Here is a 115343-nt window from a genome sequence, read left to right as displayed (position 1 = left end):
TGCTATCTGCAGAATTGGCGACAGCTTCTCGAGCAGTGGACGGCCATGGCGGCCGGGTCACCATTCCTGACCGGGCCGCCGGTGCTGCCCACCGCCCCGGCGGGAGGACAGTTCATTCCGCCCATGGGGCCGTTCATGCAGTTCCTGCCGCCAATGCCGTTCATGCCACCAATTCCGTCCACGCCGATGGGGCCGCCCACGCCTACGGTGTCACCGGCGCCGGGTGACTACGCCCAGCAGCTGTTCAGTCATCTTCAGGCGTGGCGGCAGTACCTCGAGCAGGCGACGGGAGCGCAGCCGGCACCGATGCAGGCGACCACGGCACCCGCCGGCGACGGCGGCAAAACCGGTGCCCAGCCCTGGCCCGATGTTCCGATTCCGCCCGACGATGAATACGCGAGCAAGGGCATCCCAAAAAGCGCCGACGGTACCGGCTCGAACTCAACATGGCCGCCGAAGTTGGTGTCCCGAGCGCCCAGCAAGTACCACCAGAGCCAACTCACTGCCGTCGGCTCCGAACCAGCTGCGACCCCATTTGACGGCCCAAACGTTGACATCCTGCGCGAGCCATTCCAAATGGCGGACCCGACCACGCTCGCGGCTCGTCCCGACGCCTCGCGACCCATCTCGGAAGCAATCGCTCGCCCTGAAGTGGGTTCGGCCTTTGTCCGCACAATGAATAGTGTCGACCACACCACGTTGCCGCAGGCCACCCCGAGATCGCTGTTCTCCACGCCCGGCGCGTCAGAAAGCTTCAGAGAAGTTGGTGAAATACGTTCTCCCTAAGCAGTTTTCATTCCATCAGCTGAGCTGCGATTGTCGCACCGAGGTTCCAGCACGCCTCGACGTCAGCCTTGCTTGGTTTTCCTGAAACCGAAACGGTATCAGCGGATTTCACCCACCCCAAACCGTTTGCGATGCCGGCGACCGCCCGCTCTGCACCCTCGGTGCCCTCGTTTCCATGCAGGTACAAACCGAACGGGCGCCCCTGAGTCGAATCGAGCAATTGGTAGTAGGCGCAATCGAATGCGTGCTTCAGCGCGCCCGAAATGTAGCCGAGATTCGCCGGCGTGCCGAGCAGATAACCGTCGGCCTCCAGCATCTCGACGGGCGACACGGTCAGCGCCGGCCGACGCAAGACTTCCACACCCTCGATCTCGGGGGCGGTGGCCCCGGCCACCACCGCCTCGAACAGCTCCTGGCAGTGCGGTGAGGGCGTGTGATGGACGATCAACAGCATCTTGCTCACGGGCGTGCCTCCAACTCGACCGCCGTCTTCATGGCTTCCCGGGCGCGACGGCGATCCCCCGCATAGTCGTAGGCCCGGGCCAGCCGATACCAATGCCGCCAGTCGTCGGGGTCGGCTTGCACTTCGGTGCGCACCGTGGCGAACAACTCGTCGGCCGCGTCACGCTGGATGCGACCCGACGGCCGACGCGGCAGCGTGCTGGTGTCGAGTTCCATTCCCTGCTCGGCGATCAGGCGTGCCAGCTTCTGGTGCGCAAATCCGGCCCGCAGCGTGGTGATCATCGCCCACAGCCCGATCACCGGCATGATCAACACCGCCAGCCCAAGACCGACGGCGGCGACGCGCCCCGACGCGATCATCACGACCGCCAACCGGCCCAGTAGCACGAAGTACAGCAACATCGCCGCGCACAGGAACGCGATCAGCAATTGCGTGCGCAGCGACCTGCTCATTGCAGGTTGAGCAGGGGCTCGAGCCCCACGGTCAGCCCGGGGTGGTCCCGAATGCGGCGCACCGCCAGCAGCACGCCCGGCACGAACGACGTACGGTCCAGGCTGTCGTGGCGGATGGTGAGTGTCTCCCCCTCGGTGCCGAACAGCACCTCCTGGTGGGCGACCAGCCCGGCCAACCGCACCGAGTGCACGGGTATCCCGTCGACGTCGGCGCCGCGCGCACCGGGCAGGCCGGTGCTGGTCGCGTCGGGATTGGGCGGCAAGCCTTTTCGGGATTCGGCGATCAGCTTGGCGGTGCGAGTTGCGGTGCCCGACGGTGCGTCGGCCTTGTGTGGATGATGCAGCTCGACTACCTCGGCGGAGTCGAAGAAGGGTGCCGCCTGCTTCGCGAAATGCATTGACAGCACCGCACCGATCGCGAAGTTCGGTGCGATGAGCACCGACGTGCCTGCGCTGTCGGCCAGCCATGCCTCGACCTGCTGCAGCCGCTTGGCGGTGAAGCCCGTCGTGCCCACCACGGCGTGAATTCCGTTGCCGATCAGGAACTCTAGGTTGCCCATCACCACATCTGGGTGAGTGAAGTCGATGACGACCTCGGTGTTGCCGGCGGTCAACAGGCCCATCGGGTCGCCGGCGTCCACTTCGGCCGACAAGGTCAGATCGTCGGCGGCCTGCACGCCCGCCACCATCGCCGTCCCGACCTTGCCCTTGGCTCCCAGCACTCCTACCCGCATGGCCTTCACCCTAGACGGGGCGGTCGAGCGGCTTTTGTCCACAGTTGGGCGTTCGTCCACAGCCAGCGCTTTTGCCGTGGCCGGGACTCATGATTCCCAATAAAATTCGAACATGCATTCGATCGAAGTGCCGGCCGAGGTGGACGCCGCCCTGGACATGCTGGACGCCGGCGACGCTGCGCTCGGCAACGTCAACTTCGATGCGTTGAGCCCCGCCGTCCGTCTGCACGTACTCGAACGGATGGAGACCTCGCGCAGACGTCAGATTGCGTTGAGCCACGACGTGATCGCGGCCCTGTCGCACGAGGAGCCCGCCGTGGTCGGCGGTCCGACCTACAAAGTGATTGCCGACCGCCTGCGGATCAGCTATGCCGAAGCCCGCCGACGGGTAAGGGATGCCGAGCAGCTCTCTGCCCGCCTGACTTTCACCGGTCAAGAGTTGCCGCCGGAGTTGCCGACCACCGCCCGGGCGTGGCGCGGCGGCGAGCTCGATGCGCAGCACCTGCGGGTAATTCAGGCCTTCTTCCACGACCTTCCGGACGCGACGCCCCGCCAGACCGTCGAAGACGCCGAGCGATTTCTTGCCCGGCAAGCCACAAAACTTCGCCCCGATCAATTGGAAAGGGCCGCGCACCGGATTGCGCTGCATATCAACCCCGACGGCAAGTTCTCCGACTCCGACCGCGCGCGTCAGCGCGGCTTCGTGTGGTGCGGTCAGCGTCGCGACGGGATGAGCATCGGAAAACTCGTCGCATCCCCGGAGTTGCGCGCCAATCTCGATGCCTGGCTCGCGCGATTCGCCGCGCCCGGCATGTGTAACCCAGACGATGAACACCCTCGCACCACTAGCGAGCCCGACGAGGAGGCCACCGGCCGAGATGCACGGACGCCAGGACAGCGTCAGCACGACGCACTCAATGCTTTGGTCCGCAGTCAGTTGGGGGACCCGAAGCTCGGCCAGCACAACGGATTGCCGGTCAGCGTCATCGTGTCGACCACCCTGCAGGAGTTGACGACCGGCACGGGTCGAGCGATGACGGCCGGCGGAACGCTGCTGCCGATGCGGGACCTGATCCGGATGGCCGGCCACGCCTACCACTATCTCGCCGTATTCGACGAGCATCAAAGTCGGCCACTGTATCTCGGACGATCCCGCCGGGTTGCCACACCGGATCAGCGTGTGGTGCTGTACGCCAAGGACCGCGGCTGTACCCACCCGGGCTGCGACGCGCCTGGCCATTGGTGCGAAGTCCATCACGTTGACGATTGGGCGGCAGGCGGCGTGACCGATGTCGACAACCTCACGTTGGCCTGCAAACCCCACCACAAGCTCGTCGGAATGGGTTGGCGGACCAGGAAATTAGCGAACGGCCGCACCGAGTGGATACCGCCTCCGCAGCTCGACATCGGCGCCCGCACCAACGACTACCATCACCCCGAACGGCTCCTGGGTGATGACGAGGCGTGCTGACGCTACTTCTTGAATCGCCCGGCGAACCCGCGCAGCGCAACGTCGGCACTGGTGATCAACCCCGGCCGCGCCGCCACCACCGACCTGATCGAGGCCAGCGCAGGCATCCCGGTCACGGTCATGCCGATCGACGCGAAGTTGTCCGGATTGGACAGGTCAACGCCGGGCTTGGGGAAAATCATGTGCTTGTTGTAGACGCACGGGTCGCCCTTGATCTGGGTGATGTAGCAGCCCTTGATATCCCAGTGCGGATCGGTATGCGGGGTCATCTGCCATTCTAGGTGCGTCTCGACCAGGGGTACCCCGTCCACCATGCCCTGGTACTTGATGTAGTTGCCACCCAGTGAACCCTTGGGCAGGGTGTACCAGCCCAGGTCGACGTCTTTTGTGCAGGCACCCAATTCGTAGCTGAACTTGACCTCGTCGAGTTTCACGTCGAAGCAGTCGGCCATCATCAGCACGCTGTCGGCGAAAACGCGGGTGTACTTCTCCAGCTTGCCCGGAATCGACGGATCATCAACCGGCAGACCATAACCCACCTCGATCCAGGTGTCCTTGGAGTGGTGACACGATACATCCACGGACTCGATCGTGGTGACGTTTTCGATGTCGGCAACATCGGCCGAGCACACCACTCCGAGGATCTGATTCAGACCCGGGTTCATCCCGGTGCCGTAGAAGGTCGCACCGCCCTTCTCGGCGGCCTCGGCCAGCAGCTGGCTCACCAGCTTGCCGGATGGGTGCGGGTGGTTGGTGTCGCGGTGCCAGCCGGTGATCCAGTCGGCGGTGGTGACGATATCGATGCCCGCCTCAAGCACTTTGACGTAAAGGTCCTCGTCGGGGAACACACCATGGAACGTCAGCACGTCCGGTTTAGCGGCGATGATCTCATCGATGCTGCCGGTGAACTTCACTCCGTTGGATCCAAGGCCGGCGAACTCGCCGGTGTCCTTGCCGACCTTATCCGGCGAATAGCAGTGCACGCCAATGAGTTCAAGATCGGGCTGGGTGGCGATCCGCCCAATCATCTCCGAACCGACGTTTCCGCTTCCGACTTGGCAGATGCGAATCGGTCGCGCGGGTGCATTCATTCCATTCAGCCTTTCTGGGACGCTGCGTACACTTCGGCGGCACTGCCGCCGATACCGTCGGGATAGAATTGCTTGGCCCACTTGCGAATTGCCGTGAACCCTTCGTACTCGTCGGTGGCCAGCGCGGGCGGATCCGAATATCGCTGGTGCTGCCAGATTTCGATGTCCTGCTCGAACTGCCGGATGACTTCTCGCCCGAACTCCTGCGCCTTCACTCGCGCCTTTTCAAGGCCCGCTCCGGCTTCCTTGCCCGGCACCCGGCCGATGTACACCATGAATCGGACATCGGAGGTGCAGTCGTCGATTGGCGTGATCGCCGAGATGGTGCGGTTGTCGACCATGCCCCAGCTTTTGGTCACCGCGATGCCCAGTCCGCCGTTGATCGCCTCGACACCACTGTTGACGTCCTCGATCCGCTGCCCGTCATCGCCCTCGAAGGTGATGGTGAAGTCGACGAAGGACACCGGCTCGCCGAAGTCGTGGCGGGTGAAGACCGGCACGATCGGCGTGTTGTGCACGTACTTGAAGTGCGCGAAGTCCACCCCGTTTTCCAGCACGTACTGCGGATGCAGTTCCAGGCCGGCGCGGTACAACCGCTGCTGCGGGTAGTAGCCGTCCGCGCTGCTGCCATCACCGAACGCGGCGAACACATCCGGGGCGTCGAAGAAGGGCTCACGGCGCTCGACGTCGTGCCAGATGTAAACCGACGCGTTGCGCTCCACCACGGGATAGGTGCGCACCCGGCGACCGCGGTTGGGGCGGTCCTGATACGGGATGCACACGTTGCGGCCCTCACTGCTCCACTGCCAGCCGTGGAACGGGCACTGCAACACCTCGCCGAGCACCTTGCCGCCGTAGCCCAGGTGCGCACCGAGGTGCTCACAATAGGCGTTCATGACGGTGAGCTGGCCGGATTCGGCCCGCCAGGCGACCATCTCCTGGTCGAAGTACTTCATCTTGTGGACGTCCCCGACGCCGATCTCCTCGGACCAGGCGACCTGGAACCATCCGGTCGGTTTCATCGACAACGGCGGCTTTGCCATCTGAGCTGCCCTCCTCGCGTACGAATGATAGCGGCGCCGCGCACAAATCAGAGTACCCTCTATGAAAACGGTAGTGCGCTAGCCCGCCGTGTGCAAGCAATCGATTAGGATCGGCCGATGGCGCAGCGGACTACCCGGCATGTTGCACAGGCCGGCATCGTGGGCCGGCGTCCCAACCGGCGCGGCAGCGCGACTCGCGAGAACATGCTCGAGGCCGCGTTGCGGTCGCTGGCCTCCGGCGAGCCAGGTTCGGTGTCCGCCAATCGCATCGCCAAGGAGATCGGCGCCACCTGGGGCGCTGTGCAGTATCAGTTCGGCGATACCGACGGTTTCTGGGCGGCCGTGCTGCACCGCACCGCCGAGCGGCGCGAATCGACGTTCTCGACACTGTCGACACCGGTCTCACCGGACGCACCGCTGCGCGAGCGGGTCAGCATCATCATCGAAACCCTGTACCGCGGCCTGGCGTCCGCGGATTCACGCGCGATTGAAAATCTGCGCGCAGCCCTCCCCCGGAATCCCGACGAACTCGAACGCCTCTATCCGCTCACCGCGGCCGAGTTGTTCTCCTGGGGCAAGAGCTGGCTGGAAACCTGTCAAAACGCTTTTGCCGGCCTCGATGTCGACCCGAACCGGGTGCTCGAGGTAGCCGCACTCATCCCGGGCGCGATGCGCGGCCTGGTGTCGGAGCGCCAACTCGGTTCTTACGCAGACCTCGACATGGCACGGCGAGGTCTGACCAACGCTCTGGTCGCCTATCTCGAACAATCCCCGCCGGACTGACCTCAGGCGTCGATGACCAGTCGGTCAGCCTTGGCCCGCGACACACAGACCAACATCTCGCCGTCACCCACGGCCGTGCGCCCACGGTGATCGACTTGTCCGGCAAGCACTTTGACCTTGCACGTCCCACAAAACCCCTGCTGACAGGAGTATGGAGTTGTCGGCTCGAGGTCGCGCATCACGTCGAGCGCCGACCGATTCGCCGGAACACGCAGCAGTCGCTGCGACCGCGCGAGCTCGAGCTCGAAGGGGACTCCGTCGACGACCGGCGGCGGGTTGAATCGCTCGTAATGCAATGGCGCGTCGGCGTGTTCGTTACGCGCCAGACGCACCGCCTCGAGCATGGCACCCGGACCGCACACGTAGACCGCGGTCGTCGGCCCGGCGCCGGCCAATAAGTCATCGACGGCGGCGACCCGGCCGTGTTCGTCGTCGGCCCACACAGTCACCCGGTCCGGCGCCACCGACACGACTTCGTCCAGCAGCGGCATGTAGTCCCGACTGCGCCCGGCATAGATTGCGCGCCAATTGATTCCGCGCTGTGCGGCTACATGGAGCATCGGCAGAATCGGCGTCACACCGATGCCGCCGATCACGAACAACACGTCGCGTTCGGCCGTGCCGAGGTAGAAGGCATTTCGTGGGCCTTCGAACATCAGCGTGCTGCCTACGTCGAATGCGTCGTGCATTTCGATCGAACCGCCACCTCCGTCGGCTATCCGGCGGATGGCGATGCGGTAGTCCGTCCGTCGCCCGGGTGGCCCGCACAACGAGTACTGGCGTCGCCGGCCCGAGGGGAGCGAGACGTCGATGTGCCCGCCGGGGGTCCAAGACGGGAGCAAACCGCCTTGCGGGTCAGCCAATGTCAACGCGACCACGTCGGGCGCGACGAGTTCGCGTTTGGTGACGACGGCGGCCTGGGTGCGACGCACGGATTTGATCCGTGAGGGCTCCCATCGCGATAACGAGGCGAACCCGTCATACAGCACCCGGATGCCCCACAACAACGTGCCGAGGCGGTCGCGGTCGCGCCGACCGTAGAGGTCGGCCGGCCTACTGGTCCAAATGCTCTCCCGCACAGGCAAATCCCCCACAATACTCACGTCGGCCGAATGTCCAACCGCGCGAGCAGCCGAATCGCCGACGGGCTGATCCGGCGCATCGCGTAGCCGATCCTGGACTCCGCCGCGATCGGCAGCACCGCCGGACCGCTCTTGACGGCCTTGACGATCGCCTCGGCGGTGGCCTCCGGCGTGTAGTTGCGGCGCCGGTAGGCCACGTCGGCCTTGCCTCGGGCGCGCTCTTGTTCGTCGGCTGACATCCCGGCGTAGACGGTGCTTTTGGCGATATCGGTGTTGACGAACCCGGGGCACACGGCGGTGACGGCAATCCCCTCGTCAACGAAGTCGGCCCGCAACGATTCGCTGAATGCCAGCACCGCCGCCTTCGTGGTGCTGTAGGCGACCATGGATTTTGACGGCAGGTATGCCGACGCGGACGCCACATTGATGATCGTGCCGCCCTCGCCACGCTCAACCATCTGCGCGCCGAATGCCCTGCTGCCGGTGATCACGCCGCGGAGATTGACCCCGATGATGTCTTCCCAATTCTGCGGGCTGGTCTCCAGGAAGCGGCCCGCCATCCCGATGCCGGCGTTGTTGACCAGGATATCGACCACCCCGTGGTCGCTGAAGACCTGTGCCGCAAGGTCATTCATCGAATTCTCATCACTGACGTCTGCTTGGTACACCGCGGCCTGCGCACACGCCGCGCGCACGGCATCCGCGGTCTCATTGGCCGCGGCGAAGTCTCGGTCGACGATGACCACCTTGCGGGCACCGCGACGAGCCAGCTCCACCGCGGTGGCCCTGCCGATACCGGCACCCGCGCCGGTGACCAACGCGAGTTTCCCAGGTATCTCGTGCGGGCCGCCGACCACCGACGGCTCGGTTGCGGTGACCGTGCCGGCAGCGCTTCGCTCGATCCACTCGCTGGTCAATCGGGCCACGACATCGGGGCGCGATGTCACCACCCAATGGCCGCCTTCGATCGAAATCACCCTGCCGCCAGCGGGAATCGCTCCGGTGAACCGCTGCACAGCCGGAGTCACGAAGATGTCCTTGCGCGGCACCAATACCTGGACCGGGACAGTGGTTTTCGAAAGCTCGCGCCCAGGCAACAGCATCGGCCCCGGCATGTTCGCCCGATACAGGTTGAGCCCGTTGACGTAGTCGGTGATCGATCGAGGCGTCGCGCGGCGTTGGCTACGCGTGCTCGATCGGCCGATACGTTCAAAAGCCTCAACGACTTTCACTCCGACCCGGGAGCGGAACGCCAGCTCCGGCACACCTGGGCACAGGAAGAAGGGGATGTACGCCGAGCCCACCAACTGCCTGGCGACCTGCGCGAGTGTGCGGGGAGTGCGCGCCGATCGCATGAACGCACCGACGTACTGCAGGTGCGGGCCCGAGACCGACGTGAGCGAGGCGATCTTGCCCATCACCGATTCGTCGGTGACCGCCGCCCAGGCTTGAATCGAGCCCCAGTCGTGGGCCAGCAGGTGAACCTGATCGACACCCAGGCTGTCGATCACCGCACCGAGATCCGCCAGCAGATGCACGAAGGAATATCCGGATCTGTTTGCCGGACGCGATGATTCGCCGGCGCCGCGCACGTCGTAGGCGACGACGTTGTACTGGCCGGGGTAGCTGCGCGCGAACTCCTCGGCTACCGGATCCCATACGTGGTGGTTATCGGGCCAGCCATGAACGGCCAGGATGGTCGGGCGCGCCGCGTCGACTTCGGTGTAGCGATGGACGGCCAGAGCCACACCGTTGGATGATGTGAAACCGAAACTAATGGTCATGGGTCAGTGCGACGCCCGCGCCGCAGGTGATACGGCCAGGTAGTCGACGGCCAGTCCGAGCCCGCCCAATTGTGAGGGGTGAAAACCCGGCCGGTAGTAGTTGGCGACGCCACGCACGAATCGCCTCGGGCCGGGCAACAGACCCCGGCGTGCGGCCTTGAAGTAATCGCGCCAGCGTGGCTTGGCACCCGGGGGCAGCTGCGGGTCCACCGAATACAGGTAGCGCACGCCGCGAATCCACAGCAGCAACATCGCCGGCGAGACAATCAGCTGCGCACGTACCTGTCGCCAATAGCCGGCCCGCAGATGCTTCATCGTGTCGAAGGCCACCGACTTGTGCTCGACTTCTTCGGCGCCGTGCCACCGGAGCATGTCCAGCATCACGGGATCGGTGCCGATGGCGTCGTGAGCCGGGGTGTTCAGAATCCACTCACCCAAGATGGCGGTGTAGTGCTCGATCGCGGAGATGAACGACACCTGCTCCAGCAGCCAACCGTCCTGTCGCCGCTTGCTCCACCCGGGTCTATTTCCCAGCAGCTTCTCGAACATCCACCTGATCTGGCCGGTGTAGGGCGTCACGTCGATGCCCTGAGCGTCGAACCGGTCGAGCACTCCCGAGTGCGCCTGAGAATGCACCGCCTCCTGCCCGATGAATCCCTGCACATCCAGACGCAACTGGTCGTCCTTGATCAGCGGCAGCGCCCTCTTGAACACCTCGACGAAGAATTCTTCGCCAGCGGGCAGCAGCAGGTGCAGGACGTCGAGCATGTGAGTGGTGAATGGCTCGTTGGGCACATAGTGCACCGGCAGCTTTGCCCAGTCGAACGCGACATCACGCGCCTCGAGCACGAGCCGCTCGTGATCCAGCGATGCGTCGTGCGGTCCCGCAGCCTGGTCGTCGACAGTGAACATGTGGCCCCCTACCTGCGCGTTTACCGACCATCAAAGTCGTTTCGGTGAACATCGGGCATGGCAAGTATAGGTTCGGAACCCGGATATGCGAAACCGCCGGTACCGGGTTTTTCCCTTGCGGGCCTCAGCGGGCCGTGACGTCGCGGCGCAGGTCGTATTGGTCGGGGTCGGGATTGGCCAACATGGCACGGTGTTCGGCCGGTGTGAGAGGCCACACCTCGGGCACGCCGTCTTTGTTGAGGTACCAGCTGTTGCAGCCGGTGGTCCACACGGTGTCCGGCATGGCGGCACGCAGCTTCGCATTGAAACGCTCGGTCGCCGCGGCAGTCGGCTCGACGGTGTCGAATTCGCGACGGCGCCAGCGCTCGATCCAGCCCAGGATGTGGTCGGCCTGCGATTCCGCCACGGTCGTCAGCGCAAGATTTCCCACCGGGCTGTGCGGCCCCAGCATCATGAAGAAGTTGGGAAAGCCGGACAGCGCGACGGTTTGGTAGGCGCGCGGACCGTCGCGCCAGACTTCGTTGGCACAAGTCCCGCCCCGGCCAATCAGCTCCATCGGCCGGAAGAAGGCATGCGTGTCGAATCCCGTTGCCAGCACGATGATGTCGGTTTCGTGTAGCACGCCGTCGGCGGTGACGATGCCGCGCTGTTCCACATGATCGATAGCGGCGGTGACGAGTTCGACGTCGTCGCGCTGCAGTGCGCGGTAGAAGCCGTTCGACATCACCAGTCGCTTGCAGGCCGGCGTGTAGTCCGGCGTCAGCGCGCGACGCAACTGCGGATCACGCACTTCCCAGAGGCTGGCGCGGCACAGCGTCGCCATGATCTTTCGACGTACGCCCGGCTTGGTCAGTCCGACCGCGAAGAAGTCGTACCCAAGGCTGTAGATGCGGTACGCCAACCAATCGAGCCACGGCAACTTCCGTCGGGTAATCCCGGTGAACCTGCTGTAGTGGGGATTCGCCAGCCGCAGCACCCATTGCGCGGTGCGCTGGAACAGCATGACTTTGCCCGCCACACCAGCCAGGCCGCAGACGAGTTGGACACCGGTGGATCCGTTGCCGATCACCGCGATTCGGCGCCCCTGCACCGCAATACCGTGATCCCAGCGCGCCCAGTGAAAAACATGGCCGCCGAAGTCGTCCAAGCCCGCGATCGATGGCAACCGCGGATGATGCAGCACGCCGGTGGCCGAGATCAGGAAGTCGACTTCTGTCTTTTCGCCGGTATCCGTGCGCAGCACCCACCGACCGTCGTCGAAGCGCGCATGGGCAATTTCGGTGCCGAACCGGATCCGGTCTCGCAGCCCGTATTGGTCGGCAATGTCACGGAAGTAGGCCTGGATTTCCCCGCCGGGCGAGAACAAGTGCGACCAGTTCGGATTCCTGGCGAAGCTGTACTGGTAGATACGCGAGGGGATGTCGCAGACCAGCCCAGGATAGCTGTTCTCCCGCCAGGTGCCGCCGACCTCGTCGGCCTTTTCGTAGATGGTGACGTCAGTAATACCGCTGCGCAGCAAGGCAATTGCGATGCACAGGCCAGACATGCCTGCTCCGACGACGGCTACGGCGGGATCGCGTCTCGTCATCGGAGTACCGCCCTCTCTGACTACCCGGCCTCGGCGCGCTGCTTGAGGCGTTGCAGGGTCAGCTCGATGTTCTTGGTGTTGGCGGCCACCCGATCGGTGACGCCGGTGGCCTTACCGGAAAGTTTGCGGAACCAGCCGGGCCGACGGTCCCAGGTGCTTTCGGTGACCCGGCAACCGCCGTCGGACGCGACGATGTCGTATTGCCAGCGCGCGACGGGAAAGACCGTGTGTCGCACGTCGAACGCGAAGATGCGGCCGGGCTCGGCGTCGGTGACGGTGCATTTCGTGCTCCACCGCCTGCTGCCGTTTTCGTTATGCCCGGCGAACACCGCTCCCCGACATGCAGCATCGCCCTTGCACCACTCCATGGCGGTCGCCTCTTCGGCGAGTAACACCAATGTCGGCAGGTCGGTCAGGAGCGAATAGACCAGATCGGGGCGAGCGCCAATCGCGACGGAGGCCGAAACGCACGGGTCGATCATCGGTGGATCATAACCACAGCTAACTCGCGGTAGGCCTAGATCGGTGCGGCTCCGCGCAGATGCTCGAAGATCAACGAGGCCTGGGTGCCGGCGACGTCCGCGTCGGCATTGAGGTTCTCCACCACGAACGAACGCAGGTCCTCCGTGTCGCGGGCGGCGACGTGCAGGATGAAATCGTCTGCGCCGGCGAGGAAGTAGACGTCGATCACCTGTCGTTTGCCCCAGATCTGGTGGATGAAGCTGCGGATCTTGCCGCGCGCATTGGATTGCAGGGTGACCGAGATCATCGCCTGCAGCGGCATCCCCACCGTCGCCGGGTCGATATCGGTGTAGAAACCCCGGATGACGCCGAGGTCCACCAGCCGACGCACCCGGCCATGACACGTCGATGCGGCGATGCCGACCGCCTCGGCGAGCGCGTTGTTGGTGATGCGGGCGTCGGCGTGCAGCAGGCCCAGAATTCTTCGATCGACGTCGTCGAGGTCGGCAGGCCGAAGATCCTTCGGTGGGCCACCCAGTCCAACGACAACATCCGTTATCTTATCGACCATACGCCGATATTACAGAATTAACATCAGTTTATTTGCCCTATGATCGAACTTTCTTCACAATAGAAGGATGCGCGTCGGCATCCCCACCGAGACCAAAAACAACGAATTCAGGGGCGCTATCACCCCGGCAGGCGTCGCCGAACTGACGCATCGCGGCCACGAGGTGCTCGTCCAGGCCGGCGCTGGAGAAGGGTCGGCCATCACCGACATGAAGTTCAAGGCGGCGGGCGCCCAGTTGCTCAACTCCGCCGAGCAGGTATGGGCCGACGCCGATCTACTGCTCAAGGTCAAGGAACCGATGCCGGCCGAGTACGGCCTGATGCGCTCCGGGCAGGTTTTGTTCACCTATCTACATCTGGCCGCGTCACGTGCCTGTACCGGCGCGCTATTGACCTCCGGTACAACCGCGATCGCCTACGAGACCGTTCAGACCGCCGACGGTGCACTACCGCTGTTGGCCCCGATGAGCGAGGTCGCCGGCCGATTGTCCGCCCAGATCGGGGCGTACCACCTGATGCGCACGCAGGGCGGGCGCGGCGTGTTGACGGGTGGGGTGCCGGGCGTCGAGCCCGCCGACGTCGTGGTCCTCGGCGCCGGTACCGCCGGCTACAACGCGGCCCGGGTGGCCAGTGGCATGGGAGCCAGTGTGCGGGTGCTGGACCTCAACATCGACAAGCTTCGGCTACTCGACGCCGAGTTCACCGGCCGCATCCAGACCCGCCACTCGTCGGCCTACGAGATCGAAGGCGCCGTCAAACGCGCCGACCTGGTGATCGGGGCCGTCCTGGTGCCCGGCGCCAAGGCGCCTAAGTTGATCACAAATTCTCTTGTCGCACAGATGAAACCGGGCGCAGTGCTGGTGGACATCGCCATCGACCAGGGTGGTTGCTTCGAGGATTCGCGACCGACCACTCACGATGACCCGACGTTCGCCGTGCACGACGCGGTGTTCTACTGCGTCGCGAACATGCCCGGCGCGGTCCCGAACACCTCAACGTACGCGCTGACCAACGCGACCATGCCATACGTGCTGCGGCTCGCCGACCAGGGCTGGCAGGCGGCCTGCCGGTCGGATCCCGCTCTGGCAAAAGGTCTTTCGACCCACCAGGGTGCGCTGCTGTCCGAACGGGTGGCCGCCGACCTGGGCTTGCCGTTCAGCGAACCGGCCAGCGTCCTGGCCTGAAACTCAGCCCTGTCCGGTCAGCCACCCCAGCACCGATTTCGTCACCTCGGCGATCAGCGGCTGCAGCGCGTCGGCGTCGGGGTTCGGTGATTGCGAGCGGGTCATCAGCGACAGCAGCACCCGCTGCCCGGTTGGCCCATAGACCATGCCGATGTCGTTGGTGCTGCCGTAAGCCCCGGCGCCGGTCTTGTCGGCAGTGGTCCACCCCGGTGGCAGGCCCGCCCGCATGCTTGAGGTCATGTTGTCGCGCATCCATTGTTCCAACTGAGCACGCTGCGCCTCGCCGAGAACCGTTCCAGTGAGCAGCTTTTGGAATCCGGTGCCCAGGGCCCGCGGGGTGCTGGTGTCGCGCGGATCGCCGGGGATCGCGGTGTTCAATTCAATCTCCCAGCGGTCCAACCGCGTTCGCTCGTCGCCGATGGAGCGAGCGAAGTCGGTGATGGCCGGCGGTCCGCCGATTTCGGTCAACAGCAGATTGGCGGCGGCGTTGTCGCTGCGCTGCAACGCGGCTGCACACAATTGTGCGAGCGCCATGGTTTTTCCTGCCTGCGGCGCGGTCACCGGAGAGTTAGGCAACAGGGCGGCGGGGTCGATGAAAACCGGTCGCTGCAAATCTAATTCGCCGCGCTGGGCTTTCTGCAGCACCCGAGCCGCTGCATAGGCCTTGAACGTCGAGCACATGGCGAACGGCTCGTCCTCACGATGCGCCAAGGTGCGGCCCGATCCGACGTCCGTCGCGAAAAGACCGATGTAGGCACCGTATTGGCGCTCCAGCTCTGCCAGGCGGTCATCAACCTGAGCCGCATCGGGCGCGGCAAACGCACGTCCACAGGCACTCAGCACCGGCAACGTCATTGCGGCCAACAACATCCGCCGTCGTGTCAGTTCATCCACGGTGCGCTACTCGTTGGGTGTGAGGCTCGCGACGATATCGGCCACCGGTCCGGGCTGCGCTTTACGGAACGACGTTCCCGCCCAGAGGTTCATGCCGTTCGGGTCTTCCCGGTCGGCCGCGGCTTCCCGGATCGGCAGCGTCATCTGGTTGACCTCGGGATAGCCCAGCGGCGCGATGTTGTCGAAGAGGCGAATGAATTCGTTCTCCAGGCCACGCGCATAACGGCCCGAGAACGCGCGCGTGACGATGGTCTTGGCGAAGAGCTGATTCTTCATGGCGACTCGATGCCCGGGGCTGGTGCCGGCTTCGTCGCTGAGCAGCAGCGCGGTCCCGACCTGCGCGGCCACCGCCCCCCGGCGCAGCACGCTCGCCACATCCTCGGCGGTGCCCAGCCCACCCGCGGCAATGATCGGGACGTCGCGATGCGCCCGGTGGATGCGGTCGATCAGGTGATGCAGCGACTCACTGCCGGGGTCCATGTCGGGGGCGAAGGTGGCGCGGTTCCCGCCGGCATTGGGGCCCTGGATCACCAGGCTGTCCGCACCGGCGGCGACGGCCACCCCGGCCTCGTACACCGATGTCACCGTGACCATCACCAAAAGCCCGAGCGCGCCGAACCGCCGGATCACATCCGGCGACGGCACTCCATAGGTGAACGACACCAGCTCCGGGCGCAGGTCGGCCACCACCTCGAGCTTGCGCGTCCAGTCGTCATCGTGGCCGTATTCGGGCCGGCCGACGTGGACCTGGTAATGCTCGGCTACACCTTCGAGTTCATCCGCGTAGAAGTCCAGTGCCACCCAGTCGGCCACGCTGGGCTGGGGTACCAGCAGGTTCACGCCGAGCGGGCCGGTGGTGGCGGCGCGCGCCGCAGCGACGTCCTGCGCGAACTGGTCTGCGCTCAGGTACCCGGCGGGCACGAATCCGAGTCCGCCCGCGTTGGACACCGCCGCCGCCAATGCCGGGCTGCCGGGTCCGCCCGACATCGGTGCACCCACAATGGGCACCGCGATGTCCCAAAAACCCAGTACCATCCGGCTAATTTACCATTGCCCGAAGTTGTTGCGGCAGTGACCGTTTCGACGCATATGGCCCCAGAACGGCGGCGCCGAAGCGCTTGGTCAGCAGCTGGCCGGCCACCGCGTTGACCTCGTCGACGGTCACACCGTCGATCTGCCGCAGGGTGTGCTCGATGCTGCGGTGCTTGCCATAGTTCAATTCGCTACGACCGATGCGGCTCATACGAGAACTGGAGTCTTCCAGGCCGAGCACGATCCCGCCACGCATGGAGCCCTTGGCGATGCGGCATTCCGCCTCGGTGATGCCGTCGCGTGCCACCGATCCGAGCACCTCACTGGTCACCCGCATGACGTCCACGAACCGCTCGGGCAAGCACGCGGCATACACCGAGAGCGCACCGCTGTCGGAGAACACGTCGACCGAGGAGTAGACCGAGTAGGCCAACCCGCGCAGCTCGCGAACCTCTTGGAACAACCTTGAACTCAACCCGCCGCCCAGCGCGGTATTCAGCACCGCCAACGCCCAGCGATGTTCCCACGTGCGCCCCGGAGTACGTACGCCCACCAACACATGGGTCTGCTCGGCGTCCCTCTTCGCCGCCAACAATCCCGGCTGGCCGGCCACGCGTCCGGCGCCCTTGCGCGGCGAAATAGGCTGGCGCCCACGGACTAAACGCGACCCGAAGTGATCCCGCACCAATGCGACGACCTGGTCGTGGTCGACATTGCCGGCCACCGCGACGACCATCCGTTCCGGCGTGTAGCGCCGCATGTGGAATGAGTGCAGCTGAGCCCGCGTCATCGCCGACACGGATTGCGCCGTACCGATGACCGGGCGTCCCACCGGATGGTCACCGAAGAGCGCCGAAAGGAACATGTCCCCCAGCGCATCCTCTGGGTCATCGTCGCGCATCGCGATTTCCTCGAGAACGACATCGCGTTCGAGCTCGACATCCTCGACGGCGCAGCGGCCGTTGAGCACCACGTCGGCGACGAGGTCGATGGCTAGCTCGAGATCACTGTCGAGCACGTGCGCGTAGTAGCAGGTGTGCTCCTTGGCGGTGAACGCGTTCAGCTCACCTCCGACGGCGTCCATCGCCTGGGCGATGTCCACCGCCGTGCGGGTCGGCGTCGACTTGAACAGCAGATGCTCGAGGAAATGCGCGGCTCCGGCAACGGTCGCGCCTTCATCGCGCGATCCGACGCCGACCCACACCCCGACCGACGCGGAGCGCACCGCGGGCAGGTACTCGGTGACCACCCGCAGTCCGCCCGGCAACGTGGTGCGCCGCAGCGTGGCCTGCAACAGAGGTTGCGCCTCGACGGCTTGTTTGCCCTGCCGCAGGGCACTCACCCGACCGGGGCGCGCCCCGGGTAAGTCAGCTGCTGGCCGTCGCGGCATCGGCGGTGGGTGCGGTCTCCGGGGAATCCGCGGCGGCGGAGCTGTCTTCGTCAGCCACCAGGACCAGCGAGATCTTGCCCCGCTTGTCGATATCGGCGATCTCCACACGCAGCTTGTCGCCGACGTTCACCACGTCTTCGACCTTGGCGATGCGCTTGCCCTTACCGAGCTTGGAGATGTGCACCAGACCGTCGCGACCGGGCAGCAGCGACACGAACGCACCGAAATCCGTTGTCTTGACCACGGTTCCGAGGAATCGCTCGCCCACTGTCGGCAGCTGCGGGTTGGCGATGGCGTTGATGCGGTCGATCGCTGCCTGCGCCGAGGGCCCGTCGGTGGCGCCGACGAACACGGTGCCGTCGTCCTCGATGGAGATCTGAGCGCCGGTCTCCTCGGTGATCGAATTGATCATCTTGCCCTTGGGCCCGATAACCTCACCGATCTTGTCCACCGGCACCTTGATGGTGGTCACCCGCGGTGCATACGGGCTCATCTCGTCGGGTGCGTCGATGGCCTCAGCCATCACCTCGAGGATCGTCAGGCGCGCATCCTTTGCCTGCGCGAGCGCACCCGCGAGCACCTGCGACGGGATCCCGTCCAGCTTGGTGTCGAGCTGCAGCGCGGTGACGATGTCCTTGGTGCCGGCGCACTTGAAGTCCATGTCGCCGAACGCGTCCTCGGCACCCAGGATGTCGGTCAGCGTGACGAAGCGACGCTCCGTCTTGCCGTCCACCTCGACGTCGTCGGAGACCAGGCCCATCGCGATGCCGGCCACCGGCGCCTTGAGTGGCACGCCTGCGTTGAGCAGCGCCAGCGTGGATGCACACACCGATCCCATCGAGGTCGAGCCATTGGAGCTCAGGGCCTCGGACACCTGACGGATCGCATAGGGGAACTCTTCGACGCTGGGCAGCACCGGAATCAGAGCCCGCTCGGCGAGCGCGCCATGCCCGATCTCACGCCGCTTGGGCGAACCGACCCGGCCCGTCTCACCGGTGGAGAACGGCGGGAAGTTGTAGTGGTGCATGTACCGCTTGGAAGTTTCCGGCCCCAGCGAGTCGATCTGCTGGGCCATCTTGACCATGTCCAGCGTGGTGACACCCAGGATCTGGGTCTCGCCGCGCTCGAATAGCGCGCTGCCGTGCGCGCGCGGCACCAGGGCGACCTCCGCCGACAGCGCGCGGATGTCGGTGATGCCACGGCCGTCGATGCGGAAGTGATCGGTCAGGATGCGCTGGCGGACCAGCTTCTTGGTCAGCGAACGGAACGCGGCACTGACCTCTTTCTCCCGGCCCTCGTAGGTCTCGGCAAGCCGCTGCTGCACCTCGCCCTTGAGCTCGTCGGTGCGTGCGTCGCGCTCGGCCTTGCCGCCGATGGTCAGCGCCTTGGCCAGCTCGTCGGTGGCCACCGAGGCGACGGCGTAGTACACGTCTTCCTGGTAGTCGGGGAACGTCGGGAACTCACCGACCGGCTTGGCGGCCGCGTCGGCCAGCTCCTGCTGAGCGGTGCACAGCGCGTCGATGAACGGCTTGGCAGCCTCCAGGCCTTCGGCCACAACGGTTTCCGTCGGCGCCTGGGCGCCGCCCTCGACGAGTTCGATGACCTTGTCGGTGGCCTCGGCCTCAACCATCATGATGGCGACGTCGCCGTCTACTTTTCGGCCGGCCACGACCATGTCGAATACGGCCCGCTCGAGTTGCTCGACGGTCGGGAACGCGACCCAGGTGCCGTCGATCAGCGCCACCCGCACGCCCCCGATGGGACCGGAGAATGGCAGCCCGCTGATCTGGGTGGAGGCCGACGCGGCGTTGATCGCCAGCACGTCATACAGGTCGTTGGGGTCCAGGCTCAGGATCGTCACCACGACCTGGATTTCGTTACGCAGGCCGGAGACGAACGACGGCCGCAGCGGGCGGTCGATCAGCCGGCAGGTCAGGATCGCATCGGTGGAGGGCCGGCCCTCACGACGGAAGAACGAGCCGGGGATACGGCCCGCGGCGTACATCCGCTCCTCGACGTCGACCGTCAGCGGGAAGAAGTCGAAGTGTTCCTTCGGCGACTTGCTGGCGGTTGTCGCCGACAGCAGCATGTTCTCGTCGTCGAGGTAGGCGACGACGGCGCCGGCGGCCTGCTGGGCCAGCCGGCCGGTCTCGAAACGCACGGTCCGGGTCCCGAAGGTCCCGTTGTCGATTGTGGCGGTCGCCTCGAACACGCCTTCATCAATTTGAGCTACAGACATAGGTGTCCGTACAGCCTCTCTGGGTTATTCAGCTTTTTCGCGTCGTCACACGCGACCCGAAGAGGGCCCGGGCCAGCTCACCGGCCCGGACGGACCCGCGAGCCACCCCTGAGAGCTTCCCTGAGATACCTGGAGTCTGAATGCGGCTACGGCCATCGATCGAAGCGGCCGACCTGCTCCAGATCCGGAGAGCCCGGCTGCCACTACCGAAGACCGCCCGATACAGACTGGGCTGCTCCCGTCGTGACACGCTGGAACGGAACACGCGGATCTGCGCGGACCGCACCATTTGTTCGGGCCAGACAGGCCCCAGAACGCTCCCACTCTACATGGGCGAACACGGCCCACGAGAATAGCGTGGAATGGGTCAGCGTCAGCGACGCAGACCCAGCCGATCGATCAGCGAGCGGTAGCGCTCAACGTCGATCTGCGAGATGTATTTGATCAGCCGACGCCGGCGTCCCACCAGCAGCAGCAAGCCGCGGCGTGAGTGGTGGTCGTGCTTGTGCACCTTGAGGTGCTCGGTGAGGTCGGAGATCCGCTTGGTCAGCAGCGCGATCTGCGCCTCCGGCGATCCGGTGTCGGTGTCATGCAGGCCGTATTGGCCCAGAATTTCTTTTTTCTGCTCGGCAGTAAGCGCCACGAAATATCTCCATCACTGGGTCCGCGAAGGTTCTGTGTAAAGGCGCGGCCACCGCGAACCGCAGCACGCGCCGATGTCGTCCGGCAGTTTAGCAGCCAAGATCTGCCCGTCCCGAATCGTCAGGCGCGGTCAGTCGGAGAGCAGGGTGCGCGTTCGTTCGGTGTCGACGCCGATCTCGGCGACCAGTTCCTTGATCGAATCGAACCTGTGCTGGCCGCGGATGCGGGCGACGAAGTCCAGGGCAACATGCTGTCCGTACAGGTCAGCGGTGGTGTCGAGGACGAAAGCTTCGACGGTGCGGGTGCGTCCGGAAAAGGTCGGGTTGGTGCCGACGGAGACGGCGGCCTGGTAGCGCTCGCCCGGGACGACGGTGCCGGCCACCGGCCCGTGCCCGAGCACGGTGAACCAGGCGGCATACACGCCGTCGGCCGGGATGGCCGAGTACATCGGCGGTGCGACGTTCGCGGTGGGAAAGCCCAGCTCGGCGCCGCGCCCATGACCACGGACCACGACGCCTTCGACGCGGTGAGGACGGCCCAGCGCCTCCGTCGCCGCCGCCATGTCCCCGGCGTCCACGCAGGAGCGGATGTACGTGGACGAGAACGTCACGGTCTCGTTGCTGTGGTGCTCGGACAGCAGTGACATCGACTCGACCGCGAATCCGAACCGGTCACCGGCCTTGCGCAAGGTGTTGACGGTGCCGAGCGCCTTCTTGCCGAAAGTGAAGTTCTCCCCCACCACGACCTCGACGACGTGCAGGTTCTCCACCAGCAGCTCGTGCACGTAACGCTCCGGCGTGAGCTTCATGAAGTCCGTCGTGAACGGCATCACCAGGAAGACGTCGATACCCAGTTCTTCGACAAGCTCGGCGCGGCGGGTCAAGGTTGTCAGCTGCGCGGGGTGACTGCCCGGATAGACCACTTCCATCGGATGCGGATCGAAGGTCATCATCACGATCGGCACGTCGCGCGCCGAGCCGGCTTTCACCGCGTGCGCAATCAATTCGGCATGACCGCGGTGCACACCGTCGAACACCCCGATCGTGAGCACGCATCGGCCCCAGTCAGTGGGGATCTCGTCTTGGCCGCGCCACCGCTGCACGACCGCCAGCCTACGGTGCACAGTTGTCCGACGCGCCGAAGGATCCCAATTCCGTAGAACTGGCGTGGGCATTTCGGAACTGCGACGCCGAGTCGTGCCGGTCACCACGCCAGACCAGCCGTAGATTGCCTAAACTTTTCGTTTGTGAGGGCTGACGAAGAGGCTGGCGGTCTCACCGCGGTTGGCCAGGACTATCTCAAGGTCATCTGGAATGCCCAGGAGTGGTCGGTGGAAAGGGTCAGCACCAAGATGCTGGCCGACCGGATCGGGGTATCGGCCAGCACGGCCTCGGAGTCGATCCGCAAACTCGCCGAGCAGGGCCTCGTCGACCACGCGAAGTACGGAGCGGTAACGCTGACCGAAGCGGGTCGGCGCGCGGCACTCGAGGTGGTGCGCAGGCACCGGCTGCTGGAGACCTTCCTGGTCAACGAGCTCGGCTATGGCTGGGATGAGGTGCACGACGAGGCCGAAGTGCTCGAGCATGCGGTATCGGATCGGCTGGTGAATCGCATCGACGCCAAGCTGGGATTCCCGCAGCGCGACCCGCACGGCGACCCCATCCCCGCCTCCGACGGGCAAGTGCCCGCCCCGCCGGCCCGCCAGCTGTGGGCGTGCAACGAGGGCGAGACGGTCAAGGTCGCTCGCATCTCCGACAAGGATCCGGAGATGCTGCGATATTTCTCCAGCGTCGGAATCAGTCTCGACTCGCGGGTGCGTGTCGAGACCCGACGTGAATTCGCCGGCATGATCTCGATTGCGATCGAATCGGCTGACGGCGCCGAGACCATCGTCGATCTGGGCAGTCCGGCGGCCCGGGCCGTCTGGGTGGTGCCCTAGCGGCGATCGCAAGCGCGGCGCCGCCGGGCGCAGCGGGTCGCCGCCAGATGCCCTAGCCGGTCAGCAGTCCCTTGGCGATGTGGGTCACCTGGACCTCGTTGCTGCCCGCGTAGATCATCAGTGATTTCGCGTCCCGCGCCAGCTGCTCGACCCGGTATTCGGCCATGTAGCCGTTGCCGCCGAACAACTGCACGGCCTCCATCGCCACCTCGGTGGCCGTCTCCGAGGAGTACAGCTTGATGGCCGACGCCTCGGCCAGCGTCAGCGGTTTACCGGCCTGTTGGCGCTCGATGGTCATGAACACCATGTTCTGCACGTTCATCCGGGCGATCTCCATCTTCGCCAGCTTCAGCTGGATCAGCTGGAACTGCCCAATGTTCTTGCCCCACAACGTGCGAGTCTTCGCATAGTCCACACACAGCCGGTGGCATTCGTCGATGATGCCCAGCGCCATCATCGCGATCCCGATCCGCTCGGCGGCGAAATTGTCGCGGGCACTGTCGCGTCCGTCGCCGCTGGCGTGCTGCTCACTCTCGCCGAGCAGCCGGTCCGGGCCCAACCGCACGTTGTCGAAGAACAACTCACCGGTCGGCGAGGACATCATGCCCATCTTCTTGAAGGGCTTGCCCTGTGTGAGGCCCGGCATCCCCGCGTCGAGCACGAAAACCAGCACCGGCCGGTTCCGCTTGTCTTGTTTGTCCGGGGAAGCGTCGCCTTCGTCCAGTTTCGCGTACACGACCAGGACGTCGGCGTGAGGCCCGTTGGTGATGAATGTCTTCTGCCCGTTGAGGATGTAGTCCTCGCCGTCGCGTCTGACGTAGGTCTTCATGCCGCCGAACGCGTCCGACCCGGAGTCCGGCTCGGTAATCGCCCACGCCGCAATCTTTTCCAGCGTCATCAGCTCGGGCAGCCAGCGTTCTTTCTGGGCCAGCGTGCCGCGGCTCATGATGGTCGCCGCGCCGAGGCCGAGGCTGACCGATGCGGTACTCAGCAATCCGATGCTGACCCGGGCGATTTCGGAAACCAGTACCGCAACCATCGATTGCTGACCGCCGATACCGCCCGAATCTTCTGCGCCGTCTCGCTTTTCGCCCTTGGATTCACCGTTGCGCTTGGCACGCTCGCGGTCCAGCATCTTCTTGACCGACTCGGCGGCCATCGCGTCCAGGCCGAACTGACTGAAGAACTTACGGGCAATCGGATACGGCGACAGCGCACCGGTTTCCAATTCGTCCAGGTGCGGGCGGATCTCCTTGTCCACGAACTGACGAACGGCATCCCGCATCATCAGATCGGTGTCGGACCACTCGATCATCGTGTTCCCCCGGCCGCGTGCCGCTCAGCGCTGGGCCCGCTGGTATGCGGTGACGACGGCGGCGCCGCCCAGCCCGATGTTGTGTTGCAGTGCGGCGGTGACGTTGTCGACCTGCCGCTTGTCGGCCTGGCCCCGCAGCTGCCAGTTCAGTTCGGCGCACTGCGCCAGCCCGGTCGCGCCCAGCGGGTGACCCTTGGAGATCAGGCCGCCGGACGGGTTGACCACCCAGCGTCCGCCGTACGTGGTGTCGCCGTTGTCGATCAGCTTGGGCGCCTCGCCCGCAGCGCACAGGCCGAGGGCTTCATAGAGCAGCAGCTCGTTGGCCGAGAAGCAGTCGTGCAGCTCTATCACCTGGAAGTCCTCGGGCCCCAGACCGGACTGGTCGTAAACCCGTTGTGCTGCTTGCACATTCATGTCGTAGCCGATGAGCCCCTTGGCGCTGCCGTCGAAGGTGGACTTGAAGTCGGTCGTCATGGCCTGACCGACGATCTCGACCGCCTGACCGGCCAGCGAGTGGCGGTCGACGAAGCTTTCGGAGGCCAGGATCGCCGCGCCCGAACCATCCGACGTCGGCGAGCACTGCAACTTGGTCAGCGGGTCGTAGATCATCTTCGCGGCCAGGATGTCGTCGAGGGTGTACTCGTCCTGGAACTGCGCGAACGGGTTATTCACCGAATGCTTGTGGTTCTTGTAGCCGATCTTTGCGAAGTGCTCGGCGGTGCTGCCGTACTGCAACATGTGCTCGCGGCCCGCCGCGCCGAACATCCAAGGCGCCGCCGGGAAGGCGAACTCGCTGATCTCGGCCATCGCCTTGACGTGCTTGTCCATCGGGTTGGTGCGGTCTTCGTAGGTCGTCGCCAGCGATCCGGGCTTCATCTTCTCGAACCCCAGCGCGATCGTGCAGTCAGCCAACCCGCCGCGAATCGCCTGCGCGGCCATGAACAGCGCGGTGGAGCCGGTCGAACAGTTGTTGTTGACGTTGACGATCGGAATGCCGGACAAGCCCAATTCGTAGAGTGCTCGCTGCCCCGCGGTCGACTCTCCGTAGACATAGCCGACGTAGCCCTGCTCGATCACGCTGTAGTCGATGCCCGCGTCGGCCAGCGCGTTGGTTCCCGACTCGCGAGCCATGTCTGGGTAGTCCCAGCCCTCGCGGCGGCCCGGCTTCTCAAACTTCGTCATGCCGACGCCGATGACATAAACCTTGTTGGACATCGTTGTCCCCTTCCGAACGGTAGGCCGCCTAGTCATCCCAGTGTGCAACGCCGCCCAACCAACCGCTCGGCCGGGACCTGTTAGAGCGTCGCGGGGCGGATCACCACCACCGACTTGGTCCGCGAACCCTCGTCGCGCAACAGCGCGATCACCCGACCGTCGCTGTCGGCTCCGGCATAGACACCGTCGATACCCGCGGGCGACAAGGGCCGGCCGTTGCTGGTCGCGTCGACTTCCTCAGCGCTCAGGTCGCGGCGCGGGAACATCAGCAGGCACGCGTCGTCCAGCGTCCAACTCAGTCGCGGCTGTTCGGCGAGTTCGTCGAGCGAGCGCGCCGCATCGAGCTCGAAGCGGCCGACGCGGGTGCGCCGCAGCGAAGTCAGATGCCCGCCCACCCCGAGCGCGGACCCCAGGTCGCGGGCCAGCGCGCGAATGTAGGTTCCCGACGAGCAGTCGACGGCGACGTCGAGATCAATGAGGCCTTGCCCGCTGCCGGAACGCCGGGTCGCCGAGATCTCGAACCGATCGATGCGTACCGGGCGGGCCTTGAGCTCGACCGCCTCGCCCTCGCGGACCAACTGATAGGCGCGACGGCCACCGACCTTGATCGCGCTAACCGCCGACGGCACCTGTTTGATGTCGCCGCGCAGCCCGGCGATCGCCGCGGCGATCGCCTCGTCGGTGAGATGTTCAGCCGAGATGCTTTGCAACAGTTCACCTTCCGCGTCCTCGGTGGAGGTGACCTGACCCAAGCGGATCGTGGCGGCATACGACTTCTCCGATGCCGTCAACAGCCCGAGGATCTTGGTGGCGCGGTCGATCCCGACCACCAGAACCCCGGTGGCCATCGGGTCCAGGGTGCCCGCGTGGCCCACCCGTCGGGTGGAAAAGATTCGCCGGCAGCGCCCCACCACGTCGTGGCTGGTCATTCCGGCCGGCTTGTCGACGACGACTAGTCCTGGACCGGTGCAGCTTTCGGTCATAGCACGATCGCGGTCAGCACGAGTCCGCGGTCGACCGACCAGCGGCCCCGCAGCGCGGTCAGCGGCGGACCCGACAGCGCCTCCGGATCGATCAGAATCTGCGAGACGAACGTGCCGGTCGCCGGGCCGTCGGCCTCGAAGCTGATGTGGGCATCCTCGAAGCCCAGCCATCGCTTGGTCAACGGGAACCACGCCTTGTACGTTGCTTCCTTGGCGCAGAACAGGATTCGATCCCAATGCAGATCTCCCGGCATTACCTGCGCGATTTCGGTGCGCTCGGCCGGCAAGCTGATCGCATCCAGCACGCCGGTCGGCAACACGTCGTGCGGTTCGGCGTCGATCCCGACCGAGCGCACCGCGGCGCTGCGGCCCACCACCGCACCGCGATAGCCCGTGCAGTGCGTGAGGCTACCGACGACGCCGTCGGGCCAGCAGGGTTGCCCCTTGTCGCCCTTGAGAATCGGCACCGGCGGCAGGCCCAGTTCACCGAGTGCGATGCGGGCACAATGCCGGACGGTGATGAACTCGTTGCGCCGCTTGGCGACCGACTTGGCGATCAGTGCCTCTTCTTCGGGCAGCGGGGCCAGCCCGGGCGGGTCGGAGTACACCTCCGAATACGCCATATCGTCGGTCGCCGGCAACACCGACGACACGAGGGTGTCCGCGGTCATCGCGACTGCCGCTGCCGCAATCGTTCCCGGAACTGCGTGGCCTGCGCCTTCATCTCGGGAGTGATCTGGAAGTGGCCACCGAAGTCGTTGAGGTCGCCGGGCGCGTACTGCGGGTCGGGCAGAACCTGGCGCAGCCAGCTGGGCGGTTTGCGGCGCCGCCACTCTCGCGGATATCCCACCGAGACTTCCTCGAAGCGCACGTCGTCATACCAGGTGGTCCGCGGAATGTGTAAGTGGCCGTAAACCGAGCAGATGGCGTTGTAGCGAGTGTGCCAGTCGGCGGTCTTGGTGGTGCCGCACCATAGCGAGAACTCTGGGTAGAACAACGCGTCGCAAGGGTCGCGCACCAGCGGGAAGTGGTTGACCAGCACGGTAGGCGTCATCCAGTCGAGTTGTTCCAGGCGAGCGCGGGTGATGTCCACCCGCTCGCGACACCACGCGTCGCGGGTGGGGTACGGCTCCGATGAGAGCAGGAATTCGTCGGTCGCCACAATGTTGTTCGCTCGCGCGATTTCCAGGCCTTCGGCTTTGCTGCGCGCCCCCTCAGGCAAGAAGCTGTAATCGTAGAGCAGGAACATCGGCACGACTGTGGCCGGACCGCCGCGTTCGGTCCACACCGGGAACGGGTGTTCGGGCGTCACCACACCCATCTCGTCGCACATGTTGACCAGGTAGTCGTAGCGAGCTTTACCGAAGACCTGGTTGGGATCGCGGTTGGTGGTCCACAGTTCGTGGTTGCCCGGCACCCAGATCACCTTGGCGAATCGGCGTCGCAACAGGTCAAGGGCCCAACGGATCTCATCGGTGCGTTCGGCCACATCGCCGGCAACGATCAGCCAGTCATCCGGTGACGACGGATGCAGCGATTCGGTGACCGGCTTGTTGCCCATATGACCCGTGTGCAAATCGGAGACCGCCCACAGTGTCGGTTGGCCGGTCGCCTGTCCCCCGTTTGTCGAGTCCCGCGTCACCACGAGTAACCAGCCTAACGACCCGACGCGCCGACCCGGGTTCCGCTGGGAGTTTCGGCCGCTACCACCTCCCGGTTAGAACAAGTTCAGGTTTGGCTGTGACCTCGCGCACGTGACTTGTAAACTCCCCGCACAAGAGACGGCCGACGGTTTGGGGGGTGTCATGTTCACCAGGGTGCGCCTGCTCGGAGCGCTCGGTGCGGTGCTGACAGCGGTCATCGGAGGCACGGTGGGCTGGCAGAGCGGCCCGCCCGCCCGGACCGGAGGCGGCGAGACCGTCGATCTGCGCTCAACGGCGCGGCCACTGGAAACGACGATGAAGAGTCCCATCATCGCGACCACCGACCCGCGGCCCTTCGACGCATGCGAAGACATCCCGTTCGACACCCTGCAGCGGCTCGGTTTGGGGTTCACGCCGCCCGAGCATGAGGACGGTCTGCGCTGCAAACTCGACGCGGGCAACTATCAGGTGGCCGTCGAGCCGATCGTCTGGCGCACCTACGAGCAGTCCCTGCCTCCCGACGCCCTCGAGACCACGATCCAGGGCCACCGCGCGGCCACCTACTGGGTGCTGAAGCCGACCTACCACAACAGCTTCTGGTACTTCTCCTGCATGGTGGCGTTCAAGACCAGCTACGGCGTGCTGCAACAGGCGCTGTTCTACTCGACGGTCTACTCAAACCCCGAGGTCGACTGCCCGTCCACCAATCTGCAGCGGGCCAACGACCTCACCCCGTATTACAAGTTTTAGCCCGGCCACGGTGATCGGCGCCGGTGCGCACGATCTTTTGTGGCTGAGATGAATTCGCGCCGGCGCGAAGACCGTAGCCGGTCCGCCTTAACCTGGGGAACGTGAGCATGACGTCGACTAGACCTGTTCCACCCGCGCTGCGCACCCTGACCCAGACCGGTGGCAACGTCTTGGGCCGGCTGTTTGGTCTGCGGCCGGCCACCAGCGGCTACACCGTGAATCGCGTTGAGGTGCCGATGCGCGACGGGGTTGCGCTGGTTGCCGATCACTACGCACCGACTACCTCCAGCCCGGTCGGCACTGTGCTGGTGCGCGGGCCCTACGGGCGTGGATATCCGTTCTCGCTGGTATTCGCCTGGCCGTTTGCGACGCGGGGCTACCACGTCGTGCTGCAAAGCGTGCGCGGAACGTTCGGGTCTGGCGGTGTTTTCGAGCCGATGGCCAATGAAATCACCGACAGCGCCGACACCGCCGCATGGTTAGTCGAGCAGCCGTGGTTCACCGGCCGGTTTGCCACCATCGGCACGTCATATCAGGGTTTCACTCAATGGGCGTTGCTTCAGGACCCGCCGCCCGAACTGGCCGCCGCCGTTATCGCGGCGGGCCCACACGACTTCCACGCCGCACTCTGGGATACCGGCTCGTTCACGATCGACTTTCTCCTGTGGAGCGACATGGTGGCCCACCAGGAAGACCCGTCCCGGGTCCAAGCCGGAATCCGCCAGTTGCTGGCTCTTCGCAGGGTGGCCCGGGCGGCCGCCGGAGTGCCGTTCGGCGAATCGGCGCGCGCGCTGCTCGGCACCGGTGCGCCGTGGTTCGAATCCTGGGTAGAGCGCCCCGACCCGGATGACGCGTTCTGTAACCAATTGCGCTGCAGCACCGCGCTGGACCGGGTGCAGGTGCCGGTCTTGCTGATGAGTGGCTGGCAAGACGTCTTTCTGCGCCAGACGCTGCAGCAGTATGCGCACCTTCGCCGCCGCGGCGCGGACGTCGCGCTCACGGTCGGGCCCTGGACCCACACTCAGATGCTCGGCAAGGGACTGCCCACCAACGCGCGCGAGACCTTGGACTGGCTGGACACCCATCTGGCGGGCACCACGGAGCTGAGCCGCCCCAGCAGGGTTCGCGTCGGGGTCACCGGCCAGGGCTGGCGCGACCTACCCGATTGGCCACCCGTCACCTCGCAGCGCGCGTTGTACCTGAGGCCCGGCCGCTATCTGGACGAGGCGTCACCCAAGGACCTGAAAGGGCTGCCGCCGGCGACCTTCCACTACGACCCCGCCGACCCGACACCGACCGTCGGCGGTCCGTCGCTGTCCACACGTGGCGGCTACCGCGACGACAGCCGGCTGGCGCTGCGCGACGATGTGCTTACCTTCAACAGCGCGACCCTGCTGCACGATCTGTGCGTCTACGGGAATCCGATCGTCGAGCTGGCGCACAGCTCCAACAATCCGCACGTCGACCTGTTCGTCCGGGTCAGCGAACTCGACGCCAAGGGCCACTCGCGAAACGTCAGCGACGGCTACCGGCGGCTGGCTGCCCCGGCGAAGACCGTCAGCATCGAACTCGACGCGATCGCACACCGCTTTCGAGCCGGTTCGCGCATCCGCCTGTTCGTTACCGGCAGCTGGTTTCCGCGGTACGCGCGCAACCTTGGCACCGGCGAACCGATGTTGACGGCCCGCCAATCGAAGCCGGCCACTCACGCCATCGCCTACGGGAGCTCCCGGCTGCTGTTGCCGGTCGGCCCGCTCGACCTGTCAGCCCACGGCGTCGCGGACGCGGGTGGCAATCCCGGCTAGCACGGCGTCGTCGTGGATCGGCGTCCCGAATGCCGGGCTCGCCGGCAACGGCACCCAACTCTTACAACCCCGATATTCGGGGATCCGAGTCAGGTGTATCGGCTCGATCAGCGGGGTCACCGACACCACCAGCGCGGCGAGTTTGTGCTTGGGCCGAAAATCCAGCCGGTCGGCGCGCACCGACTCGGCGGTCCAGATGTGCAGGTCCTCGATTTCCCCGAGCCGCTCGGGCCGGTTAACCGCCAGTGCTGCAACCACTTTCGCCGCAGCCCTGATCACCAGCTGATCGTCGGTGCTGTCGGCCGCCGCAGCGGCCAGCAGGTCGTGATGCTCTGGCCGGACACGCTCCTGGTGGCTGTGTGCAACCGTCGGAAACAGCAGGAACTCCTGCGACGCCACTTCGAACCGCTTCTCCCCTATACCGCCCTTGCGCAACAACACGTACTGCCGACCGCGCATCAGTGCGTGGACGGCGGCGCTCCATTCTTTGAGCGCGGGCGTCGTTGCGGTGAGGGTCATTTCGTTGCGGAGAGACGCGCCACTACCTCGGGTCGGCGCAACAGCGGGACGGTCTTGGGTGGTTGCCGGCGCGGCGGCAAGGACTTCAGCAAGCGCGTCGTCGTCTGGGTGACCTCGGCGACCGCGGCTTCGAACGCGTCGACGTTCGCGGCCGACGGGTGGGTAATGCCGCTGACTTTTCGCACGTACTGGCGCGCGGCCGCGGCGACCTCCTCAGCCGTGGCCGCGGGCCGCAAACCGCGCAGTTCGGTGATGTTCCGGCACATCCCTCAACGATAGGCGGGATTTGCCGCTGCGGCCTCGTCGATACGGCCGCCCACACCTCAGCAATCGGTGTCATGTTCGCCCAGGGTTGCTGGCACGCCCGGTCCGCAACATATGAGTTTCATATGTGTCACCGCCGGGCCCGTCGAGCAGCAACTGGATACTGTATACAGTAGTCTTTCCGAACGCTTCGAGCACCGGCTGCCCCATCGGCGACGCACGGCACCGGACCACGGGCAAGACGAGGAAACCAATGGATTTTGGGGCGCTGCCACCCGAAGTGAACTCCGGCCGAATGTATTCAGGCCCCGGACCGGCAACCCTGCTGGCCGCCTCCGCGGAATGGGAGGAGTTGGCCGTGGAGATGCACCTCGCCGCCAGCAGATGCGAATCAGTCGTCGCCGAATTAATCGGTGGATCGTGGACGGGTTCATCGTCGATGGCCATGACAGCGGCGGTTATGCCATACGCCGGGTGGATCAGATCCACGGCCGCGCACTGCGAGGAGGTGGCCAGCAAGGCCACCGCCGCCGCGGCGGCCTACGAAACGGCGTACGCGATGACGGTGCCACCGCCGATGATCGTCGCCAACCGCATTCGGCTTGCGGCATTGATTGCCGGCAACCTTCTCGGACAGAACACCCCCGCCATCATGGTTGCGGAAGGCGAGTACAGCGAAATGTGGGCCAGGGACGCGGCGGCTATGTACGGCTATGCGGCGAATTCGGCTAGCGTATCCGGACTTTCAGCCTTTGCACCGCCACCACGCACGACCGATCCAGGCGCACCCGCGCCGGCGCCGGCTAAGTTGCTGAGTTCGGCCGAGACGACACTGCAAGGACTTGCGAGCCCCGGTGCCGGCACGTCGGCAGCGATGGGTGCTGGGACACCGCTCGCGGCGTCGGGAATTTCCTCCTCGGTGTCCATGCTGGCGCGGCTGGCCAAGACTTCTAAGAGCGCGACCACGAGCACAACTGCAGGGATGCGGGCCACCTCTATGTTGGCCAGCACGATGGCTAGCCTGGTTGACGTCGGTAGTAGCTCCGCACCCGAAATCGGCACCAGCGCATTGGGGTTCGGCTCAGATGGCTTCGGTCTGAGCACCGACATCAGCGGATTCGCCCTCGACCTGGCCGGCTCCGGCCTCGAACTAGTCGGTGGCGATTCGCTTTTGGGCGTCGAGGAGGCACTCCCCGGTGAGCTCGGCGAACTAGGGTCGCTGGACGGGTTGAACCCCCTCGCCGACCCCTGGTCGGCGGGATTCGGCGGCGAGCCCTCGGCTGGCCTCGGTCAAGCGTCCCAACTGGGAACCTTGTCGGTACCACCCGGTTGGGCCAATGCGCTTTCGGGGAACGCCGGCAACCCGCCCATGCACTCCGCTTCGCAGGCCGGTCACCATAACCACCACGGCGCGGCACATCGCCATGCCGCCAACACGCCGACGGGCGGCATGGTGGGCAGCGAGTCCGGCGGCGCGGCGCACCGAGTGGGGGTGCGCGCCTCGCTCATTCCGCGTTCACCGATCGGGGGCTGAGCGAGCGCCATGCGTCAAAATGATGGCCTGCTTCACTTTTCGTCATAGCGGGCAACGCCAAAGGTCTATCACAACAGGTACGTTGAGGATGCGTTAGGTGGCGGGAGGAGATCTGGTGATCCGACCATCATTTAGTGACGCGCTGCGCGAATTGCTGTTCTGCACGCACCGCAGCGTCGATGACGTGATGAACGCATTCTTCGACCAGGGCTACCAGCATCGCGACAATGGAAAGGCTTATACCCGAGACGAGTTCGCCCGTCTAGCCACGATCGCACGCTCAGAAATCGCCCACGGGAGCGTGTTTACGCTCGAAGAATTCCGCTTCTGGAATCGATACGCCGCACGATTTGTCCTCGAGGTCAGCAAAACCGACGGTTCGGCGGAGCATGTCGAGGTATACGTGATCGGTCAGTACTCGATCGACGGCCGATTCCTGCGGTTGAATCAAGCCCATGTCTCGGTGCCCAGCGTAGAACTCGTGGTCGGGGCCAAGCTCAGAGCGCAACCGGTTGCCTAACCCTTGATCAGCTCGCCGACGTGAGCCACGACCGAATCCGCCAGCCCCTGAAGGTCATAGCCTCCTTCCAGCACCGCCACCAGCCGACCGTCGCAAAGTTTTTCGGCTGAGTTCATCAACTCGCGGGTGACCCAGCCGAAGTCGTCAGCAGTCATCGTCAGCGAACCAAGCGGGTCACGTTCGTGTGCGTCGAATCCCGCGGACACGAGAATCAGCTCCGGGGAGAACCTGTCGAGCTCGGGCAGAATTCGTTGCTGAAATGCCCTGCGTAACTCGGGCCCACCGTCGCCCGGCTTCAGCGGTGAATTGAAGATGTTGCCGGCCCCGGTTTCATCTGCTGCACCCGTGCCGGGAAACAGTGGCATCTGATGAGTGGACGCATACAGCACGTCGGAATCGGAGTAGAAAATCTGCTGCGTGCCGTTGCCGTGGTGAACATCGAAATCGACGATCGCGACCCGCGTTACTCCGTACGTCTGCTGCGCATGCCGCGCTCCAATGCTGATGTTGTTGAACAAGCAAAAGCCCATTGCGCGCTCGGTCTCCGCGTGATGACCCGGCGGCCGGCAGGCCACGAAAGCATTCTGAACCTGCCCGGTCAGCACATTGTCGATCGCCTGTAGCGTCCCGCCCACCCCGCGCAAGACCACTTCCCACGTCGATGGCTCCATTACGGTGTCGCCACCGTCGAGGTACACATAACCTTGGGCGGGACGAGCGGCTTCGAGATCGTCGACGTAACGGTTCGAATGCACATAGCGGGTAGTCGCGAGGTCGGCTGGCTCGGCTTGCTCGCGCACCAGCGTGTCGAATTGTGGCTGGCTTAGCACCGCCTCCACCGCGCGATAGCGATCCGGCCGCTCCGGATGACCCCCACCGGTCCGGTGGTTAGCGAAACTCGGGTGGTGCAGCAGCAGGGTGGACATTGCGGCAGACCTCTTTTCAGGGTCGTGGACTACACATCCAAGAACAATCTCGTGTCTGAATACCGTATGCGGCTCGGGTCGAACCGCATCGCCAGTTGATCGAATTTCGGTATCAGCCCAACACGTCGGTGCTCTCGCGGATCAACCGTTCGGTGACCACAGCCAGCAGATTTGCGGCGTATTTGGTGCAGCGCGAAAGATCTGGCTCGAGCTCGTTGAGGGTGCGCACCGCGCCGAAGCCTGCCGTTCGGGCTTGGGCGCTCGTCAACGTCGATATCCCGGCGATGGCAAAGGTTGGTATGCCGTGGGAGTGGGCACATCGCGAAACGCCCACGGGCGCCTTACCTCGTAACGATTGGCCGTCGAGGGAGCCTTCACCGGTGATGACCATCGTGGCGCCCAACAGCTTTCGATCGAGTTCGACGAGGTCGAGGATCATTTCGATGCCGGGTCTCATCCGTGCGCGCAGCACGGCAAGCGCGGCGAATCCCACGCCTCCCGCGGCGCCCGCCCCTGGCGCATCTCGGCAATCCGCGCCGATGACCGTTTCAACCAGGTCCGCCCATTTCGACAGACCACCGTCCACTTCGGCCACGCGGTCGCCGAGGACTCCTTTTTGCGGTCCGTAGACAGCGGCCGCACCGAGTGGCCCACACAGCGGGCTGTCCACATCGGCCGCCAGCGTGACCGTCGCTGTGCGCAGGCCCGGGTGCAGCCGGCTGAGATCGAGGTGAGCAGCGTCGGCCAGACCTTGAGCACCGAGAGCAATGGGCTGACCGTGGCGATCGAGTATCTCGGCGCCCAGCGCCATCAACATCCCCGCGCCGCCGTCGGTGCTTGCACTTCCACCGACGGTGATGACAATGTCTCGGCAGCCGTCGTCCAGCGCGTGGGCGATCACGCTGCCCAGCCCGTAGCTCGTCGCCGTCACCGGCGCCGGCGTTGCAGCCGGAAGCCGCTGCAGCCCACAGATATCCGCCATCTCGATGACCGCGCGCCCGCCCTTGCGGGCATACCCGGAACGCACCGGTGCGCCGGTCGGCCCGCACGCCTGCACTTCGACTGGTTCAAATCCGGCCGCCAAGACGGCATGCAGGGTGCCCTCTCCCCCGTCTGCGACAGGGCAGGCGATTGGGTTCATCGTCGGATCTGCTCGGCACACCCCCTGCGCCATTGCCTGGGCAGCCTGCTCGGCGGTCAACGAGCCCTTGAACTTGTCCGGCGCCAGCACGATGTTGCGCCTCATCACCCAGGTCATCCCATCAAGGTCGAGCCGCACACACGTTTCAGAGGGCTTGCGGCGGATGGTGCAGGGCTTGCTCAACTAGCCGGCATTCCGAAATGCGGAATTCCACCTCCACCTCAATAACCTGACACGCGCAAGGCAAAGCTGTCAAAGGTGCGGCGCTTGACATCCGCCGTAGTCATCGAAATCGCTTATCAAATCTGACAATTCGGGTTGTACGAGTTTCGCCGATTCTTGACACAGACTGGAGTATCACCTTGACTTATTTCGTATTCCGATGCGGCAATTCCGCGATACGGAACCAGACCTGAGGCCACGTCGGATGGAGCGCGCCGAGCCGTCCGCGGTCTAGGCAATAGAAGGGACAGCGATGGCTGGTGCGACTTATACGGTGAACTGCTCGATCCTTTTCACCGATCTAGCGGTGCTGGACAGGCCGGCCGCAGCTCGGGCAGCGGGGTTTGAGGCGGTGGAGTTCTGGTGGCCGTTCATCGAGGCGACGCCCCCGGAGGCGGACGTCAGGGCATTCGTCCGCGCCATCGAGAAGGCGGGGGTGCAGTTGTCCGGACTGAACTTCTTCGCCGGCTACATGGCCGGTGGCGACCGGGGAGTTCTGTCGGATCCCGCGCTGACAACCGATTTTCGCGAAAATGTGCAAGTTGCCGTCGGTATCGCCGAAAGTTTAGGCACCCGGGCCTTTAACGCGCTGTACGGCAACCGCATCGAGGGTATAGCGCCGGCCGTGCAGGACGAGGTCGCGGCCAAGAATCTTGCCTACGCGGCTCAAGCCGCCCAGCGCATCGGCGCGACGGTGCTGATCGAGCCGGTCAGCGGCGCGCCCCGGTACCCGCTCGAAACCGCGGCCGACGCGGTGCGCATCATCGACCGCGTGCACGCTGAATCGGGTGCCACCAACTTGCGGCTGTTGGCGGATCTCTATCACCTCTATGTCAACAACGACGATGTGACCGCCGCCCTGCTGTCCAACTATGAGCGGATCGGGCACGTTCAGGTTGCCGACGCCCCGGACGCGGGGAGCCGGGAACCGGTGAAGTCCCGCTGGGCGACTATCTCGCCATATTGCTGGGACGTGACTACGACGGCTACATCGGCTTGGAATACAAGTCTTCTCGGCCCGACACGTTCGACTGGCTGCCGCCCGCCGAGCGAGGTCGCGGCGGTGTCAGCGTCGAGTCGCTGCGAACACTGACAGGAACGAGGAATCAATGACCACGATCGGCTTTATCGGGCTGGGCATCATGGGCAGCCCGATGGCCTGCCATCTCGCCCGGGCCGGCCACACCGTCATCGGTTACAACCGTTCGCCGGGCCGTGCCGCGGCGCTGATCGAGGCCGGTGGAGCGGAGGCTGATTCCATCGCGGAAGCCGTGAAAAAAGCCGACGTGGTGGCCGTCATGGTCCCCGACTCCCCCGACGTGCAAAATGTGTTGCTCTCGGAGGACGGTGTTTTCGCCCACGCGCAACCGTCGACGCTGGTGATCGACTTCTCCTCGATCCGCCCTGACGTCACCGCCGAGCTGGCCAAGCAAGCCAGCGAACGCGGGCTGCGTCTCATCGACGCCCCGGTATCCGGCGGAGAGCCCGGCGCCAAGAACGCAACGCTGTCGATCATGGTCGGGGCTGCCGATGACGATTTCGCTGCTGCCACACCGATTCTCGATATCGTCGGCAAGACAATCGTTCACGTCGGCCCCAGCGGGGCCGGACAGACCGTCAAGGCCGCCAATCAACTGATCGTCGCGGGCAATATCGAACTCCTCGCGGAAGCAATCACGTTTCTGCGTGCGTACGGCGTCGACCTGGACGCGGCGGTCAAAGTGCTCGGCGGCGGGCTGGCGGGCTCGGCAGTGCTCGAGCAAAAGGCGCCAAAGATGCTGGCAAGTAACTTCGATCCAGGCTTTCGGATCGAACTGCACAATAAAGACCTGGGCATCGTCACCAGCGCGGCACGCGAAGCCGGTGTGGTCATTCCGCTCGGTGCAGTTGTCGCACAGCTAATGGCCTCCGCCCTGGCCAACGGGGACGGCTCCCTCGACCACTCCGGCCTGCTGCGGGGTGTCGAACGCCTGTCCGGACATAAGGAAGGTGGGACCCAGTGACCCGGATGCGCACGGTCGATGCCGCCGTCAGAATCCTCGAAATCGAGGGCGCTACCCAAGCATTCGGATTACCCGGCGCAGCAATCAACCCGTTTTACTCGGCGATGCGGGCGCACGGCGGAATCCGGCACCTGCTGGCCCGCCATGTCGAAGGCGCCAGTCACATGGCCGAAGGCTATACCCGCGCGGCACCGGGCAACATCGGTGTGTGCATCGGCACCTCAGGACCAGCGGGCACCGACATGGTCACCGGATTGTATTCGGCCAGTGCCGATTCCATTCCCATCCTGGCGATCACGGGCCAGGCTCCGGTCAACAAGCTCCACAAAGAGGACTTTCAGGCAGTCGACATCGCGGCGATCGCGGCACCGGTGACGAAAATGGCTATGACGGTTCTCGAACCCGGGCAGGTTCCCGGCGCCTTCGCCCAGGCGTTTCACCTGATGCGTTCGGGCCGACCCGGCCCGGTCCTGATCGACCTGCCCATCGACGTGCAGCTGGCCGAAATCGATTTCGAACCCGCCGCTTACGCTCCCCTGCCGGTCTACAAGCCCGTGGCCACCCCAACACAAATAGCCAAAGCGCTTGACATGCTGGTCACCGCGGAACGCCCACTGATCATCGCCGGCGGGGGCATCATCAACGCCGACGCCGCCGAACTACTCGTCGAGCTCGCCGAGGTGCTCAACATCCCGGTAGTGCCCACGCTGATGGGCTGGGGCATCATTCCCGACGACCATCGGCTGGCCGCAGGCATGGTCGGGTTGCAGACCGCCCACCGCTACGGCAATGCCACCCTGCTCGAATCGGATTTCGTTCTGGGTATCGGCAATCGGTGGGCTAACCGCCACACCGGCGGACTCGACACCTACCGGCGAGGTCGTCGCTTTGTCCACATCGACGTCGAACCCACCCAGATCGGCCGGGTGTTCGCCCCAGACCTCGGTATTGCCTCGGACGCCAAGGCGGCACTCGAACAGCTTGTGGCCGGTGCCTTGCAACGGCGTTCGGCGGACAAGATCCCTGATTGGGCTGATTGGGTGCGCGACTGCCAAGACCGCAAACGGACGATGCACCGCAAGACCCACTTCGACGACATCCCCATCAAACCGCAACGCGTGTACGAGGAAATGAACCGGGTGTTCGGCCGTAATGCGCGGTACGTCACCGCGATTGGGCTCTCACAGATCGCCGGCGGCCAATTCCTGCAGGTCTTCAAACCGCGGCACTGGATCAACTGCGGCCAGGCCGGACCATTGGGATGGACGGTTCCCGCCGCGCTAGGTGTGGTCGCCGCAGACCCGACCGCCACGGTGGTCGGACTGTCGGGCGACTATGACTTCCAGTTCCTCATCGAGGAGCTCGCCGTCGGCGCGCAGTTCAACCTGCCTTACGTCCATGTCGTGGTCAACAACTCCTACCTCGGGCTGATCCGGCAAGCTCAGCTCAACTTCGACATGAACTATTTCGTTTCATTGGCCTTCGACAACATCAATGCCCAGGAATCCGGTGAGACCGATCTGCCCAAGGGCTACGGGGTCGACCATCGCCGGGTGGCCGAAGGGCTGGGCTGCAAGGCGATTCAAGTTACCGACCCCGCACTGATCGCGCCCGCACTCACCCGAGCCCAGCAGCTCGCGCGCGAACACAAGGTGCCCGTGGTAGTCGAGATATTCTTGGAACGGATCACGAATATCGCGATGGGCACCGAAATCGACAACATCACCGAACACAACGAGCTGGCAGCGACGATCGACGACTCACCCACCGCCGCATTGCTATTCGACTAGCTCACTACCGCTGCGCCGGACCCCGGCGAGCGATGTCTGGCCGGACGTCCTTGAACAACCGGAGCATGAGGCCGATGGTTACCGAGCATGACGACGCCGACCGCGCGGTCGGTGTTCAATCGGTGGAACGAGCATTCGGGGTACTCGAGATTTTAGCCGCCATGGGTGGCACGGGTGCGCTCGGCGAGCTCGCCGCTCGCGCAGATCTGCCACAGCCCACGATGCATCGACTGGTACGAACGTTGCTCAGCATGGGGTATCTGCGGCAGCTTCCGAACCGGCACTACTCGTTGGGGCCCAGGCTGATCCGCTTGGGCGAGAGCGCGGGTCAGCTCATTGGCATGTGGTCGCGTCCACATCTGAGCGAATTGGTAGACCGAACCGGCGAGACGGCGAACATGGCAGTCATGGACAACGACATGGCCGTCTACGTAGCTCAAGTTCCCTCACCGCATTCCATGCGCATGTTCACCGAGGTCGGCCGGCGGGTCTACCCGCATCGCACGGGAGTGGGCAAGGCGCTGCTGATGCAACTTACCAACGAGGCACTGCGTGCTCTGGTGGCGCGCACCGGGATGCCCGCATCGACCGAGAACTCGCATACGACGGTCGACGGCTTGCTGCAAGACATCACGTTGTGCCGTGTCCGTGGTTATGCGGTCGATGAAGGTGAGCAGGAAATCGGTGTGCGATGCTTTGCCGTACCGGTGCCCGACGCGCCGTCACTGACGGCCATTTCGATCTCTGGCCCTGCGGTGCGAGTCACGTTGAAGTCCGCGCCAACGGTTACCCCGCTGTTGAAGCGAATCGCGCGCAACATCGCATCCGACTTCGACAAAAGCACCGCCCCCTAAGCTATTCACCCGGCGGCTGCGGCGTTGGCCGCCTCAGCGACGGCATACGAATCCGCACTTGCCGCCATGGTTTTGAACAACGTCTCGTGGATCGCCGCGGCTTGGGCGCTGACCAACCGATACATCTGAGCCTGCATCGCGAATTGGGCTGCGATCAGTGCGGACACCTCGTCCGCCGCCGCGGGGACCACGGCGGCGGTGGGGCCCGCCGCCGCCGCATTCTGGGCACTCATCGAAGCACCGATGGCACCTAACTGCGAGGCAGCTCCCGCCAGCGCTTCGGGGTGCACGTTGACCAACGACATGCGCTGTTCTCCTTAACGCTTTGCAACAAAGAGGCCTAACGCCGCGGTGCCGCCCGCGATGGCGTAGCGACCCGCGACCGCTCGCAGTCGCCGCCGCACCAACCGGGCCGCCGCCACCACCACGTCACCCAGGAAGTCGCGATCGCCGTCCTGACGACCGGCCCAGTAAGGCGGTTCGCCGCGGTGGATCGCGCCCTCGGCCTCCTCAACGATGCGCGCCATCGTGGTCACGGTGTGAGCTGGATAGGCGCCGACGCTGGTTTCCGCGGACAGCATCACCGCGTCGGCCCCATCCAGCACCGCGTTGGCCACGTCGGAGACCTCGGCTCGGGTGGGACGCCGATCGGAGACCATCGAGTCGAGCATGTGAGTGGCAACGATGACCGGCTTTGCGGCATCGCGGCAGAGCCGGATGACTCGCTTTTGGACCAGCGGTATCTGCTCCAACGGCATCTCGACGCCGAGGTCACCACGGGCCACCATCAACCCGTCGAAAGCCTCGACGATCGCCGGTAAGCACGAGACCGCCTCCGGCTTTTCCAGTTTGGCGATCACGGGCACTCGTCTGCCGACCTCACCCATGATGGCGTGCGCCAGCTTCGCTTCCTCCGGCGCGCGCACGAACGACATGGCAATCATGTCCACGCCGAGGTCCAAGGCAAACTTCAGGTCGTCAATGTCTTTGTCGGACAACGTCGGGGCGCTGACAGCAACTCCCGGTAATGAGATGCCCTTGTTGTCGCTGACCGGTCCGCCGTGGATCACCTCACAGCCGATGTCTGCGCCGTTGATTTCCACCACCGCCAGGTCGATTCTGCCGTCATCGACGAGCAGCCGATCGCCGGTTTTCACATCCGAGGCTAGACCGCCGTAGGTAGTGGAGACTCGGTCGTGATCGCCCAGGCACGCGTCGGTGGTGATCGCGACTTTCTCGCCGACACTCCACACCACCGGCCCGTTGGCGAACCGGCCCAACCGAATCTTGGGCCCTTGCAAGTCGGCGAGCACTTGCACAGAGCGCCGGCGCCGGGCTGCGATCTGGCGCACCAGGTCGTAGAAGGCCAAATGTTCCGCATGCGTGCCGTGACTGAAATTGAGGCGCGCGACATCCATTCCGGCGTCGATGAGTTCAGTCAGGCGTGGAGCGGTGGCGGTTGCGGGTCCGAGCGTGCAGACGATCTTTGTTGTGCGCATCCCAGGTGTCCTTTCCCTTAGCGCAGGGCAGCTTGAGGTTGTTGTTGCGAATTCCCGCCACTGCGTGACGGCGCCACCCCACTGGCATGGGCGAGGAGGCCGGTGGCAGCGTGGACGGTGCGAAGGGTCGGAGCAGCCGCTCCGGTCAGGTCGGCGAGCTCTACCACCGCGGATACGATCGCATCGAGCTCCAGCTGCTTGCCCGCTTCGAGATCTTGGAGCATCGAGGTCTTGTGGTAACCCACATTTTCGGCGCCCCGCAGCCTCTTCTCGATCGAGATCTCCGGCGTACTACCCAATCTCGCGGCGACATCCAGGGTCTCCTCCATCAGCTGTATCACGACTTGCCGAGTGTTCGGGTCCTGGCACATCTGCACCATCGTCGATCTGGTCAGCGCGCTGAGTGGGTTGAACGCCACATTGCCCATCAGCTTGATCCAGATGTCGTTGCGCAGATCAGGCTCTACCGGGCATTTCAGCTCGCCGGCGATCATCGCGTCGCTCAGCAGCCGACAGCGCTCGGAGAGCTCTCCTGAGGGCTCCCCGATGGAAAAGCGAGTCCCCTCCAGATGGCGAACGACGCCGGGAGCCTCCAGAACTGTCGCGGGATACACCACGCAACCGATCGCTCGCTCCGGAGCCAGCACGGCGCTGGTGGCACCGCCGGGATCGACAGCCTCGATCCGGTGTCCTTGATACGGACCCGACAGCCCGTGAAAATACCACCAGGGAATACCGTTCTGTGCAGCCACAATTGCCGTGTCAGGACCCAGCAGGGGCTCAATCAGCGGACCGCACGTTGGATAGCTGTGCGCTTTGAGGCCCAAGAATATGTAGTCGACCGGCCCGATCTCGGCCGGTGAGTCCGTCGCATGCGGATGCGCGAGGAAGTCACCGCGCGGGCTCAGCACGCGGACACCATTCTCCCGGATTGCCCGTAGGTTGTCGTTGCGCGCGATCAGGTGAACATCGGCACCGCCGCGGTGCAACGCCGCACCCCAATAGGCACCAATAGCTCCGGCACCAACGACTGCAATCTTCATAGAGTCTCCTCTCGCATCCCCAATGCACACCGCCGCTTGGCGACTACGGTCAAGGCCTCACTCATCATTGCATACAGTATGCGATCCTTGTATGTTGAAAACATCGCGCTCTCGGCGGGACGTCGAGGACTGTCAGTAAATCCGGACCACGTTGAGCGTGACTTCCGGCCGAGCCAAGGAAGAGGAATATGTCTGCGATCGGAGTGCCTCGCGAAATCGCCGCTGGCGAAAGCCGAGTCGCCCTGGTACCCGGCGTCGTCGAACGCTTGCGTGCCGCCGGCCACCATCTCGTGGTTGAAACGGGTGCGGGCGAGGGCGCCTTGATCCGCGACGAGGACTATCTAAGAGCCGGGGCCGTGATCGGTGACCCCTGGTCGGCAGATGTCGTGGTCAAGGTGAACCCGCCGACCGAGATGGAGATCGGCCGGTTGAAGCAGGGAGCCCACTTGATCGGCTTCCTCGCACCGCGCACCCGGCCGGAGGTCAGTGACCAATTACGCCGAGCGGGTGTCACCGGCTTCGCGATGGAAGCAGTGCCCCGGATTTCGCGTGCCCAGACCATGGATGCGCTTTCTTCCCAGGCCAATGTCGCGGGATACAAAGCGGTGTTGTGTGCCGCGCAATGCTCGACCCGCTTCTTCCCGATGATGACCACGGCCGCTGGAACGGTAAAACCGGCAACGGTTTTGGTGCTCGGTGTCGGCGTCGCCGGACTTCAGGCGCTGGCCACGGCGAAACGGCTGGGCGCCCGCACCACCGGATTCGACGTTCGGCCCGAGGTCGCCGAGCAAGTCCGGTCCTTGGGCGCCAAATGGCTCGAACTCGGTGTTTCGGCGGCGGGCGAAGGCGGATACGCCCGAGCTTTGACGCCCGAAGAACAGATCGAGCAGCAACAACGCCTAACCGAAGCAATCCCGGGCTTCGACGCGGTTATCACCACCGCCCTCGTTCCCGGCCGCGCCGCACCCAAACTCGTCACCGCGCAGGCGGTGCGTCGGATGCGTAGCGGCAGCGTGGTCGTCGACCTCGCCGGCGAGGCCGGCGGCAACTGCGAACTCACCGTGCCGGGCGAGACGGTGCTGCGACACGACGTCACGATCGCTGCGCCGCTGAACCTTCCGGCCAGCATGCCCGAACACGCCAGCGAGCTCTACGCACGCAACATCGGCGCCCTGCTGGAACACATGCTCGACGGCACGGCAGTGCGTGATTTGTCTGACGAGATCCTCGATGCCTGCTGCGTCACCAAATCCGACAACGAGTTGACGGGGATCCGATGACACTAGTGGCCAACCTGGCGATCCTTACGCTGGCAGGATTTGTCGGCTTCGCGGTGATCTCGAAGGTCCCCAACACACTGCACACCCCTCTTATGTCCGGCACCAACGCAATTCACGGCATCGTTCTGCTCGCCGGCCTGGTTCTCGTGGGCCAGTCGACCACCGATGCATTCGACCGGCTGCTGCTGGTAGTCGCTATCGCCTTCGGCGCGATCAACGTCGTGGGCGGCTTCCTGGTGACCGACCGCATGCTCGGCATGTTCAAGAAGAAATCCAGTGGCCAGGCCGGAAAGGTTGCGTCGGCACGTGAATGAGCTCATCCCGGTTCTCTACATCGTCGCGTTCGCGCTATTCATCGTCGGCCTCTCGGGCCTGACCGGTCCCCGCACCGCCGCGCGCGGCAATCTGATTGCCGGTGTCGGCATGGCGATCGCGATCGTGGCCACCCTGCTGACTCCGGGCACAAGTAATTGGTTGTTGATCGCGCTCGGACTGCTGCTCGGGTCATTGATCGGGGTTCCGGCGGCGCAGCGGGTCAAGATGACCGCAATGCCTCAGATGGTGGCGCTGTTCAACGGCGTGGGCGGCGGTGCGGTCGCGCTGGTGTCGTGGGTCGAATTCCGCGACAGTCACGGCTACGCCTGGGCGCCGACCTACGTCACGATCGCGTCACTGTTCGCCGCTATCGTCGGGTCGCTGTCATTCTGGGGATCGCTGATCGCGTTCGGAAAGCTGCAAGAAGTGTTGCCGGGCAAGCCCATCGGACTGGGCCGAGCCCAGCAGCCAGTCAACCTGATACTGCTGCTCGCCGCCGTCGCCTGCGCCGGCGCCATCGGGGCCGGCCAGCGCGCGCCGCTGGTCTTCATCGGTGTGCTCGTCTTCTCGGCAGTGCTCGGTGTCATGGTGGTGCTGCCCATCGGAGGCGCCGACATGCCGGTGGTGATCTCGCTGCTCAACGCGCTCACCGGGCTTTCGGCGGCGGCGACCGGCCTGGGGCTGGACAACACGGCGATGATCGTGGCGGGAATGATCGTCGGAGCCTCGGGAACCATCCTGACCAACTTGATGGCAAAGGCGATGAACCGTTCGATCCCCGCCATCGTCGCCGGTGGATTCGGTGGCACCGGCACCAGCGCGGACGGCGGGGACCCAGGCGCCGACCAGACCGTGCGCCAGACCAGTGCGGCCGACGCGGCATTGCAGATGGGCTATGCCAGCCAGGTGATCATCGTGCCCGGGTACGGAATGGCCGTCGCGCAAGCCCAGCATGTGGTCCGCGAAATGGCCGGCCTGCTGGAGGGACGCGGCGTGGAGGTGCGTCATGCCATACATCCGGTGGCGGGTCGCATGCCCGGGCATATGAACGTCTTGCTCGCCGAGGCCGATGTGCCTTATGAGCATCTCAAAGAGATGGACGAGATCAACGGCGAGTTCAGCCGCACCGACGTGGCCCTGGTCATCGGCGCCAACGACGTGACAAACCCTGCGGCGCGGTCGAATCCAGCTTCGCCGATCTACGGCATGCCGATCCTGGACGTAGATCAAGCCAGGTCGGTCATCGTGCTCAAACGTTCGATGAACCCCGGATTCGCCGGCATCGAGAACGAGCTGTATTTCAACGAGAAGACCTCGATGCTATTCGGTGACGCGAAGGCATCCGTCGCCGAAATCACCCAGGAGCTAAAGGTTTTGTGAAAGCGCGCCGGGATTGCCGCGCAGCCAAACAAACTTGACCGCCACATCAGCGCGGCGGCAGGAAAAAGAGCCGAGGATCGGCGGTTAGAAAGGAATTGAGTTTCTATGTCAAAAGTGGTTTGCGTCCTTTACGACGACCCGGTAACCGGGCATCCCATCGAATTCCCGCGTGACGGGCTGCCGCACCTAGACGGCTACCCGGACGGGCAGACGCTGCCGACTCCGTCGGCCATCGACTTCGCCCCGGGTGCACTGCTGGGCAGCGTCTCCGGCGAACTGGGTCTACGTCCATACCTGGAGAGCCTCGGTCACGAGTTGGTCGTGATCTCGGACAAAGAAGGCATCAATTCGGAGTTTGACCGGCACCTCGCGGACGCGGAAGTGGTGATATCACAGCCGTTTTGGCCGGCCTACCTGACCGCCGAACGGATCGCGCGCGCCCCCAAACTCAAGTTGGCGGTCACCGCGGGCGTCGGCTCGGATCACTACGATCTGGATGCGGCGATCGATCACGGCATCACGGTCGCCGAGGTCACTTTCTGTAACAGCATCAGCGTCGCTGAGCACGTTGTCATGATGATTCTGTCGCAGGTTCGCAATTACCTGCCATCGCATCATTGGGTCATCGACGGAGGGTGGAACATCGCCGACTGTGTGCAACGTTCCTACGACCTGGAGGGAATGCAGGTCGGTACCGTCGCCGCCGGCCGAATCGGGCTCGCCGTACTTCGCCGTCTGGCGCCGTTCGACGTGCACCTTCACTACACCGACAAGCACCGGCTGCCCGCTGAGGTCGAAAAAGAACTGAACCTGACCTTCCACCCCAGCGTCCAGGAAATGGTGCCTCACCTCGATGTGGTGACGATCAACGCTCCCCTGCACCCGGAGACCCGGGGTCTGTTCAACGACGAGCTGCTGGCGACGATGAAACGCGGTGCCTACCTTATTAATACGGCGCGAGCGCTCATCTGCGACCAGGCCGCCATCGTCCGCGCGCTGGAAAGTGGTCAGTTGGCGGGCTATGCCGGCGACGTGTGGTACCCACAGCCGGCACCGGCCGACCACCCGTGGCGCACGATGCCCCATCAGGGCATGACTCCGCATATCTCTGGCTCCACGCTATCGGCGCAGACTCGATATGCGGCCGGTACCAGGGAAATTCTGGAGTGCTACTTCGGCGGAAAGCCGATCCGCGATGAGTATCTGATCGTTGACGGCGGCGCACTGGCCGGTGTCGGGGCACGGTCTTACACCGCAACTGCCAAATCCGGTGCGGCCTAGGGCCGGATCGGCCCCGGCATTCACCTGAAACCGGCGACGCCGCTTCGTCCGGCGGCTTGACCCACGGGGTTGGCGAGCAGATCAGTTGTGCTGCTCGCCAACCCGTTGCTTTTTGTCTTGACCGTGCAAGCGCGGCGAATCACGTCGCAATATTTGCTATCTGGCATCTACCCGGTCCACCTGCCTGTATCCTGTATATAACCTTGAGAAAAGCTGCAGATTTCACAGTGTCGAAGTGGCCCAGTTGCTTGTTGTGGACTGTATGCTACATACATCTCTGAGTCGGTAAATCTCGATTAACCAGGACGGGAATGAGGGAAGTCTTCATGGCCACCACCAGCGCGCCGAGCGAGGTTGGGTCGCGGATGAGACTGGAGCGTCCGGCGCCGTTGCGTGAGGCGGCCTATGAGGCGCTGATGGAACTGATCATCACCCGCGAGCTGCGGCCCGGCCAACATCTGGTGGAGAACGAGTTAGCGGCTCAGCTGGGCGTGAGTCGGCAACCCATTCGAGAGGCGTTGCAGCGCTTGCAAAGCGAGGGCTGGGTGGATCTGCGCCCTGCGTTGGGCGCATTTGTCCACGTGCCCACCGATGCCGAGGCCGACGAGCTGCTGGCCGTGCGAACTCTGCTTGAAGCCGAGTCGGCCAGGTTGGCCGCCCGCGCCGCCAAGCCGCCCCAAGTCGACCGTCTCTGGGAATTGCACCGCACCGGGGAGAAGGCACTCGCCGGCGGTGACAAGGAAGGTCTTGTCACCGCCAACGACGCCTTTCACTCCTATATCGTTGCGATGTCGGCCAACAGCGTGCTGGCCAACCTCATCGGCCAGGTCGGCCGCCGGGTCCGCTGGTACTACGAGCCCATCGCGTTAGCCCGCAGCAAAGATGCCTTGGACGAACACTCCGAGCTGATCGAGGCGATCGCCGGGCGCAGCGGCAAGCGTGCCGGAGATCTGATGCGCCGCCACACCGAACGCACCCGCGAGGTCTACCATCAGCGACGTCAGGAAGCCGCCGACGGTGCCGAGGGCGTGGCCTGACTGACGACCGGCTGGGAAACCACCACATCGCCTTTCCGTCGTCCCGGCTGCCGCAACAACGCCGCAGTGCCGGCTGAGAGCAGCGCGCTTGCCGCGGCCAGCCAGTAGGCACCGGTGTAGCCCCAGGCGTCAATCACGCTGGCGCCCACACCAATTCCCAGGATCGAGCCGACCAGCTTGGCGCTGTATACGATGCCGTAGTTGCTGGCGTTGTTGTTTTCACCGAAGTAGTCGGTGGTCAAGGTGGCGAACAGCGGATAGAAAGCACCGCCGCCGAACCCGACGAGGACGGCAAAGAAGATGAAGGCGATCTCGTTCTTGGCGAGCCCGGTGTAGAGCAGGCCGATCAGGGCTACGACCGACACCAGCAGCACGATCAACAGCGTTTGCTTACGACCGATCCGGTCCGAGACATAACCGGTCACCGCGCGGCCGACACCATTGATGATCGAAAGGGCGCCCGCCGATGAAGCCACGATCATCGCGCCGAAGCCAAGGTGTTTGGCGAACGGAACCATGTAGCTGATGCCGAACAGCGAGACGCCGGTGGTAATCCCCAACGACACCCACATCAACGGCAACATACCCGTTTTGAGTGCCTCGACCGGACCGAATTGGCGGACCGCAGGCGGGTTCTTCTGAAGGCTCCTGGCGTCGGCGTTGGCGGCGGCGTGCTGCAGCGGGTCGACGTCCGCCGGCCACCAGTTCTTTGGTGGATCCTGAAAATAGGCACCACATACCGTGAGGACCACGAGCATGAAGGCACCCACCAGGTCGAGAACCCATACATAAGTGTTGGGATGCAGCGCGTAACTGAAGATGAAGATGAAAGGAACTGCGCCGTAGGCAAATCCGCCACAAACGAACCCCGTCTTGGCGCCTCGCCGCTCTGGATACCACTTACCGACGATGGTGATACCCGTCGAATACACCAATCCGACGCCGCAGCCACCGCACACCGCGAATCCAAGGAAAGCCACGACCAGATTGCTGCTGTGGGCAACGGCGACGAAGCCCAATGCGGACAACACGGCTGCGGCCAACATCGTCGACCTCGCCGAGGTGATTCCCTTCTCCCTCAGACGGCCGGCGGGATAGGCGACGGCCGCCTGAAACACGGCCCAGACTGAGAGCAGCCAGAAGGTTTCGGACAGGCTCCAGCCATGAGCATGGCGCAGGGTATCGGCGGCAGCGCCGTAGCCGTATTCAAAAACACTGACTGCCATCATCGCGATCCACGGCAACCAGACCATCGAGGATCGGGATCTGCCGAGCAGTTCGCGATCAGTTTCGCCGACGCGATAGATGCGACCGTTCGCATCGATCACCTCGCGATAGGTTGCGAGAGTTGAAGACATCGTTGACTCACTTTCGAAAATGGGCATAAAGGGTCGGCTCGATGGCTGCTCGCGTCGAACGACGCGGCGGCCATCGGGCTGATGGCTTGGTTCGATATCGGGGGAGATTCCTGACCCGCGGGCGCTATGGCGGTGCACGACCGGTGATTTCGCCCGCACAACGCACTCTGGTAGCGACACCGGACACCCGAAGCCGTGGCCGGCCAGTCATGATCCACCTCGGTCTTGCACCGAGCTGCGCGCGGCCATCTCCCACAACCGGATCCTTCTTCGCCGAGCCAGTGGATCTCTAGATGCTTCTCATGCCCGTGTCAGCTCAGATCACTCCGGCGCTTCGCAAGCGCTGCAACTGATCTGGCGAATAGCCGAGTTCCAAGCAGATTTCCTGGGTGTGCTCGCCCAGCAGGGGTGGACGCACGACGTCGACCGGCGAGTCAGAGAGCCGGAGCGGGCTGCCGACGGTCTTGAACGTCCCGCGCTCGGGGTGCTCGACAGTGACGATCGCGTCCAGATCTGCCAGTGTCTGGTCTTCGATCAGCTCTTTGGTGCTCAGTACCGGACCGCAGGGCACATTGATCTCATTGAGCGCCTCCATCGCTTCCCACTTGGTGTGCCGTTGACTCCAGTCCTCGATCAAGGCGAAAACCTTGTCCAGCTTGGGTAGTCGATCTTCCGGACGAGCCCAATCCTGGTGATCGGCGAGGTCGGGTCGACCGATGAGCTGTGCGAGCGGCGCCCATCCGGCCGGCTGGACGATCACATAGATGTAGTCGTTGGGGCCGCCCCCTTTGGTCCGAACAGCCCATCCCGGTTGGCCTCCCCCGGACGCGTTGCCAGCTCTGGGCACCTCGTCGCCGAAGCGCTCGTTGGGGTATTCGTGCAGTGGGCCATGGGCGAGCCGTTGCTGATCACGCAGCTTCACCCGGCAGAGGTTGAGTACGGCCGACTGCATCGCCACCTCAACACGTTGCCCACGGCCAGTGTTGGTGCGCTGGAGCAGCGCAGCAAGGATCGCGGCGACGAGGTGAATCCCGGTACCCGAATCGCCGATTTGTGCACCCGTAGCCGTGGGCGGACCATCTTCGAAACCCGTTGTGGCCATGGCCCCGCCCATCGCCTGGGCGATGATTTCGTACGCCTTGAAGTCGAAGTACTTACCCGGTCCGAACCCTTTGATCGACGCATAGATCAACCCCGGGTTGATCTCCTGCAGCCGGGCCCAACTGAAGCCGAACCGGTCGACGACGCCGGGACCGAAGTTCTCCACCAGAACGTCGGCGCGTGCCGCCAGCCTGCGGAAGATCTCCTTACCGTCTTCGCTTTTCATGTTGACGGTCACACTGCGCTTGTTGCAGTTGAGCATCGTGAAATAGAGGCTGTCCACATCAGCGAGGTCGCGCAGCTGGCTGCGTGTGACGTCTCCGCCACTTGGTGTTTCGAGCTTGATGACATCGGCGCCCAACCAGGCGAGCATCTGCGTAGCAGAAGGCCCCGACTGGACGTGAGTCATATCGAGCACCCGAACGCCGTCTAGTGCCTTACCCATGAGATCTCCCCTGAGAGTTGTCGTTGTGGCTGATAGTCGCGTCGCGCTGGGCGCCGAGTAGCCCACTGCCCGTGCGGATTCGGGTTACCGACGGCCGGGATAAGGTGCCCACTGTTCCTCAACTTCCTCAGGGCCTGCTGCCCACCCGGCTCTCCGCACAGCAGCAGCCGCCGAAGCCGTGGATTTGGCTGCCACGGCCGGCGACAAGACTCGCTGTCTTCTGCAGACTGTATACCGTATACGAACAGTGTTACCAATCACAGGCGAATTGTCTAGCGCCAATCCCCTCGTAAACGCCGCACCACCGATGGAATGGACACTGTCGGGCACCCGCGGCAACGAATTAGTTAGCCAAAGTTGTTTGCCGAATAGCGTTGCGCCAGGGGCGCTCACGCGTCGGGAGCGCGTCAGGCGCGGGGTTGCTCGGCCGCCCCTGGACACACAGTGTGATCAGGAGTACAACAAGTGCATACTGTATGCAAAGGGGTTATCATGATGTCCGGAGGCGACGGAATCTCGGTTCTGCAGATTAGAGCGCATGGCTGCTCGTACCGTATCGGCGAGCGACCGCACGACATCATGGCGCGTTCGAGAGCCTGGATGCTCTGGCTGCCGTGGACAGCGATGGCCGCCATCAGCATGCTCCAATTTGGCTACGGAGTCGCTGTTGTCGCCGTGCAGCGGCCTCATCACTCCCCTGCCGCCGGTGCTTTCTGGGTGCTGGCTCTATGGGTGGTTTTCCAGGCAGCTGCCACGGCGGCTACCCCAACACTGAGGCGGCGCTTAGGTGTCGGCCCGTCGACCGCGATGTCGATCGGTGCCGTTTTGTCCGCCATCGGGCCGCTGACGCTTTCCTGCACCGGCAATCTCGGCCTCGCGGTACTGGGTTACTCAGTGCTGTGTGGTACCGGCGCCGGGATCGTCTACGCCACTTGCCTATCCACCGTTGCACATTGGTATCCCGAGCAACGCGGCGCGAAAGTGTCGCTGGTATCAGGTGCATTCGGTTGCGGCGCGGTTCCGTTTGTCGTGCTGTTCGCTTTCGGGCTGCACCCCGACAACCTCGGGCCCGTTTTCACGACCGTCGGGCTTTGCGTACTCGTCGTCGTGACGATGTGCGTCGTCTTTTTTCGGGACCCACCGCCCTACTGGTGGCCGGCCGAGGTCGACCCAAGATTGTGGGGAGTCGACAAGCGGATGAATCGCAGCCTGTTAGGCAACGCCCCTGCGATACGGCAGTATTGGCCCAGCGAGGCGGCCCGGACGTCGGCCTTCTTCCTGGTGTATCTCATTGTGATGGTGGCGTCGGCCGCGGCGCTGCTGACCATCGTGTACGTGCCGAGCATCGCCATCGTCCACGGCCTGCCGCTCGTTGTCGGCGCGGCCGCCGTTGCCGTGCTGGCTCTGGTCAATGGCGGCGGGCGCATCATCGCGAGTCGCTTTTCGGACCGATATGGCAGACGTCAGACGTTGAGTCTGGCGTTGGGTATCGAGGGCGCCGCGCTGTTGGGCCTGGCGTTCTCGGCTTCGGCCGGATCCACCGTCGGATTCGTTGCGTTTGCCGCGCTCGGCGGATTGGCCGGCGGAGCCTTCTATTCGCTGTTCATCAATCTGGTCGCCGATTATTTCGGAGAGCGCAGTGCGGTCGGTAATTTCGGGCTGGTTTACAGCGCCAAGATCTTCGGCGGTCTGATCGGAGTGGGACTGCCCGCTCTGCTGATACCAACTGGTCGGCTCGGGGCCGCTTTCGTCGCCATCGGCTTGCTCTGCCTGTGCGCCGCCGCCATCGCACCACGGCGCCTTCAGCGCCCCGGCTATCCCGTCTGTCACCTGCCGAATTGACTCATTCGGCAAGGCCCGACGCTGTCCCCCGATCTCATCTCGCCTCGGCCAGCCGTGGTCCCACCCTAAGCGGACGTCACGGCACCGTAAGCGGACATAGAAATGACCCCAGGGAGCGAATCCCTGGGGTCATTCCCGCCGTGACCCGGCGATTGGGGGGCGCGCAGGCGCGGGGCGCGCAGGCGCGGGGCGCGCAGGCGCGGGGCGCGCAGGCGCGGGGCGCGCCCCCCGTTTCCTAGACGACGATCGCGTCCTGCCGCCATCCGGCGACGGTTTCGGCGTCATATCCCAATTCGGCCAACACCTCGTCAGTGTGCTCGCCGAGCAGCGGCGCACCCTTGATCTCGGGCTTGAAGGAGGAGAACTTGATCGGGCTCCCGACCGTCAGGAACGTGCCGCGGCCCTTCTGCTCCACCTCGACGATGGTTCCGCTCTTGCGCAGATCCTTGTCCTCGGCGAGATCCTTCATGGACATGACAGGCGCGCACGGCACCTCCCACTCGCGCAGGATGTCGACCGCTTCCCACTTCGTCTTGTCCGCCAGCCACTTCTCGATCTCGGCAAAGATGTCGAAGAGTTTGTCCTGACGGGCCCGCGCATCCTTGTAGCCCGGGTCCTCGACCCACTCGGGGCGACCGATGGCCTCGGCGGTGCGCTTCCAGTTCTGCTCTTGGATGGTGAAGTAGATGTAGGCGTTGGGGTCGGTCTTCCAGCCCTTGCACTTGACCACCCAGCCGGGCTGGCCACCGCCGCCGGCGTTGCCGCCACGAGGCACGGCCTCGCCGAATTCGCCGTTGGGGTATTGCGGATACTCCTCCAGGTAGCCGACACGATCCAGCCGCTGTTGGTCACGCAGCTTGACCCGGCACAGGTTGAGCACGGAGTCCTGCATGGACGCCGATACCTTTTGGCCCTTGCCGGTCTTGTCGCGCTGGATCAACGCGGTGAGGATGCCGATCATGAGGTGCATACCGGTGTTGCTGTCGCCCAGGGCGCCCCCGGCCACGGTCGGCGGACCGTCCCAAAATCCCGTCGTGGAAGCGTTGCCGCCGGCGCATTGCGCGACGTTCTCATAGACCTTGAGGTCATTCCACGACGAGTCGTCGTTGAAGCCCTTGACCGAACCGAAGATCAGTCGCGGGTTCCACTCCTGGATCTTGTCCCAGGACAGGCCCATCCGGTCCATCGCGCCCGGCGCGAAGTTCTCGACCAGCACGTCGGCTCCGCGGATCAGCTTTTCCATCACCTCGTCGCCTTGCGACGATTTGGTGTTGATCGCCAACGAGCGCTTGTTGCTGTTGAGCATCGTGAAGTACAACGCGTCAATATCTGGTATGTCGCGCAATTGATTACGCGTCACGTCGCCACCAGTCGTCCGCTCGACCTTGAGGACGTCAGCTCCAAACCAAGCAAGCATCTGGGTACAGGCGGGACCCGCCTGCACGCCGGTGAAGTCGATGACCTTGATCCCAGACAACGGCAGTTCGGTCATAACAGATTTCCTTTCTTTCGAGTTTTCTTGTATCGACGTTTGCCTGGCAGGCAGGCATGCTCGTGGGCTTTCAGCCCTTGTTGGTTATCCCCTTGGGATTGAGGTGGGCAATGTTGCCGCTTTCGGTCCCGTCGGAGGGATCGATCAGGCAATCGATCAGGGCCGGCCGCCCGGCTGCCAGGGCTTCCCGCAGTGCGGCGGCGACCTCTTCGGGGGTTTCGGCGCGGTAGCCCGAACCACCGAAAGCCTTGATCATGAACTCGTGGTGGGCCTCGAGCGCCGTGGGAGCGGGGTCGTCAGACCCCGAGATATCGTCGCCGCGATACACGCCGCTGTTGTTGAGGATGACGGTGACGATCGGTAGCTTGTAGCGGCAGATTGTCTCTAATTCCATTCCGCTGAAACCAAATGCGCTGTCACCTTCGATCGCCACCACAGGCTCGCCGGTCTCCACGGCGGCCGCGATCGCATACCCCATCCCGATGCCCATCACGCCCCATGTACCACTGTCCAGGCGGCGGCGCGGCCGGTACATCCTGATCGTGTTGCGCGCCAGATCCAGAGCGTTTGCGCCTTCGTTGACGAGGCATACCTGCGAATTATCGTGCAGTACATCGCGTATCGCCTGCAAAGCGCCGAGGAATTTCATCGGCGCAGCGATGCGCGCGGCCGCGAGACGGTCCGCCATCTTGGCGACGTTTTGCTCCGCTTTGGCCGAGAGTTCGGCTCGCCATTTCGCCGATGTGCTGATCTGACCTGGCTTGGAACGCTCCACCAGAGCCTGCATCACCGAGCCGATATCGCCGACAAGCGGAGCCGCAATCGGCTGATTGCTGTCCATCTCGCTGGCCTCGATGTCGATCTGAATGAACTTGGCGTCGGGATTCCACTGCGGCGCATCGCCATGTCCGAGTAACCAGTTCAACCGCGCACCGACCAGCAGCACGACATCGGCGCGGTGCAGAGCCAGTGATCGCGACGTCGCTGCCGACTGCGGATGGTCGTCAACAAGCAGCCCCTTGGCCATCGACATCGGCAAGAAGGGCATCCCGGTGCCTTCCACAAATTCTTTGATCTGCTCGTCGGCCTGCGCGTACGCGGCGCCCTTGCCCAATACGATCAGAGGTCGCTGGGCGCCGGCAAGCAGCTCGATTGCCAAATCCACCGAGTCGAGATCGGGCAACTGGCGTGGCGCCGGATCGACTACGCGCCAAAGTGTTTGGGCTGCAGATTTCGCATCGAGAACCTCACCCAACACCGCCGCCGGGATGTCAAGGTAGACCCCGCCAGGACGTCCGGACGCCGCGGTCCGAATTGCACGCGCCACCCCCCGTCCGATGTCCTGGGCCCGAGACACCCGGTAAGCCGCCTTGACGAATGGCCTGGCCGCGGCCAGCTGATCCATTTCCTCGTAGTCGCCGCGTTGCAGATCGACCAGGTGACGCTCACTGGATCCCGAAATTTGAACCATCGGAAAGCAATTGGTGGTGGCGTTGGCCAAGGCCACCAGTCCGTTGAGAAATCCGGGCGCCGACACGGTCAAACAGATTCCGGGTTTTTGGGTTAGGAAGCCGGCTGCGGCCGCAGCGTGCCCCGCCGCACTCTCGTGACGAAAGCCGATGTAGCGGATACCCGATGCCTGTGCGGTGCGTGCCAAGTCGGTAATGGGAATGCCGACCAGCCCGTAGATGGTGTGCACATTATTGAGCCGGAGCGCGTCGACCACCAGATGTATTCCATCGGTGAGAGCCCCGACGTCATCGGCCGCGGTGTCTTCGATGGTAGCGGCGGTCATTGCAACGTCCCTTTCCGGCAGCATGCGCCTTGGTCGAATTACTTTCTTGCTCTTCACTTTTCCCTAACCTTGAGCACAGTGTCCAAGACCTGATAGCACTCACGAGATAGATGGGAGTTATCACGGTCCGCGACGGCTCATGCGCGTAGGACACCTCGGATGTTGGCGACGTCATCAGGCCACGAAAGATCCCCTCACCGCCGTACTCGCGACGATCAGGTCCGAATCCGAATCGTATTCGGAGTCGGCAGCGCAACCCGCGTAGGTAAAGTCTTCGCGGCCAAGCGGCGCACCCACCGCCACATTCAAAAACGCCCTTGCCGCAGCCGAACCCGGTGCGGAGGCATGGATGGCGATTGCTATCGGCGCCCGTTGATCGGGCTCGACCAGGCGTAAACCCCGCATTGCGCCGGTCATCGGAATCGAACGAAACCACGTGTGCGGCACCACGCTTGCCCATGCACCCGTGCATACGTGAGCGTACAGCGACGCCATCGAATCGGTCTCGATCTGCGGCACGACTGCAGCACCGACGTTGGCAAACGCATTGTCGATGAACTGCCGAAACCCGACTTCTGGAGCTAGCAGCGCGAGCGGCAGCTGAGCCGCCTCCGACCACGTGATGGTGCCCGCCGACGGCACCAGCTGCTTTCCCGCCACCAGCAAAACACACTGTTCCTCATAGAGTGGGACCAGCTCCAAGCCCGCGTGCTCACGCACATCGAAATGGCCGATGGCGGCATCGAGCTCGAAACAGCGAAGCTGGCGCACCAATTCCGTTGTCGGAAAATGGGAACTGACCTTCACCCGCGCCAACGGGTGTAACGAACAAAAGGCCGCGATCGGTAACGCCGTCGTCGCCGATACCGTCGGCCCGGCCCCCAGCCGCAACACTCCTGAAATGCCCGACCGCAACGCGGCTGCTTCCGCCACCAGCCCGTCGTGCACCGCGAGAACTCTTTTGGCCCATACGACGAGCCGCTCGCCCTCCACGGTCAGACCCTCGAAGTTGCGGCCACGGTTGATCAAGGTGACGTTGAGTTCGCGTTCCAGCTTGGCAATGGAAGCCGAGAGCGCGGGCTGGGAAACATAGCAGGCTTCAGCCGCGTGTGCGAAGTGTCGTTCCCTTGCCACCGCAACGAAATACTCCAGTTGACGTAGCAGCATGAAGGCTCCTCCTCGCCTGCCAACAGCGCCGTATTGAGGCTTGGCGTCATCATTCATTCACACTGTATGCAGTATGCATTATGCAGTAGACTACTCGCCAGTAGGGGCCCCGTTCACTGGGGGTCCTCATCCATCGCCGGTTGCGTCATAGGAAGGAAAAAATGTGAACAGCCCAGACACAGACCTTGCCCAGCCGCAGGCTTACTCGCGCGCCACGGACGAGAAGATGACTGATGAATGGCTTGCCCAGGCCGTCGTGGCCGCGACACCAGAGGCTCTGGTGGTATGTGACGCGAACGGGGCGATCCGGTTATGGAACAACGGGGCGCAACGCATATTTGGCTTCTCGGCGTCAGAGGCGATCGGACAAAGCCTCGACATCATCATCCCGACAAAGCTGCGTAAGCGACACTGGGACGGCTATCACCAAACGATGGCCACCGGGCAAACCCGATACGGCGACAAGTTACTGAGCGTGCCCGCAACTCACCGGGACGGACACCGGCTGTCGATCGAATTCAGTGTCGCCCTTCTGCAGCGCGACGACGGTCGCATCGTCGGAATATCCGCGATCATGCGTGAGGTGACCGAGCGCCGTAGCGAAGAGCGGGCGCTCCGTGGCCGGCTGGCCGAACTCGAGGCCCGGCTCGCCGAGCTCGAGAACGCGTCCATTTGATCCGTGGTGGGGCCGAGCGTCTGGCGCACCGGTGGGGCCGGCCCCGAAACAGCGGTGCACACCCGGCCGACCGCATTGAGGCCTATCGCGACCCTCTACGGTGATGCCATGAGCGACGACATTCTGCTGATCACGACCGAGGAGCGGGTGCGCACCCTGACCCTCAACCGGCCGCAATCGCGCAATGCGCTGTCCTCGGCGCTGCGAGATCGGTTCTTCGGGGCGCTGAGCGAGGCCGAAACCGATGACGACGTGGACGTCGTCATCCTCACCGGCGCCGACCCGGTCTTTTGCGCCGGGCTCGACCTCAAAGAGCTGGGTGGTTCCGCCGCACTGCCGGACATCTCGCCGCGGTGGCCGTCGATGACCAAGCCGGTGATCGGCGCGATCAACGGCGCCGCGGTCACCGGCGGGCTGGAGCTGGTGCTGTATTGCGACATCGTGATCGCCTCGGAGCAGGCCCGCTTCGCCGACACCCACGCCCGGGTGGGCCTGCTGCCCACCTGGGGCCTGTCCGTGCGGCTACCGCAGAAGCTGGGCATCGGCCTGGCCCGCCGCATGAGCCTCACCGGGGACTATCTGTCGGCCGCCGACGCGCTGCGGGCCGGGCTGGCCACCGAGGTGGTGCCGCACGACCAGCTGCTTGCAACCGCACGCCGGGTGGCCGCGTCGATCGTCGGCAACAATCAGGACGCGGTGCGCGCGTTGCTGGCCTCCTACCACCGCATCGACGAGTCGCAGACCAGCGAGGGGCTCTGGCTGGAAGCCATGGCGGCCAGGCAATTCCGGACCACCGGCGACGACATTGCCGCCAACCGCGAGGCAGTACTGCAGCGCGGCCGGGCCCAAGTCCGTTAGCGGTGGTCGGCGCCTTGGCCGAATTGACTTGCTCGGGGAACCAGACAATAACGGGCCCACGTTGCGAAAATCGCCGCTATTTCGTTCTATATGCCGTTGCCCTGTGCCGCGAAACTTTTGATCGCCACGCGGGCCAATAGCCAATACGATCCCAACAGCGACCCGAAACTATTCTCCCAGGGCAGGAGGAATCGATGCGCATTGTTATCGACCTCGTATTGCGGGTTCTCGGCGTCCTGACCGTGATATTCGCAGCCGCAATCACGTCCGGGCAGCACGCGGCCGCGCAGCCGCCACCGCGATTTCCCAATCTCGACGGATTCACTGCAGTTCCGGCCGAAGGGTATATCGCGACGTCGCTACCGGGTAACGCACCGCGGGTAATTTTCTCGGCCCCAAACTCGGTGGTGTGCGACTTCTACGGCGGACCGGCGCCCGCGCCACAACCGTCACAAGACATTAAGTGCAATGGCGAAGTGCCCGGAATGGACGACATTACCTTTCCCGGAGGCGGTCATCCGAAACCGGGCGACTGCGTGGAGGGCTCGGTGAATTTCAAGGGCCCCGGCTACGAATTGAGCCGGATGTCCTACGGCGGATGCGGCGGCAGTCCGGCGGCTTTGCCGCACGGCGGCAAGACATTAGCCACCGGACAGAAACTGTCGTACCTCAACGTCACCTGCGCGGTGGGCGCTGACAATCTCATCGCCTGCCTGGACACCACCAGCGGGGACCACGGATTCGTCCTGCAATCCATGGGAAGCTGGGCGTTCTAACCCAGCCCTAATCCAGCGCGGTACGCAGCGAGGCCACAACGTCGTCGATCGACCCGACAGTCGAATAGCCAGCGGCGAGCCGGTGGCCACCGCCACCGAACACCGACGCGACCGCGGCCAGATCTACATCAGCCTTGGCCCGCATCGATACCGACCACTGTTGCGGGTCAACCTCTTTGAACACCGCTGCCACCTCAGCTTGCTGTGTGGTGCGCACGATGTCGACGATGCTCTCGACTTCCTCCGGACGTGAGTTGGTCCAGTCGCGGTTGTCGACGACCGCATAGACCAGCCCGCGCCCGCCGACCGCGTCGGCCAGCAGCTGCGCCGAGCCGAGCACCCGCGACAACAGCGGCAGCCACACGAACGGATGCGTGTCCATCAGCGTTCGGCTGATCTTGGTGTTGTCCACGCCGATCTCGACCAGGCGCGCCGCCAGCCGGAACGCGCGGGCGCTGGCCCAGCGGAACGAGCCGGTGTCGGTGGTCAGCCCGGCGTAGATGCAGTGCGCGACGTCACGATCGATCGGCTTACCCCATGCGTCGAGAAGTTCGGCCACCAACAGCGTGGTGGAGTCCGCCGACGGGTCGACGAAGTTCGCGGTACCGAACATGTCGTTGGAGGCGTGGTGATCGATCACCAGCAGCGGCTGACCGGGTCCGGCCAACTCGCCCAGCGCGCCGAGCCGTTTGACGCTCGGAACATCCACCGTCACAACCAGATCGACATCGCGGCACATCGTATCGGGGTCGACCAACAGATGGCAGCCGGGCAACGAGCGCAGCGACTCCGGCAGTGTCGCCGGCGCGGCGAAACTCACCTCGACCTGTTTGTCGCTTCGATCGAGCACCGTAGCCAATGCCAGCCCCGCGCCGATCGTGTCGGCATCGGGATGAACGTGGCAGATCACCGCGATTGTCGTTGCGGCCGAAAGTAACTCGGCGGCGCCGACCGCGTCTACCCGCGTACCCGCGATCGGGACGCGGGCCAGTTCAGTCTTCGGGTCGATGGTCGTCACCGGCGTCCTCAGCATCGAACCCGTCCACTGTCCCCGCGGCAGACCCGCTCTCACGGTATGGATCGGCCTCCCCGGCCGGCCTGGCCCCCACCCGAACACGGGCCACGTCGGCATCGGCGGCGCGCGCACGCGCCAGCAGCTCGTCCATCCGCGCCACGTTGTCCGTCGTGGTGTCCCGGGTGAACGTCAAGGTCGGAGTGAAGCGCACGCCGGTGCCCGCCCCCACCTTGGTGCGTAATGTGCCCTTGGCCCGGTCCAGCGCGGCCGCCGCCGCCTCGTAGTCCGGCTCGTCGTCCAGCGTTGGACCCATCACGGTGTAGAACACCGTCGCGTCGTGCAAGTCGGCGGTCACCTTCGCGTCGACGATGGTCACCCCGTCGAGTCCCGGATCCTTGATCTCGAACTCGATCGCCGAAGCGACGATCGTGTTGATCCTTTTGGCCAGCCGGCGTGCCCGACCGGGGTCAGCCATCAGGTGCGCTCCTTCTCGACGAGCTCGAAGGACTCGATGACATCGCCTTCCTTGATGTCGGAATAGGTAAGCGTCATACCGCATTCGAAGCCGTCGCGGACCTCGGTCACGTCGTCCTTCTCACGGCGCAGCGAGGAGATCGTCAAGTTCTCAGCCACCACGATGTTGTCGCGTAGCAACCGGGCCTTGGCGTTACGGCGCACGATGCCGGAGGTGATCAAGCAGCCGGCGATGATGCCGACCTTGGAGGACCGGAAGATCGCCCGGATCTCGGCACGGCCCAGCTCGTTCTCCTCGTAGATCGGCTTGAGCATGCCGCGCAGGGCCTTCTCGATCTCGTCGATCGCCTGGTAGATCACCGAGTAGTACCGGATGTCCACGCCTTCGCGGTTGGCCAGCTCCGTCGCCTTGCCTTCGGCGCGCACGTTGAAGCCGATGATCACCGCGTCCGAGGCCGACGCCAGGTTGACGTTGGTCTCGGTGATGCCACCGACACCGCGGTCGATGACACGCAGCTCCACCTCGTCGTCGATCTCGATTCCCATCAGGGCCTCTTCCAGCGCCTCGACGGTACCGGCGTTGTCGCCCTTGAGGATCAGGTTCAGCTGGCTGGTCTCCTTCAGCGCCGAGTCCAGGTCCTCCAGGCTGATCCGCTTGCGCGATCGCGCGGCCAAGGCGTTGCGCTTGCGGGCGCTGCGCCGGTCGGCGATTTGGCGGGCGATGCGGTCCTCGTCGACCACCAGCAGATTGTCACCGGCGCCGGGCACCGAGGTGAAACCGATGACCTGGACCGGCCGCGAGGGAAGAGCCTCGTGGACGTCCTCACCATGCTCGTCGACCATGCGTCGAACCCGGCCGTAGGCGTCGCCGGCGACGATTGAGTCACCGACCCGCAGCGTGCCGCGCTGGATCAGCACGGTGGCAACCGGTCCGCGACCGCGATCCAGGTGTGCCTCGATCGCCACACCCTGGGCCTCCATGTCGGGGTTGGCCCGCAGGTCCAAAGCGGCATCGGCGGTCAGCAGCACCGCTTCCTCTAGCGCCTCGATGTTGGTGCCCTGCTTGGCAGAAATGTCGACGAACATCGTGTCGCCACCGAAATCCTCTGCTACCAAACCGTATTCGGTGAGCTGGCCGCGAATCTTGGCCGGGTCGGCACCTTCCTTGTCAATCTTGTTGACCGCGACCACGATCGGCACGTCGGCCGCCTGCGCATGGTTGATCGCCTCTACCGTCTGCGGCATCACGCCGTCGTCGGCGGCGACCACCAAGATCGCGATGTCGGTGGCCTTCGCACCGCGGGCACGCATGGCGGTGAACGCCTCGTGACCCGGGGTGTCGATGAAGGTGATCAGCCGCTCGTTGCCCTCGAAGTCGACTCCGACCTGGTAGGCGCCGATGTGCTGGGTGATGCCACCGGCCTCGCCCTCGCGGACGCTGGCATTACGGATAGTGTCCAGCAGCCGGGTTTTACCGTGGTCGACGTGACCCATCACGGTCACGACCGGCGGGCGGGTCTGCAGGTCTTCCTCGCCGCCCTCGTCCTCGCCATAGGTCAGGTCGAACGACTCCAGCAGCTCACGGTCCTCGTCCTCCGGGCTGACGACCTGGACGACGTAGTTCATCTCGCTGCCCAGCAGCTCGAGCGTCTCATCGCCGACGGACTGCGTGGCCGTGACCATCTCACCGAGGTTGAACAGCGCCTGCACCAGCGAGGCCGGGTTCGCGTTGATCTTGTCCGCGAAATCGCTCAGCGATGCGCCGCGGGCCAGCCGGATGGTCTCGCCGTTGCCGTGCGGCAACCGCACGCCACCGATAACCGGCGCCTGCATGTTCTCGTACTCGGCGCGTTTTGCCCGCTTCGACTTACGACCGCGCCGGGGAGCGCCACCGGGACGGCCGAACGCGCCGGCCGCACCGCCGGGCGCGGCACCGACGCCGCCGCCACCGCCACCGCGGTAGTTACCGCCGCCACCACCGTCGCGGCCACCGCCGGGACCGCCGGGCCGACCGCCACCACCGGGACGCGGACCGCCACCGCCGGAACGTGCGGGGCCACGGAACCCGCCGCCGCCACCACCGGGACGGGGCGGCATGCTGCCGGGCGACGCACCGCCCGGCCGAGGCGCGCCGGGCCTGGGCGCGCCCGGACGCGGCGCCTGCGGCCGCGGGATCGGTCGGTCGACAGGCTGCGCCGACGAGAACGGGTTGTTGCCGACGCGCGGGGTACGTGCGGCCGGCTTGGGGATCGGGCCGGGTCGCGGACCGGGTGTCGCACCTGGAGGCGGCGGCTGCTGGCCGGGTGGCTGCGCCGGCGGTTTCGGCTCACCGGGTGACGGAGCCGACGGGCGCGCCGCGGGCGACGGGGCGGGCCATCTGGGCGCGGGCATCGGCGCCGCGGGAGTTTCAGCCGGCGGGGCGGGGGAAGCCGGGGCTGCGGTAGCCGCTGCGCCGGCGTCAGCAGGCTTCGCGGGAGCGGCAGCCGCCGCACCGTTACCGGAGGGCTTTTGAATCGCCTTGTCCAGGGCCTGGTCGAGCGACCGGTCCGGGCTCTTCGCGGCGCTCTTATTCGCGGCCGCGGGCTTATTGCCGCCAAAGGACTCGCGCAATCGGCGAGCAACCGGCGCCTCTACGGTCGAGGATGCGGATTTAACGAATTCGCCCTGATCATTCAGCCGGGCGAGAACTTCCTTACTGGTAACACCGAGTTCCTTGGCCAACTCGTGTACGCGGGCCTTACCTGCCACTACATCTCCTGTCTAAGAGGCGACAGTCGTGGGCCGCGCCTCGGGTTTAGCTATGACGCATGGTCATCGGGACTTCACGGTGTGCTCATGTTCTTCGCTACCTGTTCTGTTGCCGGGCGAGTCGAGCACCTGTAGATGCTCGACCAACGCGGTTGTGTCCGGTGGACGGTCGATGCGCAGCGCTTTGGTGAAAGCCCGCCGGCGAACCGCCTCGTGTACGCACCGCGATACGGGATGCAGCCAAGCACCCCGCCCCGGCAGGCTAGTCGCCGTGTCAACGATTACGGCGTATTCGCCGTTCCCAGTAGACACAGCCACAACTCGGAGCAATTCGACGGCCAACTCTCGCTTTCGGCACCCGACACACGTCCGCACGGGTCCACCCGTTTGTCTGTGCGCCAAGGCCGAAGGCTCGCGCTGGATCACGGCTCAGTCTAGCGTCACGGAACCGATGGTCAGAACCACCCGCGGGTGCGCAGCACGCACACTGGTTATGCGAGTTAGTGGTCGTGCGCCATCGGCTGGCTGGCACCGTGTTCCGGCTGGTCCTCCGGATGCTCTCCGGCACTCGCGGGTGAATCGCCGCGGATGTCGATACGCCATCCGGTGAGCCGGGCGGCCAGCCGCGCGTTCTGCCCCTCCTTGCCGATGGCCAGCGACAACTGGAAGTCGGGCACCACCACGCGGGCGGCGCGTGCGGACTGGTCGATGACCGACACCGACACCACTTTGGCGGGCGACAACGCGTTGGCGACGAAACGGGCCGGGTCCTCGTCGAAGTCGATGATGTCGATCTTCTCCCCGGACAGCTCGCTCATCACGTTGCGGACCCGCTGCCCCATCGGCCCGATGCAAGCGCCCTTTGCGTTCAGGCCGGACACCCGCGACGCGACCGCGATCTTGGAGCGGTGCCCCGCCTCGCGGGCCACGGCCACGATCTCCACCGACCCGTCGGCGATCTCGGGGACTTCCAGCGAGAACAATTTGCGCACCAGATTGGGGTGGGTACGGGACAACGTGATCAGCGGCTCCCGTGAACCCCGCGTCACACCGACCACGTAACAGCGCACCCGGTTGCCGTGCTCGTAGCTCTCGCCGGGGACCTGTTCGGCCGCCGGGATGACGCCCTCGGATGCCTTGGTTTCACTGCCCATCCGCACGACGATCAGACCACGGGCGTTCGCCCGGCTGTCACGCTGAATCACGCCGGCGACGATTTCGCCCTCGCGGGTGGAGAACTCGCCGTAGGTGCGCTCGTTTTCGGCATCGCGGAAGCGCTGCAGCATCACCTGCCGTGCGGTGGTTGCTGCGATGCGACCGAAACCCTCGGGGGTGTCGTCCCATTCGCTGATGACGTTGCCGTCTTCGTCCACCTCGCGCGCCATCACCTTCACGACACCGGTCTTGCGGTCGATCTCGATGCGCGCATCGTTCTGGTGGCCCTGGGTGTGCCGGTACGCGGTCAGCAACGCTGACTTGATCGTCTCGAGGAGTTCATTGACCGAGATACCCCGGTCCACCTCGATGGCGTGCAACGCAGCCATGTCGATATTCATGCTCCGGCCTCCGTCCTCCGGGACTCACCCGCGCCCGCCAGATCCAGCTCGGCTGCCGATGGCGACGAAAACTCAACCTGGACAATAGCCTTCGCGATATCGACGAGCGGGATCTCCCGCACCGCCCAGTCGCGGCCATTGCGGACCACCAGCGCCACCGCGTCGGCGCCAGTCTCCCCCACCCGGCCGGTCAATTGCGATCCGTCCGACAACTCCATCTCGACCTTGCGGCCACGCGCGCGGCGGAAGTGTTTCTCGCTCGTCAGGGGGCGCTGCACGCCCGGTGAGCTGACCTCGAGAACATACTGGTCGTCGATACCGTCCAGCTCGTCCAGCAGAGCCGACGCCGAACGCGACAGCGCGGCGACCGCGTCCAAGTCGAGAGCGGTGTCCCCGTCGGCAATCACCGTGATCCGAGGTGGACGCACCCGCGGATCGATGACCACGTCTTCGATTTCATAGCCAGCGCGCGCGAACTCTCCACCGAGTAGCTCGATCACCTGCGTCTGCGACGGTAGCCCGGTGGCCACGGCGAGCTCCTCATCTTGAGTTGTCCGGTCATCTGGCGTGATGTCGCCGCCCATTCATCTTCGGGCGGCTCCCCGCGTCCCGGTGGAGCCCAACAGCTGCCGTTCCGCGAGAACCAGCCACTAACGATACGCCAGGAATCGCGTACGACGAGGTGATCGCGTAGGTCGAGGTCCTGGCATCATGCCCGCATCGGTTCCAATGGCAGGATGTTGCTGTGCCTAGCGCAGTACCCGTCACCAGCAGGCGGGGTGTGCTCGCCGGGGGTGCCGCCCTTGCTGCGCTCGCAGTGGTGGTCTCCGCCTGCGGCGAATCCCCGCCCAAACACCCCGCGGTCGAACAGCTGCTGGGGCCCTTAGACCAAGCCAGACGCGACAGCGCGCTGGCCGGTGCCGCCGCCGCGGCCGTCGGCGTTGCGCCGCAAATCGCGGCCGCGCTGTCGGTGGTGGCGAACCAGCGCGCCGCACACGCCCGCGCGCTGTCCACCGAGATCTCCCGGGCCGCCGGCAAGCTCACCGCCTCGTCGAGCGAGACGACCAGCCCCAGCCCGGCCGCCCCAGCCGGTCCGCCGCCGCCCCCACCCCCGGTGTCCGACGTGATCAACGCGCTGCGCACCTCGGCCGACGACGCCGCGCGCCTGGTGTCCTCCGAGTCGGGCTATCGGGCGGGGCTGCTCGCCTCGGTTGCCGCGTCGTGCACGGCGTCCTACCTGGTCGCGCTGGTACCCGGAGGCCCGTCGATATGACCTCGGGCACTGACGCCGACAACGCCGCGCTCTGCGATGCGCTGGCCGTCGAGCACTCGACCATCTACGGCTACGGCATCGTGTCCGCGCTGTCGCCACCCAGCGTCAACGACTTGGTGGTCGAGGCGCTGCTGCAGCATCGCCAGCGTCGCGACGACGTGATCGCCATGCTGGCCGCCCGCAAGGTGACGGCCCCGCCCGCCGCCGCCGGCTATCAGCTGCCCTTGCTGGTCGGCAGCCCGGCCGATGCGGCGCGCCTGGCGGTGCGGATGGAAAACGACGGCGCGACGGCATGGCGCGCGGTAACCGAGCACGCCGAGACCGCCGAGGACCGTGCGTTCGCCTCGACAGCCCTGACTCAAAGCGCAGTGCTGGGTGCCCGATGGAATCGCATCCTGGGCGCCTGGCCGATCACGAGCAGTTTCCCCGGCGGCAACGAGTAGCCGCGTTCCCGGTTAGCCGGTCACGGCCGCCACGATGTCGGTGGCCAGCGAGTCCCCGGCCGCCAGCTCACGCGTTTGTCCGCCGAAGCGGTCGCGCAGCTCCACCACGCCGTCTGCCCAACCACGGCCGACCACGACCACCCAGGGCATCCCCAGCAGCTCGGCGTCTTTGAACTTGACCCCGGGCGAGGACTGGCGGTCATCCAGTAGCACCTCGAGGCCCAGCCGGTCCAAGTCGCCGGCCAGCGTCGTGGCACCTTCGCGCGCCTGCGGGTCTTTGTTGGCGATCACCAGGTGCACATCGAACGGCGCGATCGACCCGGGCCAGCGCAAACCCAGCTCGTCGTGCTGCTGTTCGGCGACGACGGCGACCAGCCGCGACACCCCGATGCCGTAGGAGCCCATCGTCAATCGCACCGGCTTGCCGTCCTCGCCGAGCACGTCGACCGTGAACGCATCGGTGTACTTACGGCCCAGCGAGAAGATGTGCCCGATCTCGATGCCGCGCGCCATCACCAGCGGGCCGGCCCCGTCGGGCGACGGATCGCCTTCGCGCACCTCCGCCGCCTCGATGGTGCCGTCCGCGATGAAGTCACGGCCGGCCACCAACCCGACGACATGGCGACCCGGTTCGTCGGCCCCGGTGATCCAGCTGGTCCCGTCCACCACCCGCGGGTCGACCAGATAGCGAACATCGTTGTCCAGCAATGCTTTCGGGCCGATATAGCCCTTCACTAGAAACGGGTATTTGGCGAAGTCGGCGTCGCCGAGCAGCTCGTATTCGGCCGGCTCGAGGGCCGCGCCCAGCCGTTTGTCGTCGACCTCGCGGTCACCGGGCACCCCGATGGCGAGCAGCTCCCACTCCGCGCCGGGCGCGCGGACTTTGACCAAGACGTTCTTGAGGGTGTCCGCCGCGGTGACGGTGCGGCCCAATCCGGCTCCGTTGGCCCAACCGACCAGCGTGGCGATCGTGGGGGTGTCGCCGGTGTCGTGCACAACCGCCTCGGGCAGCCCGTCGATGGGCGTGGCTTCGGGCTGCGCGGTGATGACCGCCTCGACGTTCGCCGCGTAACCCGACTCCACACAACGCACAAAGGTGTCCTCGCCGATCGGGCTCTCCGCCAGGAACTCCTCGGAGGCACTACCGCCCATCGCGCCGGACACCGCCGACACGATGACGTAGCGCACCTGTAGCCGGTCGAAGATGCGCTGGTAGGCCTCCCGGTGCGCGTGATAGGCCGCTTTGAGCCCGGCGGCATCCGTGTCGAAGGAGTAGGAGTCCTTCATGACGAACTCCCTGGCCCGCAGAATGCCGGCTCGCGGCCGCGCCTCGTCGCGGTACTTGATCTGAATTTGGTACAGCGTCAGTGGGAAGTCCTTGTAGGAGCTGTACTCGCCCTTGACGGCCAGGGCGAAGAACTCTTCGTGTGTGGGAGCCAGCATGTAGTCGTTACCGCGACGGTCCTGCACCCGAAACACCCCGTCGCCGTATTCGGTCCACCGATTCGTCGTCTCGTACGGCGCGCGCGGCAGCAGCCCGGGGAACAAAATCTCTTGCCCGCCGATCGCGTTCATCTCCTCGCGGACAACGCGTTCGATGTTGCGCAGCACCCGCAGCCCCAGCGGCAGCCAGCTGTACAGCCCGGGAGCAACCTGCCGGACGTATCCGGCGCGAACGAGCAGCTTATGGCTGGGCACTTCGGCGTCGGCGGGATCGTCGCGCAGAGTGCGCAGGAATAGCTCGGACATCCGGGTGATCACAGCGGGCCAGCGTACTTGTCGGATGTTCGCGCACTCCGGCCGCACACCTCGGTGCAGGATCTCTACATCGACAGCAACGGGCTGATTGCGCGCCACGACTATTCGGTCGACGTAATCCCCGCCCCCCTTGCCGCGCACTGTCTCTTCGACTATGCCGACTACGACGGCATTCAGTTTCCGTCGCTGCGAAAAGTTGTGCCGCTCGATGCCGATAACCGCCGGGGTCGGCTAAGCGATCCCGAGGCACTGCTGATCGGCATCGAACTCCGCGATTACGCCGTGACCTGAGTTAGTGGCGGGAGCTACAGCTCGCCGGCGTCGATCGCTTCCTTGACTTCTTGGGCGTGCGCGACTTGCTGCGGGGTGTAGCCGATGAACAACGCCGCGCAGCCGACGATGACGGCCGCTCCGGCCACCCACAGCAGGCCGTAGGTGTAGCCGTGGTCAAGCGCGTTCAATTGAGCGTCGTTCATGACCTTCACCGGTCCGGTGGTACCGCCCAGGTACAGCGTGCGCGAGGTGATGACGGCCTGGATCACGGCCAGCACCAGCGGCCCGCCCAAGCTTTGCAGCATCAGCGTCATCGCCGACACCGGACCGATCTGGTCGAAACCAACGCCCGCGATCGCCGCCAGCGTCAGCGGAACGACGACCATGCCGATACCGATCCCGCCAACAACGATGGGCAGCACCAGGTTCGGGAAGTAAGGCACACCGCGGTGCATGCAAGCCGAACCGTAGAGCATGGCAACCAGCAGCAGCCATCCCCCGCCGATGGTCAGCACTCGCGGCGAAAACCGCGATACCAGCTGCGAGGACACACCCAGGCCGATTCCCATCGCGATCACGAACGGAATGAAGCCGACGCCCGCGCGCAGCGCGCTATAACCCAGGATGTCCTGCACGTACAGGCCGATGCACACCGTCAGGCTGAACATCACGCCGCCGGCCAGGAAGATCGCCACAAACGTGACCAGCCGATTGCGGTCGCGGAACAATTCGAACGGCACGACCGGATTTTCGGCGGTGCGCTCCACGATGGCGAACGCGATCACGGCGGCCACCGCCACCACACCGGAACCGATGGTGGTCAGCGATACCCAGCCCCGTTCCGGACCCATCGAGAAGGCGAAAACCGCAGCGGTGCAAGCCAATGTGGCCAGCATGGCGCCGGTGGCGTCGAGCTTCATCCGCTCCCGGTTAGTCTCGCGCAGCGCGGTGCGGGCCAGGTAGATCATCACCAGTCCGATCGGCACGTTGACCAGGAACGCGAGCCGCCACGACCACTCGGTCAGCGCTCCACCGACGACCAGCCCCATCACCGAGCCAATCGCGGTCATCGCGGCGAATACCGCCGTCGCCGCGTTGCGGGCCGGGCCCTTCGCGAAAGTCGTGGCCACCAGGGCGAGGCCGGTCGGCGACGCGATGGCCGACCCGACACCCTGCAGCAGCCGGGCGATGACCAATGTCGCCTCGTCCCAGGCCACCGCGCACAGCACCGAGGAGATCGTGAACAGCGTGACACCGACGATGAAGGTGCGTTTGCGGCCGATGGTGTCGCCGAGGCGGCCACCCAGCAGCATCAGCCCGCCGAAGGTGAGCACGTAGGCGGTGATCACCCAGCTACGGCCGGCGTCGGAAAGGCTCAGTTCGTTTTGAATCTTAGGAAGCGCGACGATGGCGACGGTGCTGTCCATGGTTGCCAGCAGCTGCATACCGCCAATGGCGATCACGGCCGCGATGAAGCGGCGAGAGGGCAACCAAGCCGGATAATACCTGCTAGTACGGGTGGTGGCGGTCCCGGAAGCGGTCTCGGACGGGCGCTCAGTGCGCTCCGGGGCCGGACGATCGGGGCGAGTAGCGGTCCAATTCCGGGCCGCACGCTCGGTGTCGTTGAGGGCCGTCATAACGGGTTACCTTACAGTAATCTTAAGAATCGTTTAAACCCCGAACGCCGCCACAGGCCCGATCACGATGATCGCGGGAGGTCTGATCCCCTCCGCCCGAACCATCTGCGGCGTGTCGGCAAGAGTGGCCCGCAACGTGTGCTGCGCTGGTGTCGTTCCGTGCTGAACCACCAGCACCGGCGTATCCGCAGGTCGGCCGCCTTTCAGTAGCACGTCGACGAAGAGTTCGATGCGTTCGACCGCCATCAGCAAAACGATGGTGCCCGACAATGCCGCCAGCGCATTCCAATTCACTAACGATTCGGGATGCTCGGGCGCCAGATGGCCGCTGACCACCACAAACTCGTGATTTACCGCCCGATGAGTGACCGGAACACCCGCCAGCGCGGGCACCGCTATGGCGCTTGTCACACCTGGGACCACCGTGACCGGAATGCCGGCATCGACGCACGCGATGACTTCCTCATAGCCGCGGGCGAACACGAACGGGTCACCGCCTTTGAGCCGGACCACAAAGCTGCCCGCGCGGGCAGCTTCGATCATCACGTCGTTGATCGCGTCCTGAGCCATCGCCCGCCCGTACGGGATCTTGGCGGCGTCGATGACTTCGACGTGCGGCGCCAGCTCGGCGAGCAATTCGGGCGGAGCCAGCCGATCGGCGACCACGACGTCGGCCTGGGCGAGCAGCCGGCGACCGCGGACGGTGATCAACTCGGGGTCGCCGGGGCCGCCGCCGATCAGCGCCACGCCGCCCCGCACGACGTCGGAGCTCTCTGCCGTGATCAAGCCCTGTTGCAACGCCTCACGGATGGCCGAGCGGATCGCCGCCGACCGGCGGTGCTCGCCGCCGGCCAGCACCCCCACCGACAGCCCGGCGTATTCGAACGACGCCGGGGTCACCGCGCTGCCCTCGATGGCGACGTCGGCCCGTACGCAGAAGATCTGCCGGCTGTCGGCCTCGGCCACTACCGCGGCGTTGACCGTTGCGTCATTGGTGGCGGCGATCGCGTACCAGGCTCCCTCGAGGTCACCGTCGCGGTATTGGCGCACCGTCAAGGTGATTCCGCTCATCGCCTCGACGGCCGGGGTGGCCGAACGGGAGATCACGTGGACGTCGGCGCCGCTGGAGATGAGCAGGGGCAGCCGACGCTGAGCGACCGTGCCTCCGCCGACCACGACGACCTTCTTGCCGGTTAGTCGCAATCCGACGAGGTAGGGGCTCTCGGTCACGCGGCAAGCCTAGTGAAGAGCGCCGGCGAGGTGGTCATGCCGGGCGCGTGTGGGTACCGCCCGCTTGCCGGGCAGGGTCGGCGGCGCGTGCGACGAAGCGGGCGACCGCGTCGGGGACGGCGGCGGGGTGCGTGTGCAGATACGACGCGTGTACGCCGGCATGCACGACGCCATCGCGCATGGGCGCCGCGTCTTGGCCTGCTTCGCCGGCGCGATAGACCCAGGCGGGCTGGTAGCTCTCGGTGAAGGTGATCACGGTGCGGTGGAATTCGTGTCCAACCACCCGCGCTCCGGCGGAAAACAGCGCCGAATCGGCCACCGCGACGGCGTCGCGGTACGCCAACTTCAGCGCCGCGGTGAATCGCGCCGATCCGCCCAGTACTCCGCACATCGGATACCCGTCGAGCTCGGAGGCCAGATAGATCAGCCCGGCGCACTCGGCATGCACCGGTGCTCCAGCGCCGGCCAGCTCGCTGATCTGTTGCCGGACAACGTCATTGCCGGATAGGTCGGCCGTGAATTGTTCGGGAAAGCCGCCGGGCAGCAATACGGCGTCGGTGCCGTCGGGCAATGTGTCGACCAGTGGGTCGAACTCAATCACGTCGGCGCCGGCGGCGCGCAGCAGCTCCGCGTGTTCGGCGTAGCCGAAACTGAAGGCCTTGCCGGCGGCCATCGCCACCGTGGCGCGGCGCCGACCGGTCGTCTCCCCCACTGCGGCAACGGGATCCCACGCCGCACCGCTGACCCGGGTTGCCGCGACCGCCATCACCGCGGCCAAATCGACGTGCCGGGCGATCAGGGCTGTCATCGCCTCGACCGCGAGCCGGGCGCGGTGCCCGTACTCGACCGCGGTGATTAAGCCTAAATGCCTTGTCGGAAGCTCTAATTCGGTGGTGCGTGGAATGGCGCCCAACACCGGGATGCCGGTGTGCTCGCAGGCTTGTCGCAACACCTGCTCGTGCCGGGCAGATCCCACCCGATTGAGAATCACGCCGGCGATCCGGGTCGCGGTGTCAAATGCCGAAAAGCCATGTAGCAGTGCGGCAATGCTGTGGCTTTGGCCGCGCGCGTCGACCACCAGGATCACCGGGGCTCCCACCAGGCCGGCGACGTGCGCGGTGCTGCCCGCCGGCACCGGCGTCACTGGATTCTCAAGAGGCCCGATCCGACCGTCGAACAGCCCCATCACGCCCTCGATCACCGCGATGTCCGCACCGGCGGCGCCGTGCGCGTACAGCGGGCCGATCAGCCTTTCGGTCACCAGCACCGGGTCGAGGTTGCGTCCGGGCCGGCCCGCGGCCAGCCCGTGGTAGCCGGGGTCGATGAAGTCCGGGCCCACCTTGAACGGCGCGACGGTATGCCCGGCCTGGCGCAGCGCCCCAATCAAACCCGTTGCCACCGTGGTCTTTCCGCTGCCCGACGCGGGCGCGGCGACGACGACCGCGGGGGCATTCACCACTCGATGCCCTTTTGTCCCTTGCGCCCCGCATCCATCGGGTGCTTGACCTTGGCCATTTCCGTGACGAGGTCGGCGGCCTCGACCAGCCGCGAAGGGGCGGCCCGTCCGGTGATCACCACATGCTGATGACCAGGCCGGGCCGTCAACACCTGCACCACCTGATCGACGTCGACCCAGCCCCACTTCAGTGGATAGGTGAATTCGTCAAGCACGTAGAAGTCGTGGCGCTGCTCGGCCAGCCGGCGCGAAATCTCCGCCCAGCCGTCGGCGGCCGCGGCCGCGTGATCGTCCTCGCTGCCGGATTTACGCGACCAGGACCAGCCGCTGCCCATCTTGTGCCATTCGACCGCTCCCCCCACGCCGCGCTCGTCGTGCAATTGGCCGAGCTGGTTAAAAACGGCTTCTTCCCCCACCTTCCACTTCGCACTCTTGACGAATTGAAACACCGCGACGTCGAGCCCTACGTTCCACGCGCGCAGCGCCATTCCGAACGCCGCCGTCGACTTTCCCTTGCCGTCGCCGGTGTGCACCGCGAGCACCGGCAGATTGCGACGGTGCCGGGTGGTCAGCCCGTCATCGGGGACCTGCACCGGGGTTCCCTGTGGCATAAGGCCACACCTCCTTTGTTGCGGCCCGCCGGCTAGGCCGCGCTGCGCACGGCTCGCGTCAGATGATCGGCCTGCAATTGCTCCAGCCGTACGACTGGCGCACCGAGCTGGTGGGCGAGCTGCCCCGCCAATCCCAGCCGCACATACGACGTTTCGCAATCCACCACCACCGCCGCGGTGCCTTCGGCGACCAATCGAGAGGCCGCAATTCGGCTGCGGCCCAACGGGTCCGGCCCCGCGGTCGCGCGACCGTCGGTGAGCACCACCACCAGCGGACGCCGTGCCCGATCGCCCGCCCTTTCCCGGACGATCAGCTCACGTGCGGCCAGCAGACCCTCGGCCAGCGGCGTCTTGCCGCCGGTATCGAACCGGGCCAGACGCCGGCCGGCGATGTACGCCGACGACGTCGGTGGAAGCAACAGCCGCGCCTGGTGCCGGCGGAAGGTGATCACCGCGACCTTGTCGCGTCGCTGATAGGCGTCGCGCAACAGCGACAGGGTGGCACCGCTCACCGCGGCCATCCGGTCCCGGGCGGCCATCGATCCGGACGCGTCGACGACGAAGATCACCAGATTGCCTTCGCGTCCTTCGCGGACCGCGCGGCGCACGTCGTCGGGTCGCGGGCGCAGCGGCCCGGCACCGGCCCGCTCGGCGGCCGACAGCAGTGTCGCGAACAGGTGTAGGCCGTGCGCGCCGGGGTTGTCGGCGTCGGCCGCCGCCACCACACTTCCCGCGCGGTTGCGGGCTCGCGAGCGTCGGCCGGGGGCTCCCTCACCGACGCCGGGAACCGTCAGCGCGCGGGCACGAAACGTTTTCGACGGCGGGGCACTGGGCCGTGTCTTGGGTGGCTGCGGCTTGGATGATGATGGCGAATCCGGTTGCGAGGCAGGGTCATCGGCGGGCTGGCCGCCACCGGACGGGTCGGGATCGGGTTCCGGATCATTACCGGCCCGCTCCAGCGCCTCGTCCAACTGGTCGCGGTCGATACCCGGATCGTCGAACGGGTCGCGGCGGCGCCGATGCGGTAGCGCCAGTTCGGCCGCCACCCGGATATCCTGTTCCTCCACCGTGGTCACGCCCCGCCAGGCGGCGTGAGCGACGGCCGTGCGGGCAACCACCAGATCGGCTCGCATCCCGTCGACATCGAACGCCGCACACAGCGCCGCAATTCTCCGTAACTCGTTGTCCGGCAATACCACATCGTCGACGAGCGCACGAGCCGAGGCGATCCGCCGGGCCAGCTCGGCGTCGTCGGCGGCATAACGAGTAGCGAACCCATCCGGGTCTGCCTCGTAGGCCATCCGCTGCCGAATCACCTGCACCCGCACGTCGACATCACGCGACGCATGCACGTCGACGGTCAGCCCGAACCGGTCGAGCAGCTGCGGGCGCAGTTCGCCTTCCTCCGGATTCATCGTGCCGATCAGCACGAAACGGGCCTCATGCGAGTGCGAGATGCCGTCGCGTTCGATGTGCACCCGCCCCATCGCGGCGGCGTCGAGCAGCACGTCGACCAGGTGATCGTGCAGCAGGTTGACCTCGTCGACGTAAAGCACGCCACCGTGGGCACGCGCGAGCAATCCCGGGGAGAACGCATGCTCACCGTCGCGCAGCACCCGCTGCAGATCCAGCGAACCGATCACCCGGTCTTCGGTTGCGCCCAGCGGCATTTCGACCAAACCGGTCCCGGCGCCGTTGCTTCCGGTCGCCGCGGACAGCAACGCGGCCAAGCCGCGTACGGCCGTCGATTTGGCGGTGCCCTTCTCGCCGCGGATCAGCGCGCCGCCGATTTCCGGGCGCACCGCACACAACAGCAGCGCCAGCAGCAGTTGGTCGTGACCGACGATCGCGCTGAATGGGTAGGGCTTCACGGCTTCTCCGGCAGGCCGGAACCCGGCCGCAGCATCGGGACGTGCGGAACACCGTCGTCGAGGAAATCGTCGCCGTCGCGGATAAAGCCGTGGTGGGCGTACATGTCGGCCAGATACGTCTGCGCGTTGATCCGGCACGGGTAGTCCCCGACCTCGGCCAGTGCGGCGCGCAGCAGCCGGGTGGTGTGGCCGTGTCCGCGCGCGCTGCGTTTGGTGCACAGCCGTCCGATCCGGAACACCTTCTCGCCGCCGGCGTGCTCCTCCATCAGCCGCAGCGTGCAGATCACGTCGCCGTCTGAAGTTTCCAGCCAGAAGTGCCGAGTCTCGGCAAGCAAGTCGCGCCCGTCCAGTTCCGGATACGGGATGGCCTGTTCGACGACGAACACCTCCACCCTGAGCTTGAGCAGCTCGTAAAGGGTTTGGGCGTCAAGGTCTTTGGCCCAGATGCGGCGTAGCGCTTCAGTCATTTGCGCCGCTCCTCCTAATCACTATTCGCTTTCGCTCGCCGGCGCGGGTCATAAGGCGTTCAACTGTAATACGTTGGCGCTCCACGAGCGCACCTCGTCGTAGAGCGCCGGTTCATTGGAGAGCTCGGTCCCAAGCGAAGGGATCATCTCCTTGAGCTTGGGCAGCCAGGACCGATAGCGGTTCGCAAAACAGCTGGAAAGCACGTCGAGCATGATCGGCACGGCCGTCGAGGCTCCCGGGGAGCCACCGAGCAGTCCGGCGATGCTGCCGTCGGCCGAACGCCGGATGGTGGTGCTGAATTCGAGCACGCCTCCGGCGCCCTTGGCTCGCCGGATCACCTGTACGCGCTGACCGGCCACCGTCAGCTGCCAATCCGAATCCAGCGCACTGGGCGCGAATTCGCGCAGCGCATGAATCCGGCCGGGCTCGGTGAGCCGCAGTTGGCGGATCAAGTAATTGACCATTTTCATCTCGGTGATGCCGACGCCCAGCATCGACACCACGTTGTCACACCTGATGGATCGGGGCAGATCGCTGAGGTGACCATGCTTCAAGAATTTAGGCGACCAGCCGGCGTACGGCCCGAAGACCAGCCACGATTTGCCGTTGACGAACCGCAGATCCAGATGCAGCGCCCCCAGCGGTGGGGCACCGGACGCCGGGGCACCGTAGACCTTGGCCCGATGCGCACCGATGAGCGCGGGATTGTCGGTGCGCAGGAACCGGCCGCCGATCGGGAAGCCGGCGAAGCCTTTGACCTCTTTGATGCCGGACTTCTGTAGCAGCGGCAATGCGTCACCACCGGCGCCGACGAACACGAATTTCGCCTTCAGCTTTCGCTTTTCGCCGGTACGGCGATTACCGATCCGCAGGGTCCAGCCGCCATCTGCTTGCCGGGTCAGATTCGCGACCTCGTGGCCGAACAGTGCGGTCACACCGTTGCGCACGCAAAAGCCAATCAGCTGCTTGGACAGCGAACCGAAGTCCACGTCGGTGCCGTCGGGCGCCCAGTTGAGCGCAATCGGCTCGGAGAAGTCACGTTTGGCGGCCATGAACGGAAGCCGGCGGGCGAACTCATCCGGGTCGTCGACCAGTTCGGTACCGGCGAACAGCGGGTTGGGGGCCAACGCCTGCTGGCGCCGCCGCAGATAGTCGACCCGCTGCGCGCCATGCACGAAACTGACGTGCGGGACGCGATTGACGAAGCTTCGATCGACGAGGATGCCGTTCTCGACGGCGTAGGCCCAGAACTGGCGCGTCACCTGGAATTGCTCGTTGATGGACACCGCCTTGCTGATGTCGATCGAGCCGTCACGCTGCGGTGTGTAGTTCATCTCGCACAGCCCGGCGTGCCCGGTGCCGGCGTTGTTCCACGGACTGCTGCTCTCGGCGGCGACGGCATCCAGCCGCTCGATCACGGTGATCGACCAGTCCGGTTCCAGCAGTCGCAACAACGCGGCCAGAGTGGCGCTCATGATGCCGGCACCGACCAGCACGACGTCGGTGCGCGTCGTCGCTACGTCTGCCACCGAAACGCTGGTCCCTTCGTTGACTGTGCCGGCCATCAGGTTATCCCGGCCAGCGCGACCGAAACGATCCACACCTGCCGCAACCAGCAAAAGCCTTCGCCACGCTAAGCTTGCCTGGTGACTGGCTGGGTGCCCGACGTCCTGCCTGGCTACTGGCAATACACCATCGGACTCGGACCCGATCCGGCTGGCGAGGGCGACATCGTCGCAACCCTGATCCGGCGCGGCCCGGCAACCGGCGATCCCAACGGTCGCGAGCACGCGGTGCTGGCGGTCCACAGTTACACCGATTACTTCTTCAACACCGCGCTGGCCGACCACTTCGCCAACCGCGGATTCACCTTCTATGCACTGGACCTACAGAAGTGCGGCCGGTCGCGGCGCGACGGCCAGACCCCGCACTTCATCACCGATCTCGCGCACTACGACGCCGAACTCGACCGTGCCCTGGCCGTCATCGCCGAGCAGGTCGTCAAGGTTCTGATGTATGGCCATTCCGCCGGCGGTCTGATCGTGGCGTTGTGGATGGACCGGTTGCGCCGGCGAAACCCGAAGGCGCACGCCGGTATCGGCGGATTGGTTCTCAATAGCCCGTTCCTGGATCTGCACGGCCCGGCGATCTTGCGGATGGGACTGACCTCGGCGATGATCGCCGGGCTGTCACGAGTGCGTTCCAAACGCGTACTCCGCGGGTCGAGCAAGGGCGGTTACGGCACCACCCTGCATCGCCACTACGACGGCGAGTTCGACTACGACCTGCAGTGGAAACCGTTGGGCGGCTTCCCGATCACCGCGGGGTGGCTGCACGCCGTGCGCCGCGGCCATGCCCGGCTGCACCGGGGCCTGGATGTCGGTGTGTCCAACTTGATCCTGCGGTCGGACCACAGCGTGCCCGAAACCATCGACGCGATGGACATGCAACGCGGCGACGCGGTTCTCGACGTCGCTCAGATCGCCAGATGGGCCGGCTGTGTCGGGAACCGCAGCACCGTGATCCCAGTGGTCGACGCCAAACACGATGTGTTCCTGTCTGTCCAGCGGCCGCGCGAAGTCGCCTATCGGGAATTGGATCTCTGGTTGGACGGCTACCTTCGCACCAACAACACCGACGCCTCGGCATCGCTTGGAAAGGGTTGACGGCGTGCAGACTTACGATATCGCAATCATCGGAACCGGTTCGGGCAACACCATTCTCGACGATCGCTTCGCCGACAAGCGGGTGGCGATCTGCGAGCAGGGCACATTCGGCGGTACCTGCCTGAACGTTGGGTGCATCCCGACCAAGATGTTCGTCTACGCCGCCGAGGTCGCCCAAACGATCCGGGAGGCGGCGCACTACGGCGTCGACGCGCGCATTGACCGGGTGCGCTGGGATGACATCGTCTCGCGCGTCTTCGGGCGCATCGATCCGATCGGCGTCGGCGGCGAGGACTATCGCAGCTCCGAGCCCAATATCGACGTGTACAAGCAGCACACCCGATTCGGTCCGGTTCAGGCCGACGGGCGCTACCTGCTGCGCACCGACGCCGGCGACGAGTTCTCGGCCGACCAGGTGGTGATAGCCGCGGGTGCACGTTCGGTGGTTCCCCCGGCCATCCTCGAGAGCGGTGCCCAGTACTACACCAGCGACACGATCATGCGAATCTCCGAGTTGCCAGAGCATCTGGTGATCGTCGGAGGCGGTTTCGTGTCGGCCGAATTCGCCCACATCTTCTCCTCGCTGGGCTCGCGAGTCACCCTGGTGGTACGCGGATCTGCCTTGCTGCGGCATTGCGATGACACCCTGTGCAAACGCTTCACCCGCATCGCGTCGAGCAAATGGGAACTGCACACCCATCGCAATGTCGTGAGTGCCGAGGACCAGGCCCCGGGCGTCGCAGTGCAACTCGATAACGGTCACACCATCAAAGCCGACGCACTACTGGTCGCGACGGGCCGGGTTTCCAATGCTGATCTTTTGGACGCCGATCAAGCCGGTGTCGCCATCGAGGACGGCCTCGTGGTCGTCGACGAGTACCAGCGGACCACGGCGCGCGGGGTTTTCGCCCTCGGCGACGTCTCCTCGCCGTATCAGCTCAAGCACGTAGCCAACCACGAGGCGCGCGTGGTGCAGCACAATCTGTTGTGCGACTGGGACGACACCGAATCGATGGCGATCACCGACCACCGCTACGTGCCGTCCGCGGTATTCACCGATCCCCAGATCGCGTGCGTGGGTTTGACCGAAAACGAAGCCATTGCACAGGGTTTCAAGATCTCGGTGAAAATTCAGGACTACGGCGACGTCGCCTACGGCTGGGCGATGGAGGACACCACCGGCATCGTGAAGCTGATCGGCGAGCGCGGCACCGGGCGGCTGCTGGGTGCGCACATCATGGGACATCAGGCATCGTCGATAATCCAGCCGTTGATCCAGGCCATCAGTTTCGGACTTACCGCCCCGGAAATGGCCCGCGGGCAGTACTGGATCCATCCGGCGCTGCCCGAGGTGGTGGAGAACGCGCTATTGGGCCTGCGCTGACCTCAGCGGCGGCCCGCCGACTCGGCTTGCTGGCATTGCGGGCACAGACCGCGCAACGTCAGGCCGGCGCGCTCCGACAGGGCGAACGCACTACCCTCCATCGCGTGTTCGAGCGCGGAGCTCAGCTGCCGGGCGGGCACTTCGATGATCGAGCCGCACTGCGTGCACACCGCGTGGTGATGGGGGGCGGCCGCCAGCCCGTAGGTGGTGATGCCGCCGTCGAGGGTCAACGCGTGCAGCACCGCCTGCTCGACCAGGGTGGTCACGGTGCGGTAGATGGTGGCCACGTCGGGTGGCTGGGCGCCGGCCGGCAAGCCGGCCTGCACCCGGCGATGGATCTCCGCGACGGAGAGGTGGCCGTTGACCGGTTCGAGCACCGCCAACACCTGTATGCGTGACGTCATCCGCCGCAGCCCGCGGGCACGCAGAAAGTCGCCGATGCGTTCAGTGACTTCAGGGTCGAGCGCAGACCGGTTGGACGTCACCCGTTCAGTGTTGCGCCGGACATGCCGGATTGCCAGTCTTAGGCACCGCCCGAGCGGGTAGCCGTCCTGCAACTCGCTTGCATCGAGCTCGCGCCCGACCCTAGAGTCGACCCGGTGGCCAGTACTGAACTCCGGACCCGTCAGAGCAGGTTAGCCGGGCTGCACGGCCTCCTGGCTCCCGCGGAATGGGGACGTCTGGGGGCCATGCTGGCGGTGATCGTCGCGCTGCATCTCATCGGCTGGGCCACCCTGGTCTTACTTGTGGATCCGGCGCGACTGAGTGTGGGCGGCAAGGCATTTGGCATCGGTGTCGGACTGACGGCTTACGCGCTGGGCCTGCGGCACGCCTTTGACGCCGACCATATCGCCGCCATCGACAACACCACCCGCAAGCTGATGAGCGACGGGCAGCGCCCGCTTGCGGTCGGATTCTTTTTCTCGCTAGGCCACTCGACCGTGGTGTTCGTGCTGGCGATGCTGCTGGCGATCGGCGCGAAGGCCATCGTGGGGCCGGTCGAAGACGATTCCTCGGCGCTGCATCACTACACCGGCCTGATCGGAACCAGCGTCTCGGGCGTCTTCCTCTATCTGATCGCCCTTCTCAACGTGATCGTGCTGGTCGGAATCCTGCGGGTGTTCCTGCGGTTGCGCCGCGGCGAATACGACGAGGCCGAGCTGGAACAGCATTTGGACAACCGTGGATTCCTCAACCGCTTCCTCGGCCGTTTCACCCAGTCGATCTCCAAGTCCTGGCACATGTACCCGGTCGGCTTGCTGTTCGGACTGGGCTTCGACACCGCCACCGAGATCGCCCTGCTGGTGCTGGCCGGCTCTAGCGCGGCGGCCGGGCTGCCGTGGTACGCGATCCTGTGTTTGCCGGTGCTGTTCGCCGCCGGCATGTGCCTGCTGGACACCATCGACGGCTCGTTCATGAACTTCGCCTACGGCTGGGCGTTTTCCAACCCGGTGCGCAAGATCTACTACAACATCACCATTACCGGGCTTTCGGTCGTCGTCGCCCTGTTGATCGGCAGTATGGAACTGCTCGGCCTGTTCGCCGGCCAGCTCGGGTGGCGGGGCCCCTTCTGGGACTGGCTCGGCGAGCTCGACCTCAACACCGTCGGCTTCGTCATAGTCGGCATCTTCGTGATCACCTGGCTGGTAGCGCTGCTCGTCTGGCGCTATGGCCGCATCGAAGAGAAGTGGTCCGTGCCCGCCGAGAGCGCGCCCTAGCCCGCCGAGGTGCGCTGCCGCGTCTGCGGCGGGCAGTCGAAGATCACCGGCGCACTGGACGACTCCCGGATTACCTGGGGCACAGTCGTTCCCGTGGCGCGGATGAGGTCGAGGTGACCAGCGAACGGCTGGCTCACGTTTAGTCGTGCCAGACTGGGGCCATGTCTGGTCCAACGCCCGGATCCCTGTGCGATGTCCTGCCCGCGGCCGCCGCATTGCTCGGCGTCCCGGATGCCGTCGACCGGCTGGCGGTGACGGAATCGGTTGCTAAGCAAGTTGATCGCGTCGCCGTCGTGCTGGTAGACGGCCTGGGTTGGCACCTGCTGCCGGAGCTGGCGGGCAGCGCGCCGCTGCTTGCCTCCGTCCTGACCGGCGGCACCGGCCGGATGAGCGAACTGACCTGCACCTTCCCGTCCACCACGCCGAGCAGCCTGGTATCGCTGGGCACCGGCGCGCCGCCGGGCGCGCACGGCATCCTGGGCTTCACCGTCAACGTCCCCGGCACCGATCGGGTTCTCACCCACATCTATTGGCGTGACGACCCGCCATACGCCGAATGGCAGCCGGTGCCCACCTGGTTCGAACGCCTTACCCAATCCGGGGTCACGGCGCGGGCGGTACTGCCGGCGTTGTTCATCGGCAGTGGGCTGACCGACGCGGCGTATCGCGGCGCGGGCTTTCGTCCGACCGCCCCGACCGACGACTACGCCCAGCACGTCATTGACGAGCTGAGTGCAGCGCCGGGTCTCGTCTATGCCTACACCGCCGACCTGGACACCGCCGCGCACGTGTTCGGTATCGGATCTCCACACTGGCATGAGGCGGCCGCACGCATCGACGCGCTGCTGACTCGCCTGGTCGACGCCCTGCCCCCGAACGCGGCGCTGCTGGTGACCGCCGACCACGGCGGTCTCAACGTTCCGCCCCAGGCCCGCGTCGATCTGGACACCGACACCAGGCTGAGCGCGGGAATCCAGGTGGTCGCGGGCGAACCGCGGGTGCGCTACCTGCACACCGAACCCGGAGCCGCGGCCGACGTGCAAGCGACGTGGCGCGAGCTGCTCGACGGCCGTGCCGCGGTCTACAGCCGCGAACAAGCGGTGGCTACCGGAATGTTCGGGCCGGTCAACCCGCAGCATCTGGCACGAATCGGCGACGTTGTCGTCATCTGCACCGGCGATACCGCCGTGCTGGCAACCAAACACGAACCCCCCGAAGTGGCTCGCCTCATAGGTTTTCACGGCAGCGCCACCGCGGCTGAAATGGCAATTCCGCTCATCGTTTTCGACTCGTAAGCTGCGTGGGGTGGACTCACACGCACCGGATCGGCATCGGGGAGCTTCGGACCACATCGTTTGAAACGCGATATCACTTTTTAAACAGGTTCCAGCTTTTAAATAGGTTCCAGCCCAACTCGATTCGCGCTGATGCGGTCAGTGTGATCAGCAAATCAATGCGAATATCGCTATTCTTCCATTCACCAAAATGCACATCAGACTTTGATCGATCTCACAGCTGGCAGCGGCTGGTACACAGCTTTCGTGTTGTACAGTCGGGCCACTGTGAACGTTTGGGACGCTGGACATTCCCGGCGGTGGCACCGTGCCATCGCCGTGGTCGCGGCGCTCGGCTTATTCATCAGTCTCGTCGCCGGTTCTGCGTTGCGGTCCCAGTTTTCCGCGGCCACATTGCCCGAGCCCGCGGCGTGGTCACACGTCAACCCGAGCGCCGGCAGCACTGCCGGGCATTCGCAGACGCGTAGCGAGTCCACGGCCACGTCCCACCTTCAACGTGCCTGCTCATGGGGCGCGCCGCCGGTACACAAAAAGCCGTTTCACAGCATGTGGATGACGCACGACCGCCCGGACATGTGGCCGCGATTGCAATCGCAGACGGTGCGCTCGCAGCTACCGGCTTCCTTGGCCGGCATAGGTTTTCGATCCGGCGATGTTCACACCAGCGCACCCGCGGCTGAATGCGGCGATCAAATCTTGACGCTGCTCTGCGTATCTCGTCGCTGATAGGACACCACTGGCCTTTTGGGGGCCAGTGCCCCGGCGTTCATTCGCCGCAGCACCGCTAGTGCCGCGCGATCGAGCTTTCACAGCCAGCAAACGCGATAGCGCCCACTAGCGGCCTATTTCGCGTCTATGTCTTGGAGGAAAATCCATGTTTTCAAAATTCACCACCTCCCTAAAGGTGAGATAGCAATGCATTTTGGAACGCTACCGCCGGAAATCAACTCCGGGCTGATGTATTCGGGCCCCGGCTCACGATCGATGATGGACGCCGCCATAGCGTGGGACGGGCTGGCCATTCGCCTGTATGACACGGCGGTGCAATACAGTTCGGTCAAATCGAAGCTGGCCACCGGGTCAGCGGCGTTACTCGAGGCCGTGGCAGCCCATATCGATTGGCTGAATGTCGTTGCCGTGCAGGCCGAAAAGACGGCTACTCAGGCCAGGTCGGTGGCGAGTGCCTATGAGTTGGCGTTGGCAGCGATGGTTCCGCCTTCAGCCATCCAGGCTAACCGCATGCTGCGGACCTGGCTTGCCGCGACGAATTGTCTGGGCCAGTACAGCCCGGCGATCGCGGACGCCGAAGGCGACTACGACCAGATGTGGGCTCAGGACGTCGACACAATGCACAGCTACGCCGAGGCTTCGGCCGGCGCCGCAACGGTGACACCGTTGCGCTCACCGCCCGCCATTGCGGGGCCGGGCGAGACGATCACCCGAGCACCCGGCAGCTGGACCCTGAAGGCGGCGCCGGACATGGTCGCGGCTGGCCGCCAAGTGATCTCGGTCATTCCCGACGCTCTCGGTGCACTGTCCGCAGCACCGATGACGGCATTCGACGCGTTCCTGTCGCCGGTCAGCTCGTCACTTTCGAAACTCGCTTCACTGTCTGCGCCGTCAGATTTCGCGATCAATCACCTGAATTCCCTGAACAAGCGCGCCGCACTCGATAACGCGGCGGCGATGCTGTCGCTGCTGCCCAACCGTGGCCGCGCCGCAGCCACACCCGTCACAACCGGCTTCGGGCGCGCGACATCGGTCGGGACGCTGTCTGTACCGCGGGGCTGGCTAGCCAACACGCCGCACTCGGAAACCACTGCGCCGCGGCATGGTTGGGGTTATCAGCCGATGCGTTTGGTCGAGACAGCCGAGTCGCCGACGTGGCCACTCACCCGCTAACGACGAGACGAATCACCGAGCCGCGTGCTCGCGGCGTAGCAGCTCGCAGCGTCGACGATCGCGCCGAACAGCCGCAGGTCGTCGAGGAACTGCTCGGGATGCCATTGCACGGCGACCGCGAAGTTGTCGCCGGGCACCTCAAGCCCTTCGACGACACCGTCGGCGTCCCAGGCGCTGACGATCAGGCCGTCACCGACCTTGTCGACGGCTTGATGGTGATAGCACCACGCATCGGCGGACTCACCCAGCAGACCGGCCAGCCTAGTGCCCGCAACCGTGCGAACCGGCAACTCGGTGAACCGCCCATAGCCCGCATGATGCCCGCGATGGCCGAGAACGTCGGGCAGGTGCTGGTGCAGCGTTCCGCCGAACGCGACATTGAGCATCTGCGTGCCGCGACAGATACCCAACACCGGGAGTCCGCGGTCCAGCGCACCCCGCAACAGCGCGAATTCGAACGCGTCGCGGACCGTGCGCGGGGCGTCGGTCTTCGGATGCGGTTGCTGACCGTAGGTGGCCGGGTCCAGGTCATACCCCCCGGTGATCACCAAACCGTCCAGGCTGTCGAGCACGGCCTCGGTGATATCGGGGTCCACCGGCTGCGGCGGCAGCAGCACCGCGATGCCGCCGGCCATGATCACGCCCTCGAAATAGTTCGCGCCCAGATACCCCGCCGGGATGTCCCACCCGTCGGACTGCACCTGCTCGAGATAACTGGTCAGGCCGATTACCGGCCGTCTCGCTGCAGAGGCGTTCACGCCAAACGCATCCTTTCCATTCACCTGACCGTGCGACCGCATTGTCGCCGAATGTCTGCCGCGGTCAGCGCCGCGGCCCATCAGTCCTCGCCTGCCCGAGCTACCAGGTGCTGGTGCGCAACACGATCTCGGCCGCCAACTGCGCGGTCGACTCCTGCGCATTGCGCCGTCCGAGCAAATCCACCGTGCGGTAGTCGGCGTAGACGAATCGCTGGCTGTTGCGGGCCACGGCGCGTCCGTCCTGCGTGCTGACCAACACGGTGGTGCCGATCTCCACCGGCGGGCAGTGGTCGTCACGGACCGCGCCGTTGACGTCGGCCACTCGCGGATGTCCGCGGTCGACGACGACCAAGCCGACAAACCGGCCCAGCTTGGTCGCCGCCAGTTCCCAGGCGATGTCGCCGCCGGCGCGATCGCCCACCACCACCGCCCAGCCGATGCCCAGCCCGTCGAGGATGCCGATCACCGACTTCGGGGTCAGCCGCGGGTCGAGGCCGATGACGATGGTGCGAATCGAAGCGGTGTGGAGGCGGTCGCAGACCGCGTCGTAGGCGCCCAGCTCGCGATTTTCATCGCCGAGGATGACGACGACGACACCGTTCTCAGGACCGGACACGCCGACCGGGACGGGAAACCCGTCGAGCGTGGTCATCATCGAGGGCACTTACGCACGCTACAGCCAATATTGACACCGCGCGAGGTTTCCTTCCGGTACCCCAGCAACCGACGGCCCTACCGCCGCAGCTGGCTTGCGATGTGCGGTCGTGGCGGCCCTGCGCCGTCGAGCAGGCCGAGGATGGCGTCCACCTCGAGGTGCGACGCCAGCAGGTCGGCCATCAGATCCAGCTGGGCGTCGCGGCGTGCCGCGACGTTGGTGTCGTCGGCAACAACGAATCTCCTCCGCCCGGCGGCTGCGGCGACACGGGTGAGCCACCCGCGCCGGAAGTCGTCGTTGTCCAGCAGGCCGTGCCAGTGCGTGCCGTAGATCGCACCCCCCACGATGCCGTGTGGTTGGGAGTCGACCTGGAACCAGGCCGACTCGTCGCATCGAACGAGCTGGCCATGGTGGATTTCGTAGCCGCTGAGCGGGTGCTGCCAACGGCGCAGCGTCTTGTGCTCGCCGAAGACGATGTCTGCGTCCAGCAGGCCCAGGCCCGCCACTTCCCCATGTCCGGATTCCACCGTGTCCACGATGCGCCGGCACAGCATCTGCAACCCCCCACAGATGCCCAGCATCGGCTTGCCGGCTCGTGTGTGATCGGTGATCGCGGCGGCCAGGCCGCGATCACGCAGCCAGTCCAGGTCGGCGACGGTCGCCTTGCTGCCCGGAAGCACCACCAGGTCGGCGTCGGCGAGGTCGGCGGGGTCACTGACCCAGCGCACCAGCACACCCGGCTCGCATGCCAGGGCTTCGATATCGGTCGAGTTGGAGATTCGCGGCAGCCGGATGGCGGCCACCTTGAGCCACTCGCCGGCCAGTGGCGGGGCCGGCCTGCCGACGGCGCGATGCGCGAGGACCGACAGCGAGTCCTCCGCGTCCAGCCAGAGCTCGTCGGCGTAGGGCAACACGCCATACGTTGGGCGGCCGGTCATTTCGAGCAGCTGCCGCAGCCCGGGCTCCAGCAGCGCCGGGTCGCCGCGGAACTTGTTGACGATGAATCCCGCGATCAGCGCCTGGTCGTCGGGCTCGAGCACCGCAACCGTCCCGAACAGATGAGCCAGCAGGCCGCCGCGATCGATGTCACCCACCAGAACCACCGGCAGGTTTGCGGCTCTGGCCAATCCCATGTTGGCCAAATCCGTCGCCCGCAAATTGATTTCGGCCGGTGAACCGGCGCCCTCGCAGATCACCACATCGAATTCGTCTCGTAGAGAAGACAAGTCATCGATGACGACCTGCGCAAGCTGATCGCGATGCTCAAAATAACTTGCCGCGGTAACCGAATCGGCCACGCGGCCCCGGATCACCAGCTGCGACGTCCGGTCGCCGCCCGGTTTGAGCAGGATCGGGTTGAACCGCACACTGGGCTCCAGTCCCGCCGCGCGGGCCTGAATCGCCTGGGCCCGGCCGATTTCGCCGCCCTCGGCGGTGACCGCGGAGTTGTTCGACATGTTCTGCGCCTTGAACGGCGCGACCCGGACTCCGCTGCGAGCCAGCAGCCGGCACAGACCCGCGACCAGAACCGATTTTCCGGCATCGGAGCTGGTGCCCGCGACCAGCAGAGCGCCGTTCACGTGTGCGAACGGCTCAGGCGGCGGTGAGGATCTCGGCGCCGGTATCGGTGACCAGCAGGGTGTGCTCGAACTGTGCGGTCCACTTGCGGTCCTTGGTGACCACCGTCCAGCTGTCGTCCCAGATTTCGTAGTCCAGCGCGCCGAGATTGATCATCGGTTCGATGGTGAACGTCATCCCCGGCTGTATCTCGGTGGTGACCGACGGCTGGTCGTAGTGCAGCACCACCAGCCCGTTGTGGAACGTGGTGCCGATTCCGTGGCCAGTGAAGTCGCGAACGACGTTGTACCCGAAGCGATTTGCGTATGCCTCGATGACGCGGCCAACGATCGACAGCGCGCGCCCGGGCTTGACGGCGTTGATCGCTCGCATCGTCGCCTCGCGGGTCCGCTCAACGAGCAGCCGGTGCTCCTCGGACACATCACCGGCCAGAAACGTCGCGTTGGTGTCGCCGTGTACGCCGCCGATGTAGGCGGTGACGTCGATGTTGACGATGTCGCCGTCGGCGATCACCGTCGAGTCGGGGATACCGTGGCAGATCACCTCGTTGAGCGACGTACAGCACGACTTCGGGTAGCCCTTGTAACCCAGCGTCGACGGGTAGGCGCCGTTGTCGACCATGTATTCGTGTGCGATGCGGTCGAGTTCGTCGGTCGTCACGCCGGGCGCGACGGCCTTGCCCGCTTCCGCAAGGGCGGCCGCCGCGATCCGGCCCGCGACGCGCATCTTCTCGATTACCTCGGGTGTCTGCACCCACGGCTCGGTGCCCTCCTTGGCTGTCGGCTTGCCGACATACTCGGGGCGCGGGATGCGGCTGGGCACCGGCAGCGTCGGGGACAACACTCCGGGCGAAAGCGCGGTGCGAGCAGACATGTTCGCCAGCTTAACGATGCTCGCTTCGCACTGCCGTCGCCGAGTCGGTAAATCCGCACGGCTCTACTCGCACTTCTGCTCCCAGATTTTCCGGCTCGGCGAACTAGACGGCGCGGCGACGCAACAGCGAGCGGCGTGGTCCATGGATGGTCACCGAGCCGCACACCACCCGGCCGGTCAGCACCACATGCGGCCTGCCTTCGCCCGGGGCATCCTTGCGGCGGTCACGGGCACTGCCTCCATAGACTTCGACGTCGTCGATCGAGGCGCTGGCGCCGTCCGGGAGCCAGATATCCACCGAGCCGAACCGCAGGTCGAGCTCGACGACCACCACCGGGCCGGCGAATCGGGCCTTGGTGAGCTCGAGTTTGACCGACCCCAGCCGGCGCACCAGCGCCAACCGGGTGGGCACCGTCCATTCGCCGTGTCGCCGCAGCGAGCCGGCCCAGCCCCGCAGCTCGACCCGGTCGGCCGCGGAGGTGACGATCGCGCCCGGCCCGGGCAGGTCGCCGACCAGGCCGTCCAGTTCGCCCTGGGTGCGCGCGTAGGACACCCGGGACGAGCGCTGCTCGAATTCGTCGATATCGATCAGCCCGAGCGCAACCGCGTTGTGCAGCCGTCGCATCGTGCCGTTGCGGTCCGCATCGGAGACGCGCAACGTCACCATGTCCCCGCCGGTATCCGTCATGATCGCAATTTACCGCTGTTGGGCACCCACGGACCGGGCGCTTCAGGCCAGATAGCCGGGCGGCATCGATTCGAACATGAATTTCGTCATCCGGACCGCCCACTCCGAGCTGCCACCCCCGACGATCAGCGCGGCGAAGGCCAGATCGCCGCGGTACCCGGCGAACCAGGAGTGCGACCCGCCCGGGAATTCGGCCTCACCGGTCTTCCCGTAGATCTCGCCGCAGCCGTTGATCTCCTTGGCGGTTCCGTTGGTGACCACCAGTCGCATCATCGGCCGGAGCGCGTCGACCATCTTCGGGCTGATCGGGGTGTTGTCACCCTCGACCTGCGTCGGCCGGCCCGCAATCAGTTGTGGCACTGGGGTTTTCCCGGCGGCGACGGTGGCCGCCACCAGTGCCATGCCGAACGGGCTGGCAAGCACTCGGCCCTGACCGAAGCCGTCTTCGGTGCGCTCGGCCAGGTCAACCGTCGGCGGCACCGACCCGGTGACGGTGGTGATGCCGTCCACGGTGTAGTCCAGTCCGATGCCGTACTCGGCAGCCGTCTGGGTCAGGCCGCGGGGCGGCATCCTGCTGCTCAGCTCCGCGAACGTGGTGTTGCAGGAACTGGCGAACGCGCGCGACATCGACACCACGCCCAGATCGAAGCCGCCGTAGTTGGGGATGGTGCGGTGTCCGATGTCGAGATGGCCCGGGCAGCCGAGCATCGAGTTAGGCGTAACCATGTCGCGGTCGACGGCCGCTCCCGCGGTGACCATCTTGAACGTCGATCCGGGTGGAAAGAGGCCGTTGGTGGCGGGCAGGCCGTCGGCGTCGGCGCCGCCGTTCTGGGCGATCGCGAGGATCTCCCCCGTCGACGGCTTGATCACGACGATCATCGCCTTGCCGCCCTTGTTGTCCACCGCGCGCTGGGCGGCGTTCTGTACCAGCCGGTCCAACGTGATCGACACCGACGGCGCCGGCGAACCTTCGACCTCGTGCAGCACCGCGACGTCGACATTGTTCTGGTTGACGCTGACCACCCGCCACCCCGCCTGGCCGTCGAGTTGGTCGATCACGGCCTTTTTGACCTGGCCGATGACGGCGGGCGCGAAATGCGGGTCGGTCGCCAGCATGTCGGCCTGCGGTGTGACCACGATGCCGGGCAGCCGCCCGATCACCGGGAACACCTTGTCGTTGTCGGCGGGAAGCAGCGTGACCCCCAGGTCCACCTGGTTGGGTGTCGAGCTGGCCCGCTCGGCCAGCAGCTGCGGGTCGGTCAGCGTCTCGTTGAAAGGCCGCAGCACGTCGACGATCGAGTGGGTGGTGAAGCTCAGCGACTGCGGCGGTCCGGCCTTGGTGGCGTCCAGGGTGTAGTGATAGCGGTAGCCCGGCGCCAGCACGTCGCTGCCCCCGAGTTCGTTCACCGAGGCGCGGCGCGGGGCATCAGCCCGCAAGGCGAAGGTCTGATGCTCGCCCAGCTTGGGGTGCAGCCCGTTGGGCGCCCAGCGAACCTGCCAGCGCCCCTCGTCGCGGGCCATCCGCAGTTGGCCGTCGTAGCTCCAGAGCCGATTCTTGGGCAGATGCCAGGTGAAGCGATAGCTGACCGTGCCGGTGTCCTCGGCGTACTTGGCGCTCAGCACCTGCGCGTCCAGGTGGGTGGCCTGCAGCCCGGCCCAGGCGGCATTCAGCGCTTCGCGAGCCTCGTTGGGGTTGTCGCTGAGTTGGGCGGCCGTCGCGGTATCGCCAATGGCCAAGGCGCGGAAGTACTTCTCAGCGGCGGGGCCCGGTCCGTCGGGACGCGGAGTGCACCCGGACATCGCGACACTCGCGACAAGCAGCAGGACCGCGGCTATTGAAACGCCTGATACTAGTGAGGTTTTTGTGGCCATCGTTACTGATGTTAAGAACTGTGGCTCGCGCAGCAGCGCAGACACACCGAGACCCGACCGTTATGTGAGGCTCGCGACGATTCCCATGCCGACCGTGCGGCCGGCCGCACGGTCGTGACGGCGAAGTTGTCGAGCTAGTCGAGCAGCACCGTGGCGAAGTTGCCGACCTCGGCGAAGCCCACCCGGGAGTAGGCCGCCCGGGCTACCTCGTTGAAGTCATTGACGTACAGGCTGGCAATGCGCCCGCTGCCGACGATCACGGCAGCCAGCATCGCGGTGCCACGAGCGCCGAGCCCCAGGCCACGCCACTCCGGATGCACCCAGACGCCCTGGATCTGACCCACCGCGGGCGATTGCGACCCCACCTCGGCCTTGAAGACGACCTGACCGTGCTCGAACCGGGCCCAGGCGCGCCCGGCCGCGATCAGGCTGGCCACCCGGCGGCGGTAGCCCCGACCGCCGTCGCCCAGCCGCGGGTCGATGCCGACCTCCCCGATGAACATGTCGACCGCGGCCACCAGGTAGGCATCCAGCTCCTCGGGCCGCACCTGGCGCACCTCGGGGTCGAGCTCGCAGAGCGGGTGCTTGGCCAGCGCCATCAGTGGTTGGCGTTCGCGCACGTCGCGCGCCGGCCCCCAGGCCTGCTCTAGCCGCTCCCACATCGGCAGCACCAGGCTGGCCCGGCCGACCAGCGACGAGCAGCGACGTGTCCCGCTCATCGCCTCGTCGGCAAACGCGTTCAGGTCTGCCGGCAGCCCCCGCAGCGGGATCAGGTTAGCTCCGGCGAAACACAGCGACTCGTCGGCCCCGCGGCGGGTCCACAGCTCCCCACCGATCGCGCCGGGGTCGATCCCGTGATCGGCGACGCGGGAGGCCACCATGCATGAGCCGATCGGATCCTCGTCCAGAACTCGCCAAACCGCGGCGGTGTCACGCACCACGGACACCCGTCGATCGCCGACTAGGCGAAACAGGGGCGGAGCCGACATCTGGCGAACTCTCTGTGATGCGAACTGAGGCCAGTAAGAGCGAACTGGTCTTACTCAGCTTACGGTCACAATTGGCGAACCGCTCGCTGTTGGGCCAGGACCGTTATCGCTTCGGACCGCCTGTTCACTTTCGGAAGCCAACCGCATGGCTTCTTCGATCAGCGTCTCGACGATCTGGGCTTCGGGCACGGTCTTGATCACCTCACCCCGAACGAAGATCTGACCCTTGCCATTTCCGGAGGCAACGCCGAGATCGGCTTCGCGGGCCTCCCCCGGGCCGTTCACCACGCACCCCATCACGGCGACCCGCAGTGGCACATCGAGGCCGTCCAGCCCCGCGGAGACGGCGTTGGCCAGGGTGTAGACGTCGACCTGGGCGCGACCGCACGACGGGCACGACACGATCTCGAGCCCACGCGGTCGCAGGTTGAGCGATTCGAGAATCTGAATACCGACCTTGACTTCCTCGACCGGTGGCGCCGACAAAGACACCCGGATGGTGTCGCCGATGCCGCGCGACAACAGGGCGCCGAACGCCACCGCCGACTTGATGGTGCCCTGGAAGGCCGGCCCGGCCTCGGTGACGCCGAGGTGCAGCGGGTAGTCGCATTGCGCGGCCAGCTGTTCGTAGGCGGCGACCATCACGACGGGGTCGTTGTGCTTGACGCTGATCTTGATGTCGCCGAAGCCGTGCTCCTCGAACAGCGAGGCCTCCCACAGCGCCGACTCGACCAGCGCCTCGGGCGTCGCCTTGCCGTACTTTTCCATGAACCGCTTGTCCAGCGAGCCGGCGTTGACGCCGATGCGGATCGGGATTCCGGCCGCGCCCGCCGCCTTCGCGACCTCACCGACCCGGCCGTCGAACTCCTTGATGTTGCCCGGATTGACCCGCACCGCAGCACATCCGGCGTCGATCGCGGCGAAGATGTACTTCGGCTGGAAGTGGATGTCGGCGATCACCGGGATCTGGCTGTGCCGGGCGATCTCGCCCAGCGCGTCGGCATCCTCCTGACGCGGGCAAGCCACCCGGACGATGTTGCAGCCCGCGGCCGTCAGCTCGGCGATCTGCTGCAGCGTGGTGTTGACCTCGTGAGTCTTGGTGGTGCACATCGACTGCACCGAAATCGGGTGGTCGCTGCCAACCCCGACGTCGCGCACCATCAATTGGCGCGTCTTACGCCGGGGTGCGAGCGTGGGCGCCGGAGCCTCCGGCATGCCCAAGCCAATGTCCACTGTTTTCAATTCCTTCGGTTGGTTACTGAAAGAGCCTGATCGGGTTGACCAGATCCGCGGTCACAGTCAGCAGCATGTAGCCGACCACAAACACCAAGACCACGTAGGTCGCTGGCATCAGCTTGAGGTAGTTCACCGGCGCCGCCGCGACCAGGCCGCGGGTGGACCGCACCAGGTTTCGCAGCTTTTCGAACACCGCGACCGCGATGTGACCGCCGTCGAACGGCAGCAGCGGCAACAGGTTGATCGCGCCCAGGATCAGATTCAACTGAGCCAGGAAGAACCAGAACGCCACCCACAACCCGTGATCGACGGTGTCGCCGCCGATGATGCTGGCCCCGACGACGCTCATCGGCGTCTCCGGGTCGCGCTGCCCACCGCCGATCGCGTGCACCAGCGCACCGACCTTCGTCGGGATCGCGACCAGCGCCTTGCCCACCTCAACAGTCAGGTCGCCGGTGAAGGAGAAGGTGGCCGGGATGGCGGCCAGCACGCCGTAACGCGTCGGCGTGACCTTGACCGCACCGACACCCATGGCGCCGACCGTCGACGCCGCGGGCTTTCCGTCCTGGCCGTTGGCCACAAAGCGCTCGGTTTGGGTGATATCGACGTAAACGGTGATCGGGGTGCCATCCCGCTCGACGACGACCGGCACCCTGCCGTGCAGCTTGCGGATCGCGGCGGCCATGTCGTCGAAGGTGGACACCGAGGTGTCACCGACCTTGACGACGACGTCGCCGGCCCGGATGCCGGCCAGCGCGGCCGGGCCGGGACCGGTGCAGCTCCCGATCTTGCCGGGTGCCGTTTCCGGTGCGATACAAGCGGTTTCGCCGACAGTGGCCTTGGTGGGTGGGTGCAGGTTGGGCAGCCCCCAGACCATTGCGATGAGGTAGATCAGCACGAGGCAGATGATGAAGTTCATGCCCGGGCCGGCGAACAGCACCGCGACGCGCTTCCACGTCGTCTGCTTGTACATCGCCCGCTCGGATTCGTCGGGCGCCAGGTCCTCGACCGGGGTCATCCCGGCGATGTCGCAGAACCCACCCAGCGGAACGGCCTTGACGCCGTATTCGGTCTCGCCGCGCCGGGTCGACCACAGCGTGGGACCGAAGCCGACGAAATAGCGGCGCACCTTCATGCCGGTGGCGCGCGCGACCCACATGTGGCCACACTCGTGCAGGGCCACCGAGATCAGGATGGCCAGCGCGAACAGCACAATGCCGATTGCGAACATCATCAGGCGCTAGGACCTCTCTAAGACCATTCCCGAAACTTTTTTGGTGACTCCCGCGGGGCTTGCGGTTGTGACCGCGCGCTGCGCTCGCTCCCGCGCCCAGCGCTGCGCGTCTAGTACCTCATCCACGTTAGCGGGTGAAACGGCCCATTGGTCGGCGGCGCTCAGCACGTCGGCGATTGTTCTGACGATGGCCGGAAAGCCGATGCGGCCGTCCAGGAAGGCCGCCGCGGCTTCTTCGTTGGCGGCGTTGTAGACCGCGGTCATGCAGCCGCCGGTCTCACCGGCGTGCCGGGCCAGCTCAACGGCCGGGAAAACATCGCTGTCCAGCGGCTCGAATTCCCAGCTAGAGGCCGTGCTGAAGTCGCAGCTCGCGGCGGCCCCGGTCACCCGTCGCGGCCAGCCCAGCGCCAACGAAATGGGCAGCTTCATGTCCGGCGGGCTGGCCTGGGCGATCGTCGAGCCATCGATGAATGTGACCATTGAATGAACAATCGACTGGGGGTGCACCACGACCTCGATGCGGTCGTAGGGGATGCCGAACAGCAGGTGGGTTTCGATGAGTTCGAGCCCCTTGTTGACCAGCGACGCCGAGTTCAGGGTGTTCATCGGGCCCATTGACCAGGTCGGATGCGCACCAGCCTGCTCAGGCGTGACGGCCTCCAGGTCGGCGGCGGCCCAGCCGCGGAATGGCCCACCCGAGGCGGTCAGCACCAGCTTGGCGACCTCGTCGGGTTCGCCACCGCGCAGGCATTGGGCCAGCGCGGAGTGCTCGGAGTCCACCGGCACGATCTGACCCGGTTGTGCCGCCTTCAGCACCAGCGGACCGCCCGCGATCAGCGATTCCTTGTTAGCCAGCGCCAGCCGCGCACCCGCGTTCAGTGCCGCCAGGGTCGGTCGCAGGCCCAGCGCCCCGACCAGGGCATTGAGCACGACGTCGGCTTCGGTCTGCTCGACCAGCCGGGTGACGGCTTCGGGACCGTGGAAGGCGACGTCTCCGAGTGACGCGGCCGCGTGTTCGTCGGCGACGGCGATGTTCGTCACTCCGGTCTCGGCGCGCTGTCGCGCCAGCGTGTCCAGGTTCGCTCCGCCGGCCGCCAGCCCGACGACCTCGAAGCGATCCGGGTTAGCGGCGATGACCTCGAGCGCCTGGGTGCCGATCGAGCCGGTGCTGCCCAACACGAGCACGCGGATGGGGCCGTCGGCCGGCGCTTCGGTCCTCGGGTTGGTCACTCACTCATTGTGCAGCGTCGACCCGGCGACAGCGGCGGTCCGCAGCAAAGCTGCAATCTCAACCCATCCGTGATGGCGGTCACTCCGAATGCCTGTTGTTTGACAGCGAGGCGGCGACCAGCGCCGCCTACAGGGGAAGGAATCAAAAACGTGGTCATGAATATTCAGGCCAGGACCATCGCGGCGGCGAGCCTCGCGGCCGTCGCGATCGTAGGTTTCTCGGGATGCTCGAGCAACAAACCCACGGCCGGCAGCAGCAGTTCCAGCAGCGTCCAACCCGTGACCAGCAGCATGGCGGTGCCGCCCACCACGTCCGCGATGGCGGACCCCGCGACGGAATTGATCGGAACCGGGTGCTCGGCCTACGCCACGCAGAATCCCACCGGTCCGGGATCGGTGGCGGGCATGGCGCAGGATCCCGTCGCGACCGCGGCCTCGAACAACCCGATGCTCACCACGCTGACCTCGGCGCTTTCGGGCAAGCTCAACCCACAGGTGAATCTGGTGGACACCCTGAACAACGGCCAGTACACGGTGTTCGCGCCGACCAATGCCGCATTCGACAAGCTTCCCGCGGCCACCATCGACAAGCTCAAGACGGATGCCGCACTGCTCAAAAGCATCCTGACCTACCACGTGGTGCAGGGCCAATTGAGTCCAGCCAAAGTCGACGGCACCCACGCGACCTTGCAGGGCGCTAGTTCGACGGTGACCGGCCAAGGAAACGACCTGAAGGTCAACGACGCGGGTCTGGTGTGCGGCGGGGTGCACACCGCGAACGCGACGGTGTACATGATCGACACCGTGCTGATGCCTCCGAGTCAGTAGCGGTCGCCACAGTCATGGCGAGGCAACCCGGCGTCCCGGGTACCTCGCCATTTCTGTGTGCAGTATCGCGAAACTTGTTGACTTCCTGACCAATCCGTGGCATCAGCGACAACGAATAGCAAGTTATGCTGACTCTTGCATTGGTCGGCTTCCTCGGAGGCCTGATCACCGGAATATCGCCCTGCATCCTGCCCGTACTGCCCGTGATTTTCATGTCGGGCGCGCAGACCGAGGCGAAGCCGCCGCCCGACGTCGAAGGCACCGCCGCGGTCCCAACGAAACACGCGCAATCGGCAAGCCTGCGGCCCTACTGGGTAATCGGCGGTCTAGTGCTGAGCTTCGGCGTGGTCACCATGGCGGGCTCGGCTTTGCTGTCGATGCTGCATCTGCCGCAGGATTCGATTCGCTGGGCCGGGTTGGTCGCCCTGCTGGCGATCGGTATCGGACTCATCTTCCCGCGGTTTGAACAACTCCTGGAGCGGCCCTTCTCCCGCCTTCCGCAGAAGCGAATCAATCTAGGCAGCAACGGCTTTGGGCTTGGTCTGGCATTGGGCGTCTTGTATGTGCCCTGCGCGGGCCCGGTTCTCGCCACGATTGTGGTGGCCGGCGCCACCGCAACTATCGGTGCCGGAACGATCGTTCTCACCGGTGCGTTCGCGCTCGGCGCCGCCTTGCCGCTGCTGTTCTTCGCGTTGGCGGGCCGACGGGTGACTAAGCGAGTTCAAGCTTTTCGGCGGCGTCAGCGCGCGATCCGGATCACCGCGGGAGTGGTGACGATCTTGCTCGCAGTGGCATTGGTGTTCGATTTGCCCGCGGCGCTGCAACGCGTGATTCCCGACTACACGGCAGGCCTGCAACAGAAGGTCGGCGGCTCTGACACGATACGTGAAAAACTGAACCTCGGCGGCATCGTCAACGAGCAGAACGCGCAGCTTTCGAACTGCAGCAACGGGGCTTCAGAGCTCGAAAACTGTGGACCTGCACCAGATCTCAAGGGGATCGTGGCGTGGCTGAACACTCCCGGAGATCAGCCGATCACCCTGAATGCGTTGCACGGCAAAGTTGTTCTGATCGACTTCTGGGTGTATTCGTGCATCAACTGCCAACGCGCCATCCCGCATGTCGTCGGCTGGTACCGGGCCTACCGGGATAGCGGCTTGGTGGTCATTGGCGTGCACACGCCCGAGTATGCGTTCGAAAAAGTAACGGACAACGTCGCCAAAGGCGCAGCCGATCTGGGCATCACGTATCCGATTGCCTTGGATAACGGCTTCTCCACCTGGACGAACTACCGCAACCGCTACTGGCCGGCCGAGTATCTGATCGATGCGTCCGGCACCGTGCGCCACATCAAATTCGGAGAGGGCGACTACAACAGCACCGAGGAACTGATCCGGCAGTTGCTCACCGCCGCCACACCCGACGTCGGCCTGCCCCCAGCGGTGGACGCCACCGACAAGACCCCGCAGGCCCAGCTCACGCCCGAGACGTACTTCGGCGTCGGCAAGGTCGTCAACTACGGCGGTGGTGGCGCCTACGACGAAGGCTCCGCGACGTTCGACTACCCACCCGCTCTGGCGGCCGACAAGTTCGCGTTACGCGGCCCGTGGGCGCTCGATTATCAGGGCGCTACAGCCGCCGGCGACGACTCTGCCATCACACTGAACTATCACGCGAAAAACGTCTACGTCGTTGCCGGAGGAACCGGGACCCTCACGGTGCTGCGGGACGGAAAGGCCGCCACACTGCCGATCAGCGGGCCGCCGACCTCACACCAGCTAGTCGCGGGCGATCAAGTGGCGCCCGCGACGCTGGAGGTGCGGCCCAGCAGAGGACTGCAGGTGTTTTCGTTCACCTACGGCTGAATACGCCATCAATCCCGATCGTGAGCAATCCGCAACCCGGACGTCTCGCATGATCGTGAACCTCGGCGCCAGCCCACTTCACACGGTGAGAGCTGGCGTTAGCGAGTCAGACCGCGCGCAGGCAAATCGGCGTATGCCAGAATCTGTGATCAGAAGACGATCCGATCCGAAGGGAATCGCCGTGGCCAGTACCGAGGTGGAGCACTACAACGGCGTCGACCCGGCCGAGGTGCCATCCGCCGCGTGGGGGTGGAGCAAGGTCAACACCCGCACCTGGCACGGCGTCGGCATCTTCGGCGTCATCTTCCTGCTGGCGATGCTGCGCGGCAATCACGTCGGCCACGTCGAGGACAACTTCCTGATCGGGTTCGCCGTCCTCGCACTCGTCATCCTGATCCGCGACATGTGGGGCCGCCGGCGCGGCTGGATCCGCTAGCCCGTCAACGCCGCGCCCGTCGCCGCCACGCACTCACCAGCGCGGCGGCCAGCAGCACCACGATCCACGGCCAGACGCCATGCTGGTGCACCCAGCCGGCCAGCACGCCCTGTAACCGGCCCGCCGCGGTTATCACCGCATCCCGGGGATCCGCCGCGGTGTTGAGCAGCCGCAACTCGTAGAGGCCGTAATAGCCGACGTAGAGCCCCACCACTACCAGCAGTACCCCGCCAATCCGATTGACGAACGGCAGGACCCGCCGCAGCCGATCGGCCAGGGCCGAGCTGGCGGTCGCGGCGGCGACGGCAAGCGCGCCGACCACCAGAGTCAGGCCGGCGACGTAAGCCAGATAGATGGACACCCCGGTGACAACCGACCCGCTCCGCAAACCGGCGGCGGTGACCGCCAGGAACGGCCCGATCGTGCAGGACAGCGACGCGATCGCGTAGCTGATGCCGTAGCCGTACATGCCTACCAGGCGCGATCCCTGCTGCTTTGGAGCCCACCGCGGCCCCAGCTGCCGGGGCGTCAGCGCGGTCAACTCCCGACCCGACAGCAGCCAGATCCCAAGCACGACAAGCACAATGCCGATTGCAACGGTCGCGTACGGCAGGTAACGCTGCACCGTCGTGGCCGCCGAGATGGTCAGCGCGCCGAACAAACCGAACACCGTCAGAAAACCGAGCGCCATCCCCGCGGTTGCGCTCAGTGCACGCAGCAGGCCGGCAAGCGGACTGACGCGTTCGCTGTTGCGCTGCCCGCGGACCACCAGCAGCAGGTAGGCGGGCAGCATCGCAAACCCGCACGGGTTCACCGCGGCCACCAACCCGGCGGCGAACGCCAGACCGATTAGGCCTTGGTTCACTTCAGCGCGGCCACCCGCCCGGCCAGCTCTTGCTGGGACATGGCCGAGGTCGGGTTGTTGACGAACGTCGAGCTGCCGTCCGCCCGGTAGAACACGTACGCCGGCTGCCACGGCACGTTGTAGCGGGCCCAAAGCGAGCCGTCGGCGTCGTTGAGGTTGGTGAAGGTCAGGTTGTACTTGGAGACGAAGTTCTGTTCGGCGCCGACATCAGAATGCCCGGCGATGCCGACGAACGTGACGCCGGGATTGGCGGCCGCTACCTGGCTGACGCCGGGAGCTTCGGCGTTGCAGAACGGGCAGAACGGCGCCCAGAACCACAGCACCGCGGGCTTTCCTTGCAGGCTGGCCCCGTTGAACGGCGCGCCGCTCAGCGTGGTCCCGGTGAACTGCAGCCGGTCGTCGGCGGCCAGCGCGCGCGGCGCGGCGGCCGATATCAGGACAGCCGCGACAAGGCTCGTCACCAAAGCCGCGGCAAACATCTTGACGTGCGCTACCTTGCGAATGGTCATGCCATCCCCCTTTGCTGGACTGCTACCTCACAACACGGCGTAGCCGGCCGACCGGTTCAGCGCTGTAGCTACCCGCCTTCGGCGGCCAGCTGTCCGCACGCGGCGCTGATCTCGCGGCCCCGGGTGTCGCGCACCGTGCACGAGACGCCCTGTGCCCGGACCCGCCGGACGAACTCGCGCTCCACATTCTTGGGGCTGGCATCCCAGTCACTGCCCGGCGTCGGGTTGAGCGGAATCAGGTTCACGTGCGCCAGCGGCCCCAGCGCCCCGTGCAGGCGCTTGCCGAGCAGGTCGGCCCGCCAGGCTTGGTCGTTGACGTCGCGAATCAACGCGTACTCGATCGACACCCGCCGTCCGGTCACGTCGCCGTAGTACCGCGCGGCGTCAAGCGCCTCGCTGATCTTCCACCGGTTGTTGACCGGAACCAGCGTGTCGCGCAGCTCGTCGTCCGGCGCGTGCAGCGACAACGCCAGCGTGACCCCCAGCCGTTCGTCGGCGAGCTTGCGGATCGCCGGGGCCAGGCCGACGGTCGACACCGTCACCGAGCGGGCCGAGATGCCGAACCCGTGCGGCGGCGCCTCCGTGATGCGCCGCACCGCGGCCAGCACCCTGGCGTAATTGGCCAGCGGCTCCCCCATGCCCATGAAGACCACGTTCGACAGCCGGTCACCGAAGTCGTCGCGCAGCGCCACCGCGCAGGCGCGCACCTGTTCCAGGATCTCGGCGGTCGACAGGTTGCGCGTCAGTCCGCCTTGGCCGGTGGCACAAAACGGGCAGGCCATGCCGCAGCCGGCCTGCGACGAGATGCACACGGTGTTTCGCTGCGGGTAGCGCATCATCACCGATTCGAAGGTGGTGCCATCGATGGCCCGCCACAACGTCTTTCGTGTCTGGCCCGCGTCGCAGGTGATTTCGGTGGCGACGCCGATCAGGTTCGGGAACATGGTCTCGGCGATCACGTCGCGTACGGCCGCCGGCAGGTCGGTCATCTGCCGCGGATCCGCGATCAGCCGGCCGTAGTACTGGTGAGCGAGCTGCTTGGCCCGAAACGCCGGCAAGCCCAGCTCCGCGACGGCCGAGGCTCGCCCACTCGCATCGAGGTCGGCAAGGTGCCGCGGCGGCAGGCCGCGGCGCGGGGCGTCGAACACCAATTCTTGAACCATGACGTGACCAGTATCGGCCTTCTCAGGCGGGCAGCAAGGTGAACAGCGTCCAGGCCGCGACCGCCGACGGAAGCACACCGTCGAGGCGGTCCATCAGGCCGCCGTGCCCGGGAAGCAGTCGGCCCATGTCCTTGATGCCGAGGTCGCGCTTGACCTGAGATTCCACCAGATCGCCAAGCGCGCAGGTCAGCACCAACACGAAGCCCAGCACCACACCCTCCCACGGCGGTCGGCACACCAGAAAAGTCGCGATCAGAAACGCCGCGGTGATGCCGCAGACCAGCGAACCGCCAAGTCCCTCCCACGACTTCTTCGGGCTGATCGTCGGAACCAGTGGATGCTTGCCGAACAGCACGCCGAATGCGTAACCACCCACGTCGGAGGCGACGACCGTCATCATCAGGCAGAACACCCGCGCCGCGCCCTCGGACGGGTGATAGACCAGCAGCGCGTTGAAGGAGGCGAACAGCGGAACCCATGCGGTCAGGAATATGGTGGCCGACGCGTCGCGCAGGTAGTTCGACGGGGGTGGCGGGCCGGCGGCCGGATCGTGGTGCCTACTTTCGTCGTGCATGAACAGCCGCCAAAACATGCAGACCACCACCGTGGCGCCGAAACCGGCCAACGCCCCGCGAGCACCGTATGGCCAGGTCAGCCAGACCGTGACCTGGCCGCCGACCAGCAGCGGGACCACCGGGATGACGTAGCCTGCCTCGCGCAGCCGCCGCACCACCTCATGGCTGGCGATCAAGATCGCCCCAGCGCACAGGACCACCCAGTAGCGCGGCGCGAACATCAGCGTGACAACGACAAGTCCCCCGGTGAACAGCCCAACCGCGAATGCGGCGGGCAGGTCTCGCCCCGCCCGGGACGTCTTGCGGGTCGGCCCCGGCGTCGGTTCGCTGGACGCCCGCGCGTCGGACGGGGTGCCTGCGCCAGCATCGGAGGTTGCCACGGAGTTGGTTGCTGAGCGGCCGCTAGACCTCCAGCAGCTCGCCTTCTTTGTGCTTGACCAGCTCTTCGATCTGGGTGACGTACTGCTGAGTCGTCTTGTCCAGGTCCTTCTCCGCGCGGCCGACCTCATCTTCGCCGGCTTCGCCGTCCTTGCGGATCCGGTGCAGCTCTTCCATCGCTTTGCGACGGATGTTGCGCACCGAGACCTTGGCGTCCTCGCCCTTGCCCTTGGCCTGTTTGACCAGCTCGCGGCGGCGTTCCTCGGTCAGCTGCGGCACCGCCACCCGAATCAGGGTGCCGTCGTTGCCAGGATTTACGCCGAGGTCGGAGTTGCGGATCGCCGTCTCGATGGCCTGCAGCTGGCTGGCCTCGTACGGCTTGATCACGACCAGCCGCGCCTCGGGGACGTTGATGCTGGCCAGCTGGGTGATCGGGGTGTTCGTGCCGTAGTAGTCGATGACGATCCGGTTGAACATGCCCGGATTGGCGCGGCCGGTCCGGATGCTCGACATGTCGTCCCGCGCCACCGACACTGCTTTCTCCATTTTCTCTTCGGCGTCGAAGAGAGCCTCATCGATCATGTGCGCCGCTCCTCCTGGTCCTGCATCGTGCATCGTCGCAAGCGCGGATCATCGCGTCTTCCCCTCAAGTGGTAACTAGCGTTCCGATCTTCTCACCAGCGACCGCCCGAGCGATATTGCCGTTAGTCAGCAGGTTGAACACCAAGATCGGCATGCCATTGTCCATACACAGGCTGAACGCCGTCGCATCGGCCACCCGCAACCCTCGGTCGATGACTTCTCGATGACTGATCACGGCGAGCAACTCGGCGTTGGGATCCTGCCGCGGGTCGGCGGTGAACACACCGTCGACGGCCTTGGCCATCAGCACCACGTCCGCGCCGATCTCCAGGGCGCGCTGCGCGGCCGTCGTGTCGGTGGAGAAATACGGCAGCCCCATGCCGGCCCCGAAGATGACGACGCGGCCCTTCTCCAGGTGCCGGACCGCCCGCAACGGGATGTAGGGCTCGGCCACCTGGCCCATCGTGATGGCGGTCTGGACGCGGGTGGCGATGCCTTCCTTCTCCAGAAAATCCTGCAGCGCAAGACTGTTCATCACGGTGCCGAGCATGCCCATGTAGTCCGAACGGGTGCGCTCCATGCCGCGCTGCTGAAGTTGAGCGCCCCGGAAGAAGTTGCCACCGCCGATCACGACGGCGACTTGCACACCGTCGCGGACCACCTCGGCGATCTGTCGGGCCACCTGCGCCACGACATCGGGATCCAGTCCGACCTGGCCGCCGCCGAACATTTCGCCGCCAAGCTTGAGCAACACTCTCGAATACTTAGCCGGGTTCGGCGGGTCTTCGTGGTCGGCTGCGGATGCCGGAACGCCGTTAGCGCTCGTAGGCTCAGGCTGCGTCATCAGACTCCTCGCATGACAGTGCCATCCCAGGCGACCCCACCCGGAACGGCCGTTCATATCCTGCCCCATCGCAGCACAATCTGGCGCCAGCGGGGTGCATTATCTGTGCGGGTCGCGAGCCGGGTCGCTGCCTTCACCTGTCGGCGCAGGTCACGCTCGGAAGAGTCGCTTTCACGACTTTGCCTCCGGCATCAGATGTTTGAGCTCTCGGCGGCCCGGGAACACGTCATTACGCGGCGGGGAAACCACGGCTTTGAGAAGCAGGGCCGGACATGCCGTATGACCGAATCGATCGTTTAGCCGATCGTACGAGCGCGTCAGTCGCTCACCCCCACGTACGCCACAGGAGGAATCACCCATGGCCGACCACGAAAACTCCGGACCCGCGGAAGCCGTCAAGGGCGTCGTCGAGGACGTCAAGGGGAAGGTCAAGGAAGCCGCCGGTGCTCTGGCCGGACGCGACGACCTCACCCGCGAGGGCCAGGCCCAGCAGGACAAGGCGGAGGCCCAGCGCGACGCGGCAAAAAAGGAAGCCGAAGCCGAAGCCGACGCCGCGCGCGGCGCCGCGAAGGTCGCCGAGGAGCGCCAGAAGTCCAACCAATAGCGTGATTCGAGGATGGGTCCGGCCCGTTTTGACGGGCCGGACCCGTCGACTTTTCGGGAGCCGATCTCCGCTCCATCCAGGCAAAACCATTCCTATGAATCGCCTGTCTAAGCCGGTATTCGCGCGAACACGAGCAAAAAAGAAGGCATAGTTGTGTGCGCAATGGGGTACTCAGCGCTGCGCTGACGGCATCTCCTGCGAGTTGCCGGCGCGGTCGGGGGCGGCGACAGACCCTGATGAGGTTTGGAGATGTGTTGGACGTGCTACTGCTTTCCAATGCCGATGATTTCGCATCGGCATTGCCGACCCTGCAGTCGTTGACGCAAACGATCCGGCGCATCCCGCTCTGCGACCAGCTTGACGGACATCATGACAGTGCTGACGTAGCAATCATCGACGCGCGCACCGACCTGGCGGCAGCCCGCAACGTGTGTCGCGGCCTGACGGCCAACACACCGGCCATCGCGGTCGTGGCCGTCGTTGCCCCCGCGCATTTCGCATCCGTGGACGTCGACTGGCGCATCGACGATGTGATGTTGCCCGCCACCGGCGCGGACGAGTTGGAGGCGCGGCTGCGGCTGGCGATCAAGCGGCGCCGCAGCGCGGTGGACGGGTCGCTGAAGTTCGGTGATCTCGTTCTGCACCCGGCAAGTTTCGCCGGGTCGCTGTGCGGCAAGGATCTCCGCCTGACCGTCACCGAGTTCAAGCTGCTGAATTTCCTTGTGCAACATGCCGGTCGGGCATTCAGCCGCACCCGGCTGATGCACGAGGTCTGGGGATACGACTCCAACGGACGCGTCCGCACCGTCGATGTTCACGTGCGACGGCTGCGCGCAAAGCTTGGACGCGAACACGAATCGATGGTCGACACGGTCCGCGGTGTGGGCTACATGGCGGTGACGCCACCGCACCCGCAGTGGATCGTCAACGACACCGGGCCAAGTCCCAACCTCAACGGCATTCACCGCTGACACAGCGTATGCGGTTATTTTCCAAGTACTTTCGCGTGTCAGGCGAATAGCGGCAGCGCACGCTTGCGTGCCAGCGCGTCCATTCCCTGCTGAATGCCGTTTTGGGCCTCTCGGTACTTGCTGTCGACGTAGGCGTCGTCCTCAGCGCTCGCCGCATCGTGGTCCAGCTCAACCGCCGGCATGAATCGCGTTCTGATTTTGGCCGGCAGCGGCAGCTGCGGAAGTGCGGCGGGTGCGAGGCCCCACGGCAGTGAGACCGCCAGTGGAAATACCTTGAGCCGCAGCAGCCGGTCGAGTTGTAACGCCTTCGACAGGCGGTCACCGCGGATCAGCACGGGCATGGCGTCCGCGCCGCCGACCGTCGCGATCGGCACGATCGGCACGCCAGCGCGAATCGCCATCTTCACGAAGCCTTTGCGCCCCGCCAGGTTGGCATGGTCACGCTCGACCCAAGGGCGCAGCGAATCCACTTCTCCGCCAGGCCATAGCGCGACATCTCGCCCCTCGGCCAGCGCCGTGGCAATGGCGTCCGGGGCGGCCGGAAGCACTCCCATCGACCGGAAGTAGCGCCCGATAAGCGGGATGGCCATCAGCGCGTCGTGAGCCGTCCCATGCAGTGGGCGTTCTTGGCCGAATCGTCGCCACCACTGGATGCCAACGGTCCAGGCATCCCAGACAAATGGGGCGCCAGAGTGAATTCCGACCAACAGCGCCGGCGGCTCGGGAACGTGGTCCCAGCCGTCGATTTCCATCCGAAACCAATAGTCGACCAACAGATTCCAGGCAAACTTCTGCCGTTGCAGGGTGGTCTCGTCCTGGCCGCTCAGATCCCATTCAGCGGCTCGCTGCGCCACCCAGCCGCTCACTCCGCCGCGCTGATCGCTGCGCTTTTCCTCCATTGTCGCCCGGGCCTGTTCGGCATGTCGTTCCGCTTGTTCGCGTACCGAAGCCGGTCTGTGATCTGCACGACTCATTACTGACGGGTACCCAGCGCAGTCATATCCAATTCGTCCAATACTCACCAAAATGCTTGGGACACCGATGCAGAACTCCCCGCGCCACAGTGTGCGGCGCGGGGAGTTCTTTTCGGCAACTAGGCCCTAGCCAGGCTTAGGTGTGCGCTGGCGCTGCGGGCGCCGGGCCCGGCGGCATGCCAGGCGCCGGGGTTGCGTTCGGCGCTGCGGGCTCCGAGCCACCCTGCATGTTCGACGTCCAGATCAGGACATCTTGCGCGCCCTCGTTGTATGCGACACCGTTCGGCGGTGCGCCCGTCACGTCGAAGTACAGCGTGCCGGTCGACTCGCTACCCTGCTGGATCGGCGCCGGGTTAAGGCTGCCGGGAGCCTGAACCTTGTCGATCACCCGGTAGTTCTGACCGTTGGGCCCGCGGGCGATGAAGTCGTTCACCATCGGGGTGACCAGACCGCCATCCGAGCGGGCGGCGACATCCACCTGATACAGCGTGCCCTTCGGCGTGTAGCCGGGGATCGCCGCATTGCTCGGATGCAGGTTGCTCACCGTGTAGTTCGTGATCAGCGGCCCCTGAATGAGCTGCTGGCTGGTGCCGAAGCCCTGAATATTGGGCGCCGCGGTTGCGGTCGCTGCGGTGAAAGCGCCGACAGCAGCAATACCGGCGGCTCCGATCACCGATTTCATAGCATTAGAAGTAAACTTCACGCTAAATACCTCTCAGTCCAATCGTTACCATTGTTTCCCCGCGATGACTTACCCCCGGCACGGGTTATCACCGCGCCTTTGCCGCATAGCCATTCCGCAGCTGGTCCAAACATCATGGCTCTGACATGCAGCGATACCATTACTGCGGGAAGATCTTGTCGCCCCAGAATACGCAGAGACCTCAACAACTAAGTTCCGCCCCAAATGCCACAATCGAGATCTGGCAGCGCGAACATGTTCGCTTGCGAATTCGTAAATCACACCGATTACGCGTGCCGAATCCACATATCCACGATCGGCGTACACGACGCCGGCCGGTCGGTGTTGGGCCGTGCTTACGGCCGAACGCCGCGCGGATATGTCAATATCGCTGACATGGGCCAGACCGATGATGCCCCGCTTGGCTATCTGCTCTACCGGGTTGCAGCCGTGCTGCGACCCGAGGTTGCCGCCGTGTTGGGCCCGCTCGGCTTGACACTTCCCGAATTCGTTTGTCTGAGAATCCTTTCAACGTCCCCGGGGCTGTCCAGCGCCGAGCTGTCGCGCAACACCAACGTCACACCGCAGGCGATGAATACGGTGCTGCGCCGGCTGGAGGAGGTTGGCGCCGTGGAACGGCCGACGTCGGTGTCCTCGGGCCGGGCGCTACCGGCCACGCTGACCAGTCAGGGGCGCACCCTGCTGAAGCGCGCCGAAGCCGCGGTCCGCAGCGCCGACGACCACATCCTGGCCAAGCTGACCGCCGCGCAGCAACGCGAATTCAAGCGGATGCTGGAAAAGCTCGGCTCCGACTGATCGCGGCTACTCGGCCGCCTGGATCCGTGCCCACGGCAGTGCCTCTTCGAGCTCGTAGGCGAGTTCGAGCAGCAGCGCTTCCTGCCCCAGGTCGGCGGCGAGCATCATGCCGACGGGCATCCCCTCGGCTGACTGCGCCAGCGGCAACGAAATCGCCGGATCCCCGGTGACGTTCTGCAGCGGCGTGAACCCCACCCAATCGATCAGCCGGTCCATCACCTGCTGGTAGTCGGTGGGCGCCAGGTGACCAACTCGCGGTGTCATGTCGGCGAGCGTCGGGGTGAGCAACACATCGTAGGTTTGGTAGAACTCGGCGCTGCGCCGGCGCATTCTGCGCAATCGCACGATGGCCGCCGGCAGCCGGTGCAGGTTGCGACCGGTGTGGCGCTCCAGGCCCAGCGTCAAGGCGTCCAGCCGGGTGCGGTCGAAGGTGTTGCCGAACACGCGCCGCCCGATGCGCACCTGCGCCAGCGCGAGAAATCCCCAATAGAGGATGAAGTCGTCGACGAAGCTGTCCGGCACCGGGTGCTCATCGATGTGTTCGACGCGATGCCCCAGCTCTTCGAGCACCCCGGCGGACTTGAGGGTCAGCTCCTTGAGCTCCTGGCCGCACTCGCGCCGGACCGAACGGGTCGCCACGGCGATCCGCAGCCGCTGCCGGCCGCGCCCGGTGACGTCGCCGACGGGTGACAGCTTGGAATTACGCCAGATCCGTTCGGCCTCCCGGTAGAAAGCCGCGGTGTCACGCACGGAGCGGGTCAGCACGCCGTTGGCGACCATGCCCACCGGCATCCGCCGCAACTCCGCGTCCAGCGGCAGCCTGCCGCGCGACGGCTTGAGGCCGACAATCCCGTTGCAGGCGGCCGGAATTCGGATCGAGCCGCCGCCGTCGTTGGCGTGAGCGATCGGCACCACCCCGGCGGCGACGAACGCCCCCGATCCCGACGATGAAGCCCCGGCCGTGTAGTCGGTGTCCCACGGGTTGCGCACCGGCCCGAGCCGCGGGTGCTCGGCGGCGGCGCTGAACCCGAACTCCGACATCTGCGTCTTGCCCAGCGGCGTCGGCCCGGTGGCCAGATACACCTGGGTGAACTCGCCGTCGGCAACGGCATTGCGGGGCGCCCACGCGTCGGCGCCGCGCATTGTCGGCTGACCGGCGACGTCGACGTTGTCCTTGAGGAACGTCGGCACCCCTTCGAAAAACCGGGCCGAGGCACTCGCAGGCTTCGCCGACGCGGTCGCCCGCGCTTGCTCAAAGGCCTTGTACACCAAGCCATTCAGGGCAGGGTTGACGGCCTCGGTGCGAGCAATCGCAGCCTCGATGACGTCAGTTCTGCCGACCCAGCCGGCTCGGATGGCCTCGCTGAGACCGATGGCGTCGAGATCCCCGAGGGCGTCATCACCGAAAGCGTGCACACGTCGCATGGCACTGACGCTAGCCGCTCACGTCGCCGCGCTTAGGTTTGACCCACCTCGAAGCGAACGAACCGGGTCACCGTGACGCCGGCCTCCTCGAGCAGAGCCTTGACGGTCTTCTTGTTGTCGGACACCGACGGCTGCTCGAGCAGCACGGAGTCCTTGAAGAAGCCGTTCAGCCGGCCCTCGATGATCTTGGGCAGCGCCTGCTCCGGCTTGCCTTCGGCCTTCGCGGTCTCCTCGGCGATCCGCCGCTCACTGGCCACCACGTCCTCGGGGACGTCGTCGCGGGACAGGTAGCGGGCCTTCAGCGCGGCGATCTGCAGCGCGACGGTGTGCGCAGCCTCGGCACCATCGCCGGTGTATTCGACGAGCACACCCACGCCCGGCGGCAGGTCCGCGGCGCGCTTGTGCAGGTAGGTCTCGACGGTGCCGTCGAAGAAGGCGGCACGGCGCAGTTCCAGCTTCTCGCCGATCTTGGCCGACAGGTCGGCGACGGCCTGCTCGACGGTAGTTGTCGCCCCACCCCCGGGAATAACAGCCGCCTTGAGCGCGTCAACGTCTGCAGCCTTGGATTGGGCTGCGGCGGAAACGATCTCGTCGGCCAGCTGCTGGAATTCCGCGTTCTTGGCGACGAAGTCGGTCTCGCTGTTCAGCTCGATAAGCGCGCCGCCCTTGGCCGCGACCAGACCTTCGGCCGTGGCACGCTCGGCGCGCTTTCCGACATCCTTGGCGCCCTTGATCCGGAGTGCCTCGACCGCCTTGTCGAAGTCGCCGTCGGTTTCGGCCAGTGCGTTCTTGCAGTCCAGCATGCCCGCACCGGTGAGCTCACGAAGACGCTTGACGTCGGCAGCGGTGAAGTTCGCCAATGATCAGCCTTCCTATGAGGATTCAGGGGTTGTTTCGGTTGCAGCTCCAACGGCGTCGGTGGTGGCTGTGGTTGTCGCAGTCGTAGTGGCGGAAGCCAGCAGTTCCTGCTCCCACTCGGCGAGCGGCTCTGCGGACTCCGCCTCGGGCTTGCCGTCGCCGCGGCCCACGCCGGCACGGGCTTGCAAGCCTTCGGCGACCGCGGAGGCGATCACCTTGGTCAGCAGCGCCGCCGAGCGGATCGCGTCGTCGTTGCCCGGGATCGGGTAGTCGACCTCGTCGGGGTCGCAGTTGGTGTCCAAGATCGCGATGATCGGGATGTTGAGCTTGCGAGCCTCCGCGACCGCGAGATGCTCCTTGTTGGTGTCGACGACCCAGATGGCCGAGGGCACCTTCGCCATGTCACGGATACCGCCGAGGCTGCGCTCCAGCTTGTTCTTCTCGCGGGTCAGCATCAAGATTTCTTTCTTGGTGCGTCCCTCGAAGCCACCCGTCTGCTCCATCGCCTCGAGCTCCTTGAGGCGCTGCAGGCGCTTGTGCACGGTGGAGAAGTTGGTGAGCATGCCGCCCAGCCAGCGCTGGTTCACGAACGGCATGCCGACGCGGGTCGCCTCGGCCGCGACGGACTCCTGCGCCTGCTTCTTGGTACCGACGAACATGATGCTGCCACCGTGGGCGACGGTCTCCTTGACGAACTCGTACGCCTTGTCGATGTAGGTCAGCGTCTGCTGCAGGTCGATGATGTAGATGCCGTTGCGGTCGGTGAAGATGAACCGCTTCATCTTGGGGTTCCAGCGTCGGGTCTGGTGCCCGAAGTGGGTGCCGCTGTCCAGCAGCTGTTTCATGGTCACGACGGCCATGGTGATGCCATTCCTTTGTGTCGGTTGTCGCCCGGCATCGGGTGAAGCCAGGCCCTGGCGCCTGCTGCGATGCCGGACCCTGTTACGGGACCGCCCGGCATGCGCTGCGTTCTCCTAGTGGAACGGGAGACGCGGGGCAGACGCGCGAAGTCAGCCCGCGAACGAGCTGCGACGAGCAGTTTACACCGACTCAGCTGGTGCTTTTTCCCCAGCACATTGTCCACAGTGCGGCTTGCGTACACAGATTCGGCAAACACGGGTGGCCATGTCGTCGACGTCGCGCTGAACTCATGGGGTGCGGTGGGCGGCGCTGATCGTGAGCTCCACCCTGGCTCTGGCCCTGATCTGCGCATTCCCGGCGGCGGCGGACGAGGTCCGGCTGGATTGGCCGCTGCGGCCGGCCCCGGCCGTCGTCCGGGGATTCGACGCCCCGTCGCCCAACTGGCATCCCGGGCACCGCGGCGTGGACCTGGCGGGTCGTCCCGGCCAGCCCGTCTACGCCGCCGGCGGCGCGACCGTGGTGTTCGCCGGGCTACTGGCGGGACGGCCGGTGGTGTCGCTGGCTCATCCGGGCGGGTTGCGCACCAGCTACGAGCCGGTCCGGGCGAACGTCCGCGCCGGTCAGCAGGTGACGGCGCAGACAGTGATCGGCGAGTTGGTCGCCGGGCACAGCGGGTGCCGGGCGGCGGCCTGTCTGCATTGGGGCGCGATGTGGGGCCCGGCGTCGGGCGCCGGCTACGTCGATCCGCTGGGCCTGCTCCGGGCGACGCCGATTCGGCTCAAGCCGTTAGGAGACTAGGCGCGCGGGTGTGCCTGATCGTGCACCGCCCGCAACCGCGACACCGCGACATGGGTGTAGAGCTGCGTAGTCGCCAAGCTGGAATGGCCCAGCAGCTCCTGGACGACGCGCAGGTCAGCCCCGCCTTCGAGCAGATGCGTGGCGGCGCTGTGTCGCAGCCCGTGTGGCCCCATGTTGGGCGCGCCGTCCACCGCGGCAATGGTCTGGTGCACGACGGTGCGCGCCTGCCGCACATCGAGCCGACGCCCTCGCGCGCCCAGCAACAGCGCCGGCCCGGAGTCCGCGGTGACCAGGGCGGGACGCCCGTCGGCCAGCCAGGAGTGCAGCGCGTCGGCAGCCGGCACCCCGAACGGCACGGTCCGCTGTTTGTTGCCCTTTCCGAGGACTCGCACCACGCGGTGGCCGTTGTCCACGTCATCGATATCCAGGCCGCACAGCTCGCTCACCCGAATCCCGGTGGCGTACAACATCTCGACGATCAGCCGGTCCCGCAGGGCCAGCGGATCTCCTTGTTCGGCACCGGATTTCGCGGCGGCCATGGCGTCGGCAGCCTGATCCTGACGCAGCACCGCCGGCAGGGTGCGGTGCGCCTTCGGCACCTGCAGCCGCGCGGCGGGGTCCACAATCAGCAGGCCGCGCCGCAGTGCCCACGCGGTGAACGCCTTGACCGCCGACGTGCGGCGGGCCAGCGTGGTGCGCGCGGCGCCGGCCACCGCGCCGGTGGACAGCCACGTCCGCAGCAGCGGCAGATTCAAACCGTCCAGGGCAGCACCGTGGCTGTCGAGGAAGGCGAACAACGAACGCAGATCACCCAGATACGCGCGGCGAGTATGTGCTGAACGCAGGCACTGCAAATCCAGGTACTCGTCGAACTCCTCAAGAATCGCCTGCACTCCCCCACGGTCGCAGGCCGGGACCGTCGCGTCAGTCGACGCGCCGAAGCGTGTCCGGGGTGAGATCTTTCACGGTCGGATAGCCGTCGACGGCCATGATGAGATCGGCTTCGGCCAGCAGCGAGCGCAACACGTGCACGATCCCGTCGGCCCCGCCGAGCGACAGACCGTAGGCGTAGGGACGACCGATCCCGACGGCGGTCGCGCCCATGGCCAGCGCCTTGACGATGTCGGCGCCGCTGCGGATCCCCGAGTCGAACAGCACCGGCAAGCCGTCGGCCGCCTCGACCACACCCGGCAGGCAGTCCAGCGCGGGCAGACCGCCGTTGGCCTGCCGCCCGCCGTGCGTGGAACAGTAGATCCCGTCGACGCCACCGTCCCTGGCGCGCCGGGCGTCGTCGGGATGGCAGATGCCCTTGATGATCATCGGCAGGTCGGTCAACGACCGCAGCCAGGGCAGGTCGTTCCAGGTCAACGGGTTTCCGAAGGTCGTTATCCACTGCAGCACGGTGCCTTGCGGATCCTCCTCGGGCGGGCGCGCCAAGCTGGCGCGAAACACCGGATCGCTGGTGTAGTTGCTCAGGCAGAGCCCCCGCAATTGGGGAAAGTTGGCCGTGGTGAGGTCGCGCGGGCGCCACCCGGGAATCCAGGTGTCGAGGGTGACGACGATGCCTTTGAAGCCGGCGGCTTCGGCCCGCTGCACCAGGCTGGCGGCTAGGTCGCGATCCTTCGGGGTGTACAGCTGGAAGAAGCCGGGAGTATCACCGAACTCCGCGGCAACGTCTTCCATCGGGTCGGCGGTCAGGGTGGAAACAACCATCGGCACACCGGTGGCCGCGGCCGCCCGCGCGGTGGCCAGGTCGCCTCGGCCGTCCTGGCCACAGATGCCGATGACGCCGATCGGCGCCATGAATACCGGAGACGGCAAGGTCAGGCCGAACATCTGCGCCGACAGGTCGCGGTTGGCGGCACCGACGAACATGCGTGGCATCAGACCCCAGTGATCGAACGCCTCCCGGTTTGCCCGCTGAGTGCGTTCGTCGCCGGCGCCACCGGTGACGTAGGACCACACTGACGGCGGCATGGCCTGCTCGGCGCGGGCCTCCAACTCCGCGAAGGCCATCGGCAGCTTGGGCGCTATCCCGGACAGGCCCTGGAAGTAGATCTCGTTCTGGTAGTCCGCGAATGCCATGGGATAGAGAATGCCAGGCGACCGTCAGGCCGACGAGCTTGCCGACTCCGCCTCGGCCAGTTCCTTCTTCCATTGCCGGAAGGTCTCTTCGGTGCGGCCGCGCCGCCAATAGCCGGAGATCGACGCCGCCCACTTGGCGTCGATGCCGCGCTCTTTTCGGATATAGGGCCGCAGGTTGTGCATGACGGCTTGGGCTTCACCGTGGATGAAGACGTGTGGCTGCCCGGGCAGCCACAGCGTGGTGGTGACGGCCTCGATCAGCGGCGCGAAATCGCCGGCGCGGTCGTCGCCGGCCAGATCGGCGCGGCTGCCGCGGTAAATCCAGCTGACCTGTATGCCTTCGGGCGCGGCTAACGGGAGTTCGTCGGCCGGACCGGCTACTTCGATGAACGCCTTGCCGATTGCGGTGGGGGGCAACGCCTCCAGCGCGGTGGCGATGGCCGGCAGCGCGGACTCGTCACCGGCCAGCAGATGCCAATCGGCCGCGGGGTCAGGTGTGTAGGCGCCGCCGGGCCCCATCAGATAAATCACCTGACCGGGTTGGGCGGAGCCCGCCCATGTGCCCGCGACGCCATGCTCGCCGTGCACCACGATGTCCAGCGAGATCTGACAGGCCGCGGCGTCGACCTTGCGAACGGTGATCGTCCGCACCGACGGCCTTTTCTCGGGCGGCAGGACGGCAAAGCTGTCCTGGGTCAGCGGCTGGGGTAACCCGGCCACGTCGATATCGTCGGCGACGAAAACCAACTTGACGTAGGAGTCGGTGAAATTGCTCGGTACGAAGGTCTCGAACTGACTGCTCCCCAACGTCACCCGCACCATGTGCGGTGCGATCTGCTGGGTGGTTACGACTTCGAAACGTTGAAGTGGTCGACCTGCCACATGTCCTCCTGTCCAGACCCGGCCTCAGCCGACTATACGAGTCGAGCCGTCGCCGCAGGTCGGCCGCCACCGCAGTGCGCA

108 protein-coding genes and 4 pseudogenes (1 of these 112 running past the window's edge) are annotated in these 115343 nt (G+C 65.5%); 37 read left to right on the top strand and 75 right to left on the bottom strand.

Features of this window, described 5'->3' with window-relative positions:
• Window positions 1-786 (top strand): annotated as a pseudogene (locus tag DB708_RS00560) (NAD(P)-binding protein); it begins 2312 nt to the left of the window's first position.
• Window positions 787-793: 7 nt separating this feature from the next.
• Here the strand turns inward: DB708_RS00560 and DB708_RS00555 are convergent.
• From DB708_RS00555 to dapB, 3 genes are read right to left on the bottom strand one after another with little or no spacing between them, the layout of a single operon-like run.
• The gene (locus DB708_RS00555) at window positions 794-1240 is read right to left on the bottom strand and encodes a flavodoxin family protein (protein ID WP_165839694.1); all 447 of its coding nucleotides are present in this window, start codon (window positions 1238-1240) and stop codon (window positions 794-796) included.
• 5 nt (window positions 1241-1245) lie between these two features.
• Complete coding sequence (locus tag DB708_RS00550; RefSeq protein WP_108920012.1) at window positions 1246-1701, bottom strand: tetratricopeptide repeat protein; 456 nt, start codon at window positions 1699-1701, stop codon at window positions 1246-1248.
• Window positions 1698-2435: a 4-hydroxy-tetrahydrodipicolinate reductase gene (gene dapB, locus DB708_RS00545; protein WP_108920011.1), complete on the bottom strand. Its 738-nt coding sequence runs from the start codon at window positions 2433-2435 to the stop codon at window positions 1698-1700. Before dapB ends, DB708_RS00550 begins: the two co-directional genes overlap by 4 nt.
• 112 nt (window positions 2436-2547) lie before the next feature.
• Here dapB and DB708_RS00540 point away from each other — a divergent pair, with 112 nt between their 5' ends.
• Window positions 2548-3906, top strand: coding sequence for an HNH endonuclease signature motif containing protein (locus DB708_RS00540; protein WP_108920010.1), 1359 nt, complete (start codon window positions 2548-2550; stop codon window positions 3904-3906).
• A gap of 2 nt (window positions 3907-3908) precedes the next feature.
• Here DB708_RS00540 and DB708_RS00535 read toward each other — a convergent pair whose 3' ends face one another.
• Together DB708_RS00535 and DB708_RS00530 are read right to left on the bottom strand one after the other, a co-directional pair.
• Entirely contained in the window at window positions 3909-4997 is a 1089-nt protein-coding gene (locus DB708_RS00535; protein WP_108920009.1) for an NAD(P)H-dependent amine dehydrogenase family protein, read from the bottom strand.
• 5 nt (window positions 4998-5002) lie between these two features.
• Window positions 5003-6040 carry a Rieske 2Fe-2S domain-containing protein gene (locus tag DB708_RS00530; RefSeq protein ID WP_108920008.1) on the bottom strand — a complete coding sequence of 346 codons (1038 nt, stop codon included), beginning with the start codon at window positions 6038-6040 and terminating at the stop codon, window positions 5003-5005.
• A 204-nt stretch (window positions 6041-6244) separates the two neighbouring features.
• On the opposite strand from DB708_RS00530, the gene DB708_RS00525 reads away from it, so the two are divergent.
• The gene (locus DB708_RS00525; RefSeq protein ID WP_108920111.1) at window positions 6245-6823 is read left to right on the top strand and encodes a TetR/AcrR family transcriptional regulator; all 579 of its coding nucleotides are present in this window, start codon (window positions 6245-6247) and stop codon (window positions 6821-6823) included.
• A 2-nt stretch (window positions 6824-6825) separates the two neighbouring features.
• Here DB708_RS00525 and DB708_RS00520 read toward each other — a convergent pair whose 3' ends face one another.
• The 6 genes from DB708_RS00520 to aldR all read right to left on the bottom strand — a co-directional run bounded on the left by DB708_RS00520 (window position 6826) and on the right by aldR (window position 13222).
• Window positions 6826-7908, bottom strand: coding sequence for a PDR/VanB family oxidoreductase (locus tag DB708_RS00520; RefSeq protein ID WP_108920110.1), 1083 nt, complete (start codon window positions 7906-7908; stop codon window positions 6826-6828).
• A 14-nt stretch (window positions 7909-7922) separates the two neighbouring features.
• Entirely contained in the window at window positions 7923-9689 is a 1767-nt protein-coding gene (locus DB708_RS00515) for an SDR family oxidoreductase (protein ID WP_108920007.1), read from the bottom strand.
• A gap of 3 nt (window positions 9690-9692) precedes the next feature.
• Window positions 9693-10601 carry a metal-dependent hydrolase gene (locus tag DB708_RS00510; RefSeq protein ID WP_108920006.1) on the bottom strand — a complete coding sequence of 303 codons (909 nt, stop codon included), beginning with the start codon at window positions 10599-10601 and terminating at the stop codon, window positions 9693-9695.
• Between the two features lie 124 nt (window positions 10602-10725).
• Window positions 10726-12189: a flavin-containing monooxygenase gene (locus tag DB708_RS00505; RefSeq protein ID WP_108920005.1), complete on the bottom strand. Its 1464-nt coding sequence runs from the start codon at window positions 12187-12189 to the stop codon at window positions 10726-10728.
• A gap of 20 nt (window positions 12190-12209) precedes the next feature.
• Window positions 12210-12671, bottom strand: coding sequence for an SRPBCC family protein (locus DB708_RS00500; RefSeq protein WP_108920004.1), 462 nt, complete (start codon window positions 12669-12671; stop codon window positions 12210-12212).
• Window positions 12672-12706: 35 nt separating this feature from the next.
• Window positions 12707-13222, bottom strand: a complete 516-nt coding sequence (aldR, locus tag DB708_RS00495; protein WP_108920003.1) for an HTH-type transcriptional regulator AldR — start codon at window positions 13220-13222, stop codon at window positions 12707-12709.
• Window positions 13223-13289: 67 nt separating this feature from the next.
• Here aldR and ald point away from each other — a divergent pair, with 67 nt between their 5' ends.
• Window positions 13290-14405: an alanine dehydrogenase gene (gene ald, locus DB708_RS00490; RefSeq protein ID WP_108920002.1), complete on the top strand. Its 1116-nt coding sequence runs from the start codon at window positions 13290-13292 to the stop codon at window positions 14403-14405.
• Window positions 14406-14408: 3 nt separating this feature from the next.
• Here the strand turns inward: ald and bla are convergent, their stop codons facing one another.
• The 6 genes from bla to DB708_RS00460 form a co-directional block, all read right to left on the bottom strand.
• Window positions 14409-15299, bottom strand: a complete 891-nt coding sequence (gene bla / locus DB708_RS00485; protein ID WP_108920001.1) for a class A beta-lactamase — start codon at window positions 15297-15299, stop codon at window positions 14409-14411.
• 6 nt (window positions 15300-15305) lie between these two features.
• Window positions 15306-16334 carry a nitronate monooxygenase gene (locus DB708_RS00480; RefSeq protein WP_108920000.1) on the bottom strand — a complete coding sequence of 343 codons (1029 nt, stop codon included), beginning with the start codon at window positions 16332-16334 and terminating at the stop codon, window positions 15306-15308.
• Window positions 16335-16338: 4 nt separating this feature from the next.
• Window positions 16339-17721, bottom strand: coding sequence for a M16 family metallopeptidase (locus tag DB708_RS00475; protein WP_108919999.1), 1383 nt, complete (start codon window positions 17719-17721; stop codon window positions 16339-16341).
• Window positions 17699-19960 (bottom strand): polyribonucleotide nucleotidyltransferase, encoded by a 2262-nt coding sequence (locus DB708_RS00470; RefSeq protein WP_108919998.1) that lies wholly within the window; start codon window positions 19958-19960, stop codon window positions 17699-17701. The genes DB708_RS00475 and DB708_RS00470 overlap by 23 nt, the downstream gene beginning before the upstream one ends.
• A 373-nt stretch (window positions 19961-20333) precedes the next feature.
• Window positions 20334-20603: a 30S ribosomal protein S15 gene (gene rpsO, locus DB708_RS00465; RefSeq protein WP_108919997.1), complete on the bottom strand. Its 270-nt coding sequence runs from the start codon at window positions 20601-20603 to the stop codon at window positions 20334-20336.
• Between the two features lie 129 nt (window positions 20604-20732).
• A complete protein-coding gene (locus DB708_RS00460; RefSeq protein WP_201263377.1) occupies window positions 20733-21704 on the bottom strand; it encodes a bifunctional riboflavin kinase/FAD synthetase in 972 nt (323 codons plus the stop codon).
• A 144-nt stretch (window positions 21705-21848) separates the two neighbouring features.
• Between DB708_RS00460 and mntR the strand changes: the two genes are divergently transcribed.
• Window positions 21849-22541, top strand: a complete 693-nt coding sequence (gene mntR / locus DB708_RS00455) for a manganese-binding transcriptional regulator MntR (RefSeq protein WP_108919995.1) — start codon at window positions 21849-21851, stop codon at window positions 22539-22541.
• Window positions 22542-22593: 52 nt separating this feature from the next.
• On the opposite strand, the gene DB708_RS00450 is transcribed toward mntR, so the two are convergent.
• The 5 genes from DB708_RS00450 to DB708_RS00430 all read right to left on the bottom strand — a co-directional run bounded on the left by DB708_RS00450 (window position 22594) and on the right by DB708_RS00430 (window position 27696).
• On the bottom strand, window positions 22594-23856 hold the full coding sequence (locus DB708_RS00450; protein ID WP_108919994.1) for an acyl-CoA dehydrogenase family protein: 1263 nt from the start codon (window positions 23854-23856) through the stop codon (window positions 22594-22596).
• Window positions 23857-23880: 24 nt separating this feature from the next.
• Entirely contained in the window at window positions 23881-25071 is a 1191-nt protein-coding gene (locus DB708_RS00445; RefSeq protein ID WP_108919993.1) for a lipid-transfer protein, read from the bottom strand.
• Between the two features lie 80 nt (window positions 25072-25151).
• The gene (gene truB, locus DB708_RS00440) at window positions 25152-26054 is read right to left on the bottom strand and encodes a tRNA pseudouridine(55) synthase TruB (RefSeq protein ID WP_108919992.1); all 903 of its coding nucleotides are present in this window, start codon (window positions 26052-26054) and stop codon (window positions 25152-25154) included.
• Window positions 26051-26725: a 4'-phosphopantetheinyl transferase PptT gene (pptT, locus tag DB708_RS00435; protein ID WP_108919991.1), complete on the bottom strand. Its 675-nt coding sequence runs from the start codon at window positions 26723-26725 to the stop codon at window positions 26051-26053. The genes truB and pptT overlap by 4 nt, the downstream gene beginning before the upstream one ends.
• Window positions 26722-27696 (bottom strand): metallophosphoesterase family protein, encoded by a 975-nt coding sequence (locus tag DB708_RS00430; protein WP_108920109.1) that lies wholly within the window; start codon window positions 27694-27696, stop codon window positions 26722-26724. Before DB708_RS00430 ends, pptT begins: the two co-directional genes overlap by 4 nt.
• Window positions 27697-27859: 163 nt before the next feature.
• Here DB708_RS00430 and DB708_RS00425 point away from each other — a divergent pair, with 163 nt between their 5' ends.
• Complete coding sequence (locus DB708_RS00425) at window positions 27860-28447, top strand: DUF3558 domain-containing protein (protein ID WP_108919990.1); 588 nt, start codon at window positions 27860-27862, stop codon at window positions 28445-28447.
• Between the two features lie 101 nt (window positions 28448-28548).
• Window positions 28549-30252: a CocE/NonD family hydrolase gene (locus DB708_RS00420; protein WP_108919989.1), complete on the top strand. Its 1704-nt coding sequence runs from the start codon at window positions 28549-28551 to the stop codon at window positions 30250-30252.
• Here the strand turns inward: DB708_RS00420 and DB708_RS00415 are convergent.
• Together DB708_RS00415 and DB708_RS00410 are read right to left on the bottom strand one after the other, a co-directional pair.
• Complete coding sequence (locus DB708_RS00415; protein WP_108919988.1) at window positions 30211-30771, bottom strand: DUF1802 family protein; 561 nt, start codon at window positions 30769-30771, stop codon at window positions 30211-30213. The genes DB708_RS00420 and DB708_RS00415 overlap by 42 nt on opposite strands.
• Window positions 30768-31037, bottom strand: coding sequence for a DUF2277 domain-containing protein (locus DB708_RS00410; protein ID WP_108919987.1), 270 nt, complete (start codon window positions 31035-31037; stop codon window positions 30768-30770). The genes DB708_RS00415 and DB708_RS00410 overlap by 4 nt, the downstream gene beginning before the upstream one ends.
• 251 nt (window positions 31038-31288) lie before the next feature.
• On the opposite strand from DB708_RS00410, the gene DB708_RS00405 reads away from it, so the two are divergent.
• Window positions 31289-32569, top strand: coding sequence for a PPE family protein (locus tag DB708_RS00405; RefSeq protein WP_108919986.1), 1281 nt, complete (start codon window positions 31289-31291; stop codon window positions 32567-32569).
• Window positions 32570-32684: 115 nt separating this feature from the next.
• Window positions 32685-33089 carry a hypothetical protein gene (locus DB708_RS00400; protein WP_133250961.1) on the top strand — a complete coding sequence of 135 codons (405 nt, stop codon included), beginning with the start codon at window positions 32685-32687 and terminating at the stop codon, window positions 33087-33089.
• Here DB708_RS00400 and DB708_RS00395 read toward each other — a convergent pair.
• Together DB708_RS00395 and DB708_RS00390 are read right to left on the bottom strand one after the other, a co-directional pair.
• Complete coding sequence (locus DB708_RS00395; protein WP_108919984.1) at window positions 33086-34015, bottom strand: histone deacetylase family protein; 930 nt, start codon at window positions 34013-34015, stop codon at window positions 33086-33088. The genes DB708_RS00400 and DB708_RS00395 overlap by 4 nt on opposite strands.
• A gap of 112 nt (window positions 34016-34127) precedes the next feature.
• A complete protein-coding gene (locus tag DB708_RS00390; RefSeq protein ID WP_235616564.1) occupies window positions 34128-35273 on the bottom strand; it encodes a glycerate kinase in 1146 nt (381 codons plus the stop codon).
• A 358-nt stretch (window positions 35274-35631) separates the two neighbouring features.
• Between DB708_RS00390 and DB708_RS00385 the strand changes: the two are divergent.
• The 4 genes and pseudogenes from DB708_RS00385 (at window position 35632) to DB708_RS00370 (ending at window position 40025) form a co-directional block, all read left to right on the top strand.
• Window positions 35632-36491 (top strand): annotated as a pseudogene (locus DB708_RS00385) (hydroxypyruvate isomerase family protein).
• Entirely contained in the window at window positions 36488-37381 is an 894-nt protein-coding gene (locus DB708_RS00380; RefSeq protein WP_165839685.1) for a 2-hydroxy-3-oxopropionate reductase, read from the top strand. The pseudogene DB708_RS00385 and the gene DB708_RS00380 overlap by 4 nt, the downstream one beginning before the upstream one ends.
• A complete protein-coding gene (gcl, locus tag DB708_RS00375) occupies window positions 37378-39171 on the top strand; it encodes a glyoxylate carboligase (RefSeq protein ID WP_108919982.1) in 1794 nt (597 codons plus the stop codon). Before DB708_RS00380 ends, gcl begins: the two co-directional genes overlap by 4 nt.
• A 74-nt stretch (window positions 39172-39245) precedes the next feature.
• Window positions 39246-40025, top strand: a complete 780-nt coding sequence (locus DB708_RS00370) for an IclR family transcriptional regulator (RefSeq protein ID WP_108919981.1) — start codon at window positions 39246-39248, stop codon at window positions 40023-40025.
• A gap of 5 nt (window positions 40026-40030) precedes the next feature.
• On the opposite strand, the gene DB708_RS00365 is transcribed toward DB708_RS00370, so the two are convergent.
• The 3 genes from DB708_RS00365 to DB708_RS00355 are packed head-to-tail and all read right to left on the bottom strand — an operon-like array spanning window position 40031 to window position 42567.
• Window positions 40031-40330, bottom strand: coding sequence for a PE family protein (locus DB708_RS00365; protein ID WP_108919980.1), 300 nt, complete (start codon window positions 40328-40330; stop codon window positions 40031-40033).
• Between the two features lie 12 nt (window positions 40331-40342).
• Window positions 40343-41524: a pyruvate kinase gene (gene pyk, locus DB708_RS00360; protein WP_108919979.1), complete on the bottom strand. Its 1182-nt coding sequence runs from the start codon at window positions 41522-41524 to the stop codon at window positions 40343-40345.
• A gap of 17 nt (window positions 41525-41541) precedes the next feature.
• Window positions 41542-42567 carry a 2-dehydropantoate 2-reductase gene (locus DB708_RS00355; RefSeq protein WP_108919978.1) on the bottom strand — a complete coding sequence of 342 codons (1026 nt, stop codon included), beginning with the start codon at window positions 42565-42567 and terminating at the stop codon, window positions 41542-41544.
• A 188-nt stretch (window positions 42568-42755) separates the two neighbouring features.
• Between DB708_RS00355 and DB708_RS00350 the strand changes: the two genes are divergently transcribed.
• From DB708_RS00350 to DB708_RS00330, 5 genes are all read left to right on the top strand, one after another.
• Window positions 42756-43847 carry a Re/Si-specific NAD(P)(+) transhydrogenase subunit alpha gene (locus DB708_RS00350; RefSeq protein WP_108919977.1) on the top strand — a complete coding sequence of 364 codons (1092 nt, stop codon included), beginning with the start codon at window positions 42756-42758 and terminating at the stop codon, window positions 43845-43847.
• Window positions 43844-44161 carry an NAD(P) transhydrogenase subunit alpha part 2 gene (locus DB708_RS00345; protein ID WP_108919976.1) on the top strand — a complete coding sequence of 106 codons (318 nt, stop codon included), beginning with the start codon at window positions 43844-43846 and terminating at the stop codon, window positions 44159-44161. Before DB708_RS00350 ends, DB708_RS00345 begins: the two co-directional genes overlap by 4 nt.
• Window positions 44154-45542, top strand: a complete 1389-nt coding sequence (locus DB708_RS00340; protein WP_108919975.1) for an NAD(P)(+) transhydrogenase (Re/Si-specific) subunit beta — start codon at window positions 44154-44156, stop codon at window positions 45540-45542. Before DB708_RS00345 ends, DB708_RS00340 begins: the two co-directional genes overlap by 8 nt.
• A 105-nt stretch (window positions 45543-45647) precedes the next feature.
• Window positions 45648-46823, top strand: coding sequence for an NAD-dependent formate dehydrogenase (locus DB708_RS00335; protein ID WP_108919974.1), 1176 nt, complete (start codon window positions 45648-45650; stop codon window positions 46821-46823).
• A gap of 326 nt (window positions 46824-47149) precedes the next feature.
• Window positions 47150-47860 (top strand): GntR family transcriptional regulator, encoded by a 711-nt coding sequence (locus DB708_RS00330; protein WP_235616563.1) that lies wholly within the window; start codon window positions 47150-47152, stop codon window positions 47858-47860.
• Here the strand turns inward: DB708_RS00330 and DB708_RS00325 are convergent.
• Window positions 47824-49218: an OFA family MFS transporter gene (locus tag DB708_RS00325; RefSeq protein WP_108920107.1), complete on the bottom strand. Its 1395-nt coding sequence runs from the start codon at window positions 49216-49218 to the stop codon at window positions 47824-47826. The genes DB708_RS00330 and DB708_RS00325 overlap by 37 nt on opposite strands.
• Window positions 49219-49534: 316 nt before the next feature.
• Window positions 49535-50764 carry a formyl-CoA transferase gene (frc, locus tag DB708_RS00320; RefSeq protein ID WP_108919972.1) on the bottom strand — a complete coding sequence of 410 codons (1230 nt, stop codon included), beginning with the start codon at window positions 50762-50764 and terminating at the stop codon, window positions 49535-49537.
• A gap of 492 nt (window positions 50765-51256) precedes the next feature.
• On the opposite strand from frc (DB708_RS00320), the gene DB708_RS00315 reads away from it, so the two are divergent.
• Window positions 51257-52606, top strand: a complete 1350-nt coding sequence (locus tag DB708_RS00315) for an OFA family MFS transporter (protein ID WP_235616562.1) — start codon at window positions 51257-51259, stop codon at window positions 52604-52606.
• Between the two features lie 235 nt (window positions 52607-52841).
• Here DB708_RS00315 and frc (DB708_RS00310) read toward each other — a convergent pair whose 3' ends face one another.
• The 3 genes from frc (DB708_RS00310) to DB708_RS00300 all read right to left on the bottom strand — a co-directional run bounded on the left by frc (DB708_RS00310) (window position 52842) and on the right by DB708_RS00300 (window position 57060).
• Complete coding sequence (gene frc, locus DB708_RS00310; RefSeq protein ID WP_108919971.1) at window positions 52842-54098, bottom strand: formyl-CoA transferase; 1257 nt, start codon at window positions 54096-54098, stop codon at window positions 52842-52844.
• A gap of 70 nt (window positions 54099-54168) precedes the next feature.
• The gene (oxc, locus tag DB708_RS00305) at window positions 54169-55893 is read right to left on the bottom strand and encodes an oxalyl-CoA decarboxylase (protein ID WP_108919970.1); all 1725 of its coding nucleotides are present in this window, start codon (window positions 55891-55893) and stop codon (window positions 54169-54171) included.
• A gap of 174 nt (window positions 55894-56067) precedes the next feature.
• A complete protein-coding gene (locus DB708_RS00300) occupies window positions 56068-57060 on the bottom strand; it encodes a LysR family transcriptional regulator (RefSeq protein WP_108919969.1) in 993 nt (330 codons plus the stop codon).
• A gap of 163 nt (window positions 57061-57223) precedes the next feature.
• On the opposite strand from DB708_RS00300, the gene DB708_RS00295 reads away from it, so the two are divergent.
• The 3 genes from DB708_RS00295 (at window position 57224) to DB708_RS00285 (ending at window position 59370) form a co-directional block, all read left to right on the top strand.
• The gene (locus DB708_RS00295; protein ID WP_235616561.1) at window positions 57224-57736 is read left to right on the top strand and encodes a PAS domain-containing protein; all 513 of its coding nucleotides are present in this window, start codon (window positions 57224-57226) and stop codon (window positions 57734-57736) included.
• Between the two features lie 108 nt (window positions 57737-57844).
• Window positions 57845-58594 (top strand): enoyl-CoA hydratase, encoded by a 750-nt coding sequence (locus DB708_RS00290; RefSeq protein WP_108920104.1) that lies wholly within the window; start codon window positions 57845-57847, stop codon window positions 58592-58594.
• 194 nt (window positions 58595-58788) lie between these two features.
• Window positions 58789-59370 (top strand): hypothetical protein, encoded by a 582-nt coding sequence (locus tag DB708_RS00285; protein ID WP_108919968.1) that lies wholly within the window; start codon window positions 58789-58791, stop codon window positions 59368-59370.
• 7 nt (window positions 59371-59377) lie between these two features.
• Here the strand turns inward: DB708_RS00285 and DB708_RS00280 are convergent, their stop codons facing one another.
• The 6 genes from DB708_RS00280 to rimP all read right to left on the bottom strand — a co-directional run bounded on the left by DB708_RS00280 (window position 59378) and on the right by rimP (window position 65693).
• Window positions 59378-60388 carry a DHH family phosphoesterase gene (locus tag DB708_RS00280; protein WP_108919967.1) on the bottom strand — a complete coding sequence of 337 codons (1011 nt, stop codon included), beginning with the start codon at window positions 60386-60388 and terminating at the stop codon, window positions 59378-59380.
• A complete protein-coding gene (gene rbfA, locus DB708_RS00275; protein ID WP_108919966.1) occupies window positions 60363-60860 on the bottom strand; it encodes a 30S ribosome-binding factor RbfA in 498 nt (165 codons plus the stop codon). The genes DB708_RS00280 and rbfA overlap by 26 nt, the downstream gene beginning before the upstream one ends.
• Window positions 60860-63607 (bottom strand): translation initiation factor IF-2, encoded by a 2748-nt coding sequence (gene infB / locus DB708_RS00270; protein WP_108919965.1) that lies wholly within the window; start codon window positions 63605-63607, stop codon window positions 60860-60862. The genes rbfA and infB overlap by 1 nt, the downstream gene beginning before the upstream one ends.
• A 63-nt stretch (window positions 63608-63670) precedes the next feature.
• A complete protein-coding gene (locus tag DB708_RS00265; RefSeq protein WP_409347538.1) occupies window positions 63671-63919 on the bottom strand; it encodes a YlxR family protein in 249 nt (82 codons plus the stop codon).
• 188 nt (window positions 63920-64107) lie between these two features.
• Window positions 64108-65163, bottom strand: coding sequence for a transcription termination factor NusA (gene nusA / locus DB708_RS00260; protein WP_108919963.1), 1056 nt, complete (start codon window positions 65161-65163; stop codon window positions 64108-64110).
• Entirely contained in the window at window positions 65160-65693 is a 534-nt protein-coding gene (gene rimP, locus DB708_RS00255) for a ribosome maturation factor RimP (RefSeq protein ID WP_108920103.1), read from the bottom strand. Before rimP ends, nusA begins: the two co-directional genes overlap by 4 nt.
• Window positions 65694-65908: 215 nt before the next feature.
• Between rimP and DB708_RS00250 the strand changes: the two genes are divergently transcribed.
• On the top strand, window positions 65909-66436 hold the full coding sequence (locus DB708_RS00250; RefSeq protein WP_108919962.1) for a hypothetical protein: 528 nt from the start codon (window positions 65909-65911) through the stop codon (window positions 66434-66436).
• Complete coding sequence (locus DB708_RS00245; RefSeq protein WP_108919961.1) at window positions 66433-66879, top strand: ferritin-like domain-containing protein; 447 nt, start codon at window positions 66433-66435, stop codon at window positions 66877-66879. The genes DB708_RS00250 and DB708_RS00245 overlap by 4 nt, the downstream gene beginning before the upstream one ends.
• Before the next feature lie 12 nt (window positions 66880-66891).
• On the opposite strand, the gene DB708_RS00240 is transcribed toward DB708_RS00245, so the two are convergent.
• Entirely contained in the window at window positions 66892-68640 is a 1749-nt protein-coding gene (locus DB708_RS00240; protein ID WP_108919960.1) for a proline--tRNA ligase, read from the bottom strand.
• Between the two features lie 15 nt (window positions 68641-68655).
• Here DB708_RS00240 and DB708_RS00235 point away from each other — a divergent pair, with 15 nt between their 5' ends.
• Complete coding sequence (locus tag DB708_RS00235; RefSeq protein ID WP_133250960.1) at window positions 68656-68928, top strand: hypothetical protein; 273 nt, start codon at window positions 68656-68658, stop codon at window positions 68926-68928.
• A gap of 14 nt (window positions 68929-68942) precedes the next feature.
• Here the strand turns inward: DB708_RS00235 and DB708_RS00230 are convergent, their stop codons facing one another.
• From DB708_RS00230 to mqo, 7 genes and pseudogenes are all read right to left on the bottom strand, one after another.
• On the bottom strand, window positions 68943-70547 hold the full coding sequence (locus tag DB708_RS00230; RefSeq protein WP_108919958.1) for an MFS transporter: 1605 nt from the start codon (window positions 70545-70547) through the stop codon (window positions 68943-68945).
• A 22-nt stretch (window positions 70548-70569) separates the two neighbouring features.
• Window positions 70570-71777, bottom strand: a pseudogene (cobA, locus tag DB708_RS00225) (uroporphyrinogen-III C-methyltransferase).
• Window positions 71778-71811: 34 nt separating this feature from the next.
• Window positions 71812-73233, bottom strand: coding sequence for a cobyrinate a,c-diamide synthase (locus tag DB708_RS00220; RefSeq protein ID WP_108919956.1), 1422 nt, complete (start codon window positions 73231-73233; stop codon window positions 71812-71814).
• Window positions 73230-73844 (bottom strand): cob(I)yrinic acid a,c-diamide adenosyltransferase, encoded by a 615-nt coding sequence (gene cobO, locus DB708_RS00215; protein WP_108919955.1) that lies wholly within the window; start codon window positions 73842-73844, stop codon window positions 73230-73232. Before cobO ends, DB708_RS00220 begins: the two co-directional genes overlap by 4 nt.
• Before the next feature lie 32 nt (window positions 73845-73876).
• A complete protein-coding gene (locus DB708_RS00210) occupies window positions 73877-75715 on the bottom strand; it encodes a magnesium chelatase subunit D family protein (RefSeq protein WP_108919954.1) in 1839 nt (612 codons plus the stop codon).
• Window positions 75712-76182, bottom strand: coding sequence for a GNAT family N-acetyltransferase (locus DB708_RS00205; RefSeq protein WP_108919953.1), 471 nt, complete (start codon window positions 76180-76182; stop codon window positions 75712-75714). The genes DB708_RS00210 and DB708_RS00205 overlap by 4 nt, the downstream gene beginning before the upstream one ends.
• A gap of 48 nt (window positions 76183-76230) precedes the next feature.
• Window positions 76231-77748 (bottom strand): malate dehydrogenase (quinone), encoded by a 1518-nt coding sequence (gene mqo, locus DB708_RS00200; protein ID WP_409347537.1) that lies wholly within the window; start codon window positions 77746-77748, stop codon window positions 76231-76233.
• Window positions 77749-77829: 81 nt separating this feature from the next.
• On the opposite strand from mqo, the gene DB708_RS00195 reads away from it, so the two are divergent.
• Together DB708_RS00195 and mtr are read left to right on the top strand one after the other, a co-directional pair.
• Entirely contained in the window at window positions 77830-78849 is a 1020-nt protein-coding gene (locus DB708_RS00195) for an alpha/beta hydrolase (protein ID WP_235616560.1), read from the top strand.
• Between the two features lie 4 nt (window positions 78850-78853).
• Window positions 78854-80233 carry a mycothione reductase gene (gene mtr, locus DB708_RS00190; protein ID WP_108919952.1) on the top strand — a complete coding sequence of 460 codons (1380 nt, stop codon included), beginning with the start codon at window positions 78854-78856 and terminating at the stop codon, window positions 80231-80233.
• 2 nt (window positions 80234-80235) lie between these two features.
• Here the strand turns inward: mtr and DB708_RS00185 are convergent, their stop codons facing one another.
• The gene (locus DB708_RS00185; RefSeq protein WP_235616559.1) at window positions 80236-80718 is read right to left on the bottom strand and encodes a Fur family transcriptional regulator; all 483 of its coding nucleotides are present in this window, start codon (window positions 80716-80718) and stop codon (window positions 80236-80238) included.
• A gap of 114 nt (window positions 80719-80832) precedes the next feature.
• Here DB708_RS00185 and nicT point away from each other — a divergent pair, with 114 nt between their 5' ends.
• Window positions 80833-81951, top strand: a complete 1119-nt coding sequence (nicT, locus tag DB708_RS00180; protein WP_108919951.1) for a Nickel transporter NicT — start codon at window positions 80833-80835, stop codon at window positions 81949-81951.
• On the opposite strand, the gene DB708_RS27135 is transcribed toward nicT, so the two are convergent.
• A complete protein-coding gene (locus DB708_RS27135) occupies window positions 81948-82088 on the bottom strand; it encodes a hypothetical protein (RefSeq protein ID WP_165839684.1) in 141 nt (46 codons plus the stop codon). The genes nicT and DB708_RS27135 overlap by 4 nt on opposite strands.
• Window positions 82089-82112: 24 nt before the next feature.
• Here DB708_RS27135 and DB708_RS00175 point away from each other — a divergent pair, with 24 nt between their 5' ends.
• A complete protein-coding gene (locus DB708_RS00175; protein WP_108919950.1) occupies window positions 82113-83246 on the top strand; it encodes an alkaline phosphatase family protein in 1134 nt (377 codons plus the stop codon).
• Between the two features lie 915 nt (window positions 83247-84161).
• Window positions 84162-85148 (top strand): PPE family protein, encoded by a 987-nt coding sequence (locus DB708_RS00165; RefSeq protein WP_165839683.1) that lies wholly within the window; start codon window positions 84162-84164, stop codon window positions 85146-85148.
• On the opposite strand, the gene DB708_RS00160 is transcribed toward DB708_RS00165, so the two are convergent.
• From DB708_RS00160 to DB708_RS28135, 11 genes are all read right to left on the bottom strand, one after another.
• The gene (locus DB708_RS00160; protein ID WP_108919947.1) at window positions 85145-85948 is read right to left on the bottom strand and encodes a gamma-glutamyl-gamma-aminobutyrate hydrolase family protein; all 804 of its coding nucleotides are present in this window, start codon (window positions 85946-85948) and stop codon (window positions 85145-85147) included. The two genes, DB708_RS00165 and DB708_RS00160, sit on opposite strands and share 4 nt — an antisense overlap.
• A gap of 58 nt (window positions 85949-86006) precedes the next feature.
• Window positions 86007-86561 carry an alpha/beta hydrolase gene (locus DB708_RS00155; RefSeq protein WP_108919946.1) on the bottom strand — a complete coding sequence of 185 codons (555 nt, stop codon included), beginning with the start codon at window positions 86559-86561 and terminating at the stop codon, window positions 86007-86009.
• A 77-nt stretch (window positions 86562-86638) separates the two neighbouring features.
• Complete coding sequence (locus DB708_RS00150) at window positions 86639-88141, bottom strand: cobyric acid synthase (RefSeq protein ID WP_108919945.1); 1503 nt, start codon at window positions 88139-88141, stop codon at window positions 86639-86641.
• 13 nt (window positions 88142-88154) lie between these two features.
• Window positions 88155-89012, bottom strand: a complete 858-nt coding sequence (gene map / locus DB708_RS00145; protein ID WP_108919944.1) for a type I methionyl aminopeptidase — start codon at window positions 89010-89012, stop codon at window positions 88155-88157.
• Window positions 89013-89115: 103 nt separating this feature from the next.
• On the bottom strand, window positions 89116-89700 hold the full coding sequence (locus DB708_RS00140; protein ID WP_108919943.1) for a DUF1707 SHOCT-like domain-containing protein: 585 nt from the start codon (window positions 89698-89700) through the stop codon (window positions 89116-89118).
• 42 nt (window positions 89701-89742) lie between these two features.
• Window positions 89743-91572 (bottom strand): penicillin-binding transpeptidase domain-containing protein, encoded by a 1830-nt coding sequence (locus DB708_RS00135; RefSeq protein WP_108919942.1) that lies wholly within the window; start codon window positions 91570-91572, stop codon window positions 89743-89745.
• A 134-nt stretch (window positions 91573-91706) separates the two neighbouring features.
• Window positions 91707-92561, bottom strand: coding sequence for a GNAT family N-acetyltransferase (locus tag DB708_RS00130; RefSeq protein WP_108919941.1), 855 nt, complete (start codon window positions 92559-92561; stop codon window positions 91707-91709).
• A 54-nt stretch (window positions 92562-92615) separates the two neighbouring features.
• Window positions 92616-93794, bottom strand: coding sequence for a flavodoxin-dependent (E)-4-hydroxy-3-methylbut-2-enyl-diphosphate synthase (gene ispG / locus DB708_RS00125; RefSeq protein WP_108919940.1), 1179 nt, complete (start codon window positions 93792-93794; stop codon window positions 92616-92618).
• Window positions 93795-93816: 22 nt separating this feature from the next.
• A complete protein-coding gene (locus tag DB708_RS00120; RefSeq protein WP_108919939.1) occupies window positions 93817-95031 on the bottom strand; it encodes a M50 family metallopeptidase in 1215 nt (404 codons plus the stop codon).
• Window positions 95032-95037: 6 nt separating this feature from the next.
• On the bottom strand, window positions 95038-96261 hold the full coding sequence (dxr, locus tag DB708_RS00115) for a 1-deoxy-D-xylulose-5-phosphate reductoisomerase (RefSeq protein ID WP_108919938.1): 1224 nt from the start codon (window positions 96259-96261) through the stop codon (window positions 95038-95040).
• A 164-nt stretch (window positions 96262-96425) separates the two neighbouring features.
• Window positions 96426-96554: a hypothetical protein gene (locus DB708_RS28135; protein WP_338103964.1), complete on the bottom strand. Its 129-nt coding sequence runs from the start codon at window positions 96552-96554 to the stop codon at window positions 96426-96428.
• Between DB708_RS28135 and DB708_RS00110 the strand changes: the two genes are divergently transcribed.
• The 3 genes from DB708_RS00110 to DB708_RS00100 all read left to right on the top strand — a co-directional run bounded on the left by DB708_RS00110 (window position 96553) and on the right by DB708_RS00100 (window position 99390).
• A complete protein-coding gene (locus DB708_RS00110; RefSeq protein ID WP_409347540.1) occupies window positions 96553-97089 on the top strand; it encodes a fasciclin domain-containing protein in 537 nt (178 codons plus the stop codon). The two genes, DB708_RS28135 and DB708_RS00110, sit on opposite strands and share 2 nt — an antisense overlap.
• Before the next feature lie 125 nt (window positions 97090-97214).
• Window positions 97215-98954 (top strand): cytochrome c biogenesis protein DipZ, encoded by a 1740-nt coding sequence (locus tag DB708_RS00105; protein ID WP_108919936.1) that lies wholly within the window; start codon window positions 97215-97217, stop codon window positions 98952-98954.
• 181 nt (window positions 98955-99135) lie between these two features.
• Window positions 99136-99390, top strand: a complete 255-nt coding sequence (locus tag DB708_RS00100; RefSeq protein ID WP_201263374.1) for a DUF2631 domain-containing protein — start codon at window positions 99136-99138, stop codon at window positions 99388-99390.
• Between the two features lie 4 nt (window positions 99391-99394).
• Here DB708_RS00100 and DB708_RS00095 read toward each other — a convergent pair whose 3' ends face one another.
• The 6 genes from DB708_RS00095 to pyrH form a co-directional block, all read right to left on the bottom strand.
• On the bottom strand, window positions 99395-100255 hold the full coding sequence (locus DB708_RS00095; RefSeq protein ID WP_108919934.1) for a cytochrome c biogenesis CcdA family protein: 861 nt from the start codon (window positions 100253-100255) through the stop codon (window positions 99395-99397).
• Window positions 100252-100764, bottom strand: coding sequence for a protein disulfide oxidoreductase (locus DB708_RS00090; RefSeq protein WP_108919933.1), 513 nt, complete (start codon window positions 100762-100764; stop codon window positions 100252-100254). The genes DB708_RS00095 and DB708_RS00090 overlap by 4 nt, the downstream gene beginning before the upstream one ends.
• Window positions 100765-100832: 68 nt before the next feature.
• Window positions 100833-101927, bottom strand: coding sequence for a 23S rRNA (adenine(2503)-C(2))-methyltransferase RlmN (gene rlmN, locus DB708_RS00085; RefSeq protein WP_108919932.1), 1095 nt, complete (start codon window positions 101925-101927; stop codon window positions 100833-100835).
• A gap of 22 nt (window positions 101928-101949) precedes the next feature.
• Window positions 101950-102882, bottom strand: a complete 933-nt coding sequence (locus tag DB708_RS00080) for a phosphatidate cytidylyltransferase (protein WP_409347536.1) — start codon at window positions 102880-102882, stop codon at window positions 101950-101952.
• 22 nt (window positions 102883-102904) lie between these two features.
• Window positions 102905-103462 carry a ribosome recycling factor gene (gene frr, locus DB708_RS00075; protein ID WP_108919930.1) on the bottom strand — a complete coding sequence of 186 codons (558 nt, stop codon included), beginning with the start codon at window positions 103460-103462 and terminating at the stop codon, window positions 102905-102907.
• Window positions 103463-103526: 64 nt separating this feature from the next.
• Window positions 103527-104306 carry a UMP kinase gene (gene pyrH, locus DB708_RS00070; protein ID WP_108919929.1) on the bottom strand — a complete coding sequence of 260 codons (780 nt, stop codon included), beginning with the start codon at window positions 104304-104306 and terminating at the stop codon, window positions 103527-103529.
• Window positions 104307-104664: 358 nt separating this feature from the next.
• Between pyrH and mbp1 the strand changes: the two genes are divergently transcribed.
• On the top strand, window positions 104665-104910 hold the full coding sequence (gene mbp1, locus DB708_RS00065; protein WP_108919928.1) for a microaggregate-binding protein 1: 246 nt from the start codon (window positions 104665-104667) through the stop codon (window positions 104908-104910).
• Window positions 104911-105164: 254 nt separating this feature from the next.
• Window positions 105165-105881 carry a winged helix-turn-helix domain-containing protein gene (locus DB708_RS00060; RefSeq protein ID WP_165839692.1) on the top strand — a complete coding sequence of 239 codons (717 nt, stop codon included), beginning with the start codon at window positions 105165-105167 and terminating at the stop codon, window positions 105879-105881.
• A 38-nt stretch (window positions 105882-105919) separates the two neighbouring features.
• Here the strand turns inward: DB708_RS00060 and DB708_RS00055 are convergent, their stop codons facing one another.
• Window positions 105920-106855, bottom strand: a complete 936-nt coding sequence (locus DB708_RS00055; protein WP_108919926.1) for a lysophospholipid acyltransferase family protein — start codon at window positions 106853-106855, stop codon at window positions 105920-105922.
• Between the two features lie 136 nt (window positions 106856-106991).
• Window positions 106992-107558, bottom strand: coding sequence for an MPT63 family protein (locus DB708_RS00050; protein WP_108919925.1), 567 nt, complete (start codon window positions 107556-107558; stop codon window positions 106992-106994).
• Window positions 107559-107933: 375 nt separating this feature from the next.
• On the opposite strand from DB708_RS00050, the gene DB708_RS00045 reads away from it, so the two are divergent.
• Window positions 107934-108353, top strand: coding sequence for a MarR family winged helix-turn-helix transcriptional regulator (locus DB708_RS00045; RefSeq protein WP_108920099.1), 420 nt, complete (start codon window positions 107934-107936; stop codon window positions 108351-108353).
• A gap of 6 nt (window positions 108354-108359) precedes the next feature.
• Here DB708_RS00045 and DB708_RS00040 read toward each other — a convergent pair whose 3' ends face one another.
• The 3 genes from DB708_RS00040 to rpsB are packed head-to-tail and all read right to left on the bottom strand — an operon-like array spanning window position 108360 to window position 111496.
• Entirely contained in the window at window positions 108360-109778 is a 1419-nt protein-coding gene (locus tag DB708_RS00040; RefSeq protein WP_108919924.1) for an amidase, read from the bottom strand.
• Window positions 109779-109810: 32 nt separating this feature from the next.
• Window positions 109811-110638, bottom strand: a complete 828-nt coding sequence (tsf, locus tag DB708_RS00035) for a translation elongation factor Ts (RefSeq protein ID WP_108919923.1) — start codon at window positions 110636-110638, stop codon at window positions 109811-109813.
• A gap of 12 nt (window positions 110639-110650) precedes the next feature.
• Entirely contained in the window at window positions 110651-111496 is an 846-nt protein-coding gene (gene rpsB / locus DB708_RS00030; protein WP_108919922.1) for a 30S ribosomal protein S2, read from the bottom strand.
• 346 nt (window positions 111497-111842) lie between these two features.
• Between rpsB and DB708_RS00020 the strand changes: the two are divergent.
• Window positions 111843-112286 (top strand): annotated as a pseudogene (locus DB708_RS00020) (M23 family metallopeptidase); the annotation flags it as partial.
• A gap of 5 nt (window positions 112287-112291) precedes the next feature.
• Here DB708_RS00020 and DB708_RS00015 read toward each other — a convergent pair.
• Genes DB708_RS00015 through DB708_RS00005 form a run of 3 tightly spaced genes read right to left on the bottom strand, consistent with a single transcriptional unit; the run spans window position 112292 to window position 115262 of the window.
• Window positions 112292-113188 (bottom strand): tyrosine recombinase XerC, encoded by an 897-nt coding sequence (locus tag DB708_RS00015; protein ID WP_108919920.1) that lies wholly within the window; start codon window positions 113186-113188, stop codon window positions 112292-112294.
• 31 nt (window positions 113189-113219) lie between these two features.
• On the bottom strand, window positions 113220-114380 hold the full coding sequence (locus DB708_RS00010; RefSeq protein ID WP_108919919.1) for an alpha-hydroxy-acid oxidizing protein: 1161 nt from the start codon (window positions 114378-114380) through the stop codon (window positions 113220-113222).
• Between the two features lie 24 nt (window positions 114381-114404).
• Window positions 114405-115262, bottom strand: coding sequence for a siderophore-interacting protein (locus tag DB708_RS00005; RefSeq protein ID WP_108919918.1), 858 nt, complete (start codon window positions 115260-115262; stop codon window positions 114405-114407).
• Between the last annotated feature and the right edge of the window lie 81 nt (window positions 115263-115343).

The organism is Mycobacterium montefiorense, assembly GCF_003112775.1.
GTDB classification, from domain to species: Bacteria; Actinomycetota; Actinomycetes; order Mycobacteriales; family Mycobacteriaceae; genus Mycobacterium; species Mycobacterium montefiorense.
Note: the sequence above shows the minus strand (reverse complement) of the source record. Positions and strands in the feature narration are given on the sequence as shown.

Coding starts and splice junctions, on each gene's coding strand:
- DB708_RS00410 (WP_108919987.1), bottom strand. CDS start 31,037: ATGTGCCGGAACATCACCGAACTGCGCGGTTTGCGGCCCGCGGCCACG.
- DB708_RS00425 (WP_108919990.1), top strand. CDS start 27,860: ATGTTCACCAGGGTGCGCCTGCTCGGAGCGCTCGGTGCGGTGCTGACA.
- DB708_RS00285 (WP_108919968.1), top strand. CDS start 58,789: ATGCGCATTGTTATCGACCTCGTATTGCGGGTTCTCGGCGTCCTGACC.
- DB708_RS00110 (WP_409347540.1), top strand. CDS start 96,553: ATGGCGGTGCCGCCCACCACGTCCGCGATGGCGGACCCCGCGACGGAA.
- cobO (WP_108919955.1), bottom strand. CDS start 73,844: ATGCCACAGGGAACCCCGGTGCAGGTCCCCGATGACGGGCTGACCACC.
- DB708_RS00395 (WP_108919984.1), bottom strand. CDS start 34,015: ATGTCCACCCTGCTGCTGCACCACCCGAGTTTCGCTAACCACCGGACC.
- DB708_RS00540 (WP_108920010.1), top strand. CDS start 2,548: ATGCATTCGATCGAAGTGCCGGCCGAGGTGGACGCCGCCCTGGACATG.
- rbfA (WP_108919966.1), bottom strand. CDS start 60,860: ATGGCTGACCCCGGTCGGGCACGCCGGCTGGCCAAAAGGATCAACACG.
- map (WP_108919944.1), bottom strand. CDS start 89,012: ATGTCTGCTCGCACCGCGCTTTCGCCCGGAGTGTTGTCCCCGACGCTG.
- DB708_RS00470 (WP_108919998.1), bottom strand. CDS start 19,960: ATGTCTGTAGCTCAAATTGATGAAGGCGTGTTCGAGGCGACCGCCACA.
- dapB (WP_108920011.1), bottom strand. CDS start 2,435: ATGCGGGTAGGAGTGCTGGGAGCCAAGGGCAAGGTCGGGACGGCGATG.
- frc (WP_108919972.1), bottom strand. CDS start 50,764: ATGGGTAAGGCACTAGACGGCGTTCGGGTGCTCGATATGACTCACGTC.
- DB708_RS00245 (WP_108919961.1), top strand. CDS start 66,433: ATGACCTCGGGCACTGACGCCGACAACGCCGCGCTCTGCGATGCGCTG.
- DB708_RS00120 (WP_108919939.1), bottom strand. CDS start 95,031: ATGATGTTCGCAATCGGCATTGTGCTGTTCGCGCTGGCCATCCTGATC.
- nusA (WP_108919963.1), bottom strand. CDS start 65,163: ATGAATATCGACATGGCTGCGTTGCACGCCATCGAGGTGGACCGGGGT.
- DB708_RS00230 (WP_108919958.1), bottom strand. CDS start 70,547: ATGACGGCCCTCAACGACACCGAGCGTGCGGCCCGGAATTGGACCGCT.
- DB708_RS00135 (WP_108919942.1), bottom strand. CDS start 91,572: ATGGCCACAAAAACCTCACTAGTATCAGGCGTTTCAATAGCCGCGGTC.
- DB708_RS00325 (WP_108920107.1), bottom strand. CDS start 49,218: ATGTCTTCAACTCTCGCAACCTATCGCGAGGTGATCGATGCGAACGGT.
- DB708_RS00530 (WP_108920008.1), bottom strand. CDS start 6,040: ATGGCAAAGCCGCCGTTGTCGATGAAACCGACCGGATGGTTCCAGGTC.
- DB708_RS00365 (WP_108919980.1), bottom strand. CDS start 40,330: ATGTCGTTGGTCAACGTGCACCCCGAAGCGCTGGCGGGAGCTGCCTCG.
- DB708_RS00040 (WP_108919924.1), bottom strand. CDS start 109,778: ATGCGACGTGTGCACGCTTTCGGTGATGACGCCCTCGGGGATCTCGAC.
- DB708_RS00355 (WP_108919978.1), bottom strand. CDS start 42,567: ATGAAGATTGCAGTCGTTGGTGCCGGAGCTATTGGTGCCTATTGGGGT.
- DB708_RS00130 (WP_108919941.1), bottom strand. CDS start 92,561: ATGTCGGCTCCGCCCCTGTTTCGCCTAGTCGGCGATCGACGGGTGTCC.
- DB708_RS00300 (WP_108919969.1), bottom strand. CDS start 57,060: ATGCTGCTACGTCAACTGGAGTATTTCGTTGCGGTGGCAAGGGAACGA.
- DB708_RS00165 (WP_165839683.1), top strand. CDS start 84,162: ATGCATTTTGGAACGCTACCGCCGGAAATCAACTCCGGGCTGATGTAT.
- DB708_RS00445 (WP_108919993.1), bottom strand. CDS start 25,071: ATGTCCAACAAGGTTTATGTCATCGGCGTCGGCATGACGAAGTTTGAG.
- aldR (WP_108920003.1), bottom strand. CDS start 13,222: ATGGTCGATAAGATAACGGATGTTGTCGTTGGACTGGGTGGCCCACCG.
- DB708_RS00350 (WP_108919977.1), top strand. CDS start 42,756: ATGTCTGCGATCGGAGTGCCTCGCGAAATCGCCGCTGGCGAAAGCCGA.
- rlmN (WP_108919932.1), bottom strand. CDS start 101,927: ATGGTTCAAGAATTGGTGTTCGACGCCCCGCGCCGCGGCCTGCCGCCG.
- DB708_RS28135 (WP_338103964.1), bottom strand. CDS start 96,554: ATGCTGCTGGTCACGGGTTGGACGCTGCTGGAACTGCTGCTGCCGGCC.
- DB708_RS00480 (WP_108920000.1), bottom strand. CDS start 16,334: ATGGTACTGGGTTTTTGGGACATCGCGGTGCCCATTGTGGGTGCACCG.
- DB708_RS00335 (WP_108919974.1), top strand. CDS start 45,648: ATGTCAAAAGTGGTTTGCGTCCTTTACGACGACCCGGTAACCGGGCAT.
- ald (WP_108920002.1), top strand. CDS start 13,290: ATGCGCGTCGGCATCCCCACCGAGACCAAAAACAACGAATTCAGGGGC.
- DB708_RS00405 (WP_108919986.1), top strand. CDS start 31,289: ATGGATTTTGGGGCGCTGCCACCCGAAGTGAACTCCGGCCGAATGTAT.
- DB708_RS00155 (WP_108919946.1), bottom strand. CDS start 86,561: ATGATGACCACGCTCGACGGGTTTCCCGTCCCGGTCGGCGTGTCCGGT.
- rpsB (WP_108919922.1), bottom strand. CDS start 111,496: ATGGCCGTCGTGACCATGAAACAGCTGCTGGACAGCGGCACCCACTTC.
- DB708_RS00330 (WP_235616563.1), top strand. CDS start 47,150: ATGGCCACCACCAGCGCGCCGAGCGAGGTTGGGTCGCGGATGAGACTG.
- DB708_RS00415 (WP_108919988.1), bottom strand. CDS start 30,771: ATGACCCTCACCGCAACGACGCCCGCGCTCAAAGAATGGAGCGCCGCC.
- pptT (WP_108919991.1), bottom strand. CDS start 26,725: ATGACCGCGGACACCCTCGTGTCGTCGGTGTTGCCGGCGACCGACGAT.
- frc (WP_108919971.1), bottom strand. CDS start 54,098: ATGACCGAACTGCCGTTGTCTGGGATCAAGGTCATCGACTTCACCGGC.
- DB708_RS00525 (WP_108920111.1), top strand. CDS start 6,245: ATGCTCGAGGCCGCGTTGCGGTCGCTGGCCTCCGGCGAGCCAGGTTCG.
- DB708_RS00510 (WP_108920006.1), bottom strand. CDS start 10,601: ATGTTCACTGTCGACGACCAGGCTGCGGGACCGCACGACGCATCGCTG.
- DB708_RS00055 (WP_108919926.1), bottom strand. CDS start 106,855: ATGAGTCGTGCAGATCACAGACCGGCTTCGGTACGCGAACAAGCGGAA.
- truB (WP_108919992.1), bottom strand. CDS start 26,054: ATGACCGAAAGCTGCACCGGTCCAGGACTAGTCGTCGTCGACAAGCCG.
- mqo (WP_409347537.1), bottom strand. CDS start 77,748: ATGGCCGGCACAGTCAACGAAGGGACCAGCGTTTCGGTGGCAGACGTA.
- DB708_RS00045 (WP_108920099.1), top strand. CDS start 107,934: ATGGGCCAGACCGATGATGCCCCGCTTGGCTATCTGCTCTACCGGGTT.
- DB708_RS00500 (WP_108920004.1), bottom strand. CDS start 12,671: ATGATCGACCCGTGCGTTTCGGCCTCCGTCGCGATTGGCGCTCGCCCC.
- DB708_RS00105 (WP_108919936.1), top strand. CDS start 97,215: ATGCTGACTCTTGCATTGGTCGGCTTCCTCGGAGGCCTGATCACCGGA.
- DB708_RS00090 (WP_108919933.1), bottom strand. CDS start 100,764: ATGACCATTCGCAAGGTAGCGCACGTCAAGATGTTTGCCGCGGCTTTG.
- DB708_RS00505 (WP_108920005.1), bottom strand. CDS start 12,189: ATGACGAGACGCGATCCCGCCGTAGCCGTCGTCGGAGCAGGCATGTCT.
- oxc (WP_108919970.1), bottom strand. CDS start 55,893: ATGACCGCCGCTACCATCGAAGACACCGCGGCCGATGACGTCGGGGCT.
- DB708_RS00390 (WP_235616564.1), bottom strand. CDS start 35,273: ATGACCTGGGTGATGAGGCGCAACATCGTGCTGGCGCCGGACAAGTTC.
- DB708_RS00475 (WP_108919999.1), bottom strand. CDS start 17,721: ATGCCGCGACGGCCAGCAGCTGACTTACCCGGGGCGCGCCCCGGTCGG.
- mbp1 (WP_108919928.1), top strand. CDS start 104,665: ATGGCCGACCACGAAAACTCCGGACCCGCGGAAGCCGTCAAGGGCGTC.
- pyrH (WP_108919929.1), bottom strand. CDS start 104,306: ATGACGCAGCCTGAGCCTACGAGCGCTAACGGCGTTCCGGCATCCGCA.
- DB708_RS00290 (WP_108920104.1), top strand. CDS start 57,845: ATGAGCGACGACATTCTGCTGATCACGACCGAGGAGCGGGTGCGCACC.
- DB708_RS00450 (WP_108919994.1), bottom strand. CDS start 23,856: ATGATCGAGTGGTCCGACACCGATCTGATGATGCGGGATGCCGTTCGT.
- DB708_RS00380 (WP_165839685.1), top strand. CDS start 36,488: ATGACCACGATCGGCTTTATCGGGCTGGGCATCATGGGCAGCCCGATG.
- DB708_RS00140 (WP_108919943.1), bottom strand. CDS start 89,700: ATGACGGATACCGGCGGGGACATGGTGACGTTGCGCGTCTCCGATGCG.
- DB708_RS00175 (WP_108919950.1), top strand. CDS start 82,113: ATGTCTGGTCCAACGCCCGGATCCCTGTGCGATGTCCTGCCCGCGGCC.
- DB708_RS00370 (WP_108919981.1), top strand. CDS start 39,246: ATGGTTACCGAGCATGACGACGCCGACCGCGCGGTCGGTGTTCAATCG.
- DB708_RS00515 (WP_108920007.1), bottom strand. CDS start 9,689: ATGACCATTAGTTTCGGTTTCACATCATCCAACGGTGTGGCTCTGGCC.
- DB708_RS00315 (WP_235616562.1), top strand. CDS start 51,257: ATGATGTCCGGAGGCGACGGAATCTCGGTTCTGCAGATTAGAGCGCAT.
- pyk (WP_108919979.1), bottom strand. CDS start 41,524: ATGCGCACAACAAAGATCGTCTGCACGCTCGGACCCGCAACCGCCACC.
- DB708_RS00345 (WP_108919976.1), top strand. CDS start 43,844: ATGACACTAGTGGCCAACCTGGCGATCCTTACGCTGGCAGGATTTGTC.
- frr (WP_108919930.1), bottom strand. CDS start 103,462: ATGATCGATGAGGCTCTCTTCGACGCCGAAGAGAAAATGGAGAAAGCA.
- DB708_RS00010 (WP_108919919.1), bottom strand. CDS start 114,380: ATGGCATTCGCGGACTACCAGAACGAGATCTACTTCCAGGGCCTGTCC.
- DB708_RS00550 (WP_108920012.1), bottom strand. CDS start 1,701: ATGAGCAGGTCGCTGCGCACGCAATTGCTGATCGCGTTCCTGTGCGCG.
- DB708_RS00205 (WP_108919953.1), bottom strand. CDS start 76,182: ATGACTGAAGCGCTACGCCGCATCTGGGCCAAAGACCTTGACGCCCAA.
- DB708_RS00535 (WP_108920009.1), bottom strand. CDS start 4,997: ATGAATGCACCCGCGCGACCGATTCGCATCTGCCAAGTCGGAAGCGGA.
- DB708_RS00555 (WP_165839694.1), bottom strand. CDS start 1,240: ATGCTGTTGATCGTCCATCACACGCCCTCACCGCACTGCCAGGAGCTG.
- DB708_RS00160 (WP_108919947.1), bottom strand. CDS start 85,948: ATGCGGTCGCACGGTCAGGTGAATGGAAAGGATGCGTTTGGCGTGAAC.